Origin of the sequence: Vibrio sp. Y51_MX_L26 (assembly GCF_024181935.1) — a bacterium.
Taxonomy (GTDB): Bacteria; Pseudomonadota; Gammaproteobacteria; order Enterobacterales; family Vibrionaceae; genus Vibrio; species Vibrio diabolicus.
In genome coordinates, this window is record NZ_JAMZAS010000007.1 from 57672 (window position 1) to 171181 (window position 113510).

The 113510-nt window shown below is 45.5% G+C and carries 119 protein-coding genes and 1 riboswitch (2 of these 120 cut by a window edge); of the genes, 74 read left to right on the top strand and 45 right to left on the bottom strand.

The annotated features are described in order from the left end of the window. Positions 1-390: the start of a hypothetical protein gene (locus NL645_RS15440; protein WP_253652004.1), read on the bottom strand. Its footprint begins 414 nt before the window's first position; the window shows 390 of its 804 coding nt (coding positions 1-390); its start codon is at positions 388-390; its stop codon lies beyond the left edge, outside the window. A gap of 408 nt (positions 391-798) precedes the next feature. Here NL645_RS15440 and NL645_RS15445 point away from each other — a divergent pair, with 408 nt between their 5' ends. Next, positions 799-1455: an inovirus Gp2 family protein gene (locus NL645_RS15445; protein WP_173646025.1), complete on the top strand. Its 657-nt coding sequence runs from the start codon at positions 799-801 to the stop codon at positions 1453-1455. Positions 1456-1830: 375 nt separating this feature from the next. On the opposite strand, the gene NL645_RS15450 is transcribed toward NL645_RS15445, so the two are convergent. From NL645_RS15450 to radC, 4 genes are all read right to left on the bottom strand, one after another. Further along, positions 1831-2988 (bottom strand): hypothetical protein, encoded by a 1158-nt coding sequence (locus tag NL645_RS15450; protein WP_253652005.1) that lies wholly within the window; start codon positions 2986-2988, stop codon positions 1831-1833. After that, positions 2985-3809, bottom strand: coding sequence for a YafY family protein (locus NL645_RS15455; protein WP_140367278.1), 825 nt, complete (start codon positions 3807-3809; stop codon positions 2985-2987). The genes NL645_RS15450 and NL645_RS15455 overlap by 4 nt, the downstream gene beginning before the upstream one ends. A gap of 114 nt (positions 3810-3923) precedes the next feature. Beyond that, positions 3924-4355 (bottom strand): DUF2787 family protein, encoded by a 432-nt coding sequence (locus tag NL645_RS15460; RefSeq protein ID WP_213972386.1) that lies wholly within the window; start codon positions 4353-4355, stop codon positions 3924-3926. Next, positions 4352-4825, bottom strand: a complete 474-nt coding sequence (gene radC / locus NL645_RS15465) for a DNA repair protein RadC (protein WP_064353570.1) — start codon at positions 4823-4825, stop codon at positions 4352-4354. Before radC ends, NL645_RS15460 begins: the two co-directional genes overlap by 4 nt. Positions 4826-5228: 403 nt before the next feature. On the opposite strand from radC, the gene NL645_RS15470 reads away from it, so the two are divergent. Further along, positions 5229-5453: a hypothetical protein gene (locus NL645_RS15470; protein ID WP_064353571.1), complete on the top strand. Its 225-nt coding sequence runs from the start codon at positions 5229-5231 to the stop codon at positions 5451-5453. Between the two features lie 163 nt (positions 5454-5616). On the opposite strand, the gene hslU is transcribed toward NL645_RS15470, so the two are convergent. The 5 genes from hslU to priA all read right to left on the bottom strand — a co-directional run bounded on the left by hslU (position 5617) and on the right by priA (position 11945). Next, positions 5617-6948, bottom strand: a complete 1332-nt coding sequence (hslU, locus tag NL645_RS15475) for an HslU--HslV peptidase ATPase subunit (protein ID WP_017633435.1) — start codon at positions 6946-6948, stop codon at positions 5617-5619. A 23-nt stretch (positions 6949-6971) separates the two neighbouring features. Then, positions 6972-7523 (bottom strand): ATP-dependent protease subunit HslV, encoded by a 552-nt coding sequence (gene hslV / locus NL645_RS15480; protein WP_253652007.1) that lies wholly within the window; start codon positions 7521-7523, stop codon positions 6972-6974. A gap of 115 nt (positions 7524-7638) precedes the next feature. Then, positions 7639-8187: a cell division protein FtsN gene (gene ftsN, locus NL645_RS15485; protein ID WP_025998522.1), complete on the bottom strand. Its 549-nt coding sequence runs from the start codon at positions 8185-8187 to the stop codon at positions 7639-7641. Between the two features lie 222 nt (positions 8188-8409). Then, entirely contained in the window at positions 8410-9438 is a 1029-nt protein-coding gene (cytR, locus tag NL645_RS15490) for a DNA-binding transcriptional regulator CytR (RefSeq protein ID WP_257978021.1), read from the bottom strand. A gap of 302 nt (positions 9439-9740) precedes the next feature. After that, on the bottom strand, positions 9741-11945 hold the full coding sequence (priA, locus tag NL645_RS15495; protein WP_140367211.1) for a primosomal protein N': 2205 nt from the start codon (positions 11943-11945) through the stop codon (positions 9741-9743). 296 nt (positions 11946-12241) lie between these two features. Here priA and rpmE point away from each other — a divergent pair, with 296 nt between their 5' ends. The 29 genes from rpmE (at position 12242) to rplQ (ending at position 26578) form a co-directional block, all read left to right on the top strand. Then, positions 12242-12463 carry a 50S ribosomal protein L31 gene (gene rpmE / locus NL645_RS15500; protein ID WP_005379546.1) on the top strand — a complete coding sequence of 74 codons (222 nt, stop codon included), beginning with the start codon at positions 12242-12244 and terminating at the stop codon, positions 12461-12463. 455 nt (positions 12464-12918) lie between these two features. Then, positions 12919-13230, top strand: coding sequence for a 30S ribosomal protein S10 (gene rpsJ, locus NL645_RS15505; RefSeq protein WP_004410492.1), 312 nt, complete (start codon positions 12919-12921; stop codon positions 13228-13230). Between the two features lie 14 nt (positions 13231-13244). Further along, entirely contained in the window at positions 13245-13874 is a 630-nt protein-coding gene (gene rplC / locus NL645_RS15510; protein WP_005379555.1) for a 50S ribosomal protein L3, read from the top strand. A 17-nt stretch (positions 13875-13891) separates the two neighbouring features. Next, positions 13892-14494, top strand: a complete 603-nt coding sequence (gene rplD / locus NL645_RS15515) for a 50S ribosomal protein L4 (protein WP_005379556.1) — start codon at positions 13892-13894, stop codon at positions 14492-14494. Beyond that, a complete protein-coding gene (rplW, locus tag NL645_RS15520; protein WP_004398471.1) occupies positions 14491-14793 on the top strand; it encodes a 50S ribosomal protein L23 in 303 nt (100 codons plus the stop codon). The genes rplD and rplW overlap by 4 nt, the downstream gene beginning before the upstream one ends. Positions 14794-14808: 15 nt before the next feature. Further along, positions 14809-15633 (top strand): 50S ribosomal protein L2, encoded by an 825-nt coding sequence (gene rplB / locus NL645_RS15525; RefSeq protein ID WP_005383168.1) that lies wholly within the window; start codon positions 14809-14811, stop codon positions 15631-15633. Between the two features lie 21 nt (positions 15634-15654). After that, positions 15655-15933 carry a 30S ribosomal protein S19 gene (gene rpsS / locus NL645_RS15530; protein WP_004394525.1) on the top strand — a complete coding sequence of 93 codons (279 nt, stop codon included), beginning with the start codon at positions 15655-15657 and terminating at the stop codon, positions 15931-15933. Between the two features lie 10 nt (positions 15934-15943). After that, complete coding sequence (gene rplV / locus NL645_RS15535; protein ID WP_005383164.1) at positions 15944-16276, top strand: 50S ribosomal protein L22; 333 nt, start codon at positions 15944-15946, stop codon at positions 16274-16276. 18 nt (positions 16277-16294) lie between these two features. Then, the gene (rpsC, locus tag NL645_RS15540) at positions 16295-16993 is read left to right on the top strand and encodes a 30S ribosomal protein S3 (RefSeq protein WP_005383161.1); all 699 of its coding nucleotides are present in this window, start codon (positions 16295-16297) and stop codon (positions 16991-16993) included. Positions 16994-17004: 11 nt separating this feature from the next. Further along, positions 17005-17415, top strand: a complete 411-nt coding sequence (rplP, locus tag NL645_RS15545) for a 50S ribosomal protein L16 (RefSeq protein WP_005379577.1) — start codon at positions 17005-17007, stop codon at positions 17413-17415. Further along, entirely contained in the window at positions 17415-17606 is a 192-nt protein-coding gene (gene rpmC, locus NL645_RS15550; protein WP_005379576.1) for a 50S ribosomal protein L29, read from the top strand. The genes rplP and rpmC overlap by 1 nt, the downstream gene beginning before the upstream one ends. Next, positions 17606-17860, top strand: coding sequence for a 30S ribosomal protein S17 (gene rpsQ, locus NL645_RS15555; RefSeq protein ID WP_140367210.1), 255 nt, complete (start codon positions 17606-17608; stop codon positions 17858-17860). Before rpmC ends, rpsQ begins: the two co-directional genes overlap by 1 nt. Before the next feature lie 162 nt (positions 17861-18022). Next, a complete protein-coding gene (rplN, locus tag NL645_RS15560) occupies positions 18023-18394 on the top strand; it encodes a 50S ribosomal protein L14 (protein WP_004410450.1) in 372 nt (123 codons plus the stop codon). Between the two features lie 13 nt (positions 18395-18407). Further along, positions 18408-18725 carry a 50S ribosomal protein L24 gene (gene rplX, locus NL645_RS15565; RefSeq protein WP_005379574.1) on the top strand — a complete coding sequence of 106 codons (318 nt, stop codon included), beginning with the start codon at positions 18408-18410 and terminating at the stop codon, positions 18723-18725. A gap of 23 nt (positions 18726-18748) precedes the next feature. After that, on the top strand, positions 18749-19288 hold the full coding sequence (rplE, locus tag NL645_RS15570) for a 50S ribosomal protein L5 (RefSeq protein ID WP_005379573.1): 540 nt from the start codon (positions 18749-18751) through the stop codon (positions 19286-19288). A gap of 17 nt (positions 19289-19305) precedes the next feature. Next, positions 19306-19611, top strand: coding sequence for a 30S ribosomal protein S14 (rpsN, locus tag NL645_RS15575; protein WP_004410442.1), 306 nt, complete (start codon positions 19306-19308; stop codon positions 19609-19611). 29 nt (positions 19612-19640) lie between these two features. Beyond that, positions 19641-20033 (top strand): 30S ribosomal protein S8, encoded by a 393-nt coding sequence (rpsH, locus tag NL645_RS15580; RefSeq protein ID WP_005379572.1) that lies wholly within the window; start codon positions 19641-19643, stop codon positions 20031-20033. A gap of 13 nt (positions 20034-20046) precedes the next feature. Further along, a complete protein-coding gene (gene rplF / locus NL645_RS15585; RefSeq protein ID WP_005379570.1) occupies positions 20047-20580 on the top strand; it encodes a 50S ribosomal protein L6 in 534 nt (177 codons plus the stop codon). Between the two features lie 9 nt (positions 20581-20589). Then, complete coding sequence (gene rplR, locus NL645_RS15590) at positions 20590-20943, top strand: 50S ribosomal protein L18 (protein ID WP_005379568.1); 354 nt, start codon at positions 20590-20592, stop codon at positions 20941-20943. Positions 20944-20957: 14 nt separating this feature from the next. Next, positions 20958-21461 carry a 30S ribosomal protein S5 gene (gene rpsE / locus NL645_RS15595; protein ID WP_004745894.1) on the top strand — a complete coding sequence of 168 codons (504 nt, stop codon included), beginning with the start codon at positions 20958-20960 and terminating at the stop codon, positions 21459-21461. A gap of 7 nt (positions 21462-21468) precedes the next feature. After that, positions 21469-21645 carry a 50S ribosomal protein L30 gene (rpmD, locus tag NL645_RS15600; RefSeq protein WP_005379565.1) on the top strand — a complete coding sequence of 59 codons (177 nt, stop codon included), beginning with the start codon at positions 21469-21471 and terminating at the stop codon, positions 21643-21645. 5 nt (positions 21646-21650) lie between these two features. After that, on the top strand, positions 21651-22085 hold the full coding sequence (gene rplO, locus NL645_RS15605) for a 50S ribosomal protein L15 (protein WP_005383155.1): 435 nt from the start codon (positions 21651-21653) through the stop codon (positions 22083-22085). A gap of 20 nt (positions 22086-22105) precedes the next feature. Then, positions 22106-23440: a preprotein translocase subunit SecY gene (gene secY, locus NL645_RS15610; protein ID WP_005379562.1), complete on the top strand. Its 1335-nt coding sequence runs from the start codon at positions 22106-22108 to the stop codon at positions 23438-23440. A gap of 38 nt (positions 23441-23478) precedes the next feature. Next, positions 23479-23592, top strand: a complete 114-nt coding sequence (gene rpmJ / locus NL645_RS15615; RefSeq protein WP_000868186.1) for a 50S ribosomal protein L36 — start codon at positions 23479-23481, stop codon at positions 23590-23592. 149 nt (positions 23593-23741) lie between these two features. Then, positions 23742-24098 carry a 30S ribosomal protein S13 gene (gene rpsM / locus NL645_RS15620; protein WP_005383154.1) on the top strand — a complete coding sequence of 119 codons (357 nt, stop codon included), beginning with the start codon at positions 23742-23744 and terminating at the stop codon, positions 24096-24098. Positions 24099-24116: 18 nt separating this feature from the next. Continuing rightward, entirely contained in the window at positions 24117-24506 is a 390-nt protein-coding gene (gene rpsK / locus NL645_RS15625) for a 30S ribosomal protein S11 (protein WP_001118870.1), read from the top strand. Between the two features lie 27 nt (positions 24507-24533). Next, positions 24534-25154 (top strand): 30S ribosomal protein S4, encoded by a 621-nt coding sequence (gene rpsD, locus NL645_RS15630; RefSeq protein ID WP_005383146.1) that lies wholly within the window; start codon positions 24534-24536, stop codon positions 25152-25154. Positions 25155-25178: 24 nt separating this feature from the next. Further along, complete coding sequence (gene rpoA, locus NL645_RS15635; protein WP_005383143.1) at positions 25179-26171, top strand: DNA-directed RNA polymerase subunit alpha; 993 nt, start codon at positions 25179-25181, stop codon at positions 26169-26171. Between the two features lie 26 nt (positions 26172-26197). After that, on the top strand, positions 26198-26578 hold the full coding sequence (gene rplQ / locus NL645_RS15640; RefSeq protein WP_005383141.1) for a 50S ribosomal protein L17: 381 nt from the start codon (positions 26198-26200) through the stop codon (positions 26576-26578). Positions 26579-26713: 135 nt separating this feature from the next. Here rplQ and NL645_RS15645 read toward each other — a convergent pair whose 3' ends face one another. After that, positions 26714-27193: a DUF2780 domain-containing protein gene (locus tag NL645_RS15645; protein ID WP_017820297.1), complete on the bottom strand. Its 480-nt coding sequence runs from the start codon at positions 27191-27193 to the stop codon at positions 26714-26716. Between the two features lie 153 nt (positions 27194-27346). After that, complete coding sequence (locus NL645_RS15650; RefSeq protein ID WP_005392370.1) at positions 27347-27967, bottom strand: FKBP-type peptidyl-prolyl cis-trans isomerase; 621 nt, start codon at positions 27965-27967, stop codon at positions 27347-27349. Positions 27968-28199: 232 nt separating this feature from the next. Between NL645_RS15650 and NL645_RS15655 the strand changes: the two genes are divergently transcribed. Further along, entirely contained in the window at positions 28200-28796 is a 597-nt protein-coding gene (locus NL645_RS15655) for a LysM-like peptidoglycan-binding domain-containing protein (protein WP_017820296.1), read from the top strand. Between the two features lie 91 nt (positions 28797-28887). Here NL645_RS15655 and NL645_RS15660 read toward each other — a convergent pair whose 3' ends face one another. Beyond that, the gene (locus NL645_RS15660; protein ID WP_017820295.1) at positions 28888-29349 is read right to left on the bottom strand and encodes a GNAT family N-acetyltransferase; all 462 of its coding nucleotides are present in this window, start codon (positions 29347-29349) and stop codon (positions 28888-28890) included. Between the two features lie 142 nt (positions 29350-29491). On the opposite strand from NL645_RS15660, the gene dbpA reads away from it, so the two are divergent. Further along, entirely contained in the window at positions 29492-30871 is a 1380-nt protein-coding gene (dbpA, locus tag NL645_RS15665; protein ID WP_253652008.1) for an ATP-dependent RNA helicase DbpA, read from the top strand. A 54-nt stretch (positions 30872-30925) separates the two neighbouring features. Here dbpA and NL645_RS15670 read toward each other — a convergent pair whose 3' ends face one another. Beyond that, positions 30926-31504: a Crp/Fnr family transcriptional regulator gene (locus NL645_RS15670; protein WP_017820293.1), complete on the bottom strand. Its 579-nt coding sequence runs from the start codon at positions 31502-31504 to the stop codon at positions 30926-30928. A gap of 97 nt (positions 31505-31601) precedes the next feature. After that, on the bottom strand, positions 31602-33563 hold the full coding sequence (gene cpdB, locus NL645_RS15675; protein WP_253652009.1) for a 2',3'-cyclic-nucleotide 2'-phosphodiesterase: 1962 nt from the start codon (positions 33561-33563) through the stop codon (positions 31602-31604). Positions 33564-33838: 275 nt separating this feature from the next. Between cpdB and cobA the strand changes: the two genes are divergently transcribed. The 5 genes from cobA (at position 33839) to cysC (ending at position 39750) form a co-directional block, all read left to right on the top strand. Beyond that, a complete protein-coding gene (gene cobA / locus NL645_RS15680; RefSeq protein ID WP_031780800.1) occupies positions 33839-34714 on the top strand; it encodes a uroporphyrinogen-III C-methyltransferase in 876 nt (291 codons plus the stop codon). 59 nt (positions 34715-34773) lie between these two features. Further along, positions 34774-35682, top strand: a complete 909-nt coding sequence (cysD, locus tag NL645_RS15685; RefSeq protein WP_005379592.1) for a sulfate adenylyltransferase subunit CysD — start codon at positions 34774-34776, stop codon at positions 35680-35682. A gap of 18 nt (positions 35683-35700) precedes the next feature. Continuing rightward, positions 35701-37131, top strand: coding sequence for a sulfate adenylyltransferase subunit CysN (gene cysN / locus NL645_RS15690; RefSeq protein ID WP_046874053.1), 1431 nt, complete (start codon positions 35701-35703; stop codon positions 37129-37131). A 252-nt stretch (positions 37132-37383) separates the two neighbouring features. Continuing rightward, the gene (locus NL645_RS15695) at positions 37384-39108 is read left to right on the top strand and encodes an SLC13 family permease (RefSeq protein WP_005392351.1); all 1725 of its coding nucleotides are present in this window, start codon (positions 37384-37386) and stop codon (positions 39106-39108) included. A gap of 24 nt (positions 39109-39132) precedes the next feature. Further along, a complete protein-coding gene (gene cysC / locus NL645_RS15700; protein ID WP_005392350.1) occupies positions 39133-39750 on the top strand; it encodes an adenylyl-sulfate kinase in 618 nt (205 codons plus the stop codon). An 89-nt stretch (positions 39751-39839) separates the two neighbouring features. Here cysC and NL645_RS15705 read toward each other — a convergent pair whose 3' ends face one another. The 7 genes from NL645_RS15705 to NL645_RS15735 form a co-directional block, all read right to left on the bottom strand. After that, positions 39840-40745 (bottom strand): TIGR03899 family protein, encoded by a 906-nt coding sequence (locus NL645_RS15705; RefSeq protein WP_164666526.1) that lies wholly within the window; start codon positions 40743-40745, stop codon positions 39840-39842. Between the two features lie 322 nt (positions 40746-41067). Next, on the bottom strand, positions 41068-41562 hold the full coding sequence (locus tag NL645_RS15710) for a DUF3299 domain-containing protein (protein WP_012841166.1): 495 nt from the start codon (positions 41560-41562) through the stop codon (positions 41068-41070). Positions 41563-41566: 4 nt separating this feature from the next. After that, on the bottom strand, positions 41567-42826 hold the full coding sequence (locus NL645_RS15715; RefSeq protein WP_253652010.1) for an ABC transporter permease: 1260 nt from the start codon (positions 42824-42826) through the stop codon (positions 41567-41569). After that, positions 42823-43551: an ABC transporter ATP-binding protein gene (locus tag NL645_RS15720; RefSeq protein ID WP_253652011.1), complete on the bottom strand. Its 729-nt coding sequence runs from the start codon at positions 43549-43551 to the stop codon at positions 42823-42825. Before NL645_RS15720 ends, NL645_RS15715 begins: the two co-directional genes overlap by 4 nt. 52 nt (positions 43552-43603) lie before the next feature. Next, complete coding sequence (locus tag NL645_RS15725; RefSeq protein WP_104969024.1) at positions 43604-44269, bottom strand: DUF2796 domain-containing protein; 666 nt, start codon at positions 44267-44269, stop codon at positions 43604-43606. A gap of 134 nt (positions 44270-44403) precedes the next feature. Further along, positions 44404-44703: a DUF2607 family protein gene (locus NL645_RS15730; protein WP_005392338.1), complete on the bottom strand. Its 300-nt coding sequence runs from the start codon at positions 44701-44703 to the stop codon at positions 44404-44406. A gap of 236 nt (positions 44704-44939) precedes the next feature. Continuing rightward, complete coding sequence (locus tag NL645_RS15735; protein WP_253652012.1) at positions 44940-45491, bottom strand: YtfJ family protein; 552 nt, start codon at positions 45489-45491, stop codon at positions 44940-44942. A 214-nt stretch (positions 45492-45705) separates the two neighbouring features. Here NL645_RS15735 and NL645_RS15740 point away from each other — a divergent pair, with 214 nt between their 5' ends. Further along, on the top strand, positions 45706-45906 hold the full coding sequence (locus NL645_RS15740) for a DUF1107 domain-containing protein (protein ID WP_012841164.1): 201 nt from the start codon (positions 45706-45708) through the stop codon (positions 45904-45906). Between the two features lie 86 nt (positions 45907-45992). On the opposite strand, the gene msrA is transcribed toward NL645_RS15740, so the two are convergent. Continuing rightward, on the bottom strand, positions 45993-46631 hold the full coding sequence (gene msrA / locus NL645_RS15745) for a peptide-methionine (S)-S-oxide reductase MsrA (RefSeq protein WP_109168741.1): 639 nt from the start codon (positions 46629-46631) through the stop codon (positions 45993-45995). Positions 46632-46798: 167 nt separating this feature from the next. Here msrA and NL645_RS15750 point away from each other — a divergent pair, with 167 nt between their 5' ends. From NL645_RS15750 to NL645_RS15765, 4 genes are read left to right on the top strand one after another with little or no spacing between them, the layout of a single operon-like run. Further along, positions 46799-48511 (top strand): autotransporter assembly complex family protein, encoded by a 1713-nt coding sequence (locus NL645_RS15750; protein WP_065644947.1) that lies wholly within the window; start codon positions 46799-46801, stop codon positions 48509-48511. Further along, positions 48508-52272, top strand: coding sequence for a translocation/assembly module TamB domain-containing protein (locus NL645_RS15755; protein WP_253652013.1), 3765 nt, complete (start codon positions 48508-48510; stop codon positions 52270-52272). The genes NL645_RS15750 and NL645_RS15755 overlap by 4 nt, the downstream gene beginning before the upstream one ends. A gap of 45 nt (positions 52273-52317) precedes the next feature. Continuing rightward, positions 52318-52665, top strand: coding sequence for a gamma-glutamylcyclotransferase (locus NL645_RS15760; RefSeq protein WP_012841162.1), 348 nt, complete (start codon positions 52318-52320; stop codon positions 52663-52665). Between the two features lie 49 nt (positions 52666-52714). Further along, a complete protein-coding gene (locus NL645_RS15765) occupies positions 52715-53077 on the top strand; it encodes a DUF2799 domain-containing protein (RefSeq protein WP_047009036.1) in 363 nt (120 codons plus the stop codon). A 74-nt stretch (positions 53078-53151) separates the two neighbouring features. Here the strand turns inward: NL645_RS15765 and ppa are convergent, their stop codons facing one another. Further along, entirely contained in the window at positions 53152-53682 is a 531-nt protein-coding gene (ppa, locus tag NL645_RS15770) for an inorganic diphosphatase (protein ID WP_012841160.1), read from the bottom strand. Positions 53683-53809: 127 nt separating this feature from the next. After that, complete coding sequence (fbp, locus tag NL645_RS15775; protein WP_005392321.1) at positions 53810-54826, bottom strand: class 1 fructose-bisphosphatase; 1017 nt, start codon at positions 54824-54826, stop codon at positions 53810-53812. 312 nt (positions 54827-55138) lie between these two features. Between fbp and mpl the strand changes: the two genes are divergently transcribed. The 5 genes from mpl to thiQ all read left to right on the top strand — a co-directional run bounded on the left by mpl (position 55139) and on the right by thiQ (position 60707). Then, positions 55139-56497 carry a UDP-N-acetylmuramate:L-alanyl-gamma-D-glutamyl-meso-diaminopimelate ligase gene (gene mpl, locus NL645_RS15780; RefSeq protein WP_253652014.1) on the top strand — a complete coding sequence of 453 codons (1359 nt, stop codon included), beginning with the start codon at positions 55139-55141 and terminating at the stop codon, positions 56495-56497. A 4-nt stretch (positions 56498-56501) separates the two neighbouring features. Then, positions 56502-57137 carry a flavin prenyltransferase UbiX gene (locus tag NL645_RS15785; protein ID WP_046874042.1) on the top strand — a complete coding sequence of 212 codons (636 nt, stop codon included), beginning with the start codon at positions 56502-56504 and terminating at the stop codon, positions 57135-57137. Between the two features lie 37 nt (positions 57138-57174). Then, positions 57175-57311, top strand: a riboswitch (TPP riboswitch). Positions 57312-57382: 71 nt separating this feature from the next. Beyond that, positions 57383-58375, top strand: a complete 993-nt coding sequence (gene thiB / locus NL645_RS15790; RefSeq protein ID WP_253652015.1) for a thiamine ABC transporter substrate binding subunit — start codon at positions 57383-57385, stop codon at positions 58373-58375. 41 nt (positions 58376-58416) lie between these two features. Beyond that, positions 58417-60003 (top strand): thiamine/thiamine pyrophosphate ABC transporter permease ThiP, encoded by a 1587-nt coding sequence (gene thiP, locus NL645_RS15795; protein WP_114323100.1) that lies wholly within the window; start codon positions 58417-58419, stop codon positions 60001-60003. After that, on the top strand, positions 60003-60707 hold the full coding sequence (thiQ, locus tag NL645_RS15800; protein ID WP_046874040.1) for a thiamine ABC transporter ATP-binding protein: 705 nt from the start codon (positions 60003-60005) through the stop codon (positions 60705-60707). Before thiP ends, thiQ begins: the two co-directional genes overlap by 1 nt. 18 nt (positions 60708-60725) lie before the next feature. On the opposite strand, the gene NL645_RS15805 is transcribed toward thiQ, so the two are convergent. Then, positions 60726-61673: a LysR family transcriptional regulator gene (locus NL645_RS15805; RefSeq protein ID WP_104974545.1), complete on the bottom strand. Its 948-nt coding sequence runs from the start codon at positions 61671-61673 to the stop codon at positions 60726-60728. A 92-nt stretch (positions 61674-61765) separates the two neighbouring features. Here NL645_RS15805 and NL645_RS15810 point away from each other — a divergent pair, with 92 nt between their 5' ends. After that, positions 61766-62842, top strand: a complete 1077-nt coding sequence (locus tag NL645_RS15810) for an alkene reductase (protein WP_006742959.1) — start codon at positions 61766-61768, stop codon at positions 62840-62842. Between the two features lie 63 nt (positions 62843-62905). Here NL645_RS15810 and NL645_RS15815 read toward each other — a convergent pair whose 3' ends face one another. The 4 genes from NL645_RS15815 to argR form a co-directional block, all read right to left on the bottom strand. Then, positions 62906-63343: a universal stress protein gene (locus NL645_RS15815; protein ID WP_005392306.1), complete on the bottom strand. Its 438-nt coding sequence runs from the start codon at positions 63341-63343 to the stop codon at positions 62906-62908. A 44-nt stretch (positions 63344-63387) separates the two neighbouring features. Next, positions 63388-65967 (bottom strand): TRAP transporter permease, encoded by a 2580-nt coding sequence (locus NL645_RS15820; protein WP_065644958.1) that lies wholly within the window; start codon positions 65965-65967, stop codon positions 63388-63390. 292 nt (positions 65968-66259) lie between these two features. Then, positions 66260-67228, bottom strand: coding sequence for a TAXI family TRAP transporter solute-binding subunit (locus NL645_RS15825; RefSeq protein WP_005392302.1), 969 nt, complete (start codon positions 67226-67228; stop codon positions 66260-66262). Positions 67229-67633: 405 nt separating this feature from the next. Further along, the gene (gene argR / locus NL645_RS15830; protein ID WP_031780246.1) at positions 67634-68104 is read right to left on the bottom strand and encodes a transcriptional regulator ArgR; all 471 of its coding nucleotides are present in this window, start codon (positions 68102-68104) and stop codon (positions 67634-67636) included. Positions 68105-68463: 359 nt separating this feature from the next. On the opposite strand from argR, the gene mdh reads away from it, so the two are divergent. After that, positions 68464-69399 carry a malate dehydrogenase gene (mdh, locus tag NL645_RS15835; protein WP_046874036.1) on the top strand — a complete coding sequence of 312 codons (936 nt, stop codon included), beginning with the start codon at positions 68464-68466 and terminating at the stop codon, positions 69397-69399. 113 nt (positions 69400-69512) lie between these two features. Next, positions 69513-69704 (top strand): hypothetical protein, encoded by a 192-nt coding sequence (locus NL645_RS15840; RefSeq protein ID WP_005392299.1) that lies wholly within the window; start codon positions 69513-69515, stop codon positions 69702-69704. Between the two features lie 89 nt (positions 69705-69793). Here NL645_RS15840 and ispB read toward each other — a convergent pair whose 3' ends face one another. Beyond that, complete coding sequence (gene ispB / locus NL645_RS15845) at positions 69794-70765, bottom strand: octaprenyl diphosphate synthase (protein ID WP_253652016.1); 972 nt, start codon at positions 70763-70765, stop codon at positions 69794-69796. A gap of 256 nt (positions 70766-71021) precedes the next feature. Between ispB and rplU the strand changes: the two genes are divergently transcribed. The 6 genes from rplU to folA all read left to right on the top strand — a co-directional run bounded on the left by rplU (position 71022) and on the right by folA (position 74951). Then, complete coding sequence (rplU, locus tag NL645_RS15850; protein ID WP_005383096.1) at positions 71022-71333, top strand: 50S ribosomal protein L21; 312 nt, start codon at positions 71022-71024, stop codon at positions 71331-71333. A 20-nt stretch (positions 71334-71353) separates the two neighbouring features. Then, on the top strand, positions 71354-71611 hold the full coding sequence (rpmA, locus tag NL645_RS15855) for a 50S ribosomal protein L27 (protein WP_005383095.1): 258 nt from the start codon (positions 71354-71356) through the stop codon (positions 71609-71611). Between the two features lie 206 nt (positions 71612-71817). Further along, on the top strand, positions 71818-72993 hold the full coding sequence (gene cgtA / locus NL645_RS15860; RefSeq protein ID WP_005383091.1) for an Obg family GTPase CgtA: 1176 nt from the start codon (positions 71818-71820) through the stop codon (positions 72991-72993). 195 nt (positions 72994-73188) lie between these two features. Next, positions 73189-73989, top strand: a complete 801-nt coding sequence (locus NL645_RS15865; protein ID WP_005392296.1) for a threonine/serine exporter family protein — start codon at positions 73189-73191, stop codon at positions 73987-73989. Next, a complete protein-coding gene (locus tag NL645_RS15870; protein ID WP_005392295.1) occupies positions 73989-74462 on the top strand; it encodes a threonine/serine exporter family protein in 474 nt (157 codons plus the stop codon). Before NL645_RS15865 ends, NL645_RS15870 begins: the two co-directional genes overlap by 1 nt. A gap of 9 nt (positions 74463-74471) precedes the next feature. Beyond that, complete coding sequence (gene folA, locus NL645_RS15875) at positions 74472-74951, top strand: type 3 dihydrofolate reductase (RefSeq protein ID WP_046874034.1); 480 nt, start codon at positions 74472-74474, stop codon at positions 74949-74951. A gap of 258 nt (positions 74952-75209) precedes the next feature. Here folA and NL645_RS15880 read toward each other — a convergent pair whose 3' ends face one another. The 6 genes from NL645_RS15880 to lptD all read right to left on the bottom strand — a co-directional run bounded on the left by NL645_RS15880 (position 75210) and on the right by lptD (position 81970). Further along, on the bottom strand, positions 75210-76016 hold the full coding sequence (locus NL645_RS15880) for a symmetrical bis(5'-nucleosyl)-tetraphosphatase (RefSeq protein ID WP_164666520.1): 807 nt from the start codon (positions 76014-76016) through the stop codon (positions 75210-75212). 15 nt (positions 76017-76031) lie between these two features. Then, positions 76032-76412, bottom strand: coding sequence for a Co2+/Mg2+ efflux protein ApaG (gene apaG, locus NL645_RS15885; protein ID WP_005379668.1), 381 nt, complete (start codon positions 76410-76412; stop codon positions 76032-76034). Between the two features lie 75 nt (positions 76413-76487). After that, the gene (gene rsmA / locus NL645_RS15890) at positions 76488-77297 is read right to left on the bottom strand and encodes a 16S rRNA (adenine(1518)-N(6)/adenine(1519)-N(6))-dimethyltransferase RsmA (RefSeq protein ID WP_005379669.1); all 810 of its coding nucleotides are present in this window, start codon (positions 77295-77297) and stop codon (positions 76488-76490) included. After that, positions 77294-78292: a 4-hydroxythreonine-4-phosphate dehydrogenase PdxA gene (gene pdxA, locus NL645_RS15895; RefSeq protein WP_005383085.1), complete on the bottom strand. Its 999-nt coding sequence runs from the start codon at positions 78290-78292 to the stop codon at positions 77294-77296. Before pdxA ends, rsmA begins: the two co-directional genes overlap by 4 nt. Then, positions 78282-79565 carry a peptidylprolyl isomerase SurA gene (gene surA / locus NL645_RS15900; RefSeq protein ID WP_006742728.1) on the bottom strand — a complete coding sequence of 428 codons (1284 nt, stop codon included), beginning with the start codon at positions 79563-79565 and terminating at the stop codon, positions 78282-78284. The genes pdxA and surA overlap by 11 nt, the downstream gene beginning before the upstream one ends. Before the next feature lie 59 nt (positions 79566-79624). Next, positions 79625-81970: an LPS assembly protein LptD gene (gene lptD / locus NL645_RS15905; RefSeq protein WP_085342743.1), complete on the bottom strand. Its 2346-nt coding sequence runs from the start codon at positions 81968-81970 to the stop codon at positions 79625-79627. A 266-nt stretch (positions 81971-82236) separates the two neighbouring features. On the opposite strand from lptD, the gene djlA reads away from it, so the two are divergent. Continuing rightward, a complete protein-coding gene (djlA, locus tag NL645_RS15910; RefSeq protein ID WP_005383076.1) occupies positions 82237-83091 on the top strand; it encodes a co-chaperone DjlA in 855 nt (284 codons plus the stop codon). A gap of 100 nt (positions 83092-83191) precedes the next feature. Here djlA and NL645_RS15915 read toward each other — a convergent pair whose 3' ends face one another. The 5 genes from NL645_RS15915 to leuA form a co-directional block, all read right to left on the bottom strand. Beyond that, positions 83192-83974, bottom strand: a complete 783-nt coding sequence (locus NL645_RS15915) for a DUF547 domain-containing protein (protein ID WP_253652017.1) — start codon at positions 83972-83974, stop codon at positions 83192-83194. Positions 83975-84309: 335 nt separating this feature from the next. Beyond that, positions 84310-84912, bottom strand: coding sequence for a 3-isopropylmalate dehydratase small subunit (gene leuD / locus NL645_RS15920; protein WP_104971226.1), 603 nt, complete (start codon positions 84910-84912; stop codon positions 84310-84312). Positions 84913-84923: 11 nt separating this feature from the next. Next, on the bottom strand, positions 84924-86324 hold the full coding sequence (gene leuC, locus NL645_RS15925; RefSeq protein WP_039841408.1) for a 3-isopropylmalate dehydratase large subunit: 1401 nt from the start codon (positions 86322-86324) through the stop codon (positions 84924-84926). A 110-nt stretch (positions 86325-86434) separates the two neighbouring features. After that, positions 86435-87526: a 3-isopropylmalate dehydrogenase gene (gene leuB, locus NL645_RS15930; protein WP_253652018.1), complete on the bottom strand. Its 1092-nt coding sequence runs from the start codon at positions 87524-87526 to the stop codon at positions 86435-86437. Between the two features lie 82 nt (positions 87527-87608). After that, positions 87609-89156, bottom strand: a complete 1548-nt coding sequence (gene leuA, locus NL645_RS15935; protein WP_006742733.1) for a 2-isopropylmalate synthase — start codon at positions 89154-89156, stop codon at positions 87609-87611. A gap of 513 nt (positions 89157-89669) precedes the next feature. On the opposite strand from leuA, the gene NL645_RS15940 reads away from it, so the two are divergent. From NL645_RS15940 to NL645_RS15975, 8 genes are all read left to right on the top strand, one after another. Beyond that, on the top strand, positions 89670-90467 hold the full coding sequence (locus NL645_RS15940) for an SH3 domain-containing protein (protein ID WP_253652019.1): 798 nt from the start codon (positions 89670-89672) through the stop codon (positions 90465-90467). Between the two features lie 152 nt (positions 90468-90619). After that, positions 90620-91168 carry a phosphatase PAP2 family protein gene (locus NL645_RS15945; protein ID WP_203342959.1) on the top strand — a complete coding sequence of 183 codons (549 nt, stop codon included), beginning with the start codon at positions 90620-90622 and terminating at the stop codon, positions 91166-91168. A gap of 3 nt (positions 91169-91171) precedes the next feature. Beyond that, on the top strand, positions 91172-92218 hold the full coding sequence (locus tag NL645_RS15950; protein ID WP_253652020.1) for an MJ1255/VC2487 family glycosyltransferase: 1047 nt from the start codon (positions 91172-91174) through the stop codon (positions 92216-92218). Between the two features lie 556 nt (positions 92219-92774). After that, positions 92775-93734, top strand: coding sequence for a LysR family transcriptional regulator CalR (gene calR, locus NL645_RS15955; RefSeq protein WP_005379693.1), 960 nt, complete (start codon positions 92775-92777; stop codon positions 93732-93734). Positions 93735-94028: 294 nt separating this feature from the next. Next, positions 94029-95837, top strand: a complete 1809-nt coding sequence (locus NL645_RS15960) for a long-chain fatty acid--CoA ligase (RefSeq protein WP_053809448.1) — start codon at positions 94029-94031, stop codon at positions 95835-95837. Between the two features lie 449 nt (positions 95838-96286). Further along, positions 96287-98011, top strand: coding sequence for an acetolactate synthase 3 large subunit (locus NL645_RS15965; protein WP_005392255.1), 1725 nt, complete (start codon positions 96287-96289; stop codon positions 98009-98011). Between the two features lies 1 nt (position 98012). Further along, the gene (gene ilvN, locus NL645_RS15970) at positions 98013-98507 is read left to right on the top strand and encodes an acetolactate synthase small subunit (RefSeq protein ID WP_005392253.1); all 495 of its coding nucleotides are present in this window, start codon (positions 98013-98015) and stop codon (positions 98505-98507) included. Positions 98508-98616: 109 nt separating this feature from the next. Then, on the top strand, positions 98617-100497 hold the full coding sequence (locus NL645_RS15975; protein WP_005392251.1) for a GGDEF domain-containing protein: 1881 nt from the start codon (positions 98617-98619) through the stop codon (positions 100495-100497). 64 nt (positions 100498-100561) lie between these two features. Here the strand turns inward: NL645_RS15975 and NL645_RS15980 are convergent, their stop codons facing one another. Next, a complete protein-coding gene (locus tag NL645_RS15980) occupies positions 100562-101248 on the bottom strand; it encodes a GntR family transcriptional regulator (RefSeq protein ID WP_258586607.1) in 687 nt (228 codons plus the stop codon). A 157-nt stretch (positions 101249-101405) separates the two neighbouring features. Continuing rightward, positions 101406-102818 carry a pyruvate kinase PykF gene (pykF, locus tag NL645_RS15985; RefSeq protein WP_005392243.1) on the bottom strand — a complete coding sequence of 471 codons (1413 nt, stop codon included), beginning with the start codon at positions 102816-102818 and terminating at the stop codon, positions 101406-101408. 433 nt (positions 102819-103251) lie between these two features. On the opposite strand from pykF, the gene NL645_RS15990 reads away from it, so the two are divergent. The 5 genes from NL645_RS15990 (at position 103252) to NL645_RS16010 (ending at position 108715) form a co-directional block, all read left to right on the top strand. Then, entirely contained in the window at positions 103252-104013 is a 762-nt protein-coding gene (locus NL645_RS15990) for a DeoR/GlpR family DNA-binding transcription regulator (RefSeq protein WP_005392240.1), read from the top strand. Between the two features lie 114 nt (positions 104014-104127). Continuing rightward, positions 104128-105960 (top strand): glutamine--fructose-6-phosphate transaminase (isomerizing), encoded by a 1833-nt coding sequence (gene glmS / locus NL645_RS15995; protein WP_005392238.1) that lies wholly within the window; start codon positions 104128-104130, stop codon positions 105958-105960. Positions 105961-106164: 204 nt separating this feature from the next. Then, positions 106165-106542: a DUF3316 domain-containing protein gene (locus NL645_RS16000; protein ID WP_031815906.1), complete on the top strand. Its 378-nt coding sequence runs from the start codon at positions 106165-106167 to the stop codon at positions 106540-106542. Between the two features lie 102 nt (positions 106543-106644). Beyond that, positions 106645-107337, top strand: coding sequence for a heavy metal response regulator transcription factor (locus NL645_RS16005; RefSeq protein ID WP_005392236.1), 693 nt, complete (start codon positions 106645-106647; stop codon positions 107335-107337). Next, complete coding sequence (locus tag NL645_RS16010) at positions 107330-108715, top strand: heavy metal sensor histidine kinase (protein WP_253652021.1); 1386 nt, start codon at positions 107330-107332, stop codon at positions 108713-108715. The genes NL645_RS16005 and NL645_RS16010 overlap by 8 nt, the downstream gene beginning before the upstream one ends. 54 nt (positions 108716-108769) lie before the next feature. Here NL645_RS16010 and NL645_RS16015 read toward each other — a convergent pair whose 3' ends face one another. Beyond that, entirely contained in the window at positions 108770-109852 is a 1083-nt protein-coding gene (locus NL645_RS16015; RefSeq protein WP_006742744.1) for a glycerol dehydrogenase, read from the bottom strand. A 353-nt stretch (positions 109853-110205) separates the two neighbouring features. On the opposite strand from NL645_RS16015, the gene dhaK reads away from it, so the two are divergent. The 3 genes in view from dhaK to ptsP are tightly spaced (at most 15 nt apart) and all read left to right on the top strand, a layout consistent with a single transcriptional unit that may run on beyond the window. Beyond that, a complete protein-coding gene (gene dhaK, locus NL645_RS16020; RefSeq protein WP_005392233.1) occupies positions 110206-111264 on the top strand; it encodes a dihydroxyacetone kinase subunit DhaK in 1059 nt (352 codons plus the stop codon). Between the two features lie 15 nt (positions 111265-111279). After that, on the top strand, positions 111280-111915 hold the full coding sequence (gene dhaL / locus NL645_RS16025; RefSeq protein WP_253652022.1) for a dihydroxyacetone kinase subunit DhaL: 636 nt from the start codon (positions 111280-111282) through the stop codon (positions 111913-111915). 1 nt (position 111916) lies between these two features. Then, positions 111917-113510, top strand: partial view of a phosphoenolpyruvate--protein phosphotransferase gene (gene ptsP, locus NL645_RS16030; protein ID WP_253652023.1) — the 5' portion only. It continues 806 nt past the right edge of the window; the window shows 1594 of its 2400 coding nt (coding positions 1-1594); the start codon lies at positions 111917-111919; the stop codon falls past the right edge of the window.

The following is a 113510-nucleotide window of genomic DNA, read 5'->3' on the forward strand; positions in this document are numbered from 1 at the left end:
TTCAATATGGCTATGCTTGCTTCTATTTACCTTTCTTATATATGATACTACCCAGTCTACTCTTTCTTTAAAACTGCTTCCATTTGGATTTAATGATAGTTTTCCGGATAGTTTTTTTTGAATGTAAAACCATGAAAAATTACAAAATCTTTCATTTTTTCGTATTTCATTTTTTATGTATAAAATTGAATTGTATTTTTCTTCTATTTTCCCGACAATCCTTTTGCAATATTCAAATGAGTATGATTTAAGAGTAGTATTTATTATGTTTTCATTTTCTTTAATACTTAATGATTCGTCCCATACTGCTCTAATACCATGTGTTGATAGCTGATTAGTATAGAACTTTCCCATGTTTTCATCTTTAATCATTACATCGTAATCTTCCATAATTAAACCCTCTTAAATAGTAATTTTTATCAGCCAGTATCTTACATTTACTACAATGTAGTTTCAATCTGATCAACCTTTACCTTTCAAAACTACAATGTAGTTTTTTCAGTGATGTAAGTTAAAAGTTGATTGTCACTAATCATTCATGGTTGTAGCTAACTTCAGAGTCGCTCTTTCGCATGTGTTGTACAGGGGGCTTAGAATTAACGCTTACTAGATATGTTGGTATGGTTAATATACATAAATACATACATAATTAAATATATAGTTAACCGTATATACTCACTTAACTAAGTACTTATATCCTACACACTCTACCTCAGTAGAATTGGTATGCTCTCCTTAAATACCATGTATTAAATAACACAGTAATTCATATCTTTGGATGAATACCAAAGAGAATGAATGATGACTTATACTTACAAAGGTTTAGAGGTTCTTTATCCGGTCGATCAACTCAATACACACTATCTAGATCGTATTATATTAACCATGTCTAAAGTATTAAAAGACTATAAGAGAGTTCATGCGTTAAGACTGGATCTGAGACTTCCTGTTTCTGACAGTGAAAAAGACATACTTTTCAGAGATGAGATTTTGAACAATACATTTAATCAAAAAAATATCATTAAACGATTCTTTGAATCCTTGAAGGCAAAAATAAAAGCGCAAGAAAAAAGAATGAAAGCGAGTGGTAAAAGGGTATATCCATGTCACCTACGGTATGTTTGGTGTAGGGAAAGGAATAAATCTACAAATGACCACTATCACCTTGTCCTGTTTTTTAATAAAGATAGATATTGGAGTAGCGGTTATAGAGATAATGAAGAAAGTTTAGCAAGACTCATTATGGATGCATGGAATAGCGCACTAGGAAAGTGTGTTGATAATACAGATAGGTTGGTTCAACTTGTTTATAAAGGTACGCATTATTTAGAACAAAATAAATACGACTTCGAGAACAAATACCAGGCCCTCTTTACAAGACTCAGTTACTTTGCCAAAAATAGAACGAAGCATTATGGTGAAGGAAAACGTTGCTTTGGAACTAGTCAGGGATGATAGCTAATATTAATCTGCTCATCTGTTTAGTATTTCGAAACGTGATTGCTCTATAGATTGATTATAAGTGTAGAGATAACTGGAGAAGCATATGGTCTCTTAGGTTCAACTTGCCATTCGGGGTATGCTAAATAAGCACGCAGCATTCGGTGGTACGGTCATGCACTGTTGGTAGATTGGCCTCGATAACATCAGTAGTGTTAATGGTATCCGTTCTCAGGCCCCTACGTCTGTGTCAGTGTAAATGCCGTCTCACGTACTTAGTTATTCATGTATTATTTCTGAGTACGCTTCGTTGTGCTCTATAATGACATTGGGAGTCTGACAAAAAAATAGGAAGCTAGGCCTCCTATTTTTTCGATCTGCTGAAGATTACTATTTGGTTAGAGTTACACATGCCTTCCATGGAAAGTTAGCAGGTGCAGGCTTTACTGTATTAACCGTAACGCAGTCTTCGAATGACTGACCTTCAAAGTCTACATCCGTTAGACGATACCAAATACTAACGCCAGTATCAGTGTATTCAATTGATGCGATTTCACCGTGCTGGAATTCACCAATAACTTCGAATGTCATAGGACGACCTTGGTAGTCGATAGCCCATGCACCAGCTGGACGTAGTCCTCCGATTTCATCAGAGCCGATATTAACACCGCCAGTGTAAGCAAACACAGGTAAGTCTTTGTTAGGTAACACGCCGTCACCATCAACATCGATAAAGTAATCTACGTGTGGAATATCAAAGTCTAGACCGTTGTCTGCGTAGTACTTCTGAGTGTTCTCGTAAGCTGCTGTTTTGTACAGTGCTAGGCTGTACTTGGTCAGAGCTTGTTTCATTTCTTCAAACTGAACGGAGTTAGGCTCTAACAATACCTGACCAATTTTCTCGATTTGTTGCTCTAACGTGAGTCCGTTTTCGGTTGCCATAGTTAAAGTACTTGCAGAGATCACGAGTAGCACAGTGCTGGTATCGCCAGCGTTAGAAAGGTTGACGTTATAGAAGTTAATGCCATCTGCCCATTGCTCAGGATCATAACTGTAAAGGCTTAGCAGCTCAGCGGTCGCCTCATGCACCGCCTCCTCAAAGGTCTGTCCGGCTTGTACCTTTGCCATGATACTTGCTTTCATGGCCGCTGTAGCAACATTGAAGTTCACTTGTGTCGTTGCGTTCATATCGACAAAAGCGCTCATGCGCATCTGCTCATCACTTTTTCCTGTCAGCTCATTAAAGTAATTCCCCTGTGCAACGAGCTCGACATAAGGCGTATTGAATCGCTCATTCATGTTGTAATTACCTTCATAGTCCTCTATTTGAGTGGTGTAAGAGATGTCGGTCTTTTCTAAGTCTTGGTTAAGTTCATAAGCGGTGACGACTGAACCAGGTTGTAGAGGACCTTTCTGTACTGCACCACCAAATTGATATGATTGCCCTGAGTCGTTATTGTCACGCCCGCCAGAAGAGCCGCCACATCCGATTAAGGCGAAAGGAATAGTAAAGAGAGCGATGGTAAGTAGGGGTTTAGATAGGTTCATTCTATTTCTCCATAATAAGTTTTAGAGGTTGCTATTTTGTTTAATTCAAGATGAGAGTCAGCGATATCAAACAGCTCTTTAACTTCAGACGAGAGCAGAGTCGCATCTGTTTGAAGCTCAAAGCGAAAGCTCGACATCGTGGCCTCCTGGATGTTGCAAAGAGGTAAGGTGTTCAACTTGGTGTGCGTGTGTGTACGCCAAACGAGATAAGGGCTGCCGTGATGGAGTACGAGACTTATTGGTTGAACGTTAGTTAGGCGTAGAGTGCCGTCTCCTTTGTTTATCTTTAATGAGATAAGACGTTGTTGAAGTGTCGCTAGACATACAATCTGAAAAATTTGGATATCGACTTGAGCGTGTTTACTCAATGGGGTTGGGGCTGTGATAGGAACTTTGGATGACCAATGATTTTGAATGTTATTGATGTCTTCAGGAGTTATGTTCGAAAGGAGGTCATCTAAGAGTGGAGCAAGGCTGCTAGGCAGATGATGCTTGGTTGACTCGATGAGCCAATAGATCAATACCGCTTCGTGAGCCGTCGTGCTCATCTTCAGAGTTTCGGTTTTTTGGTAACCAAAGGGTTTGTCTCTATCATCCACCATTACATTGGGAAACATGGCACAGATAGCGGACAGATTACGTTGGATAGTACGCAAGGAGCGCTCTAAACCAAGCGGGGAAAGTTGAGCTTGAATTTGCCTGGCGGTGACTTTCTTATTGTAAGGAATAAGGTTGTAAATCGCCAAGATAAGCTCAAGGTGATACTGAGTTTGGTTAGGTGGCGTCATGGTCAGTTCAACAAGGTTCGTTTTGTTGGGTATGACAATATCAAAAAGGCGCGACAAAGCTTGTCGTATCAATGCCTTAAGCAAAAATGATACGACGAAATTTGTCACACCTACGTCATGAAGTGTCGTGATTAAGGGGGCAGAGGCTTACTTTCCAACGATGGATAAATCGATTTCGTCAAAATCCATGCTTGAAAGATGCCGAGCGAACGTTTTCATCCATACCTGAAGAAGGTCGATTACTTCTGGATGTTCAAGGTTTACCGCCCCTGTATCGGGCTGATAACACCATCCCTTGGCAAGATGAAAGTACAGTTCAGGCTGAACGTTGAGCGCGCTCTCAAATGGGTAAGAAAAGCTGATAAAGAAGACAACCTGCCAGGGCTCTGAACTTGCAGTGCGTTGGAACTGCACTTCAACAGGGTGAATGCCTCGGCCATGGCGGTAGTAGCTTAATTGGCGGCAAGTCAAGAGCAACTGTTTGGCATTGTCAGGTAAAGAGTACCCCTTCAATAGCTTCTCCAACTGCTGACGCAATTGTGGCGCTAAAGAAACACCACCATAAATCGTGTTGATCATATCCACCCCTTTTCTGCAAACGAGACACTACTTTCTCCCACAACGATATGGTCAAGCACCCTTACATCCACTAACGCTAAAGCGTCGATAAGCTTGCGTGTGATACGCCTATCCGCTTGAGATGGGGAAGGGTCACCAGAAGGGTGGTTATGCGCCAGAATGACTGCCGCTGCATTCACTTCCAAGACGCTTTTGACGACCTCGCGCGGATAAACGCTGGCGGAGTCAATGGTGCCTTTAAAGAGTGATTTAAACTCGATGACACGGTGCTGGTTATCAAGTAGTAGCAGAGCGAAAACCTCGTGCTCCGCGCTGGCTAGTTTGAATCGAACATACTCTTTGGTTGCTTCAGGGTTACAAAGGGCATTACCTCGAACGTAGCGGTTAGCTAGGATTTCAGCAGCATGCTCTAGGATTTCATTTTCTTGGTGTTTCTTTTGTTTATGGTAGTGAAGGTTATCGGTCGGCATAGGTCCTCCAAGAGTGAAACGATAGGAACTTCACTAAGAGGACATATATCTGAAAATAATTGATTCCAAGGGAAGTTGGAAAGAATTCTAAATGTTTAACAACTAAGTAAGTTTTCAGAGAACATTTAATTTTGAGCTTAGACTATTTAGTTCTGGCTATGTTGAAATTGCTGTTACCTACTTTGACTTAGGAGACTGTTCAATAATGGAGAGATAAAAGTTGTGAAGTGAACGATAGAATTAAGTTCACCTAATAAGAGTACGGATGTTGGAAATTTATAAATATATATCATTTGATGCATACGGTGCTCTTGTTAGATAACGAGACGTTGCAAAGTTTGTTTTTCCATAAAAAGGGTTGCCGACGGCAACCCTTTTTCTACTTATTAATAATGGAGTTTTTATGTCTTTGTATCAAACGCTTGGTAGGGCTATTACTGGAACAGCGAGTGTTGCAGGTGTGATCGCTTCTGCGCCAGTATTTGGTCCGAAAGGAACTATTACATCTAGTGGTGTTGTTGTGTCTGTTTTGGTTGGAACATCAGCAGCATTGCTTGACCAAACAGTGCAATCCACATCTTTGCAAGACCTTACTGTCAAACCTAACGAGCATTGTGACGAACTATAAGCTACAAAATCTTAGGTAGATAAAGAAAGCCATTACACAGTGTCATCCCTATTAAAAGTGGCGTGACGGTAATGGCTTAAATGAACTTACATTAACCAAATGAAAGTTTCCAAGTGTGCACATTTACACAATGTAATTCACTAGGCTAATTGAATCTTACTATTTATAGGATAAATCGGCTTAGATCTTCATCTTCAATCGTATCGCCTAGGCGCGCTTTCACGTAAGCGGAATCAATAACGAATTTAGCGCCAGATTGCTCCGCTGCGTCGTAAGAGATTTCATCCATCAAGCGTTCCATTACGGTGTGTAAGCGACGAGCACCGATGTTTTCTGTGCTTTCGTTGACCGTCCATGCCGCTTCCGCGATTTGCGTGATGCCGTCTTCTGTGAATTCGATGTCCACATCTTCCGTTTTCATCAACGCAACGTACTGCTCTGTTAGAGAGGCTTTTGGTTCTGTCAGAATGCGTTTGAAGTCGTTGCTGCTTAGTGCTTCTAGCTCAACACGAATTGGTAGACGACCTTGCAACTCTGGGATCAAGTCAGACGGTTTTGCCACTTGGAATGCACCAGATGCAACGAACAGAATGTGGTCTGTTTTTACCATGCCGTGCTTGGTTGATACTGTGCTGCCTTCAATTAATGGAAGTAGGTCGCGCTGAACACCTTCGCGTGAAACGTCTGGGCCTGAGCTCTCACCGCGTTTACAGATCTTGTCGATCTCATCGATAAATACGATGCCGTTGTTTTCAACGTTGAAAATCGCTGCTTCTTTTAGCTCTTCTTGGTTTACCAGTTTCGCCGCTTCTTCTTCCGCTAACGCTTTCATTGCGTCTTTGATTTTCAGCTTACGTTTTTTCTTAGTGTCGCCAGCGAGGTTTTGGAACATGCCTTGCAACTGGTTAGTCATCTCTTCCATACCAGGAGGCGCCATGATCTCTACACCCATTTGTGGTGCGGCTACGTCGAGTTCAATTTCTTTATCGTCTAGTTGGCCCTCACGCAGTTTCTTACGGAAGATCTGGCGAGTGTTAGAAGACTCTTCCGTTTGCTCTGCTTGACCCCAGCTATCACGTGCCGGTGGCAGTAGCGCATCAAGAATACGTTCTTCCGCTTGCTCTTCTGCGCGGAATTTCACTTTTTCCATCGCTTGTTGATGCGTCATTTTTACCGCGACATCTGTTAGATCACGGATGATGGTTTCAACTTCTTTACCAACGTAACCCACTTCGGTGAATTTTGTCGCTTCAACTTTGATGAAAGGGGCATTTGCCAGTTTTGCGAGGCGTCGTGCGATTTCGGTCTTACCAACACCAGTAGGACCAATCATCAAGATGTTTTTGGGCGTCACTTCGGCACGCAAGTTTTCTTCAAGCTGCATGCGGCGCCAGCGGTTGCGAAGTGCAATCGCAACCGAACGCTTGGCTTTTTCTTGACCGATAATGTGGCGGTTCAATTCATGAACGATTTCGCGAGGCGTCATTTCAGACATATTCTTTCCTTACTTCGTTACGATTACGCGGTTGGTTTTTCAGGCTCTACTGTTGAGTCTAGCTCTTCTAACGTGTGGTGATGGTTAGTGAACACACAAATATCACCCGCGATATTGAGAGCTTTTTCCGCGATCTCACGAGCATCTAGATCTGTGTTTTCTAGTAGGGCGGTTGCTGCTGCTTGTGCGTAAGCACCACCAGAGCCAATCGCAATCAGGTCGTGTTCTGGCTGTACGACATCACCATTACCGGTAATGATTAACGATGCGGTTTCGTCGGCAACGGCAAGTAAGGCTTCGAGCTTGCGCAGAGCACGATCGCTACGCCAGTCTTTGGCTAGCTCAACTGCTGCTTTGGTTAGGTGACCTTGGTGCATTTGCAGTTTGCTTTCGAAGCGCTCAAAAAGGGTGAAGGCATCCGCAGTACCGCCGGCAAAGCCCGCTAGTACTTGGTTGTTGTATAGGCGGCGAACTTTGCGCGCATTACCTTTCATTACGGTATTGCCTAGAGATACTTGGCCATCACCCGCGATGACGACTTTATTATTTCGACGTACAGATACAATGGTAGTCACAGTCGACCTCTTGATTATTTCTCTTTGGATTTAATTCAGTATATGGGGGAGGAGAAATGGGGATTCAAGGGGGCAAAAAGAAAGGCCCTAGGATCTTAGCTCCTAGGGCCTGAGTTTAAAGATTTTCTTTCCAAATCGCGCACGGCTCGATTTTCGCGCGTTGCAGTTTATGACGGTCACGTTCTGCATCACGTTTGAACTTATACGGACCTAGTACCACGCGATACCATGAACTGCCTTCTTTCTTACGAATCTTGCTCGACATCCCTTGGAATGCGATTGCAAGCTTGCGCTCTTCTGCTTGTGCCTGGGTTTTGTACGCGCCACACTGCATGATGTAAGGAATTTTAGAAACTTCAATTTCTTTGGCCACAACTTCAACTTCACGTTTCGGTAGTGACTCAACATATTCCCATTTTTCTTCTGGTGGTGGCGGCAAATCTTTTTTCGGTTTTGGTTTACTTACAGTGGTTGTTGGCTGTTTCACTACAGGCTGTTTAGGTTCTGGATCGCTACTCAAAAGGTAAAGACCATAGCCAAAACTACCCACTAGCAAGATAGCGAGCAGACCACTACGCCAAGGCTTTTTTCTTATCGGCGGCTGTTTTTTTGTCGACTTTTTTGGGGCGCCTCGCCCCCGTCTTACATAATCTCTATTTGCCACGGTTATTTCTGGTCATCAAGGATTCTTGCAAATATGTTAATCCAGAACGAGTTGAGAAAACACCCTATTGATAGAATCTTGATAGCTAAAGCGCGACAACGCCCGAGTATAGGGGTGTGTTTCAGTTCTCGCTTATATTTATTCAGGGATACACAAAAAGCAGGAGGGTAAATAAAAAGCGGCGCCTTAGCACCGCTTTAGGGATGAATACTAATCTTTAGGTTAAGGGCGCTGTGGTGGCGCTGCACTTCCGCGAATGACGAGATTAGTTTCAAGCAGACGCGAGCCTGAATGCACGTCGTGGCCTTTTAACATCTCGAGCATCATTAGCATTGCTTGTCGACCAATCTCATAGCGAGGCTGAGAGATAGTGGTCAACGGTGGATCGCAGTACTGAGCGAAGTTAATGTCATCAAAGCCCACAACAGAGAGATCTTGCGGGACTCGTAAGCCAAGCTTTTTCGCTTCTTGAATTGCGCCGATGGCCATTGTGTCACAGTGACAGAAAATAGCCGTTGGTGGCTCTGGCAATTCGAGCAGTTTACGAACGGCTTTTGCTCCGCCATCAAAAGAGAATTCAGTAATGACACTATATTGTGGATCTTTATTGATGCCGGCACGGCGCAGGGCTTGTTGGTAGCCTTGTTGGCGGAACTGACACAATATTGCTGTATCTGGTCCAGAGATTTGAGCAATGCTTTTATGACCTAATTGGGTCAGGTAATTCACCGCTTCAAATGCTGAGGTCAGGTTGTCAATATGTACTGTCGGAAGCTCGAGTTCAGGCGCAAATTCACACGCCATTACCATCGGAGGTAAGTTCTTTTGTTCTGGCTTACTGACATCGAATGGTAGATCTGTACCAAGCAGTAGCATTCCATCTGCCTGCTTAGTAAATACGAGATTAACGAAAGAGCTTTCGCGTTTCTTCTGTTGTCCGCTATCGCCCAGAAGGACTAGATAGCCATGTTCCATGGCTGCATCTTCAATACCGCGAATAATTTCAGAAAAATAAGGATCACAGATGTCGGGAACGATAGTAACAATGGTTTTTGATTCGTTTCTACGTAAGTTACGCGCTAATGAGTTTGGAGAATAACCCGCTTCAAGTACGGCTTCTTCTACTCTCTTTCTTGTAGAAGAAGAGACCTTCTCTGGATTCATTAAGGCTCGAGATACCGTAGCCGTAGACACTCCCGCAAGCTGGGCAACATCCTTCATTGTCGCCATAGTTTTTAACCTCTCATTTATTTTTTGCCAAGGTGACGTTATTCCGGTTTGAAATCAGAGTAATCAACCGAGTTAGAGCTGTGTTTGCTCTTCGCTCAGTTCGTGTTAACGAGTGGGAAAATGGATTCTTCACCGCGATATCAATTTATGGGAATAGTCATTGTTTTAATTTAAGCCTGTGCAAACAAGTCACTTTAGACTTTTCTAATTTGGATAGTCTATTCATTTCTAAAGTGAAAGTTACGGTCTGTTTAACAAAAATTGCAATCTTGGTGTGATTTTGGTCACATTAAATGGTAATTCATTACATAGTTAAACGTTTGCTAGCTGAGATCTTGTGGTTCTATGTCTAAATTCCAGCGTACTTTCTTAGCATTTGGCAACAACTCAATAGCAGGTTTGGCACTGGTTAATAACTTTTGCATCAATGAACGATGTTGAGTTTGTAGTAATAGTTGCCAGCGGTATTTACCAGCCCGCTTAGCCAAAGGTGAAGGAGTTGGGCCTAATACCATACAAGAACCATCGAACAGAGGGTGTGACTCTAACGTAAAACGAACCTGACGCAGGAAGTCTTCAACTACCTCACTTTGGTTTGCCTCTGCTTTGAACAGAGTCAAGAAACTATAAGGCGGAAGCTGAGCCAGTTTGCGTTCTTCCAGAGCAGTCATAGCAAAGTGGCGATAGTCTTTTTGAAGCAGGGCCTGCAGCAAGCTGTGCTCAGGATGGTGGGTTTGTAGGATAACCTCGCCAGGTTTACTTGCGCGGCCGGCACGACCTGCGACTTGAATAAACAACTGCGCTAGTCTCTCGGAAGCGCGGAAGTCGCTACTATAGAGAGAGCCATCAACATCCAAAAGAGCAACGAGCGTTACATTTGGAAAATGGTGCCCCTTAGCCAGCATTTGGGTGCCAATCAGAATTTGATGTTCACCTTTACGAATTGATTCAAGGGCATCTTCCAAACTACCTTTGCGACGTGTGCTGTCTCTGTCGATGCGAATAGCGTTGTATTCTGGAAATAACTGAGCCAATTGTTGTTCGAGTTGTTCCGTTCCTACGCCGACGGTAACCAGTTGAGTTGAACCACACCCCTGACACTGATGAATTACCGGTTGTTGTGAGCCGCAGTGATGGCAGCGTATTTCGTTGCTGTAATGGTGGAACGTATAGTACGCATCACAGCGTTTACATTCTGCAATCCAACCGCATTCATGGCACATCAAAGCGGGCGAAAAGCCTCGGCGGTTAAGAAACAACATTACTTGATTGCCAGCTTTTAAATGCTTGCGCATTTCGGCAATCAGTTGGGCAGATAAGCCACTTTCTAAATACTGACCTTTTACATCTAACACTTTATTGGTGGTTGGTACGGCAGAGCCAGCTCGTTGGGTTAGTGTTAAATGGTGATACTTGCCTGACAAGGCATTGTGCAATGTCTCCAGTGCAGGTGTGGCTGAGCCCAGAACAATAGGCACTTGCTCCTTGTGCGCACGCATGACCGCGACATCACGAGCGTGGTAGCGCAAGCTGTCTTGTTGCTTATATGAGGAGTCGTGTTCTTCATCGACAATAATGATGCCCAGATCCGCAAAGGGAGTGAGTAGGGCAGAGCGTGTGCCGATAATGATTCCGGCCGCTTTGTCGCGTGCAGAAAGCCACGCATTCAGACGCTCCGTCTCGTTTAACCCGGAGTGGATGACGTCAACTGGCACATTAAAACGGCGTTTAAAGCGGTTGATGGTTTGGGGCGTTAGACCGATCTCAGGTACTAAAACTAATGCTTGTTTCCCTTGCTCTAAAACTGGCTTGATAAGGTTTAAGTAAACTTCTGTTTTACCAGAGCCAGTTACTCCCTCTAATAAATAGCAAGCAAAACCTGTTTGGCTATTTACACTCGCAATAGCCAGCGCTTGTTCGTGGTTGAGCTTTGGCTTCTCGACGTCGCATTCAACGTGCTGTCCCCACTGGATGATTGCAGGCTTCTTCTCGATTCGTTCAATCCAGCCTTTCTCTTCTAAAGACTTTAGTACTGTTGAGGCTATCTCTTGGTCGACAAATTCCTGGTGAGGCAAAGCGCCGTTAACCAACATTTGCAAGACCTTCTGTTGTTTGACCGCTCGACGATCAAGCCCTTGCATCAGCTTGTCTTTACCGGATTCGGTAATTTGCCACTCTTGTAGCGTCGCAAAATCTGCAGGCTTTCCTTTACGTAGAGCTGCTGGCATCGCATTGTGTAGCGTATCTCCAAGTGGGTATTGGTAGAACTGGCTGCACCAAGTCAGCAACGAATAAAGCTTTTCAGACCATATCGGCTGAGAATCAAGAACTGCTTTGATTGGCTTGAGTTGATCTTTGGGAAAGTCCGAGTGATTAACCATCGCGGTGACGATGCCAACTAACGTTTGGCGTCCAAAAGGTACGGAAACGCGTCCACCAATGATCGGAAACAGGTGCCCCGGAATGGCGTAATCAAATTGTTTGTCGAGCGGAACGGGTAATGCCACTCTAGCAATGGTTGGACGCATAAATTCTTAGCTATTAAAAAAGAGGGAAAGGAAATGAGAGTCTATTAAAATCGGTATGGAAATTCGAGTAAAGCAATATGATTCAGCGTGAATCGTGCCTCTATGATTAGTCTGGCTAAAAAAGTGGCGAAAAAGTTGCCAAATGTGTTGATCCGAGCAATGTGATTCTTTACTATATCGCGCCTTGAGATATGGCTTCGGCAATTAGTTGATGCGGTATCCCATTTTATTATTAATTGCGTGTGGTGTGCGGCTTAGATTCGTATAGCGACACGGCCTACTATTGAGGTTATCCCATGAAAGCTGGTATCCACCCAGAATACAAAGCAGTAAAAGCGACTTGTTCTTGCGGCAACTCTTTTGAGTTCAACTCTACTCTAGGTAAAGAGTCTATCCACCTAGACGTATGTGACAAGTGTCACCCATTCTACACTGGTAAGCAACGTATCGTTGATACAGGCGGCCGTGTTGATCGCTTTAACAAGCGTTTCGGTGCACTATCAAGCGGTAAGAAATAATAGCAGCCGCTATTACGATTACAGTTTAGAAAAGGACGCTTCGGCGTCCTTTTTGTTTAATGGCTACCAAGCGAAGGGGCATGTATAGGGTTTGGAATAGTCTCGATTATTTTTCACTCAGTGCTTGCAACCTAAAGTGTGATCTGTATAATGCAGCGCACTGGTTAAGCCAGTTGTGAACCAATGAGCAGTGAGGAGCGAGCAAATCTAAGGATTTGTGAGGTAATGTATACTCAGCTTATGTTCGCGGTTAATACAATTAGCTATCTTTTCTTCGGAAAAACTATCCTCAAAGGTGACTTTGGCATATAGGGATAGTTAATCGAAAATTAACTGACAATGCGTCCTAATCTTGGATGCTACGGTTTCACATAAATCAATCGGCATTCTCTCGTCTTGACGAGTTTGAGTGGCGATATTGTTTGTGTAATTTATTAAATTTGGAGCTCTGTCTCATGCAGAACCAACGTATCCGTATCCGCCTAAAAGCTTTCGATTACAAACTAATCGATGCTTCTACAGCGGAAATCGTTGAAACAGCTAAGCGCACTGGCGCACAGGTTCGTGGTCCAATCCCACTGCCAACTCGTAAAGAGCGTTTCACAGTTCTTATCTCTCCACACGTTAACAAGAAAGCACGTGACCAGTACGAAATCCGTACTCACAAGCGTCTAATCGACATCGTTGAGCCAACAGACAAGACTGTTGATGCTCTAATGCGTCTAGACCTTGCTGCGGGCGTTGACGTTCAAATTAGCCTAGGTTAAGGGAGATTAGAAGTATGATTGGTCTAATCGGTCGTAAAGTGGGCATGACCCGCGTATTTACTGAAGAAGGCGTTTCTATCCCAGTAACAGTTGTTGAGGTTGAAGCTAACCGTGTTTCTCAAGTGAAAACTCTTGAAACTGACGGCTACGCAGCAATCCAGGTTACAGCTGGTTCTAAGAAAGCTAACCGTGTAAACAAAGCTGAAGCAGGTCACTTTGCTAAAGCTGGCGTTGAAGCTGGTCGCGGTCTTTGGGAATTCCGTTTAGAAAACGGCGAAGAGTTCGAAGTTGGTTCAGAACTAACTGTTGAACTATTCAACGAAACTAAGAAAGTAGACGTTACTGGTACATCTAAGGGTAAAGGTTTCCAAGGCGCTGTTAAGCGTTGGAACTTCCGTACTCAAGATATGACTCACGGTAACTCATTGTCTCACCGTGCTCCTGGTTCTATCGGTCAATGTCAGACTCCAGGTCGCGTATTTAAAGGCAAGAAAATGGCAGGTCACATGGGTGCTGAGCGTGTAACGACTCAAAACCTAGAGATCGTACGTGTTGACGCTGAGCGCAACCTGCTTCTTATTAAAGGTGCAGTCCCAGGCGCAACTGGCGGCAACGTGATCGTTAAACCAGCTGTTAAAGCATAACGTCTCAGGAGTAAGTAATGGAACTAATGGTTAAAGGTGCCGATGCACTAACTGTTTCCGAAACTACTTTCGGACGTGAGTTTAACGAAGCTCTTGTACACCAAGTAGTTGTTGCGTACGCAGCAGGTGCTCGTCAAGGTACTCGTGCTCAAAAAACACGTTCAGAAGTTTCTGGCGGTGGCGCTAAGCCATGGCGTCAAAAAGGTACTGGCCGTGCGCGTGCTGGTACAATCCGTAGCCCAATCTGGCGTACAGGTGGTGTTACTTTTGCTGCGAAACCACAAGATCACAGCCAAAAAGTAAACAAAAAAATGTACCGTGGTGCTATGAAGAGCATTCTTTCTGAGCTTGTTCGTCAAGAGCGTCTAATCGTTGTTGATAACTTCTCAGTTGAAGCACCAAAGACTAAAGAGCTAGTTGCTAAGCTTAAAGAGCTTGAGCTAACTGACGCTCTAATCGTGACTAGCGAAGTAGATGAGAATCTATTCCTAGCTGCTCGTAACCTATACAAAGTTGACGCACGTGATGTTGCTGGTATCGATCCAGTATCTCTAATCGCGTTTGACAAAGTTGTAATGACTGCAGAAGCAGTTAAGCAAGTAGAGGAAATGCTAGCATGATCACTGAAGAGCGTATCCTAAAAGTTCTACGTGCACCGCACATCTCTGAAAAAGCAACTATGGCAGCTGAGAAAGCGAACACTATCGTTTTCAAAGTAGCTAAAGATGCGACTAAAAAAGAGATCAAAGCAGCTGTAGAAAAGCTATTTGAAGTTGAAGTTAAGTCTGTAAATACTCTTATCACTAAGGGTAAGACCAAACGTCAAGGTCTACGCCAAGGTCGCCGCAGCGACGTTAAGAAAGCGTACGTTACTTTGAAAGAAGGTCAAGATCTTGACTTCGTTGGCGGCGCGGAATAACAGGAGTAGTTAAAAATGGCTATTGTTAAATGTAAGCCGACTTCCCCTGGTCGTCGTCACGTTGTTAAAGTTGTTAACGCTGACCTACACAAGGGCAAGCCATACGCACCTCTTCTAGAGAAAAACTCTAAGAACGGTGGTCGTAACAACAAGGGTCGTATCACAGTACGTCACATCGGCGGTGGTCACAAGCATCACTACCGTGTAGTTGACTTCAAACGTACTAAAGATGGTATTCCAGCGACAGTTGAGCGTCTTGAATACGATCCAAACCGTAGCGCAAACATTGCTCTAGTTCTTTACAAAGACGGTGAGCGTCGCTACATCCTAGCACCTAAAGGTGTTGTAGCTGGTGATGTTATTCAGTCTGGTGTTGATGCACCAATCAAAGCTGGTAACACTCTACCAATGCGTAATATCCCAGTAGGTTCAACAGTACATAACGTTGAACTTAAGCCTGGTAAAGGTGGTCAGCTAGCTCGTTCGGCTGGTGCTTACGCTCAAATCGTTGCTCGCGACGGTGCGTACGTAACTATCCGTCTACGTTCTGGCGAGATGCGCAAAGTTCTTTCTGAAGGCCGTGCAACAATCGGTGAAGTTGGTAACTCTGAGCACATGCTACGTGAACTTGGTAAAGCAGGTGCATCACGTCATCGCGGTATCCGTCCAACGGTTCGTGGTGTTGTAATGAACCCGATTGACCACCCACATGGTGGTGGTGAAGGCCGTACTTCTGGTGGTCGTCACCCAGTATCTCCTTGGGGTATGCCTACTAAAGGCTTCAAGACTCGTAAGAACAAACGCACTGACAAGTACATCGTACGTCGTCGTAACAAGTAATCTATATAAAGAGGAATCGCCATGCCACGTTCTCTCAAGAAAGGTCCTTTTATTGACCTACACTTGCTGAAGAAGGTAGAGAAAGCGGTGGAAAGCGGAGACAAAAAGCCTATTAAGACTTGGTCCCGTCGTTCAATGATCATCCCTACGATGATCGGTTTGACCATCGCTGTCCATAATGGTCGTCAGCACGTACCAGTATTTGTAACTGATGAAATGATCGGTCACAAACTGGGTGAATTCGCACCAACACGCACTTACCGCGGTCACGCTGCGGATAAGAAAGCTAAGAAGCGCTAAGGAGTAGATAATGGAAGCAATTGCTAAACATAACTTTGCTCGCATTTCGCCTCAGAAAGCTCGCTTAGTTGCGGATCTAATCCGTGGTAAATCTGTTGACCAAGCTCTAGAAATCCTAACGTTCAGCAACAAAAAAGCTGCTGCACTAGTTAAGAAAGTTCTAGAGTCTGCTATCGCTAACGCGGAGCACAACGAAGGTGCAGATATTGACGATCTGAATGTCGCAAAAATCTTTGTAGATGAAGGCCCAACCATGAAGCGTATTATGCCTCGTGCTAAAGGTCGTGCGGATCGTATCTTGAAGCGTTCAAGCCACATCACTGTTGTTGTAGCAGATCGCTAGAGACTAGGAGAGTAAGCAATGGGTCAAAAAGTACATCCAAATGGTATTCGTCTAGGCATCGTTAAGCCTTGGAATGCTACATGGTTTGCTAACACCAAAGATTTCGCTGACAACCTAGACGGCGACTTCAAGGTACGTCAGTTCCTTACAAGTGAACTGAAAAAAGCGTCTCTATCACGTATCGTTATCGAGCGTCCTGCTAAGAGCATCCGTGTGACTATTCACACTGCTCGTCCAGGCGTTGTTATCGGTAAGAAAGGTGAAGACGTTGAGAAGCTACGCGCAGCTGTAGCTAAAATTGCAGGTGTACCAGCGCAAATTAACATCGCTGAAGTACGTAAGCCTGAACTAGATGCGCAACTTGTTGGTGACAGCATCGCGTCTCAGCTAGAGCGTCGTGTTATGTTCCGCCGTGCTATGAAGCGCGCAGTACAAAACGCAATGCGCCTAGGCGCTAAAGGTATCAAAGTGGAAGTAAGCGGTCGTCTAGGCGGCGCTGAAATCGCACGTTCAGAGTGGTACCGTGAAGGCCGTGTGCCTCTACACACTCTACGTGCTGACATTGATTACGCAACTTCTTCGGCTCACACTCAATACGGTGTGATCGGCATTAAAACTTGGATCTTCAAAGGTGAAATCCTAGGTGGTATGCCAGCAGCTAACGCTGTAGAGCCTAAAGGCGACAAGCCTAAGAAGCAGCGTAAAGGCCGTAAGTAAGGAGTCGACAGATGCTACAACCTAAACGTACTAAGTTCCGTAAGGTTCAGACTGGTCGTAACCGTGGTCTAGCTAAAGGTACTGATGTAAGCTTCGGCGAATTCGGTCTTAAAGCTGTTGGCCGTGGTCGTCTAACTGCTCGTCAAATCGAAGCGGCACGTCGTGCAATGACACGTCACGTTAAGCGTCAAGGTAAAATCTGGATCCGTGTGTTCCCAGACAAACCAATCACAGAAAAACCACTTGAAGTTCGTCAAGGTAAGGGTAAAGGTAACGTTGAGTACTGGGTAGCCCAAATCCAACCTGGTAAGGTTATGTACGAAATGGGTGGTGTACCTGAAGAATTGGCACGTGAAGCGTTCCGTCTTGCGGCACGTAAACTGCCTTTCAAAACTACATTTGTAACTAAGCAGGTGATGTGATGAAAGCACAAGATCTACGCGAGAAAAGCGTTGAAGAGCTTAACGCTGAGCTAATGAATTTGCTACGTGAACAGTTCAACTTGCGCATGCAAGCTGCGACTGGTCAGCTACAGCAAACTCATACTCTGAAAGCTGTACGCCGTGATATCGCACGTGTGAAAACTGTTTTGACTGAGAAGGCAGGCGCATAATGAGCGAAGTAAAACGTACTCAACAAGGTCGTGTAATCAGCGACAAGATGGACAAGTCTATCACTGTTGCTATCGAACGTTTCGTAAAACACCCAATCTACGGTAAATACGTAAAACGTACGACTAAAGTACACGCACATGACGAGAACAACGAGTGTGGCCTAGGCGACACAGTTGAAATCGCAGAGTGTCGTCCACTGTCTAAGACTAAGTCTTGGACTTTGGTAAAAGTTCTAGAAAAGGCGAAGATTTAATCTCGTTAATTCTATGAAACTAAAGCGGCTCCAAAATATTTTTGGAGCCGTTTATTTTTTGACTACCCAATCACAAAAAAGGGTGGTACAATTCGCGTCCCTTTTAAAGAGGCAGCCCGACCCGTGATGGGTCTAGTTATTAATATTTAGCGGAGCACTAACATGATCCAAATGCAAAGTATGCTGGACGCAGCTGATAACTCAGGCGCACGCAGCGTAATGTGTATTAAGGTTCTGGGTGGCTCTCACCGCCGTTATGCACATATCGGTGACGTCATCAAAGTTACTGTGAAGGAAGCAATCCCTCGCGGTAAAGTTAAAAAAGGTGATGTTCTGAAGGCGGTGGTAGTGCGCACCCGTAAAGGCGTACGTCGTCCTGACGGTTCTGTCATTCGCTTCGACCGAAATGCTTGCGTATTGCTAAACGACAATACTGAGCAACCAATCGGTACACGTATCTTTGGTCCTGTGACACGCGAACTTCGTGGCGATAAGTTCATGAAGATCGTTTCACTGGCTCCAGAAGTTCTGTAAGGAGCACGTAGAAATGGCAGCTAAAATCCGTCGTAATGACGAAGTAATCGTTCTTGCTGGTAAAGACAAAGGCAAGAAAGGTAAAGTAACTAAGGTTCTAGCAACTGGTAAAGTTATCGTTGAAGGTATCAACCTAGTTAAGAAACATCAGAAACCTGTTCCAGCTATGGGTATCCAAGGCGGTATCGTAGAGCAAGAAGCAGCTATCGACGTTTCTAACGTGGCTATCTTTAACGCAGCTACTGGTAAAGCTGACCGTATCGGTTTCCGTTTTGAAGACGGCAAAAAAGTTCGTTTCTTCAAGTCTAACGGCGAAACCGTTTCTAACTAATAGAAGTAATTTGGAGTTCTACTATGGCGAAACTGCATGATTACTACAAGTCGTCTGTAGTCGCTGAACTGACCAAACAGTTCGGTTACACAAGCGTCATGCAAGTCCCTAGAATCGAGAAAATCACCCTAAACATGGGTGTTGGTGAAGCAATCAACGATAAGAAACTGCTAGAAAATGCAGCGTCTGATATGGCAACGATCTCTGGTCAAAAGCCACTTATCACAAAAGCGCGCAAATCTGTTGCAGGTTTCAAAATCCGTGAAGGCTACCCTATCGGTTGTAAAGTAACCTTGCGTGGCGAACGTATGTGGGATTTTCTTGAGCGTTTAATTAACATCGCTCTTCCACGTGTACGTGACTTCCGTGGTGTTAGCGCTAAGTCTTTTGACGGTCGCGGTAACTACAGCATGGGCGTTCGCGAGCAAATCATCTTCCCGGAAATCGACTTTGATAAAGTTGATCGAGTACGCGGTCTAGACATCACTATTACGACGTCTGCTGGTACTGATGAGGAAGGCCGTGCTCTGCTGGCTGCCTTTAACTTCCCATTCCGTAAGTAAGGTGAAGGGTTACTGTTATGGCTAAAAATTCAATGAAAGCACGTGAAGCAAAACGTGCGAAGCTAGTAGCTAAGTTCGCTGAAAAGCGTGCAGCGCTAAAAGCTATCATCAGCGATGTAAACGCATCTGAAGAAGATCGTTGGAACGCGGTTCTTACACTGCAATCTCTTCCACGTGATTCAAGTGCATCACGTCAGCGCAACCGTTGCAACCAAACTGGTCGTCCACACGGTTACCTACGTAAGTTCGGTCTAAGCCGTATTAAGGTTCGTGAAGCTTGCATGAAAGGCGAGATTCCGGGTCTTCGTAAGGCTAGCTGGTAATTGCCACTTAATCATTTGGAGTAAATCATATGAGCATGCAAGATCCGATTTCGGATATGCTGACCCGCGTTCGTAACGGTCAGGCAGCAAACAAAGTTGCTGTAAAAATGCCTTCTTCAAAGCTTAAAGTTGCAATTGCTGCACTACTAAAAGCTGAAGGTTACATCGTTGACTTCGCTGTTGAAGGCGAAGCAAAACCTGAGCTAGAAGTTACACTTAAGTACTTCCAAGCTAAACCAGTAATCGAGCAACTTAAACGTGTTTCTCGTCCAGGTCTACGTGTTTACAAGAAGAAAGATGAACTTCCTTCTGTAATGGGTGGTCTTGGTATTGCTATCGTTTCTACTTCCAAGGGTCTTATGTCAGACCGCGCTGCACGTAAAGCAGGTCTTGGTGGTGAAATCATCGCTTACGTAGCTTAATAAGGAGTAGACTATGTCTCGTGTTGCAAAAGCACCTGTCGCTATTCCAGCTGGCGTAGAGGTGAAACTAAACGGCCAAGAAATCACTGTAAAAGGTGCGAAAGGCGAACTAACTCGCGTTCTTAACAACGCAGTTGTAATCGCTCAGGAAGAAAATAACCTGACTTTCGGTCCTAAAGAAGGTGTTGCTAACGCATGGGCTCAAGCAGGTACTGCTCGCGCTCTAGTTAACAACATGGTTGTTGGTGTTACTGAAGGCTTTACTAAGAAGCTAACTCTTAAAGGTGTAGGTTACCGTGCTGCTATCAAAGGCAACGCTGTAGGTCTAACACTAGGCTTCTCACACCCAGTTGAGCACGAGTTGCCAGCGGGTATTAAAGCTGAATGTCCAAGCCAAACTGAAATCGTGATCACTGGTGCTGACAAGCAACTAGTTGGTCAAGTTGCGGCTGACATTCGTTCTTACCGTGAGCCTGAGCCATACAAAGGCAAAGGTGTTCGTTACGCAGATGAAAATGTGCGTACTAAAGAAGCTAAGAAGAAGTAAGGTAACACTATGGATAAGAAAGCATCTCGCATCCGTCGTGCTACACGTGCACGTCGTAAGATTGCAGAACTGGGTGCGACTCGCCTAGTTGTACACCGTACTCCTCGTCACGTGTACGCACAGGTTATCGCGGCTAACGGCTCTGAGGTTATCGCAGCAGCTTCTACTGTAGAAAAAGCGATCCGTGAGCAAGTGAAATACACTGGTAACGTTGATGCAGCTAAAGCAGTGGGTAAAGCTATTGCTGAGCGCGCTCTAGAGAAGGGCGTAACTGCAGTTGCATTTGATCGTTCTGGTTTCCAATACCACGGTCGAGTAGCGGCGCTAGCAGAATCTGCTCGCGAAGCTGGTCTGAAATTCTAAGGTAGGGTTGGAAGATGGCTAAAGAACAACAAGTTCAAGCGAATGATTTGCAAGAAAAGCTAATCGCAGTTAACCGTGTTTCTAAAACGGTTAAAGGTGGTCGAATCATGAGCTTCACTGCACTAACAGTAGTTGGTGACGGTAACGGTCGTGTAGGTTTCGGTTACGGCAAAGCTCGTGAAGTACCTGCAGCGATTCAAAAAGCAATGGAAAAAGCGCGTCGTAATATGACTACGATCGCTCTAAACGAAGGCACTCTTCACCACCCAGTGAAAGGTCGCCATTCGGGCTCTAAAGTTTACATGCAGCCTGCTGCAGAAGGTACTGGTGTTATCGCAGGTGGTGCGATGCGTGCAGTACTAGAAGTTGCTGGTGTACACAACGTACTATCTAAAGCGTACGGTTCTACGAACCCTATCAACATCGTTCGTGCAACGATCGATGCACTAGGTAGCATGAAGTCACCAGAAATGGTTGCTGCTAAACGTGGTCTAACTGTTGAATCTATTTCGGAGTAAGAACACCATGGCAACTATTAAAGTAACTCAAACTAAAAGCTCAATTGGTCGTCTGCCAAAGCACAAAGCTACTTTGCGCGGTCTAGGTCTTCGTAAAATCAACCACACAGTAGAACTTGAAGATACTCCGTGTATTCGCGGTATGATCAACAAGGTTTACTACATGGTTAAAGTTGAGGAGTAATCAGAATGCGTTTGAATACTCTAGCACCGGCTGCTGGCGCGAAAACTTCTGCGAAGCGAGTAGGTCGTGGTATCGGTTCAGGCCTAGGTAAAACTGGTGGCCGTGGTCACAAAGGTCAAAAATCACGTTCTGGCGGCAGTGTTCGTCCAGGTTTCGAAGGCGGTCAGATGCCTCTGAAACAACGTCTACCAAAATTCGGTTTCACTTCTCGTAAGAGCCTAGTGTCTGCTGAAGTTCGTCTAGCTGAGCTAGCGAAAGTTTCTGGTGACGTAGTTGATCTAAACAGTCTTAAAGCTGCTAACATCATCACTAAGAACATCGAATTTGTAAAAGTTGTTCTTTCTGGTGAAATCAACAAAGCAGTGACTGTTAAAGGTCTACGTGTGACTAAAGGCGCTAAAGCTGCAATCGAAGCTGCAGGCGGTAAAATCGAGGAATAATCTCGAGGAACGAGGTACAGATGGCTAAGAAACCAGGACAAGATTTTCGTAGTGCTCAGAGCGGCTTAAGTGAACTAAAGTCGCGCTTGTTATTCGTAATTGGTGCACTTTTAGTATTCCGAGCCGGCTCTTTTGTGCCGATTCCTGGTATTGACGCTGCTGTACTTGCCGATTTGTTCGAACAGCAAAAAGGTACCATCGTTGAAATGTTTAACATGTTCTCCGGTGGTGCTCTTGAGCGTGCATCTATATTAGCATTGGGCATCATGCCGTATATTTCGGCATCTATTGTTGTCCAATTGCTAACTGTAGTTCATCCAGCGTTAGCTGAACTCAAAAAAGAGGGTGAAGCAGGCCGTCGTAAGATAAGCCAATACACACGCTACGGCACGCTTGTACTTGCAACCTTCCAAGCTATAGGTATTGCAACTGGCCTACCAAACATGGTCGACAATCTGGTTGTTATCAACCAAACCATGTTTACGCTAATTGCTACCGTAAGTTTAGTAACCGGTACCATGTTCTTGATGTGGTTAGGTGAACAAATTACAGAGCGCGGAATTGGTAATGGTATTTCGATACTAATTTTTGCAGGTATTGTTGCTGGATTGCCTTCTGCAATCGGTCAAACAATCGAGCAAGCGCGTCAAGGTGAATTGCATGTACTTCTTCTGTTGCTAATCGCGGTATTAGCTTTTGCAGTAATTTACTTCGTTGTTTTCATGGAACGTGGTCAACGCCGAATCGTCGTTAACTATGCGAAACGTCAACAAGGTCGTAAAGTATTTGCTGCGCAAAGCTCGCACTTGCCTCTTAAAATTAACATGGCAGGTGTAATTCCAGCGATTTTTGCATCAAGTATTATCTTGTTCCCAGGAACATTGGCTCAGTGGTTTGGTCAAAACGGTGAGAGCAGCGCGTTCGGTTGGTTAACTGACGTGTCTTTGGCTCTTAGCCCAGGTCAACCGTTGTATGTAATGCTTTATGCAGCAGCAATTATCTTCTTCTGTTTCTTCTACACGGCGTTGGTTTTCAACCCACGTGAAACAGCAGATAACTTGAAGAAGTCTGGTGCATTCGTACCCGGTATCCGCCCAGGTGAGCAGACAGCGAAATACATTGATAAAGTAATGACACGTCTAACCCTTGCTGGTGCACTGTACATTACCTTTATCTGTCTGATTCCCGAGTTCATGATGGTCGCGTGGAACGTACGTTTCTACTTCGGCGGTACATCGCTACTAATCGTAGTTGTTGTAATTATGGACTTTATGGCACAGGTACAGACTCATCTGATGTCTCAACAGTATGATTCTGTGTTGAAGAAAGCGAATCTGAAAGGCTACGGCCGTTAATCCGGCGGTAGACTCAGTTTCATTTACGGAGTTTAGCAATGAAAGTTCGTGCTTCCGTTAAAAAAATCTGCCGTAACTGTAAAGTAATCAAGCGTAACGGTGTCGTTCGCGTGATTTGCAGTGAGCCAAAGCACAAACAGCGCCAAGGCTAATTAGCAGAAATTTTTACTTGAAAATGAAGGTTGGGTCGAGTATATTCCTCGGCCTACCTTTTGCGTGCAAAAGAAGTAGTATTCCGCAGCGTATCCATAACGGGCTTTGCTGCGGCTAATTCTTTTATAGAAACACTTAGGAGTGAATAATGGCCCGTATAGCAGGCATTAACATTCCTGATCAGAAACATGCAGTAATCGCTCTAACAGCGATCTACGGCATCGGTAAAACTCGCTCTCAAGCTATCCTAGCTGAAGTGGGTATTGCTGAAAATGTTAAGATCAGTGAACTAACTGAAGAGCAGATCGATCAACTGCGTGATGGTGTAGCTAAGTACACTGTAGAAGGTGATCTACGTCGTGAAGTATCTATGAACATCAAGCGTCTTATGGACCTTGGCTGTTACCGTGGTCTTCGTCATCGTCGCAGTCTACCACTACGTGGACAGCGTACTAAAACCAACGCTCGCACCCGTAAGGGTCCGCGTAAGCCGATCAAGAAATAATCGGGAAGGTAGAGTACAATGGCTAAACAACCAACTCGCGCTCGTAAGCGCGTACGCAAGCAAGTTGCAGATGGCGTTGCGCACATCCATGCTTCTTTCAATAACACAATCGTAACCATTACTGACCGTCAAGGTAACGCTCTTGCATGGGCTACTGCAGGTGGTTCTGGTTTCCGTGGTTCTCGTAAGTCTACTCCGTTCGCTGCACAGGTTGCTGCTGAGCGTTGTGCTGAAATGGCTAAAGAATACGGCCTAAAGAACTTGGAAGTTATGGTTAAGGGTCCTGGTCCAGGTCGCGAATCTACTGTTCGTGCACTGAACGCCGCTGGTTTCCGCATCACAAACATCGTTGATGCTACACCAATCCCTCATAACGGTTGTCGTCCACCTAAGAAACGTCGCGTATAACGTTTCTAGGACAATTGGAGAAGAATCATGGCAAGATATTTGGGTCCTAAGCTGAAGCTTAGCCGTCGTGAAGGCACTGACTTATTCCTTAAGTCTGGTGTTCGCGCGATCGATACCAAGTGTAAAATTGATAACGCACCAGGTGTACACGGCGCTCGTCGCGGTCGTCTATCTGAGTATGGCGTTCAGCTTCGTGAGAAGCAAAAAGTACGTCGTATGTACGGCGTTTTAGAAAAACAATTCCGTAACTACTACAAAGAAGCTGCTCGCCTAAAAGGCAACACTGGTGAAAACCTACTTCAGCTTCTTGAAGGTCGTCTTGATAACGTAGTTTACCGCATGGGCTTTGGCGCAACTCGCGCAGAAGCACGCCAGCTAGTTAGCCACAAAGCTATCCTAGTAAACGGTAAAGTTGTAAACGTTCCTTCTTTCAAAGTAGCGGCTAATGACGTTGTTTCTATTCGCGAGAAAGCTAAACAGCAAGCTCGTATCAAAGCAGCTCTAGAAGTTGCTGAACAACGTGAAAAACCAACTTGGATTGAAGTAGATGGTGGCAAGATGGAAGGTACATTCAAGCGTATGCCTGAGCGTTCTGATCTATCAGCTGACATCAACGAACAATTGATCGTCGAGCTTTACTCTAAGTAAGGTTTAAACTAAAGAGAGGACACAATGCAGGGTTCTGTAACAGAATTTCTTAAGCCACGTCTAGTTGACATCGAACAAATCAGCTCGACTCACGCAAAAGTAACTCTTGAGCCATTAGAGCGTGGCTTTGGTCATACTCTGGGTAATGCACTTCGCCGCATCCTTCTATCTTCTATGCCAGGTTGTGCTGTAACAGAAGTAGAAATCGAAGGCGTACTTCATGAGTACAGCACGAAAGAAGGCGTTCAAGAAGATATTCTTGAAATTCTTCTAAACCTTAAAGGTTTGGCTGTGCGCGTTGCCGAAGGCAAAGATGAAGTGTTCATTACTTTGAACAAATCAGGCTCGGGCCCTGTGGTTGCAGGTGACATCACCCATGATGGTGATGTAGAGATCGCTAACCCTGAACACGTAATTTGTCACCTAACGGATGACAACGCTGAGATCGCAATGCGTATCAAAGTTGAACGTGGTCGTGGTTATGTTCCAGCTTCTGCGCGTATCCATAACGAAGAAGACGAGCGTCCTATCGGTCGCCTACTAGTAGATGCTACTTACAGCCCAGTAGACAAAATTGCCTACGCTGTAGAAGCAGCTCGTGTAGAACAGCGTACTGATCTAGACAAGCTTGTTATCGATATGGAAACAAACGGTACTCTAGAACCTGAGGAAGCAATCCGTCGTGCAGCTACAATCCTAGCTGAACAATTGGATGCATTCGTAGATCTTCGTGATGTACGAGTTCCTGAGGAGAAGGAAGAGAAGCCAGAATTCGATCCGATCCTACTGCGTCCTGTAGACGATCTTGAACTAACAGTTCGCTCTGCTAACTGTCTGAAAGCAGAAGCGATTCACTACATCGGTGATCTAGTACAACGTACTGAGGTTGAGCTACTTAAAACGCCTAACCTTGGTAAAAAATCTCTTACTGAGATTAAAGACGTACTTGCGTCACGTGGTCTGTCTCTGGGCATGCGCCTAGAAAACTGGCCACCTGCATCAATCGCTGAAGATTAATCGATACTAGTTAGAAGGATTAGGTCATGCGCCATCGTAAGAGTGGTCGTCAACTCAACCGCAACAGCTCACATCGCAAAGCGATGTTCAGCAACATGGCTAGCTCTCTAGTACGTCATGAAGTTATCAAGACTACTTTGCCAAAAGCAAAAGAGCTACGTCGCGTAGTTGAGCCTTTGATTACACTAGCTAAGACTGACAGTGTTGCTAACCGTCGTCTAGCATTTGCACGTACTCGTGACAACGAAGTAGTTGCAAAACTATTTAACGAACTAGGTCCACGTTTTGCTGCTCGTCAGGGCGGTTACACTCGTATCCTAAAAGCTGGCTTCCGTGCTGGTGATAAAGCTCCAATGGCTTACATTGAGCTTGTAGATCGCCCAGCTGCTGAAGAAGCTGCTGAGTAATCAGTTCGTAAGAACGAGAAAGCCGAGCATTAGCTCGGCTTTTTTGTATCTGTAATTCAGTAAACCTTTATATCCAGCCTACATTTATTTCAACCCATGCAGACTGGCAATTTAAAAAGTGATTATCACTTACGCTTATTTACTAGTATTCCACAACCCGCCCAACGAACTTAGAAGCCCTTCGCTAGCGCCTTGCTTGTTCAAGTAATCCAAGATTACTGGAGCAAACTGACTGATCATAGATGGGTCTAAACCTAACGTATCGAATGCACTTTTTACTGCACTGATATTCTCAATATTTCCTAGTAAGCTTTGTGCCCCTTGCAAGTTTGAAAGTCCAGGAATCAAAGACTGTAATTCACTACTATTTTCTTGCGAAAGCTGGCTTTGAGCCAAAGCGAGTAGCGCACCACTGCCTCCGGCTGCTTGCTCAGTGGATACTGGTAATTGGCTAGTTAGCATGTCTGTTAATGGAGATGACTCGGTGTTCAAGCTGCTGCCGACCATGTCCATCAGGCCACTTTCTTTACTTTTTTGAGTGACTGAATCTAAGAATGCGTGCGCACTACCAATGTTGATTGATAGGAGTGCTAGAGTTAGGAGTGTTTTACGCATAGTACCTCCAAAGGTTGAGCGTTTTTTAAAATTGATTTTATTTTTAAAGGCTATCAGAGTGAAAGGTTCAGAGGTGAGAAAGTCTATTCAGTTTAGACAAAAAAACGGCGCTAATGCGCCGTTTTATTAAATCATAATTGAAAATGGTTTCAATTAAAGAATATCTAGTAGTTCTACTTCGAAAACTAAAGCTGCAAATGGAGGGATAGCCGCACCAGCGCCACGCTCACCGTACGCAAGATCTTGTGGTACGTATAGCTTCCACTTAGAGCCAACAGGCATTAGTTGTAGTGCCTCTACCCAACCTTTGATTACACCTGTAACAGGGAATTCAGCAGGTTGACCGCGAGATACAGAGCTATCGAATACAGTACCGTCAGTTAGCTCACCGTGGTAGTGAACGCGAACTGAGCTTTCTGCTGTAGGAACTGCACCAGTACCTTCAGAAATGATTTCGTACTGAAGACCAGAGTCTAGAACATTAACTTCAGGTCGTAGAGCGTTGTCTTTTAGGAACGCTTCGCCTTCTGCTGCCGCAATTTTTGCTGCTTCTTGGCGGGCTGTTTCTGCACGAGTGTGAAGTTCTTGTAGTGCTTTGTTGATTTCATCAATTTCGATTGATGGCATGTCACCAGTTAGTGCTGTTGCAATACCCGCTGCGATAGCATCAACGCTAAGACCTTCAAGACCAGAGCCTGCAAGTTGCTGACCCATTTGCAGACCAATGCCGTAGCTTGCTTTTTGTTCTGCAGTTTCAAATTTAATTTCAGACATGAATGTCGCTCTTATTAGGAGTGATAAAGGCAACAGGATATCAGTTTCGAGCTTAGGTTTAAATGATTGCGACTGAATGCTTAATTGAGGCGGCCAGGTTGTGACTTATCTCTTACTCCAAGTGAAATTTCTGCTAATTTAATCCCAATTCCATTTTAGTTTGGTGAAAAACATATACTCTCCGCGTCGGTATTTTTATACTGGCCGTAGAAGTATTAAGGGACTCATTACAATGAATCGTCGCAGAAAGAAAAAGCAGCAAGTCGACTATGTCGAATTGGTTAAACAAAAATTCGCTGCTATCGACTGGAAGCAGCCGTTCAACAAAGAGCAATGGTTGGAGCGTATACAGCCTGTTAAGCAGTTTTGGTTGCGTCTGCCTAAATTTCATCAGCGTGCTTTGATGGTCTTAGTGCCATTGATTCTGGTACTCCTTGTTATTCCTTTGCCAAATAAAACAGATCAACCAGTTGAGCAGACTGAGGTCGATCATCAACGCGTAGCGATTGAGCTGAACGCGCAGAGTTTAAGCCAGCAGAGAACCTCTCAGAACTCTGGACCGAAATCTGAAGATTGGAAAGAGTACACGGTTAAAAATGGTGATACATTAGCGCAGGTTTTCAGAAGTAATCAGCTCTCTATGGCGGATCTTAGCGCTCTGGTCAAAATAGAAGGCAGTGATAAGCCGCTAAGCCAAATAAAGCAGGGACAGTTGATTCGCTTTAAGCTTAGTGACGAAGGCGAGTTAGATATGCTACAGCTGGAAAAAAGCGGGCGGTCCGTTATGTTTTTCCGTTTATCGGATGGGACCTTTGGACGTAACAAGTAAACGCTTCAAATGAAAAGACGCGAAGATATCGCGTCTTTTTAGTTAGTTTTTCATAGCGATTAGTTTTCATAGTAACCAATCGAGTTGAAGCTTATAGCGCTACGGATTCTTTCCGCATATCCACATGAGGGATACCATCTTCAAGATAGCACTCTGAGATAACCTTGAATCCATGACTAGCATAAAACTGGATGAGGTGTTCTTGAGCACCTATATCTATTGTCTGTCCTGGCCATAATGTTTCGCATTGTGCCAAGGCCTTGTCCAATAACTTATGACCTAAGCCACCGCCTCGCGCGGTCTGCTTTGTCACCACTCGACCAATACTCACATTGTCATACGTAGTGCCTGCGGGTAGCAATCGTGCGCAAGCAACAAGTTCATCACCGTGGTAACCTATTAGATGATAAACACCTTCCAATGTGTCTTTGCCATCCAGTTCAGGGTAAGGGCAGGTTTGTTCAACAACGAATACATCCACACGCAATTTCATCATTTCATACAGCTGCGTTGTTGTTAGCTGAGCAAAGGGCAAAGTAATCCAAGTGAGCATGTTGTTATCCGTAATGAGAATAGAGTGACTGACTTTACTTTGTTTTGAGCTCATACTCATTAACAAAGGTTAATTAGCACTGGTTTTTCCACCAAATCTGGTGATAATGTGCCCTCTTTCCATCTCACCTGAGGATATCCCCGTGAGCAAACAAACATTTGATCAAGTTGGGCTGAACCCAGCGTTACTCGCCACACTTGATTCCCTGAACTATACCCACATGACGCCAATTCAAGCTTTGAGCTTGCCTGCAATCCTAAAACATCGTGATGTCATCGGGCAGGGTAAAACGGGCTCAGGTAAAACCGCTGCATTTGGTTTAGGGGTTTTATCGAACCTCAACGTCAAACGCTTTCGTGTCCAGTCATTAGTATTGTGTCCAACGCGTGAGCTTGCAGACCAAGTAGCGAAGGAAATTCGTACTTTAGGTCGCGGCATTCATAATATTAAAGTGCTTACTCTCTGCGGTGGGATGCCAATGGGGCCACAAATTGGTTCGTTAGAGCATGGTGCGCATATCCTAGTTGGTACACCTGGTCGTATTTTGGATCACCTTGAAAAAGGCCGAATTGATCTTAGCGAACTGAATACCTTGGTGCTAGATGAAGCTGACCGCATGTTGGACATGGGTTTCCAAGGCGCATTAGATGCAATCATCGATGCAGCGCCAAAGCAGCGTCAAACTCTACTTTTCAGTGCTACTTTTCCAGAAAAAATTGAGCAAATTGCGCAGCGTATAATGCAGACACCGGAAGTGATTAAGGTGGAATCGACGCATGATACTTCAAGCATTGCGCAGTACTTCTATAAAGTTGAAGGCTCGGAAGCGCGTGATGAAGCATTGGCGAATTTGCTGCTGACTCACCAACCAGAGTCCGCGGTTGTTTTTTGTAATACCAAAAAAGAAGTGCAAAGTGTCGCAGATGAGTTGCATCACAAAGGATTCAGCGTTATCGATATCCATGGGGACTTAGAGCAGCGTGAACGCGACCAAGCATTGGTGCAGTTTGCTAACAAGAGTGTGTCTATCCTTGTTGCAACAGACGTTGCAGCGCGTGGTTTGGACGTTGATAATCTTGACGCAGTCTTTAACTTTGAGCTATCGCGCGATCCTGAGGTTCATGTGCACCGTATTGGTCGTACAGGTCGTGCGGGTAGTAAAGGTTTAGCGTTTAGCTTTTTTGGTGAGAAAGACGGTTTACGTGTAGCTCGTATTGAAGAATACCTAGAGATGGACGTGGTACCAGCAACATTGCCTGCCAAATCAAATCAGCAGCCATACCAAGCGAAGATGGTGACGATTAACATTGATGGCGGTAAGAAACAGAAAGTACGACCGGGTGATATTTTAGGTTGTTTGACAGGAAAAAATGGTATTCCAGGCTCTCAAGTCGGAAAGATTCACCTATTCCCTGTGCGCGCTTATGTTGCCGTCGAAAAGTCTGTGGCTAAAAAGGCTCTACAGACCATTAGTAACGGCAAGATGAAAGGGCGCCAGTTCCGGGCGCGAATTCTTAAATAGCTCAAATAGCAGAGACAAAGCTCTTCGTTTGAAGAGCTTTTTTCTTTTTTGAGTTTATTTGAGAGTGTGATCTTTGGTTAAGCGCGCTTTGATTCGGCTCAAACTGATTGGCGTAATGCCCAGGTAGGCCGCAATTTGACTATCGGTAATACGTTGCTTTAAATCTGGGTAATGAGCGCAAAATAATTGATATCGTTCTTCTGGAGAGTAGAGCAACATAAAGCGTTCTTTATTCTCTTTATTAACCAGTTGGTTTTCGAGTAGCTTTAAGTAAATGGCGTGCTTTTCTGCTCGCCAGTGATGCAACGTTTCAATTGGCAAGCAAAATAGCTGACAAGCGCTCAGCGTTTCCAATAAGTAAGGCGAAGGTTGGTCCTTTATTATGCTCTCAAACCCGATAACCCAGTCCTTCTCCCAATAAAATTCTTTACTGAATTCTTTGCCGTGCTCCGTGAGATAGCTTGCGTGGCATAACCCCTCAATGATGAAGTAAAGGTGTGAGCTAAACTCCCCTTGGTGATTAAGAATGTGGCGTGTAGGCAGTTCGAGTAACTCACCATTTTCAATAAGTTGGTTTGCTTCTGTCTCTAAAAAGCCATGTTTGACTAAGTCTGAAAAAAGATCGCTGTGCATGTGATAACTCGGAAACGGTTTTCTTTATTTTAACGGGTTTTATTGATAACAAAAAAGCGGCTCATGAGAGCCGCTTAGTGTTGTTGTCAAATCAACCTTATTTATTCAGATCGATTTGATAAATTGCGAAACCAATGTCGTCTGTTGACACGCGTTTCATTGGGTATTGTCCTTTCTCTTTGATGAACTGCGCCGCTTTATCGCTAGGGGAGGTTTCGAAACGAATATCTAGCTTGTTATCGGACTTAATCGGTGCGAAAGACCAGTTGTTGTCAGCGCTTGGTGTCACTTCTCCTTTTTCTTCACTCACGCGAGAAATATAAGTGGCGACGACAGAGCGGTTTTCATCTGGTGCGTCAAATGCAATGAAATCTGGGCCTGTACCAGGGAAAGTATTGCTATAAGCACGGTAGTTATTGGTTGCGATGATGAAATCTTGCTTCGGATTGACAGGCTTACCATTGAACGTCAGATTCACAATGCGCTGAGAAGCTGGATTAATCACTTTACAATCCGCATCGTACTTCGGCGGTTGGGTAACGTCGATTTGGTAGTTAACCCCATCAATAACATCGAAGTTGTACGTACGGAAATTATCCCAATCAATCAAAGATTGCGGTTCAGGATTGTTGATGTCGATGTGGTTGAATTGACCCGCACTGCACTCTAGCCATTCGCGAACTTCTTTACCTTTCACTTTCATCGCAACCAAGGTGTTTGGATATAAGTAAAGATCGGCCGCATTACGGAAGGTGAGCTGACCGGATTCTACTTCTGTAAAGTTATTCGGATCGTTCTTACGACCGCCGACTTTAAATGGTGCTGCCGCACTCAGTACTGGAATGTCAGAAAGGTCTGGGTCGCCTTGAATAAAGCGTTCTACGTAGTCTTTCTGAGCAAGGTTAACGATTTGAATGGTGGGGTCGTCCTGCACTAATGCCAAGAAGCTGTACATGACATCATTTGCTTTGCCGATTGGTTGATTTACAAATTCACGAGTGCCTTTGTGATCTTCTTCTAACGCTTTCACAATATCTGCATCGGCTTTAGCTAATGACTTCTTATTTACTTTATCGAAGATAGGGCGTGCTTCTGCTTGGCCTTCGACGACTTGCCATCTGCCGTCTTTCTCTTTCAGCATCAAATCCATCACACCTACGTGACTTCCCCAGCGGCCCGGCATCACGGACGTTACACCATTGATGGTCCCTTTATCTATATCAACACCAGGTAGGTTTGCGAAGTCTTTCCCTGGGAAGACGGCGTGAGAGTGGCCAAAAGCAATCGCATCAATACCTTCAACTTCTGTGAGGTAGTAAACAGAGTTTTCAGCGCCTAGTTTGTATGGATCAGTAGAAATGCCCGAGTGTGGAATCGCCACAATCACGTCTGCGCCTTCTTTCTTCATTTGAGGAATCAGTTTCTCTGCTGTTTCCTTAATGTCTTTAGCAAAGACTTTGCCTTCTAAGTTTTTCTTATCCCACACCATAATTTGTGGTGGTACAAAGCCGATGTAACCCACTTTTATTTGATGCGCTTCGCCGTTTGTGTCTTTAAATGTGTGAGTTTTGATGAGGTAAGGCTTGAAGTAATGCTCACCGGTTTGTTTATCAAATACGTTTGCATTGATGTAAGGGAAGTTAGCGCCCGCCAACGTCTTTTGTAGAAAGTCTAGGCCATAGTTGAACTCATGATTGCCAATGTTGCCCACATCGTAGTCTAGTTGGTTCATCGCCTTGTAGACTGGGTGCACATCGCCAGCGTTAATCCCTTTCGCCGCCATGTAATCGCCCATTGGGCTGCCCTGAATTAAATCACCGTTATCTACTAGTACCGTGTTTTCTGTCTCGGACTTAGCTTGTTTCACTATTGTCGCTGCGCGACTTAAACCGATTTGCTGTGATGGTTGGTCTTTGTAGTAATCGTAATCCATCACGTTGGTGTGAATGTCGGTGGTTTCGATAATACGAAGCTTGATGGTATCGGCCATTGCTGGGCCAGCAAGCGTTAGCATGCCACTTAATACTGCGAGGGAAATAGGATGAACTGCCACTTTCATTTGGTGCTCCAATTCAATGATAAGGGGAAATCGTACTGCGTAATGTATCAAACACAGATGCAACTCGATGATAAAGATACAGAAAACTGTGAACATTAATCAGTTTACTGAACCTTATTCATATTAACCGCCGACTTTTTCACGCTTTTGAATGAGACCAAACAAAAACTTCTTAGCAGATTTTTGAATAAAAAATGAAATTTTAGAATTTCAGGTAATATAAACGCCCCGCCATAATGCTTGCATAACGATATCAATGGACGATGAGCAAGCACATGGCAACGAACGATTCAGTCACTTCTTTTCCTAAACCAAAGCCCCGGTTAGTTTCTGACAACCCAGTCGCTGGTGTTACTCGTTTTGCAAAGCAATCGCTACAGCCTGGTGAAGTTGCCTTAGTAGGTGCAGGACCAGGCGATCCTGAACTTCTGACGGTGAAAGCACTGAACTGCTTGCAGCAAGCTGACGTGGTTTTGTACGACTACTTGGTGTCTGAAGAAATCATGGCATTGATTCCAAGCGATACGATTTTAGTGTGCGTTGGGAAGCGAGCTGGGCATCACAGTGTGCCGCAGGAGAAGACGAATCAGCTTTTGGTGGATTTTGCCAAGCAGGGCTACAAAGTAGTGCGCATTAAAGGTGGGGATCCGTTTGTATTCGGTCGTGGTGGTGAAGAGTTAGAAGTGCTTGCTGATGCCGGCGTTCGTTTTCAAGTTGTCCCTGGCATTACCGCAGCAGCTGGCGCAACCGCTTATGCTGGTATTCCACTGACTCATCGTGATTATGCGCAATCGGCCATCTTTGTGACTGGCCACTTGAAAGAAGAAAGTGATGAGATGGATTGGTCCACGTTGGCGCGTGGGAATCAGACTTTAGTGATCTACATGGGGCTGATGAAATCACACTATATTCAGAATCAACTCATTAAGCATGGCCGTTCAGCGTCGACTCCGATTGCCATTATTGAGCGTGGCACGCAGATTCAACAAAAAGTATTTACGGGAGAACTCTCCCAACTATCTGATTTATCGAAGGAAGCACAGTCGCCATCTTTGATTGTTGTCGGAGAGGTAGTGCGACTGTCTCAAAAGTTAGACTGGTTTTTGTCTAGTACTGAATTCAACAAAAGTGCTATTGCCAACTCCATATAATTTCAGACCAAAGATTAGAGACGTAATGCGCCTTCAAGCTTAAAAAGGAAATACAAAACATGGACCAACAACGTTTAACTCACCTTAAACAACTCGAAGCGGAGAGTATCCATATTATCCGTGAAGTTGCGGCTGAGTTTGATAACCCAGTCATGATGTATTCGATTGGTAAAGACTCATCAGTGATGCTGCACCTTGCGCGTAAAGCTTTTTACCCAGGTAAGATTCCATTTCCATTGCTGCATGTTGACACCGATTGGAAGTTCCGCGAGATGATTGAATTTCGTGATCGCACCGCGGCCAAATACGGTTTTGAGCTTTTGGTACATAAGAATCCAGAAGGTCTAGCCATGGGCTGTAGTCCGTTTGTTCATGGTTCTTCTAAGCACACTGACATCATGAAGACTCAAGGCTTAAAACAAGCGCTGAACAAGTACGGTTTTGATGCGGCCTTTGGTGGTGCGCGCCGCGACGAAGAGAAATCACGGGCGAAAGAGCGCGTGTATTCATTCCGCGATAAGAACCATACATGGGACCCTAAAAACCAACGTCCTGAGCTATGGAAGACGTACAACGGCCAGGTCAATAAGGGTGAGAGCATTCGTGTATTCCCGCTGTCTAACTGGACTGAGCTTGATATCTGGCAATACATCTATTTAGAAAACATCGAGATCGTGCCGCTTTACCTCGCGGACAAACGCCCAGTTGTTGAACGCGATGGCATGCTGATCATGGTTGATGATGATCGTATGGAGCTTCAACCGGGTGAAGTGATTGAAGAGAAGAGTGTGCGCTTCCGTACCCTTGGTTGTTATCCATTGACTGGGGCTATCGAGTCTGAAGCAAACACTTTGACCGGCATTATCGAAGAGATGCTGGTGGCAACGTCGAGTGAGCGCCAAGGCCGAGCGATCGACCACGATCAGTCAGGATCGATGGAGCTTAAGAAACGTCAAGGTTACTTCTAAAGGATCTAAGGAAAGATAATGAACAGTGCAGTTGAAGCTCAATTAGCCGAGCTTGGTATCGAAGGCTATTTAACACAACACCAGTACAAGTCGTTACTTAGATTCTTGACTTGTGGCTCGGTAGATGACGGTAAAAGTACACTAATCGGTCGCTTACTCCATGACTCAAAACAAATTTATGAAGATCAGCTAGCGGCAGTGCACTCAGACAGCCAACGTGTGGGCACCACGGGTGAAAAGCCTGACCTTGCGTTGTTGGTAGATGGCTTACAAGCTGAGCGCGAGCAGGGGATCACAATTGATGTAGCTTACCGCTATTTCTCGACGCAGAAACGTAAGTTCATCATCGCCGATACTCCTGGACACGAGCAGTACACGCGCAATATGGCAACAGGCGCATCGACGTGTGACTTAGCGGTGATCTTAGTTGATGCACGTAAAGGCATTCTTGATCAAACTCGTCGTCACTCTTTTATTTCCAACCTACTGGGTTTGAAACACTTTGTTGTGGCGATCAACAAGATGGATTTAGTGGATTACTCTCAAGAGCGCTTTGAAGAAATCCGCGATGAGTATCTTAAGTTTTCTGAGAACCTGACCGGGGATATTGATATTCAAATCATCCCGATTTCGGCGCTTGAAGGTGACAATGTGGTGGATAAAGGGCAAAACCTAAGCTGGTTTAAAGGCCCGTCATTGCTTGAACTTCTTGAAACGGTCGATGTGGATCAAGAAAAAGGTGCGGGTGAGTTCCGCTTCCCTGTGCAATACGTTAACCGTCCTAACCTCGATTTCCGTGGTTTTGCGGGGACGATTTCTTCAGGTTCGATCAAAGTCGGTGATGCCATCAAAGCATTGCCATCGGGGAAAACGTCAACCGTGGCACGCATTGTTACGTTTGATGGTGATATTGAGGAAGCTCGTGCTGGGTTGGCGGTCACTCTGACGCTAAGCGATGAGATCGATATTAGCCGTGGCGATTTGATTGTTCTAGACAATGCTCAAGTGGAAACCACAAACCACTTGCTTGCCGATGTGGTATGGATGACAGAGCAACCTCTGCAACCGGGCCGTGACTACGACATCAAAATCGCGGGTAAGAAAACTGTGGGCCATGTTGAAGCGATTCGTCACCAATATGATATCAACAACCTATCAACTCATAGTGCGGCAGAGCTGCCATTGAATGGTATTGGCTTGTGTGAATGGTCTCTCAATGAGTCAGTTGCGCTGGACAATTACCAAGATTGTGCTGATACCGGCGGCTTCATCATTATCGATCGTCTGACGAACGTGACGGTCGGTGCAGGCATGGTCAAAGAAAGCCTCGCGGTGGTTGAGCGCGATTTGACGGACATCTCTGCGTTTGAAGTTGAGCTGAATGCACTTGTGCGTAAACACTTCCCACACTGGGAAGCAAAAGACGTCAGCCAATTGCTGAAAAAGTAATTGGCGCGCCCGAGCACAATAAGCTCTGATTCTATCTGTTGTTGTGCTTGGGGCGTCGCTGCCTAACTGAGTTGCGAAATGCAGTTAGGTTATTCTCCTAATACCAGAATGCTTCGGTAAAGCCCAAGAAAACCGAGCATTCTGATGTTCTTTTCGCTTGCGCTGATTTTGGTCTGTTTACTCGTTTGTCTGGTGTCTCACGGATAAATGAGCCGTTGTTGTGCCCTTTGGGCGATTTGGTAAGGAAAGGCTATGTGGGAACAAGGGTTTGTATTAGCGATTTTGCTTGGCATTATCACTTGTTTGCTTGTCACAAAAATTAAGCCTAGTTATGTCTTTGCGGGTGCCGCTTTTATTGCATTTATGGCGGGAATGATGGATTCAGCCACGATCGCATCCAACTTTACCAACTCTTCGTTATTGACTCTGGTTCTATTGATTCTTGCATCGTGTGCTTTAGAAAAAACGTTACTGATCAGTTGGGTGAGCCGTAGTATTTCTGAAGGCCAGTTAGGTAGTGTGATCGCTAAGCTCGGTGTATCAACGGCCTTGCTCTCTTCATTCACGAATAATACTGCCGTGGTTGTTTCATTGATTGGGGCGATTAAGCGTAATCAGCAGCATGCGCCTTCGAAATTACTCATCCCGCTGTCTTACGCGGCCATTTTTGGTGGCACGTTAACTTTGATAGGTACGTCGACTAACTTAATCATCAACAGCTTTGTTGAAGATGCTGGTTTGCCGAGCCTGAGCTTTTTTACACCCACGATGATTGGCTTGGCGGTGCTGGTGGGAGGAATGCTGATTCTTATCCCGCTCAGTTACTTACTGCCGAACTACGATGATCAAAGCCAAGAAGATTTACCGTACTTTCTTGAGTCTCGCGTAGAGCCTGGTTCACCGTTAGTTGGGCGCACGGTCAGCGAGAATAATTTACGTGCGCTGCGCAAACTGTTTCTTGCGGAGGTTGTACGAGATGGCGTGACGGTTTCCTCTGTAGGACCGGATTTCGTACTCAATGCGAAAGACCGTTTGTTGTTTTGTGGTGATGTTGAGAGCGTCGCGACCCTGCAAGAAATTCCGGGCCTCAAGCTTTTTGGTCAGCAGCACTTGAATGGGCAAAATTTTATTGAAGTTGTGGTGAGCTCATCCGCGACGTTTTGCTATAAAACACTTAAAGAGAGCCGATTCCGCGATCGCTTTGATGCCGTTGTTGTCGCTATTCGTCGTGGCCATGAGCGCTTAGAGGGCGGTTTGGGTAGCATTACCTTAGCGCCAGGTGACACGTTAGTTCTGGTTCCGGGGAAGCGTTTTGAATCGGAGCGCCGAGCTCATCGTAAAGAGTTTGTTTTAGTGCATGATTTGGACTCTAGCGCTCGGCTTGATACAAATAAATCCTCCATCGTGCTACTGGGCTTTGCTGCCGTAATTGGGTGTGCGCTATTAGAGCTAGTACCGATTATTAAAGGCCTTGCCGCGTATCTTATCGCACTTATCGCGTTTGGCATTGTACAGATTTCAGAACTGCGCCGCCGTTTCCCAATTGATATCGTTGTGATTGTCGGCTCTGCTTTGTCCATCGCTCAATTGATGATCTCTTCCGGCTTGTCAGAGAGAATGGGAGCGATGTTTATTGAAGCGTTCAATGGCTGGGGCGTGTTTGGAGCCTTGGTCGCAACTTACATCATGACATTAGTGCTTACTGAACTGGTGACGAATAATGCCGCGGCTGCGCTTTCTTTTCCTATTGGCTATAGCATGGCGGTCGGTTATGGCGTTGATCCGATGCCATTCATTATGGCGGTCTTGTTTGGCGCTAGTGCGAGCTTTATTTCTCCCTACGGTTATCAAACCAACTTGCTGGTGTACAGCGTAGGAAATTACAAATTGACCGACTATGTGAGAATTGGTGTGCCGATTTCGATTGTGTACTCTGTATTAGTACTTACTTTGATTCCGGTCTTCTTCCCGTTTTAATTCCGATATTTACAAGGATACGTTATGACTGCCGAAACGACGGTAAAAGATGAAAACATTGTTTGGCACCAGCATTCGGTCGATAAACAGTTTCGTGCTGAATTAAAGAAGCAAAAACCTGCCGTATTGTGGTTTACTGGCTTATCTGGAGCGGGTAAATCAACCGTAGCGGGAGCGTTGGAAAATCGCCTTGCAGCATTGGGTTACCACACTTATTTATTGGATGGTGACAATGTGCGACATGGTCTGTGTAGTGATTTGGGCTTTTCTGAACAGGATCGTCGCGAGAACATTCGTCGTATTGGTGAACTGGCTAAACTGATGGCGGATGCCGGCTTAATTGTGTTGTCGGCGTTCATTTCACCGCATCGCGCAGAGCGACAGCTAGTGCGCGACTTATTGCCAGAAGGTGAGTTTATCGAAGTGTTCGTCAATGCATCTCTAGAAGTCTGCGAAGGTCGCGATCCTAAAGGTTTGTACCGCAAAGCACGTGCGGGGGAAATTCCTAACTTCACTGGTATTGATTCTGAATATCAAGCACCGAAGAATCCGGAAGTCGATTTACCAGCGGGCGAAAAAAGCGTCGATGAGCTGGTGGACTTGTGCTTGGAAGCGCTTAAGTCGCGTGCAGTGATCCGATAAATAAGCATTTGGATCATTGGTGACCTCAAGCTCTTTGAGCGGCTTAAGAAGCATTTAGATCATGGGTGGTCAAATGCTTCTCGAACTGCCTACACGGTATGATGAACCGTACTTTTAGCGTCACTATGGACACTAAATCTATGATTTAAAAGCGCAAGCATTTGGTCGTAGTAGTCGGCATGTGGTTTGTTACCGAGCAAGGTACAGAGCTCATTGCCTGTTGGCGTGAAGCGGTAATATAAAAGGCGGACGCCTTTGCTGTTCACGTTCAGCGACAAGTTTTTACCTTGGTAGGTGAGGATCAATGGCGTCTCGATACCAATTTCGCCAGATTCAAGCTCGGTACTATGCAGTAACCCTAGTTCAATCAACAGCAACAAACTTGAATAGGGCAACTGAAAACTTCCCATGTTTAAGCTGTTGGCGATGTCTCGTTTGCCGAAGCTAAATATTCCTCCTTGCGCTTTATAACCAATTAACAGCTTGCGACTGTGATCCCCTCCAAAACTGCACGCCAGAGAGGCGGCTCTTTGCAGAGTTTGCGCTTCTTTTGGTGACATATCTTTGAGGATTTTGAGCGCTTTCATAGACGTCGAGCCTGGGTTTGTTACTTCACGCTTCATCACTTGAGCCCATAACTTTTGCATCGCGCTGTTATGGATGTCTTGAGCCATTTCAAAAAAACGATACAACCAGTCTTGGTCGGGCTCTCCGGCAGTTTCATCTCGGCATGAACTGTGTGCTAGCTTTAAAATCTGCTCTAGGTTTTTTTGTCGCTGTTCTTGGCGTCTCTGTTCACGCAGTTGGGCTCTTTCAAGCGCGGATTTGGCTGGTGGATCGGTTTGCAGTAAGGCATCAAGACCGTGTATTTGGGCAATGGTTTTTACCTTGCTGGCACTGTCTTTGATGTAGCCCTGCTTCTTTTCTTGTTGCGTATTTTTTTGTGCGTTTGACTGATGTTCGATGACAACAGGTTGCTTTGTCGGTTCTGCCATTAATTTTCCTACCAAGAACTGCGCTGTTCGCTTGTTTAAATTTACACCTTATCTAACCAGGCGACCAGATAGGAGTTCTCAGTTTTTGAACGAATAGGGCTATCCAAAATGATAATGAGTTGTTAAAATTGTTATCGTTATTTTGGAGGGACAATGAAGTTCTCAGAAGCAGGTAAATTAAAAAAGCACCTGTCGATAGCGTTTCTTTTGGTTATTTATGTTGGCGTATTAGCGTATTTGTCTCGTTATATCGTGTAACACAGAACTAAAAAAGGCGCCGATGTGACGCCTTAGGTGTACCGATGCATGTCAACGACTTAAACTACATATCGTCGTAGGCTTCTATTTTCGATCCCTCAATAACGTAAGCCGTTTCAGCCAGCTCGTGGCTTATCGTTTCGGTTTTCAACTCCCCAACCACATATATGACATCCCACAGTTCTTGAACGGGTGCGCCTTTGGGAAACTTCACGTAAATGATTTGGTTTGGTGGCGGTGGTGGTACGTGGATACAAGCTCCAAAGTATGGCACCAACAAAAACTCGGTGACGGTATTCGCATCACCTTCAAGCGGGATGACAAAGCCCGGGATTTTAACTTGGCTTCCATTTAGCTCTGGTCGAACGTTACCAATTTTAGACTGTTGCGCTGCGCCGCCACTGTGATCAGAAGCTGGCATGCCCACGCTGTCGAACAGTTTGCGTTCTTTCTCAGGTACTAGATCAATCCAGTCGAGCGTTAATGGCTCCTCGCTTGCGAGTACTGGTGCTATAAATGAGACGATCAGCAAGCAACTTGCGAGTATTTTTCTCCACATTTTATTAAATCCTTATTGTCATTCCGTCACTTAGTGACTGTCGGTAGGCGCGAAAAGCCGGGATGAAACCAATTACAATTCCAGCGCATTGTACGAAACCTAATAACATCCATTCATAGGGCGATAAGAGGCTTAAAGTCAGATGTATTCCATAATGCTGTTGAATGATGGGTTGCACGATGGCGAGAATGGAATACAGCCCTGCCACTCCGGTCACAATTCCGGCGGCAGTAAGTAGACTGGCTTCGCTGATCAACAATGAGAAAACATGACGAGGTCTTGCTCCCATAGCGCGCAAAATCGCCATTTCACGGCGGCGCTCCTGCAAGCTGGTTAATAAGCTGCTTAGCATGCCGAGTAATCCTGCAATCACCACAAAGCCAGACACTGCCATTAAGGCTTGCTCGGCAACAGACATCATTCCCCACAGTTCATGCAACGCAATCCCGGGCATAATCGCGCTAAGCGGTTCTTTGGGATAAGTGTTGATTTGCCTTTGTAGGGCGAAAGTCTGAATACGAGATTTCAAACCGACCAGCATCGCGGTAATTTGCTTGGGCTGAAAGTCTCTGTTTTTGAGGTCTTGTGCCTTGGGTGTTGGGCCTAAACGTGCACCGCTTTCCCATCCGACGTGGATGGCTTCGATGGCTTCTAGCGAGACATGGACGGTTTTGTCGACTGGCGTGCCAGTGGGCGCAAGAATCCCGACAACTTTGAATGGCAGGTTGTCATGTCGGCTAAAGCCTACATCACTAATGCCGTGGGCAATGATGATTTCACTACCGACGTGATAACCCAGCTGTTTTGCGACATCAGAACCGAGCACGGTTTCAAATAAACCATTGAATTCTTGGCCTTCTGAAAAGGTTAGTGATTGCTTACTTCCGAATTTATAGTGTTCAAAATAGCTGTGGTTGGTTCCCATGACTCGGAATCCTTTGTGCGAGTCGCCAAGTGAGATTGGAATCGCCCAATCTACTGCTCGATGATTGGCAAACTCTTGGTAGCTCTTCCAGTCAATGTTGTTGGTGGCATTGCCAATGCGAAACACAGAGTAGAGCAGCAAGTTCACTTGTCCAGAACGGCCACCAATGATGAGGTCGGTGCCTGAAATTGTATTGGCGAAGCTATCTTTTGCCTGAGTACGAATGCGTTCTACTCCTAAAAGGAGTATGACAGAAATCGCGACTGTCATGATGGTTAATATTGCCGTCGCCTTACGATTGATTAAGCTCTTCCACGCGAGCTTTGCAACAGCGCTCATGATGCGGCTCCTAGGTTAGATGCTTGGTTAATATCTGGTAGGTTAAGTGTGCGGTCAAATAAGGGCTCAAGCGTTGGATCGTGACTGACGAAGATCAGCGTAGCGTTGGCTTGATTCGTTTGCTCCATCAGGAGTTCAATAAACGCTTTACGGTTATCGTGGTCTAGAGCGGAGGTTGGCTCGTCAGCAATCACTAACCCCGGATACCCAATGAGTGCTCGTGCAGCCGCAACACGTTGTTGTTGGCCAATGCTCAGTTCCGATACCGGACGAGCATGAAGTTCGCTGGGTAGGTGGAGTCTTTCAAGCAGAGCTTGAGCTTGCTCTTCTAACGTTTGAGATGACGTTCTTGAACGAGCGCGGCCACGTCGTGTTTGACTGAATTGGCAAGGCAGTAGTACGTTTTCAAGTACGTTTAAATAAGGCAATAAATTGAACTGCTGAAAGATATAGCCAATGCGATCGGCGCGAAATTTGTCTCTTTGACTTGCACTTAAACTAACAAGGTCAGTATTCAGTACGGATAGAGAGCCTGATGTTAACGTGTTGATGCCAGTTAGTAGGGCAAGCAGCGTAGATTTACCGCAGCCACTGGGACCTTTGATAAATACGTGCTCACCTTGGGCAATATGTAACTGTGGAATATGAATGGTTGCGTGTGTTGAACCGGGCCAGACAAACTGGGCATTATTTAGCTCAACAACATTTGACATGATTTCAGTCATACTAAATCACCAAAGCATTGGCGTGTAAGTGTGTACTTACACGCTACTCGTGTTATTTGATTACGATTTGGGAGTTATCTTTGCTCAGTTTGATGGCTGATTGCATGGTGTCAGTGAATATATTGACGTTGATTGACTCAGTCGTTGGAAATTGATTAAACCAGTCGGTTTGAATGTGACTGAGTTGGTTAACTTGGTCACAGCTGAATCGATATTGCACCGAAAACTCACCATGTCCGCCATTTTCATGCTCCTCATGGTGAGCATCGTGACCGTCATGGTGCTCATGTTCATCATGATGTTCATTGTGGTGATCATGGTGTTCGTGCCCTTCATGATCGTGATTTGTATGGTCATCATGGTCGTGCTCGCTATGATCATGGTCTTCATGAGGGGTGCTGAGGTTATGGTTTACGTAAGCTTCTTCAATATCACAATTGGCTTGCGCGTTAATAGCAAACAGTGTGTTGCTGTCTTCTAGGGTAGCAATTGCTTGTTTAAGTGCTTGCTCTTGCTGTTCATTTTCTGGAGCATGCTCGAAACCGACCACATCGGCTCCGGGAGCAGTAATCTCCACTAACAGATCCTTTCCATCTTGGGCGATATTAAATTCGACGTGACCATGCACATGAGCACCGTGCTGGCGGTATTCGTCCGCATTTGCTGCTGTCGATAAAGAGAGACCAATGACAAGCGCTAAAACATGTTTCGATGACATTTTGTGTTTCCTAATTTTGCTGGCACTAACCCGAGCAATACCGGATCAGATTTGTATTTACTAAAGTGCGATTCGCTGACACGTGAGGTGCAGGAATACGCACAAATTATGTTGAGTGTGGAATAGTTTGGAAATTAAGCAAAATAAGGCGGGGCACGAGCTGCACCACGAATGTCTTCACTATTAACAAGGCGCTGAAAGACATCATGGTATTGGATGCGCGTAAATGTTGGCGTCGATAGGGTCGGTTGAGCTTTGGCTATGCCGTGCTGAACCCCAGAAAATAGCTGGCAATGATGGTGTGTGTGGTGTTCGGGAGTCAGATCAACTTGATGAAGGATTACCGCAAAGTTCCAAGCGATCAGCAACGCGACACTGAAAAATAAAACAGTGCGATGCCAATGCTTCCGTATCTTTTGCTGGTGGTGGTACATCTGAGCTCCTCTTACCGACTGTTATAATATAACACCCATAATGAGTAAAAGTTCACTCTTTTGTTGGCTAGTGGGAAAATTTACGTCAATACATGCGATGTCGCCGAATCTGAGACAGTCTCCTTGGTGGAATCACTGAGCGTTCAACTAGGGGCAACAGAAATCTCAAGCTTTAAGTTTGGTCGCATGGCTCCTTATACTGCGTACCACGGATATTAAGGAGCCAAGCAACGAGATTAGATGTTCTGTTTAATTAGCTCGATCACCTTTGCAATTTCATCTTGCTCAAGTGCGCCTTCTTTTACAAACAGCACTTTGCCTGTTTTGTCTTGAACAATAATGGCAGAGCTTTCTTCTTTAAGATCCCAAGTACTGGCGACTACGCCGTTTTCATCCAGAACCATAGATGACCAAGGAAACTCTTTTTTGCTGTCTTGGGCTGAAGATTTCACGAACGAACCTGTCCCCCAGATTGCATCATCTTGGTTAATGATTGTAGTTGTTTGATAGCTTTCTTGCGGGAATTGCGCGGCGGTTATTGCTGACATCAAAGGAGCGTTCATTTCTTTTGAACTGCTACGACCTGCGATTGCTTGAATAACACGAACCTTACCCTGCATATGCTGGGTTGCCCATGGTTGGTATGCCACGCCCTCACCTTGCAAAACAATCTCGCCATAAGCCGCGACCTTGGCAGAAGGAACGGTCTCACCGACAGATAGGTTGTGTGCAAACGCAAAGCTTGGCGTTATAGCCAATAGTAGAGGTAGGAGAGTCTTAGTTTTCATATTGTTATATTCCGTACGAGTTGGAAGTTTTCCAGTATATATCCAGATCTAGGAAATTTGTAGAACTGTTGATAACATTTATTTAACGTATGGGGTGGTGTAATATTGCGTTATATTTAGAATTTGCTAAAATGAACCTCGTCGCAGATTGCGCATCAAGATTGCAGAGGATAAATAAGCAATCCGTGTTTTCTCAAAGGAATTGAGGTGAGTTATGCTACGTGAGTTTGCTGTATACCGACCATTACAAGTGGCACGTTTCGTTAAAACGTTGTTCAAAGGTCAATTCTTTATTGCTGGGGTTGGATGTTTTCAGTTCGACAATGGCAAAGTTTTGCTCCCTGACGTCAACGATCAGAAAAGACTCACCATCTTTAAAGAAGTCAACCAAGTGATTGCTTCGCTGTCTGTTTAAGAGCCCGTTGGCTTGAATTTAGTTTTCGATTTCAAAAAAGAGCGACCTATTCGGTCGCTCTTTTTGGTTTCAGTTAGTCCTAGGAACTAACTTTGTAAGCTGGGTGGAAAGCAAACACCTGTGCCACCGATACCGCAGTAACCGTCAGGGTTTTTAGCCAGATATTGCTGGTGGTAAGTTTCGGCAAAATAATACGGGCCCGCTGGCTGTATCTCAGTGGTGATGTTCGCGCGTAGTTCCTCTTGCAGTGCTTGTTGATACAAGAGCTTCGATTTTTCTGCGCTCTCTTGCTGCTTCGCGGAATAAGTGTAAATAGCCGAACGGTATTGTGTGCCCAAATCGTTACCTTGACGCATCCCCTGGGTTGGGTCATGTTTCTCCCAAAAAACGGCCAGTAGTTTTTCTAAGGAAATCACGCGTTCATCGAAGACGACTCGTACTACCTCTGTATGGCCTGTTTTACCCGTACACACCTCTTCATAAGTAGGATTGGGTGTATATCCACCGGCGTAGCCAACCGAAGTGGAGATAACCCCATCCAGTTGCCAAAATACGCGCTCAGCGCCCCAAAAGCAGCCCATTCCCAGCAGAATTTGTTGTTGATGCGGCTCCAATGGTGCCTTTAAGTTAGATTTATTTACAAAATGATGATCTTCAACCTGGATCGGTTGCTCTCTACCTGGCAAGGCATCTTCTATACTGATCAATGTTTGTTTGTTGAGCATGGTATTTGTCCTTCAATACGTGTCTTAAATTTGCGAACTTTTTCATTTCGTCTGTATCTGATGCTGTGATGACATAGACCGCGTTAAACCTATTAATATTACAGACTTAGACTTTAATTGGCGTTATCATTATTTACGTTTACTTAACCTCATTCAGCCAAAAAAGCATGATAAAAAAAGCTCTCCTCACCATTGTTGGCCTGTTTGCCTTTTCTCATGGTGCCTATGCCGATGTTTCTTTGACTTTAAAAGGCATCGATGGCGCTTTAGAAGAAAATGTCAGTGCGTACCTGTCGTCCATTCCAACGAAGGACTACTCCACTTCTCTGCGTTTTCAAGCGAGATTAGATCAAAGTATCACTGAAGCTCTTAATGCGCTTGGGTATTATCATGCAAAAATTTCATACTCTATTCCGGAAGGGAATGATGAGTTGATCGTCAGCATCAAGCCGGGTTTACCTGTGAAAGTGAAAGTCATGGATGTGGTGATCACAGGTGAAGCAAAAGACGATGAAGAGTTCGCCAAACTTATTGAACGTTCACCGCTTAAAGTCGGCAAAGTATTGAATCAAGGCGAATACGATAGCCTGAAATCGGGTATTCGTAACTTGGCGTTGCAGCGTGGTTATTTCAATGGTGATTACAAGCTCAGCAAACTTGAAGTGATTCCTGACTTCAATGAAGCGAATGTGCGTTTGCATTATGACAGTGGTATTCGTTATCACTTTGGTCCGATTAACATTACCGGCAGTCAGATTTGGGAAAACCGTGTTGAATCAATGCGACCTTTTGAAATTGGTGAACCTTACTTGGTTTCGCAAGTGGGGGAGTACAACCAAAATCTGTCTAATACCGATTGGTTTTCATCGGTTTTTGTGGAGCCTGATTTAAGTAAATTGGATGAGGGACGCGAATTGCCAATTAAGGTCTCGCTCGCGCCAGCGTCAAAAAACCAAATAGAAACCGGTCTTGGTTACTCGACCGATACTGGTGTGCGTGGCACGTTAAAATGGAAAAAACCATGGGTTAGTTCACGTGGTCACAGCTTTAATACGGCGTTATCACTATCAAAGCCAGAACAGACGATCACGGCAGGCTACAAAATCCCGCTTGATGATGTATTGCGTGAATACTACCAACTGCAATTTGGTTTAAAGCACCTTGATAACCGAGATACGGAGAGTTTGGAATCCAACCTGGCAGTTGAACGACATTGGCTAACCGATGGCGGCTGGCATAAAACTATTTATGTTCGTCACTTGTACGAAAACTTCTCTCAAGGTCTGCAAGATGATGGGGTGCAATTTGTGTTACCCGGAGCCACTTTTTCACGAACTCGTGTCCGTGGTGGCAACATGCCAATGTGGGGGGATAAGCAAAGTGTAACGATCGAATATGGTGATCCTGCTTTGCTGTCAGAAACGCGAGTATTGCGCCTATTAGGGCGATCATCTTGGATCCGCGGGATCGGTGATAATCATCGTGGTTTGTTCCGTTTAGAAGGTGGTGCGAACATCACTGACGAATTTGAAAAGCTTTCACCTTCTCTGCGTTTCTTCGCTGGTGGTGACAACAACATTCGTGGTTATGGATACGAGTCTATTTCACCTGTGGATGAAAGTGGCGCCTTGACGGGTGGTAAATACATCGTTAGCAGCACATTAGAATATCAATATCGCGTATATGGAAACTGGTGGGCAGCCACCTTCTACGATATTGGTGATGCATTTAACGAAACACCTGAATGGAAATCGGGTGCTGGTGTGGGTATCCGTTGGGCGTCTCCGGTTGGACCAGTTAGCTTTGATTTTGCGTGGGGACTGGATGAAAAACCAGAAAGAGAGTTCCGCATCCACTTCTCATTGGGGCCTGAGTTATGATCAAAATGATGTTTAAGTGGACCAAATGGCTGTCGCTAAGTTTGATTGGTCTATTGCTGTTGCTCATCATTTTTGTTGCGACAGTGCTATTTACTCACCCTGGTCTTAAGCTCGCGTTGTGGGGAGCAGAAAAGGCTTTACCGCAACTACAGATAGAGAAAGTTCAGGGTTCATTATTTCCTCGTTTTGAGCTACAGAACGTCAGTTTTGTCGACGAATCTTTGAACATCGACGCAAAAGTCGATCGTTTAGCGTTAGCGGTTAACTTCCGTTGTTTCTTTGATCCTAAAGTCTGTGTCGATGAGCTAACCCTGCAAGGTGTTAACTTTCAGATGCCAGAGCTCCCTCCGGCAGGCGAAGAGCCAGAGGAGATACCACCATTACGTACAGTCAGTACACCAGTCCCTATTTTTGTTAATAAGGTCAGTTTTGATGACATTAACTTAAACATTTTAGGCAACCAAATTGACTGGCAAGATTTCTCTACCGGGCTTTCTATGCAAGGCGACCGTTTAGTGATTGCGCCGACGGCATTAAAAGACATCAATGTTGCACTGGCTCCAAGTGAAGCTAAACCTGAAGCGGCCACAGACGAGCCGAAAGACGCTGACGCTCCGCCGCAAGATATTGTGTTACCCGAGGTGTGGATTCCACTCACTGTGGAGGCAAGACGCCTCGATATTCATAACTTCAAGCTTGCAGGTGAGAAGCCGGTGATCGTTCACCACCTTGGTGTTGTAGCGAAAGCGGGGGGCGACCGTGTGGATGTGAAAACATTAGAACTCGATATGCCTGAAGTGGAAGGTAAGTTAAGCACGCAAGTAACGCTTTCTGCTGACTATCCTCTCAAAGCTAAGCTCGATGCGCTGGTGAAGCAAGCGGATGCGAAAGGGCAAAAGCTGTCTCTGTCAGCTGCTGGCACGGTGGGAGACCTTTCTCTCTCTGCGACCTTATCTGAACTAGTCGAAGCGGAGATCAAAGGTGAACTTCAGCCCCTGAAAGCGCAGTTACCCTTTGATGTTGCAATCAAAAATGTGCAAGCGCAATGGCCGTTAATCGGTCAAAGTGATTATCAAGTATCGGTACCAAGTTTATCTGCAAAAGGTTCCCTGGACGGATACACCGTGGCACTAGAAACACAAGCTTCGGGTAAAGATATTCCTGCTGTAGATGTTGCACTAAACGGCAAAGGCACATTAGAGCAAATCGATCTTGAAAGCCTGGTAGTTAAAACATTGGGCGGTGAGCTATCCGGTCAGGTGATGGCGAATTGGGCTGCGCCAATCAACTGGCAAGCTGACCTTAATTTGCAACATATTCAACCAGGGCTTCAATGGGAAGAAGCGGAAGGCGATATCAGTGGTAGCCTCTCGACTTCAGGTTCTTTAACAGAACAAGGCGGTTGGCAAGTCAGTTTACCTAAGTTAGATATCGATGGCATTTTGCGCGGTTATCCGCTGAATGTGGAAGGCCAACTGGAAGCGTCTGATAAGAATGGCAAAGGTGAAGACATTCAGCTTACCACGCAAGGTTTAGCGCTTTCTCATGGCCCTAACCAATTGAGTGCCAAGGGTAAGATTGATAAGCAGATATTAATGGATGTTGAGGTTAACTTCCCCGATTTTGCGAAAAGTGTTCCGGATCTTGCAGGTAAGATGCAGGGCAATGTTGCGCTGCGTGGTAGCTTGAAAGAGCCTGACATCAAATTAGACCTAGCGCTAAACCAAGTGAACTGGCAGCAGCAAGCGAACGTTGAAAACATAACCTTGAAGGGGGATGTGACGCCTCTGCCAGCACCGAAAGCGAACTTAAGCCTCATTGCGAACAACATTACCTACGACGACATTAAAGTTGATAGTGCAGACCTTGAAGTTTCTGGGGATGAAAAACTGCACCAACTGACGCTAGATGTGGTGTCTGACATTGTATCAACCAGCTTAGAAATTGAAGGCTCATTCATACAGAAGCCGCAAATGATCTGGGATGGTGCATTGCGTCGTCTTACTTTGAGCACGCCGCAGGGACCTTGGGCGTTGCAGAAATCGACGGCGGTTAAAGTCAACATCGATAAACAAATCGCTGATGTTCAAGCACATTGTTGGCTGCAAGCCAATTCGAGTGTTTGTTTGACCGAAGATATTAGTGTTGGTCAAAGTGGCGAAGCCAAGTTAGCCGTGAACGACTTTGACTTTGAACAAATCAAGCAGTTCCTGCCGCCAGAGACGAAATTACAAGGGTCGGTCAACGCGCAAGCGACAGCAAAATGGGCACCAGAGATGAAGCCGGAAGTCACGGTGAACGTTGATATGCCTAAAGGTCAAGTAGAGCAAGCACTAGAGCAGCCGATAACACTTGGTTGGGAAAGCTTTAGCTTTAAAGCGGCGCTGGCAAAAGACAAGTTAGATGCTGAGTGGTTATTTGATGTGAGAGACAACGGTGACTTATCTGGTCAGGTTTCTTTGGTCGATGTAACGTCTGAGCAGCCTGAGATTGACGGTAAGGTCTCGCTATCGACATTCCATCTGGATTTCTTAGCGCCGTTGATAGGTGAGTACAGCCTATTCAAAGCGAATATGAATACTGATTTGGCGATATCTGGTGATGTTATGCACCCTAAAGTCAACGGTCAGTTCTTGATTGATCAAATGAAGCTACAAGGTGAAGTCACGCCGATAGACATTAACTCCGGTCAGGTCGCGATCAACTTTAAAGGTCACCAAGCGGATCTTGATGCGGGTATCATGACACCAGATGGTGAGTTGGAAGTGACCGGTGAGGCCGATTGGCAGGATCTACAAAATTGGCATACCAAAGCGCGCGTATTTGCGAAAGAGCTTCAGGTGGATCTTCCACCAATGGTAAAAATCAAAGTTGAGCCGGACATGACTATTGATGTCACACCGCAGCTTGCTAAGGTCGAAGGTAATATTAATCTGCCTTGGGGACGAGTTGTGGTTGAAGAGCTGCCACCAAGTGCGGTTGGTGTTTCAAGCGACACCGTGATTTTGGACCAGAACTTACAGCCTGTGAGTGATATCGAGCCAATGCCATTTGATGTTGAAACGGATATCAACATTAAGATCGGTGATGATTTTCAACTGGCCGCCTTTGGCTTGAAAGGTGGTCTGAAAGGTAACCTCAATGTGACACAGAAAGATAAAGGTCCGTTCATCGTTGGTGAGGTTAATATCGTCGACGGTTCTTACCGCTCTTTTGGTCAGGATTTGGTGATTGAAGAAGGTAAGATCTTAATGAATGGTCCGGCAGATCAGCCGTACGTTTCTATTAAGGCGATTCGAAATCCAGATAATACCCAAGATGACGTGATTGCTGGTGTGCGTGTAACAGGACCAGCATCGGATCCAAATGTGGAGATATTCTCTGAGCCAGCGATGCCTCAAGCGAATGCGCTCTCTTACCTACTTCGCGGTCAAGACATTGATGGCGAAGCGGGAGGCAATGCTATGACGACCACGTTGATTGGCCTAAGTTTGGCAAAGAGTGGACGCGTGGTTGGTGAAATCGGTGAAGCCTTTGGGGTTCAAGATTTACAATTGGATACGGCGGGGTCGGGCGATGATTCTCAAGTGACCGTCAGTGGTTACATTCTGCCGGGATTACAGGTGAAATACGGCGTCGGCATCTTTAACTCACTAGGCGAGTTCACCGTGCGTTATCGATTGATGCAAGATCTGTATTTAGAGGCGGTTTCTGGTGTAGATAGTGCGGTTGACCTACTCTATCAATTTGAGTTCGATTAGAGCTTGTTCGTCTGCGTACATAAAGTTCATGACTAAGGAGTGGTTATGCAGCATTTAGTTTTTGTATATGGGACCTTGCGTAAAGGAGAGTGTAATCATCACTTTCTGAGCTCGGCCCAGTTTCTTGGTCAGCATGAAACGGATGCTCAGTTCGCACTGTATGACTTAGGCCCTTATCCCGCGTTGTCTGTTGGGCAGCGCTCGATACAAGGTGAAGTGTATCTGATTGATGATGAAACCTTATCCGAGCTAGATAAGTTGGAAGATGTGCCAGTAGAGTATCGTCGAGAGAGCATCGTCACGCCGTTTGGCCAAGCTTGGATCTACTTGTATCAAGATACTGAACAACTGACCGAAGAAATCGCTTCCGGAGATTGGTGTCAAAAGGTGTGAGCTATACTGACATTATCAATAGCGACGAGCTGGTCACTAAGGAGTCATGATGAAGGTATTCGTAATTGGATCAATGGCGTTGATTCTTGCCGCATGCGCGCAAACAACCCTGCCGACCTCGAGTAATGTTACCGACTGGCAAGCGTTTGGTAAGCAGTCTGCCTTAGATGGATTAAGAGTTTTATCTGAAGATCGCATCGCTGCACTGGATGGTACTAATCATGCTACGCCTGAACTGATCATGGCCTATCAAACGGGTTATCAGCAAGGGAAGCAAGAGTATTGTGAACAAAGCGCGTATATGCTTGGTGTTATCGGGCGTCCGTATTTTGGTATTTGTGATGACCTAGACCCCTTCTTTCAGCATGACTATGACGCCGGCCGAATGTCTTCTGCAGGCGCGCCTATCTAGTTGACTTACACAAGATGAAAAGCAAAAGAGCTGCCCTAAAGCAGCTCTTTTTAATTTTGTATCAGCCGTGATGCTTATTTTTTCTGAGCGCGCTCGTAAGATTCTAGGATCTCAGCTTTAGCGGCAGCAACATCTGCCCAACCATCCACTTTCACCCATTTACCTGCTTCAAGCTCTTTGTAACGCTCAAAGAATTGCGTGATCTGCGCTTTCAGTAGTTCTGGGATATCGTCCACATCTTGGATGTGATCGTACTCTTTCGAGATTTTGGTGTGTGGAACCGCAAACACTTTTGCGTCTTCACCTGACTCATCCGTCATCTTCAAAACGCCAACAGGACGGCAGCGAATCACTGAACCTGGCATTAGTGGGTATGGTGTTGGTACCAGTACGTCGACTGGGTCGCCATCAAGAGACAGCGTATTGTTCACGTAGCCATAGTTACATGGGTAGAACATTGGTGCAGACATGAAACGGTCGACAAATACCGCACCAGAGTCTTTATCTACTTCGTACTTGATTGGATCTGCATTTGCAGGAATTTCGATCACGACATAGATATCTTCAGGCAGCGACTTGCCTGCTGGCACATGGTTTAAGCTCATTAGAATATTCCTTTTCATTAACGATGAGTCACACAGAAGCGGCTTCATCTGATGATAAATTCGCGTTTCACTTTAGCGACAAAAACGCGGCAGGTAAACACCTGCCGCGTTGGACAAAGGTCTGAAATTATTCTTCGTCGCGGTGCAGTTCAAGGAACTCTTCAACTTTGCGAACCATGTTCTTAGAACCAACAAAGAAAGGCACACGTTGGTGCAATTCGGTTGGTTTGATATCCATGATGCGATTGACGCCGTCTGATGCAATACCGCCCGCTTGCTCAATTAAGAACGCCATTGGGTTACATTCATAAAGTAGACGCAGTTTGCCCTGTGGATGGCTTTGCGTACTAGGGTAAAGGTAGATACCACCTTTCAGTAAGTTGCGGTGGAAATCTGCAACCAATGACCCAATGTAGCGAGAAGTGTATGGACGACCGTCTTCTGGCACATTCTCTTGGCAGTACTTGATGTACTTCTTCACCCCTTGAGGGAAGCGAATGTAGTTACCTTCGTTGATCGAATAAATCTTGCCTTCTTCTGGAATCATCATGTTTTCATGAGAAAGGCAGAAGCTGCCGATAGATGGGTCGTAAGTAAAGCCGTTTACGCCGTTACCCGTGGTGTAAACCAACATGGTTGATGAACCGTAAATCACGTAACCAGCGGCAACTTGCTTATGACCAGGCTGAAGGAAATCTTCTTCTGTCGCTGGTGTGCCAATAGGTGAAACACGGCGATAAATAGAGAAGATAGTACCGACAGAGACGTTCACATCGATGTTAGAAGAACCATCAAGTGGGTCCATCAGTACCACATATTTGGCGTTTTGGTTGAGCTCTTTGTTGAAAGCAACCGCTTCGTCTTCTTCCTCACTGGCAACGCCACACACTTGGTCACGAGCTTCAAGCGCGGCTTTGAACTTATCGTTCGCGTAAACATCGAGCTTTTGCTGGTCTTCACCTTGGACATTTTCCGTGCCTACAGCACCAGTGATATCACCGAGACCCGCTGCGTTGATTTCGCGGTTAACGATTTTTGCAGCTAAACGAATGGAGGCTAAAAGGGATGATAGATCACCGCTAGCGTGGGGGAAATCCGCTTGTTTTTCGACAATGAACTCGCCTAGGGTGCGCAGTCCTGACATGGTTAATCCTTACATTTTCATTTCATTGGGGGTAGTGCGCAAGTGAGCATCTCTTTATGGATGTTAAACGATTGCGCTGGATGTAAGTTTAAGTCGCAGATCTTTTTAATGGTAATGAAGTAACTGTTTGAGATCTCAATTTATTTGTAGACTTGTTTGAGGTATTCATCAGTAAGCAAGAGGTTGTACAGTCTGTGTTCAACCTTGTCATATTTGTGAAAGGGACTGCAAGAAGAAGGCTAAAGTCTCTCGCTTTTCTGGTTGTGATCGCGATAATGAAAGCATTAAAGAACGCATTACAAGGTTTAGTTTATGCACATTCATATCTTGGGTATCTGTGGCACATTTATGGGCGGCGCTGCGATTTTAGCGCGCCAATTAGGGCATAAAGTCACTGGTTCTGATGCCAACGTTTACCCACCGATGAGCACGTTGCTTGAGTCTCAAGGTATTGAAATTATTGAAGGCTTCGACCCGTCTCAACTCGACCCTCAACCAGACCTTGTGGTGATCGGTAATGCCATGAGCCGTGGTAACCCATGTGTTGAACATGTGCTCAATACCAACATGCGCTACACCTCTGGTCCGCAGTGGCTCAACGAGTTTTTGCTGCACGATCGCTGGGTATTGGCGGTATCGGGTACACACGGTAAAACGACCACGTCGAGCATGCTGGCTTGGATACTCGAAGACTGCGGTTATCAACCTGGTTTCCTAGTTGGTGGAGTACTTGGTAACTTTGGAGTCTCTGCTCGTTTGGGTGAAAGCATGTTTTTTGTCGTTGAAGCGGACGAATATGACAGTGCTTTTTTCGATAAGCGTTCTAAGTTTGTGCACTACCATCCTCGAACCTTAATCATGAACAACCTTGAGTTTGATCATGCTGACATCTTCGATGATCTAAAGGCGATCAAGCGCCAATTCCATCATTTAGTGCGAACGGTTCCCGGAAATGGCTTAATCTTAGCTCCGAAGCAAGACCAAGCTTTGGCGGATGTATTAGAGCGTGGTTGCTGGACAGAAAAGCAGTTTTCAGGTGTTGGTGGCGACTGGCAAGCGCACAAATTAGTGGTCGATGGCTCAAAATTTGAAGTTGCTCTACAAGGCGAGAAGGTCGGTACCGTCGAATGGGATTTGGTGGGTGATCATAACGTTGATAATGCGTTAATGGCGATTGCCGCCGCACGACACGTTGGTGTAACGCCGGAACTTGCTTGTCAGGCTCTGGGCCGTTTCATCAACACTAAGCGTCGTTTAGAGCTCAAAGGTGAAGAACAAGGCATCACGGTTTACGATGATTTTGCGCATCACCCAACGGCAATTGAACTCACCGTCGGTGGTTTGCGTAACAAGGTAGGCGAAAAACGCATTCTTGCCGTGTTGGAACCTCGTTCTGCCACTATGAAGCGCGGCGTGCACAAAAACACACTCGCGGATTCGCTACACAGCGCAGATGAAGTGTTCTTATTCCAACCAGACAATATCGAATGGTCGGTGCAAGATATCGCGGAACAATGTCAGCAACCTGCTTTTGTTGACGCTGACATCGATAACTTTGTAGCGAAAATCGTTGAACGTGCGCAGCCAGGTGACCAAATCCTCGTGATGAGTAATGGTGGCTTTGGCGGTATTCACGGCAAGATCCTCGAGCAACTTAAACAAAAAGCCTGATTTTATGCAAAACAAACAGCAGCAAGCAGAAAAAGCCATCACTTTAGCGTTAACTGGAGCATCTGGTGCGCCTTATGGCCTTCGTCTTTTAGAATGTTTGGTCGCGGCGGATTATCATGTCTACGTTCTGATCTCTTCGGCGGCTCGTGTCGTGATGGCAACCGAACACAACCTTAAGCTGCCAAGTGGGCCAGAAGCCGCAAAGCAAGCGTTGGTAGAGCACCTGAACTGCAATCCCGATAACATCACCGTTTGTGGTAAAGATGACTGGTTCTCACCGGTAGCATCTGGCTCTGCGGCACCAAAGCAAATGGTGGTTTGCCCATGTTCTGCGGGAAGTGTTGCGGCGATTGCGCATGGTATGTCGGATAACTTGATTGAGCGCGCCGCTGACGTGGTGATGAAAGAGCGTGGGCAGTTGTTGCTCGTCGTTCGCGAAACGCCATTTTCAACGCTGCATCTGGAGAACATGCACAAGCTATCGCAAATGGGCGTGACCATCATGCCAGCGGCTCCGGGCTTCTATCATCAGCCAAAGAGCATTGAAGACTTAGTGGATTTTATGGTGGCGAGAATTCTCGACCACTTAGGTATTGAGCAAGGTTTAGTGCCTCGTTGGGGTTATGACCAGCGTTCGTGAGCTGATTGTGTAACCACTCAAATACCTTTACAATCCATCCAACTCATCGGGGAGCAAACCCATTTAGCATTGAGTCAATCAATGCATTTGGGCGCTGAGACCTAAGTTCTTAACTAGGGACCCGTATTACCTGAACCAGATAATGCTGGCGTAGGAATTGAGTCTGGATATTGGAAGTCCTTAATAGCCGCCTCAACCCTGTGCCGCTCAACTTATTTCTCTGAAATACTCATGGAGAGCGAGCAGTGAAACCCACTCTAAATCTGATTGCCTTAGCTGCAATTACTTCAACTTCAGCGTTTGCTGCTGAAAACCCATTAACTATTTATACCTACGATTCTTTTGCCGCAGATTGGGGGCCGGGTCCTAAAATCGAGCAAGCTTTTGAAGCAAAATGTGGCTGTGACGTTAACTTCGTGGCGTTGGACGATGGTGTGTCGATCCTGAATCGTCTTCGTCTTGAAGGCGGTAATAGCAAAGCCGACATCGTGTTAGGTCTGGATAACAACCTGATGGCAGAAGCAAAGAAAACCGGTCTGCTTACCGAGCACAATGTGGATACGGCCAACACAGTGTTACCAAATGGTTGGAGCGATACGACGTTTGTACCGTACGATTACGGCTACTTCGCATTTGTGTACAACACAGAGAAACTGGCTAATCCGCCGAAAAGCATGAAAGAGCTGGTGGAAACGCGCGACGATTTGAAAGTGATTTATCAAGATCCGCGTACGTCAACGCCGGGCCAAGGCTTGATGCTGTGGATGAAATCCATCTATGGCGACGATGTGACGCAAGCGTGGCAGAAGCTAGCGAGCAAAACCGTAACGGTCACGAAAGGTTGGTCAGAAGCGTATTCCATGTTCCTTAACGGCGAGTCGGACTTAGTGCTTTCTTACACTACGTCACCTGCGTACCACTTAATTGCGGAAAACGATTCAAAGTTTGCGACGGCGAATTTTGCTGAAGGTCACTACATGCAAGTTGAAGTCGCCGCTAAAGTGAAAGGGGCAAAAAATTCAGAACTTGCTGATCAATTTATGAATTTCATTTTAAGTGATGAGTTCCAGTCAGCGATGCCAACGGGTAACTGGATGTACCCTGTTACTGACGTTGAGTTACCTAAAGGTTTTGAAACCTTGAGCGTTCCAAACAAGTCGTTGAGCTTTAGTGCTGATGAAGTAGCAAAAATGCGTAAGTCTTGGATTCGCGAATGGCAAAGCGCACTGACGTTTTAGCTGACGTTCCACCCCTCATCTGAATGAGATAGGTTTTACCTTTGAATTCTGTTCCAAAAATAGGTTTAGGGGTCGCGATGATCATCGCGACCTTTGTTGTTTCTGCCCTAGGTGCTTTGATTGTTCAAGCCCCTTCACTTGATGTGTCTGTGGTATGGGACGACCCGTATTATCAACATGTCACCAAGTTCAGCTTCTACCAAGCTTTTCTTTCCACATTGCTCAGTGTTGGCTTTGCCATTCCAGTTGCGCACGCGCTTTCACGTCGCCAATTTTGGGGTAAGTCATTACTGCTTAAGCTGTTTGCATCGACGCTAGTTTTGCCTGTTTTGGTTGGTGTTTTCGGGCTATTAGCGATTTATGGCAACAGCGGTTTGTTAGCGCAGTGGCTACAGAGTTTCGATAGCAAACTGCCATTTTCTATTTACGGTTTGAACGGCATTTTACTCGCCCATGTGTTCTTTAATTTACCTTATGCTGCGCGCTTGCTGTTGCAAGCATTAGAATCTATTCCTGCCGAGCAACATAAGCTGTGTGCGCATTTAGGTATGAACCATTGGAATAAGTTTCGTTGGGTGGAATGGCCGCGTTTAAGGCAGCAACTTCCCCACGTTTGTGGTTTGGTATTTATGCTGTGCTTCACCAGTTTCGCCACTGTAATGGCATTGGGGGGCGGGCCAAAATCCACCACCATTGAATTGGCAATTTACCAAGCGATTAAGTTTGATTTTGATTTACAAGCTGGGGCGTTATTGGCGCTGTGGCAGATGCTGTTATGTGGACTGCTTGCCATTGGAGTGCAGAAGTTAACAAAGCCTGTTTCTATCAGTGCAGGCAGCACATCGGTACAGCAATATTTAACGAAGGATCATGGGTGGTCAAAAGCTTGGGATAGCTTTTGGATCATAGGTGCCTTTTTACTGGTGATACCACCGTTATTGATGGTGTTACTGAGTGGCATCAACCAACAAGTTTGGACGGTGTTAACCGATGAACGTTTTTGGTCTGCGTTATCTAACTCACTCAAAGTGGCAGGGTTAGCCAGTGCGCTTGCGGTCGCTGCGGGCGTGTCCATATTGTTGACCAGCCGTCGTTGGCGTTTGCAGTACAAAAACACGCGAGCTGATCAGATTGAGCTAATCGGCACCATTATTTTGGTGACGCCAGGTTTGGTGATTAGCACCGGATTATTCTTGCTGTTGCGATCATTTACCGATGTTTTTAGCTTGGCGTTTTTTGTTGTGATTTTGGTAAATGGTTTGATGGCTTTGCCTTACGTGATCAAAACGCTGGCACAGCCAATGCTGCACATCGAGCAGCAATACCAGTATGTGTGTGCCAGCTTAGGCATGCGTGGCTGGCAACGCTTTAAAGTGGTGGAGTGGCAGGCGCTGCGCAAGCCATTCGCACATGCGTTTGCGATCAGCTTTATGTTTGCGATTGGCGATTTAAGTGCTATCGCGTTGTTTGGCGGGCAAGAGTTCCGCACTTTGCCTCTGTATTTGTTCCAGTTACTTGGCAGCTATCAGATGGACGCGGCTGCGGTGGTATCGGTGACCTTGTTGTTGTTGAGTGTGGGCTGTTTTGCCTTGATTGAGAAAGTATTGAAAACGAAGGAGAGAGCGTAATGTTAGTGTTGGATGATGTGCAGTACACCTACCAACGTGAGCTGTTTCGTTTTGACTTAACGATTGAGCAAGGTCAGATAGTGTCGCTGATGGGACCAAGTGGGGCTGGAAAATCGACGTTGCTGGCGTTGGTGGCTGGATTTATCCATCCTGACCAAGGTGACATTCGGGTTGATGGTGAGTCTATTGTGCGTAAAGAGCCTTATCAGCGTCCTTTCTCCATGCTGTTCCAAGAGCATAACTTGTTTTCTCACTTGTCGGTGCGTGACAACATTGGCTTAGGTTTACACCCAGGGCTGAAGCTCACTGTAGACCAAAAGCGTCAGGTTGAACAAGCGGCGCAGCAAGTTGGCGTTGCAGAGTACCTCGACCGTTTGCCTGAGCACCTTTCTGGAGGGCAGCGTCAACGTGTTGCCTTGGCGCGTTGTTTTGTTCAGCCTCATCCCATGTGGCTGTTGGATGAGCCTTTCTCGGCGCTTGATCCGGTTTTACGTGAAGAGATGCTGAGCTTGGTAAAAAAACTGGCGGCAGAGCGGGGAATAACCGTATTGATGGTCACGCACCATTTAAGCGATGCCAAAGCCATTGCCAGCCACTTTGTGTTTGTGGCTGATGGCAAAGTGGAAGCGGCGGATAGTATGTCTGCATTGAGTGAGCAGCATGCTAGTGAGAAGCTTGCGGCATTTATCCGAGCCGCACGCTAATGCTCAATGGTGGCTGGGTTATGCTTCACCGCAACACAAACCATGTCGAGGACCAAATTCAAACTGAGATCTTAGGCTCATGATATGGTCAATCATCGCTTGTACTCGTCGCGTTCGGTTTGCGCCAGGACGATAGACTAAATAAATGGGCATTGGTACCGTGTGCCATTGAGGTAAGACTCTGACTAAGGAGCCATTTTCCAGCTCTTGCGTCATGTTTTGCATAGGTAAGTTAGCGATTCCCAATCCTTTGAGCGCGCCTTTTAATACCGCTTCTACGGTGGTGCTAGAGAAGTTACTGCTTACTGAGACGTTGACCGTGTTGTCCTGCGAAATCAACGTCCAAGGGCCTATCTCTGAAACATACTGATATCTCAAACAGTTGTGTGTTGTCAGATCTTCTGGCGTTTTAGGTACGCCACACTCAGCTAAATACTCAGGACTGGCGGCCAATACTCGGGTGGTGTAACCCAATTTTTTAGCAATCAGTCGATCATCGACGATCTGGCCGACTCGAATTGCCATATCAAAACCGTGTGAAAACAGATCAACAAAATCGTTCGATGCTTCTAACGCAATTTGTACTTTTGGCCATTGTTTTAAAAATGGTAAAAAGATGTGCTCAGCCATATACGCATCCAAGGCTGGCGGCGCAGCAATGCGAAGCCGACCTTGGATCTGCTGTTCCATTTCCTGAACGTCTTGACCAATCGAGTGAAATTCCTCAACTAAGCTTGCAGCACGCTCTAAAACCATTTGACCAGCTTCGGTAATCACCAACTTTCGGGTCGTGCGCTCTAGGAGCTTGGCTTCAAAGTGTTGTTCGAGTTTGGTTATGGCTTTACTAACAGTAGATTTTGGTAGGTTTAACTCCGCCGCGCACTTGGTTAAGCTCAGTAGTCGACAGCTTGTGACAAAGATAGAGAGCGTCCTAAAGTCAATTGTTTCTAAGTTTCGAACAATCACTTTCAATTATCCATATTGTTTCAATATTGATCTGATTATAGTCTGGCTCCTCATCCTTAGCCATCAAGTTATTGTCATTTGAGGTAAACAACATGTCCAACTCTGTAGACTTATTTTCTCCTATCGAACTCGGTCAATTAGCATTAGATAACCGTGCCATTATGGCCCCTTTAACGCGCGCTCGTGCCAGCGCAGATCATATCCCGAATGACCTTATGGTTGAGTACTATGCTCAACGCGCGAGTGCTGGACTTATCATTGCTGAATGCACCATGGTGATGGAAGGAACGTCTGCTTTTATGGCAGAACCGGGCATTTATAACGAAGAACAAATTGCAGCTTGGAAAAAGGTAACGGATGCGGTTCATGAAAGAGGCGGTAAGATCGTATTGCAAATTTGGCATGCGGGACGCGCTTGTCATCCTGAACTGAATGATGGGAAAACGCCTGTTGCAGCGAGCGCACTAGCCATTCGTGATGAGTTAGTTCATACCCCTTCAGGTAAGCAAGCATATACGGTACCACGAGCACTCGAAGTGGATGAGATAGCTTCCATTGTGGCAGCGTTTAAGCAAGGTGCGAAAAACGCTAAGAGAGCAGGCTTTGATGGTGTGGAGATACATGGCGCCAATGGTTATCTTATCGATAACTTTCTTCGTGATGGATCGAATTTACGTACTGATGAATACGGTGGCTCAGTCGAAAATCGTGCCCGTTTTTTACTTGAGATAGTTAAAGAAGTGGTCGAGGTATGGGGACCTGGAAGAGTAGGGCTGCGCACATCACCATTAAATGGATTTAATGACATGAAAGACAGCGATCCGGTTGGCTTGGTTCGTTACTTAGCTAAGCAACTTAATGCTTTCGATCTTGCTTATTGGCACGTGATGCGTGCGGATCTAAAGGGCGTACAAAAAGCAGATGTTCTCAAGCCAGCACGCGAAAACTATCAAGGTTACCTAATGGCCAACGTGGGCTACAGTGCACAAGAAGCGACAACGGCAATTGCAGAAAATCAAGTTGATGTGGTCGCATTTGGCGTTCCATTTATCGCCAACCCTGATTTAGTTGAGCGATTTAAGAAAAATGCACCTCTTAATGAGGCAAAACCTGAGCACTTTTATTTAGGTGGAGCAGAAGGTTATACCGATTACCCAGTAATGGCATAATCCTTACTTGTTCAATATAAAAAGGACGCTAATGTTAGCGTCCTTTTTCGTTTCTTTAGTTGTTTAACCTTGCGGTTTCACGACCATCACATTGATTGGAGAATATTCCACGACCTTACTTGCGACAGAGCCAAGCATTACTTTATTGATTTTAGAACGCTTGTGACTTGGCATAATGATGAGATCAGCGCCCAAGCGCTCTGCATAATCAAGAATCGTCGCGTAGGCTTTGCCCTCAGCAACATGCACTTGGTACACCACATCTTCAGCAATATGCTTATTGGCAAAAGCTTTTAATTGCTGCTTCACGTCTTGCTTCATTTTGGCTGCTGCATCTTTTGGGAAGTATGTAGCAACCATCGACATGTGAATACCAGGTAGTACTGTTAGAAGGTGGATTTGCGCATTCGCTTGCTTTGCCTGCCAAACCGCTAGTTCAACCGCTCGGTCTGAAAAGCCTTGGTCATTTAGATCAACCGGAACAAGAATTTGTTTGTACATTCAATGTCTCTCACTAAGGCCCCTTGTCCTCGGGGCCAAATCGGTTATGCGCTCAATTGTTCCTTACGAGCACGACGTTTTTGGTTCATGGCAAGCACCAGCAAAATCATTAAGCATGGCACAAATACCCATTCTTTCATCGGACGTTCTGCATCTTGGATAACCCACTTGATCTCCCAATCAAAGTCGATACCTGCAGACTCTGCCGGGCTACCAAACTCGACCATATCGACAATCATTTTGTTGTCGCTTTCGGTCAGCATCAGACCCATAGACGAAATACGTGCTTCCGCTGTTGTCGCACTGTCTTCGAATGGAAGACGAACCGTTTTCTCGATGTAGTCGCCTTCAAGGTTTTCGCCGGCAACACGTAGCTCCAATGATTCTCCTACATTTAGCGTTTCCGTGATTTGAGCTACCTCAACGCCAGGAGAAAGAACTTTCGCTGGATACAGCATGTCCCACCAAAAACCAGGACGGAAAAACGAAAATGTCAGTACTAATAATAGAACGGTTTCCCACCACTTGTTACGCGTGAACCACCATCCTTGTGTTGCGGCGGAGAAGATCAGCATCGCAATGATCGATGAGATGACCGTGAGTGCTAAATGCCACCAAGAGTCTATCCCCATCAACAGTAGCTGGGTATTGAACACAAACATGAATGGCAAAATGGCGGTTCGAATATCGTAAGTAAAGCCTTGGATACCTGTACGAATTGGGTCTGATTTAGCAATCGCAGCCGCCGCAAATGCCGCAAGACCTACGGGTGGGGTGTCGTCGGCCAAAATACCAAAGTAGAAAACGAACAAGTGCACCGCAATGAGTGGGATGATCAAGCCATGTGCTGCACCTAGCGTGACAATAACCGGTGCCATCAACGTAGATACTACGATGTAGTTCGCCGTTGTCGGTAGACCCATCCCAAGAACCAAGCTGATTATTGCAGTAAACAGCAGCATAAGAATGATGCTACCGCCAGAGATAAACTCAACGAAGTCGGTCATAACTAGGCCAATACCCGTTAGGGTGACGACCCCAACCACGGTACCTGCCGCTGCCGTTGCAACGCCGATACCAATCATGTTACGAGCGCCAGCAACCAAGCTCTCAGCCAGATCAACGAAGCCATCTTTGGTTTGCTGCATCATGTCACCTTGCTTTGATAACAGAGCAATCAATGGACGCTGAGTCAGCAAAATGAAAATCATGAACACTGTTGCCCAGAATGCTGAAAGACCTGGCGAGAAGCGCTCTACAGTCAGACACCAAACCAATACAACGATAGGCAGTAGATAGTGCAAACCAGATTTAACCGTTGGGCCAGGATCTGGTACTTCTGTTAACTCTGCATCAATCTCAATTGCGCCATCTTGCACGTGATTTGCTGAGATCTTCACCAAGCCAACGTACGCAATTAACAGGGCAACCGTAACAATTGGCGTCGCGGCATCACCAAAGACATCTTTCGTCCAACCCACTCCGTAGTAAACCAATGCGCTGATCACACACAGTCCTAAGATTGTGCCAGTAAAGGAAAGCAAACTTTGTACTAACGTTGGGTTGTGGCGACGAGGAAGACCTGTCATACCCGCTTTACACGCCTCAAGGTGAACGATGTAAATCAAAGCGATGTAAGAGATAAGTGCCGGAAGTAGGGCAGCCTTAATCACTTCAACGTAGGAGATACCGACATATTCCACCATCAAGAATGCCGCCGCGCCCATGATTGGTGGCGTTAACTGACCATTAGTTGAGGCGGCAACTTCAACGGCTCCCGCTTTGGTGCCCGGAAAACCGACACGTTTCATCAATGGGATGGTAAAGGTACCAGTGGTTACCACGTTTGCGATTGAAGAGCCAGAAACAAGCCCGGATAAACCAGATGCAACAACGGCCGCTTTTGCAGGACCACCTTTCATATGACCCAGTAAAGAAAAGGCGACTTTAATGAAGTAAGCACCTGCGCCAGCACGTTCCAGCATGGCGCCAAACAATACAAACAAGAACACAAAAGAGGTTGAAACGCCTAATGCGACACCGAATACACCTTCCGTTGTTAGCCATAAGTGAGACATGGCCTTGTTTAAGCTCGCTCCTTTATGCGCGATGACATCGGGCATGTAAGGGCCTGCAAAGGTGTAAGTAAGGAAGACAGCAGCAACCACCATCAGTGGTGGACCGAGCGCTCGGCGTGTTGCTTCTAAAAGGAGAACCATACCGATGACAGCAACGACGATATCTACCGTTGTTGGTGCACCGGAACGTCCAGCTAGCTCGGTATAAAAAAGGTAAATATATGCCGCAGAAAAACTACCTGCTAGCGCCAATATCCAATCGACAAGAGGGATATGATCGCGAGGGGAATTTTTCATCGCTGGATAAGCAGTGAAAGCCAAGAAGATCGCGAAAGTGAGGTGGATTGATCGCGCTTCCGTGTCGTTCAGTACGCCGAAATTAAAAATAAATGGTAGCGGAGATGCGTACCATAATTGAAATAGTGACCAACACAGAGGAACAAACCAAAGGATTCGTCCTTGCATTCCCGAGGGGCTACGTGCACCTGTGTCTGCCTGAGCCACCATTTCTTGCACATCTTGTGACGGAGCTTGATTCGTCGCCATGTACTTTTTCCTTATTATTGATGGTCCTGTCGGATTTTTATCGAGAACCACACTTCGCCTTTATCAGTGTAGCGAATGGAGCGAAGTTTGCTTTCGAGTATTTTGCTGCCTGAACTCAAAGTGTTGAATTTTGGAGACTCTGCTAGGCGGCGTTTAAGTTTTTCTTGGGTATGAACTCGCAATTTTCGGAAGAAAACTGGCGAATGAAGCATGCAGTTAGCACGTGCTAACTGCATGCTCAAACAGGCAGAAAACCATCTTTTCCTGCCTGTGAGTTTGGAGTCTGAGGAAGTTACTTAAGTAGACCCACTTCTTTGTAGTATTTTTCTGCACCTGGGTGAAGAGGGATAGATAGACCCGCTTTCACCATGTCTTCTTTTTTCAGGTTTGCAAACGCAGGGTGTAGACGTTTGAACGTATCGAAGTTTTCAAACACGGCTTTTGCAACGTTGTAAGCGACATCGTCTGAAACGTCTGCTGTTGTAACCATCGTTGCTGCAACACCAAAGCTGTTTACGTCTTTGTCTGTGCCACGATACATGCCAGCTGGCACTGAGCTAAAGGCGTAGTATGGGTTATCAGCAACAATCTTATCGATTTTCGGGCCTGTTGCAGAAACTAGCTTAGCATCACATGATGTTGTTGCTTCTTTGATTGAACCGTTCGGGTGACCCACCATGTAAATGAATGCGTCAATTTTGTTGTCACAAAGTGCTTGAGAACGCTCAGAGCCCTTTAGCTCAGAAGCCAATTTGAAGCTGTCGTTTGTCCAGCCCATCGCTTCCATAACAACGCCCATGGTTGCACGGTCACCAGAGCCAGGGTTACCGATGTTTACGCGCTTACCTTTTAGGTCTTCAACGTTTTCGATACCTGAATCTGCACGAGCAATGATGTTGAAAGGTTCTGTATGAAGAGAGAACATTGCACGTAGCTTTTTGTACGGACCTTGTTCCGCAAACTTACTCGTACCATTGTAGCCGTGGTACTGCCAATCCGATTGCACGATACCAAAATCTAACTCGCCAGCACGGATAGTGTTAACGTTGTAAATAGAGCCGCCAGTCGATTCTACTGAACAACGAATGTTGTGTTCTTTACGACCTTTATTGACCAATTTACAGATAGCACCACCAGTAGGGTAGTAAACACCTGTAACAGAGCCAGTACCGATAGTAATAAACTCTTGAGCGTTAACTGCGCCTGCACCCATTACTGCTGCAGCGATAGCGCCTACTTTGAGAAGTTTGTTAAATGCCATGAATTTCCCTTCCTTATATTCATTATTTACCCGGAAATAACCATAAATCACTTCTGGAGTTTCCTATTTGGAAACGGCATCTTTTCCAATCCAATCGTTTGAAAAAGCGAGCGAATCATAACAAAAAATTGGCAGAAAATTATCCAATTGTTAAATGTTATAGTTGATAAGTCTGAATCTTGTGCAGGAGGATAGTGTTAGATTTGTGATTTAATTCTTTTTATAACAAACACTTAATGAGTATTAAGTGAACGAAGTGAAAAAGATCAATTGCGTGATGTTAATCACAAAACAGGTGGTTAAATAATGGTCTGGATAAGCAAAAAATTTACATAAATCATGGGCTACAAAATGAGATTTCTTTTATAGCCCACAAAGAGTTAGCTGATCTAAATGTGAAAGAACTTAGCCAGTGTATTCGAACAGTTCACACACTGATTTGAACAACTGTTCAGTCGTAATCGCCATCGTTGGAGTGATAAAGATAGTGTCATCACCTGCAACAACACCAAGAATACCTTCGGATTTACCCAGTGAGTCAAGCAAGCGAGCAATCAACTGCGCAGCACCAGGGCCAGTATGGATAACAACTAATGCCGCGTTATGGTCAATGTCTAGCACCAGTTCACGCAAAGAGCTGCTTACAGTCGGTACGCCTAGCTCAGCAGGAAGGCAGTAAACCATTTCCATTTTTGCATTGCGTGTGCGGACGGCGCCAAATTTAGTCAGCATGCGTGATACTTTCGATTGGTTAATGCTTTCAAATCCTTGTTGTTTGAGTGCATCAACAATCTCACCCTGTGAGCCAAAGCTCTCTTCTTTTAATAGGGCTTTAAAGGCGCGGACTAAGTTGTCTTGTTTTTCTGAATTGCGCATAGTCATTACGAATCTCTTATTACGGGTCAGCAATTTTGCATATTCTCGCATATATATTCATGCGGTGCCAAAGAGTCCCAGTATTATGTTAGTTACGTCACTGTAAACTATATACCACATGGAATTCTTTAACTATATGAAGTAGGGCTGTTTTTGTTTTCTTGAATTCCTTGTCATTTCAACAGAATAAAAGAATAATCCAAGCCCCATTTGTAGCACGGTAACAGCGAGTTGCGCGAGGTCGCAAAGCTAGCGTTAATTGATTGTAATCAAGTTGTGATTCCGATAGCTTTATTTAAGTTGGTTACAAACTACCCTACGAATACGTTTATAAGAGAAATACTCTCAAGGAGAACTACATGAAAGTAGCCGTTATTGGTGCCGCTGGTGGCATCGGTCAAGCCCTGGCCCTTCTACTTAAGAACCGTCTTCCTGCTGGTTCTGATTTAGCCCTATACGATATTGCTCCAGTAACTCCTGGTGTGGCTGCTGATCTTAGCCACATCCCGACGCCAGTTTCTATCAAAGGTTACGCGGGTGAAGATCCTACTCCAGCACTAGAAGGTGCGGATGTTGTGCTGATTTCTGCAGGTGTTGCTCGTAAGCCTGGTATGGATCGCGCGGATCTATTCAATGTAAATGCTGGTATCGTTAAGTCGCTAGCGGAGAAGATTGCGGTTGTTTGTCCGAAAGCTTGTGTTGGTATCATCACAAACCCGGTAAATACAACAGTGCCAATTGCCGCTGAAGTACTTAAGAAAGCGGGCGTTTACGATAAGCGTCGCTTGTTCGGTGTAACAACACTTGACGTTATCCGTTCAGAAACATTCGTTGCAGAGCTAAAAGACAAAGATCCAGGTGACATTCGCGTACCTGTTATCGGTGGTCACTCTGGCGTAACGATCTTACCTCTACTGTCTCAAGTGGAAGGCGTTGACTTTACAGCTGAAGAAGTAGAAGCATTAACGAAACGTATTCAAAACGCAGGTACCGAAGTTGTAGAAGCGAAAGCGGGTGGTGGTAGTGCAACACTATCAATGGGCCAAGCTGCATGTCGCTTTGGTCTGTCTCTAGTTCGTGCTCTTCAAGGTGAAGAAGGCGTAGTTGAATGTGCATACGTTGAAGGCGACGGTGAGCACGCGACTTACTTCGCACAGCCTGTGAAACTAGGTAAAGAAGGCGTAGAAGAAGTACTAAGCTACGGCAAACTCAGCGACTACGAAAAGTCTGCACTAGACGGTATGCTAGAAACACTAAATGGCGACATCAATATTGGTGTTGAATTCGCAAAGTAATCTAGAAAGCTCGAATAAGAAGAAAGCCGATCAAAATGATCGGCTTTTTTGATCTTTGGCTTCTCTGCTTCGTAAAATTACTTGATCAAAACAACGTGGTGAAGGAGAAGATGATGGAAGCAAGTCGAATCCGTAAAGGCATGGTTGTTGAGTGCCAGCAGGGCGTAGGTACGATATTGGTGGTCGACCGTGAAGCAGAGACGGTACTGTTGTCGAAACAAGGCTCTGATCAGCAGATTGCGGTTAGCTTTGATGAAATAGAAGATGACCCACAACTGCATGGCGGTAGTGACAGATATTACTAGCGCCTATCACGGCATTGGGTATCAGATACAAAAAAGGAAGAGCTTGCTCTTCCTTTTTGTTTTAAGTCTTGCGTTATGGGTTGCTATGATTACTTCGTGCGTTGTACCGCGACATGAGCCAGAGTAATAAGCGCTTGCTTGTATTCAGATTCCGGCAATACTGATAGTTCTTCGATCGCTTTGTCTGCTTCTTCTAGTGCTTTTTGCGTCGTGTATTCCAGAGATCCGGCCTCTTTCATCACCGCGAGAATTTCTTCTAAGCGATCCATGCCATTGGCCTTCTCAATTGCTTCGCGAATCATGAGGGCATTGTCTTGCGTGGTATTACGCATAGCGTGAAGTAGAGGTAAAGTTGGCTTGCCTTCAGCCAAATCATCCCCCACATTTTTACCCATGTCTTCGCCATCAGAGGTGTAATCCATGACGTCATCAATAAGCTGAAACGCAGTACCCAAATACTTACCGTAATTTTGCATTGCGATTTCAACATGCTCAGGAGCATCGTTTAAGATTGCGCCAATTTGAGTTGCAGACTCAAATAAGCGTGCCGTCTTAGAGTAGATGACTTGCATGTAGCTTTCTTCTGTCGTGTCAGGATCGTTACAGTTCATCAACTGCTGAACTTCACCTTCGGCGATCACGTTTACGGCGTTGCTCATTAGCTTAAGGATCTTCATGGATCCTAGCTCCGTCATCATTTGGAATGAGCGAGTATAGATAAAGTCCCCAACTAACACGCTAGCAGCATTGCCAAATGCTGCATTCGCAGTTGCTTTACCGCGGCGCATGTCTGATTCGTCGACCACGTCATCATGCAGCAAAGTCGCTGTATGGATGAACTCAATAAACGCAGCTGCCATGGTATGACCGTTGCCTTGGTAACCAAGTGCGCGGGCTGACAGTATCGCTAAAAGCGGTCTCAGACGTTTGCCTCCACCACTCACGATATAAAAACCGAGCTGGTTGATTAAAGAGACATCAGAATTAAGTTGGGCTTGAATTGTTTCATTCACTTTTGCCATGTCATCGGCAGTAAGCGCTTGGATAGTTTTAAAATCCATCGTATATCCGGCTGAAGTTAGACCCTGCAAGGCTTATTCGATTTATATAATTGTCGAATAATACACTAAAAAACGTTGATTAATACATTACTAAAGGGCATGATTGCCGCACTTTTCTTTGGCGATTAGCTTTTCGCCAATTTTTTCAAAATATGGCTTGTCATAGGAGCATCTATTCTGTAGAATCTGCGCCCTATTGATGATTAGTTTAGCGCACACCCTCAAGAAAGGCTGTGCGGAAAAAGCGGAGTAAAATATGTACGCTGTTTTCCAATCTGGTGGTAAACAACACCGTGTAAGCGAAGGTCAAACTCTTCGTTTAGAGAAATTAGACGTTGAAACTGGTGCAACTGTAGAATTTGATAAAGTTCTTCTTGTTGCTAACGGCGAAGACATCAAAGTTGGTGCTCCTCTTGTAGAGGGCGGCAAAATTGTTGCTGAAGTTGTACAACACGGTCGTGGCGATAAAGTTAAAATCGTTAAGTTCCGTCGTCGTAAGCACTCTCGTAAGCAACAGGGTCACCGTCAGTGGTTCACTGAAGTGAAGATCACTGGTATCAACGCTTAATCTATTAGGAGAGTTTAACAATGGCACACAAAAAAGCTGGTGGTTCTACTCGTAACGGCCGCGATTCAGAAAGCAAACGTCTAGGTGTTAAGCGTTTCGGTGGTGAATCTGTACTTGCAGGTAACATCATCGTTCGTCAACGTGGTACTAAGTTCCACGCTGGTAACAACGTAGGTATCGGTAAAGACCACACTCTATTCGCTCTTACTGAAGGTAAAGTGAAGTTCGAAGTGAAAGGTCCTAAGAACCGTAAGTTTGTAAGCATCGAAGCTGAGTAATTAGGTTTTTACCAAGTTACTTAATAGCTTTAAGCTGAATTCAAAAGCCCTGCCGAATCGGCGGGGTTTTTTATTTATGGCAGTCGACATATCGAAGTTTCTCGTTTCCACCTTATTTGTGGGCTGGGAGCTTAGATCTGTCATCTGCTAAAATTGTCAGATGACAAAGTAGATTTAATCCACGCACGAAGTAGTCGGAGTAAAAGATGAAGTTCGTAGATGAAGCGGTAGTAAAAGTTCAGGCTGGCGACGGCGGTAGCGGCGTTGTGAGTTTCTGGCGTGAAAAATTCATCACTAAAGGTGGCCCTGATGGCGGTGATGGTGGCGACGGTGGTGATGTTTATATCCAAGCCGATGAAAACCTTAACACTCTGATTGATTATCGTTTCCAGCGCTTCTACGAAGCGGAGCGTGGTGAGAATGGCCGCGGTGGTAACTGTACTGGTAAACGTGGTAAAGACATCGTTCTTCGTGTGCCTGTAGGTACGCGCGCAGTGGATATCCACACAAATGAAATCGTGGCAGAAGTTGCTGAACACGGCAAGAAAGTGATGATCGCAAAAGGCGGTTGGCACGGTCTAGGTAACACGCGTTTCAAATCTTCAGTAAACCGCGCGCCTCGTCAAAGAACATTAGGCACAAAAGGTGAAGTACGTGAAATTCGCCTTGAACTATTGCTTCTTGCTGACGTTGGTATGCTTGGTCTACCTAATGCAGGTAAATCAACCTTTATCCGCGCAGTCTCAGCAGCAAAACCAAAAGTCGCTGATTACCCATTCACGACATTGATCCCAAGCTTGGGCGTAGTGAGTGTCGTACCAGAGAAAAGCTTTGTTGTTGCAGACATTCCAGGTCTTATCGAAGGTGCAGCAGATGGCGCTGGTCTTGGTATTCGATTCTTGAAGCACTTAGAGCGTTGCCGAGTGTTGCTGCACATGATCGATATTATGCCAATTGATCAGTCTGATCCGGTGCAAAATGCACTAACGATCATTGATGAGCTAGAGCAATACAGTGAAAAACTGGCAAGCAAGCCACGCTGGTTAGTATTCAACAAAGTTGATTTAATGCCTGAAGAAGAAGCGAATGAGAAGATCCAAGAAATCTTAGACGCACTAGGCTGGGAAGACGAGTACTTTAAGATCTCGGCGATCAACCGTAACGGCACTAAAGAGCTTTGTTACAAACTGGCTGACTTTATGGATAATCTACCTCGCGAAGAGGAAGAAGTGGCTGAAGAAGATAAAGTTAACTTCATGTGGGATGACTACCATAAAGATGCGATGGCGGGTAAAGACGTTATCACTGAAGATGACGACGACGATTGGGATGACTGGGACGATGAAGAAGATGACGGTCACGTTGTCTACGTTCGTGACTAATCAGAACCGTCAAACAATGCCTGTTTGTCTATAATTCATTAAGCCGCAATTATTTATTGCGGCTTTTTTTGTATCTAAATCATATTTAGATGGTGTGATTTACGGCACAATAGCCGATACGTCGTGATTTTTGAGGGTTAGTTTGGACCTCTCGCGTATGAATGAGCAACACCCTAAAAGGAATTAGACTGATTTATGACTCTAGAAACCATACCGTCTGGAGAGTTGGCGGTATCCACTCAACGATCTATTTCTCGCCTTGTTGCCCAAGCCGGGCAAATGCTACTCGCTCATGGTGCTGAAAGTACTCTGGTGAGCGATATTATGCGCCGTATTGGCCTTGCTTGTGGGGTTAATGAAGTTGCGGTTGCGCTATCAGCCAATGCACTGGTTGTAACGACGGTAATGGATGGACACTGCATCACCACCACCCGAAGTTGTGCCGATCGTGGCATTAATATGCGCGTTATTACGCAAATTCAACGTATCTGCATCATGATGGAGCGTGGGCTGCTCGATGCAACCATGGCGCAGAAAAAGCTGAACGCCATCAGCCCAGAGCGTTATAACCGCTGGTTGGTGGTGTTTATGATTGGCTTGTCATGTGCGGCATTCAGTCATCTGGCTGGTGGTGATTGGGGGGTATTTGTTATGACCTTTTTAGCATCAGCTGGTGGCATGATCGTTCGCCAAGAAATTGGTCATCGCCACTTTAATCCTTTACTGAACTTTGCAGCGACCGCCTTTGTCACGACCTTAATTTCTGCGCAAGCGGAAATCTACCAAATAGGCAATCTGCCCACAGTTGCAATGGCATCGTCGGTATTAATGCTCGTACCGGGTTTCCCATTGATTAACTCGGTGGCAGACATGCTGAAAGGGCACATTAACATGGGTATTGCCCGGTTTGTGATGGCCAGCTTACTGACGTTGGCGACGTGTTTGGGCATCGTTGCTGCGATGAGCGTTACTGGAATTTGGGGGTGGGCAATCTAATGAGTTTGTTTGATTTGATGCTTGGCCTGCTGAATGACATGTTTTTCGCTGCGATTCCCGCAGTTGGATTTGCACTGGTTTTTAACGTGCCACAAAGAGCTTTAGTGTATTGCGCTGTTGGCGGCGCGATTGGACACGGCAGCCGTTATTTGATGATGCAGTTTGGTATTCCCATTGAATGGGCGACCTTTTTTGCCGCGACGCTAGTTGGGATGATCGGGGTATACTGGTCTCGCCGCTTTCTCGCGCACCCAAAAGTGTTCACTGTGGCAGCTTTGATCCCGATGGTACCTGGCGTGTTTGCATACAAAGCAATGATAGCCATGGTTGAGATCAACCATATTGGTTATTCACCTGAGCTCGTTGCAACTTGTATGGAGAACTTTCTTAAGGCCATGTTTATTATTGCAGGTTTAGCTGTTGGTCTTGCTGTTCCAGGGCTGTTATTCTATCGCCGCAGACCTATTGTATAAGGACCTAACATGATCATTAGTATGATTGCCGCGATGGCCGACAATCGCATCATTGGCAAAGACAATCAAATGCCTTGGCATCTTCCCGCTGATTTCGCTTGGTTTAAGCGTTGCACCATGGGAAAACCGGTTGTGATGGGACGCAAAACCTATGAGTCTATTGGTCGCCCTTTACCTGGTCGCTTGAATATTGTTATCAGCCGTGATGAGACACTAAAGATCGAAGGCGTCACTACCGTAACATCGATTGAGCAAGCTTTGGACGTGGCTGGTGACGTGGAAGAAGTGATGATCATTGGTGGTGGTGCGATTTACGCAGCTTGCCTACCGATGGCCAATAAACTATATGTAACACACATTGAAGCCGCGATTGATGGTGATACTCAGTTCCCAGATTGGGGAGACGAGTTTAAGGAAACTTACTCAGAAAAGTATCAAGCCGATGAGAAGAACGCCTACAACATGCGCTTTACTGTGTTAGAAAAGTAATTCGAGATTAATACAGCGTAGTTAATACGATAATGCCGTTCGTATAACAGCGAGCGGCCATCCCGGCCTGCCATCATCCTGAAAGCGACGGAGGAGCGTGATTCAGGATCTTCTATACGAGTACTTTGTTGTCAAAGGTATCTCTATCTACCCGCAGCGTGCGGATATTAGATTCCTAGTCTCGCTGGAATGACCCTACAGGAGATGTTAGGTGACAGGCATTCTCCCTACGATGGATTATCGACTATTATTCCGTGTTTAACTTAACGCATCCTGAGTAAAGATTTTCTTATCGTCCCAACGGATCATGGTTAGGCTTCCGCCCCAAACACAGCCAGTATCCAGACCGATGATCTCTTCGTCTACATGGCCTTGTAGTGCAGCCCAGTGACCAAATAACACCGTTTTATTGAGGTGAACGCGCTGAGGTACATCAAACCATGGAATAAGTTCGTTACCGGAAACTTGTTGTGGTGGTAGTTTACAATCCATATCCAGACGACCATCGGGGAAACAAAAGCGCATCCGCGTAAAAGCATTGATAATATAACGGTATCGGTCCAAACCCTGTAGAGAGTCATCCCAGGAATCAGGTTGATTACTGTACATGTTTTTTAAGAGCCAAGGCAGCTCTTCACTTTGGATGATGCGTTCAACTTCGCGGGCACATTTTCTTGCGGTTTTTAGATTCCACTGCGGTGATATCCCAGCGTGACACATCACGAACTCGTCATGCTCGGCCATAAGAGGTTGCTGAGCTAGCCATGCCAATAGATCTTCTTTATCGGGTGCAGTGAAAATAGGCGCGGTTTTATCTTTGTCTTTGACCTTTTTTATCCCGTGAGCAACGGCGAGCAGGTGAAGATCGTGATTACCAAGCACAACGGTTGCGCTTTTGCCAAGCGACTTCACAAAGCGTAACGTTTCTAGTGATTTAGGCCCTCTGGCGACCAAATCACCAGCGAGCCAAAGTTGGTCTTTTTTCGCAGAGAAAGAGACTTGTTCTAGTAGTCGCTGCAATTCATCAAAACAGCCTTGAATATCACCAACAATATAGGTAGCCACTGAATCTCCAATTTACTAATTTAAAACATTTGGAACAGCAAGACGAAAGGGTTCAATTTCGGTGATGAACTCCTGCCCTTTTTCATCCAGCATTTTGTAGTGCCCTTGCATAACGCCGACAGGAGTTTCTAACGCGGTTCCGCTACTGTACGTGTATTCATCATTGCTTGGAATAAAAGGTTGTTGACCCACCACACCATCACCTTCAACCGTCATTTGCTTGCCATTCGAGTCTGTGATTAACCAGCGACGGCTCACTAACTGCACGGTTTGTTGGCTAAGGTTTTTGATGGTGATGATATAGGCGAAAACGTAGCGTTGTAGCTCAGGATTGGACTGTTCTTCGATGTATTTGGTGTGAACTTGAATTTTGATGCAAGGTTGAATGACGTCCATGTGCACTCCTCAGAAACGTAATATCCCAATAATAATAAGCCAAACCAGCAAGGGTTTGGCTTATCGTTTGAGTTCTTAGTGCTGCGGGTTATCCGCAAGCCAGTTCGCCATCGCGACGAATTGTTCTAGCGTCAGGTTCTCTGGACGCATGCTTGGATTAACACCTAGCTCTTCTAGTACTTCTGTGCTTAACAACGATTTGTAGCAGTTACGAACTGTTTTACGACGTTGGTTAAAGCCTTCACGACAAACGCGATCCAGCAAACGCAGATCTTTCGCCGGGCATGGTAGCTCTTCATATGGCACTAAACGAACAACGGCAGAGTCCACTTTCGGTGGTGGAACGAATGCCGTTGGCGGTACTTCCAGTACTGGTACCACTTTACAGTAGTACTGAGCCATTACCGTTAAACGGCCGTAAGCTTTGCTGCCAGGGCCGGCGGCTAAGCGGTTTACCACTTCTTTTTGCAGCATAAAGTGCATGTCTTGAATGTCTTTATGGAATTCAAAAAGGTGGAACATCAATGGTGTAGAGATGTTGTACGGCAAGTTACCGAAAATGCGTAGCTTGTTGTTTGGCTTCACCAATTGAGTGAAGTCAAAACGCATAGCGTCACCCTCATGGATGGTCAACTTATCCGCCAGTTCAGGGTGAGTACGTAGGCGTTCCGCCAGATCGCGGTCCAGTTCGATGACCGTGAATTTATCCACTTCACGACCTACCGGCTCAGTGATTGCACCAAGACCAGGACCGATTTCAACCAGGTTTTGACCTGGTTTTGGGTTAATCGCTGATACGATTCCATCAATAATGTATGGATCGTTCAGGAAGTTTTGACCAAAACGTTTACGCGCTTTGTGTCCTAAATGGACATCATTTCTCATTGTTTCTTCTCTACCAAATCTATCGCATGCGTGAGCGCTGTTCGGAAACTCCCTGTATCCGCTTGACCTGTCCCTGCCAGATCTAATGCAGTACCGTGATCCACCGATGTTCTAATAAAAGGTAGACCAAGAGTAATGTTTACTGAACGACCAAAGCCTTTGTATTTTAATACTGGCAACACTTGATCATGGTACATGCCTAAAACAGCATCAGCATCATTTAAATATTTTTCATTGAAAATGGTATCAGCCGGCAGAGGGCCGATCAGGTTGATACCTTTTTCTTGTCGAATTTTTTCCAGTGTCGGAGTGATGGTTTCGATCTCTTCACGACCTAAGCAGCCATCTTCGCCAGCATGAGGGTTAAGCCCGCAAACGTAGATGTTTGGTTGTGCGATAGCAAACTTTTCTACAAGGTCTTTATGAAGAATATCGATGATTTTTTCTAATCGCTCTTCGGTGACCGCTTTGGACACATAAGCTAAAGGAATATGTGTTGTAACCAGCGCCACGCGTAGCCCTTCCGTTGCTAGCATCATTACGACTAGCGGCGTTTGTGACTTCTCGGCGAAAAACTCAGTATGACCACTGAATGCAACACCTGCGCGATTAATCACCCCCTTATGAACAGGGCCGGTGACAATAGCATCAAATTCATCATTCATACAGCCTAAAGCCGCTCTTTCTAGCGTTTTTAATACATAGTGGCCATTCGCTTCATTGAGCTCGCCTGCGACCGCAGGTTCCGATATTTGGATATGATCAACGATAAGCGTGCCAGCTTTTTGTGCTTTAGGTGCTTCTTCTGGATTGTAATCAGACAGTTGGACTTCGATGCCAAGCTGCTTGGCTCGCTCCGTCAGCATATTCTTATCGGCACAGACGACAATTTGGTGCGCCCAATCTTCTTTCGATAGGGCAAGCACTAAGTCTGGGCCGATACCCGCAGGTTCCCCTGCGGTTACGACAATTCTACGAATTGTATTAGTTGTCATTGTTGTCATCCACGATTTCAACAAACGCACTTGCGCGTAGCTCTTGCATCCATGCGCCCGCTTCTTCATTAAATTTACGGTTAAATAGAATACGGTAAGCCTTATTCTTCATCGCTGAGTCAGTACGGTCAACTTGGCGACGATCCAACACTTCAACGATATGCCAGCCGTGAACGGTTTTGAACGGTTCGCTGATTGAGCCAACAGGCAGAGTTTCTACTTGGTGTTTAAATTCTGGCACGTACAGATCTGGCGTTTGATAACCTAGCTCACCGTCTTGTGCTGCCGAGCCAGGGTCTTGGCTGTATTGCGTTGCCAATTGAGCGAAAGTGGCTTCGCCAGCTTTGATGCGGCGTACAAACTCATTCAGTTGCTTCTTCGCCCCTTCGTCACTCAGAATCACGGTTGGTTTAATCAAAATATGACGCGCATTTACTTCCGTTACCGCAACCGTTTCTAAGCCTTTTACATCTTCAATTTTTAGGATGTGGAAACCGACGCCACTGCGGAATGGGCCAATGATGCTGCCTTTGTTTTGCATTTTGATCTGATCGGCAAAGATGGTTGGCATCTCTTCTTTACGCATCCAACCCCAGTCGCCACCTTGTAAAGCTTTAGGACCTTTTGAGTAGGTGTAGGCCATCTCCGTAAAGTCTGCACCTTCGTTTAGCTTTTTCGCCAGCGCTTTTGCTTCTGCTTCTACAGCAGACTTTTCTTTGTCATCAGAGAAGCGCAGTTGAATGTGTCCAATTTTGTATTGAACGGTCGCATTGGTTTCTTGTGATAGTTGCTCAGCAAGGCTGTCTACTTCTGCTGGAAGGATATTAATACGGCGACGAACCAGTGCATTACGGGCTTCTGAAGCGGCGATTTCCTTACGGATTTGTTCGCGGAATTCTGGGTAACTCAAGCCTTCACTTTCTACAGAAGCGGCGAGTTGTTCTACAGATTGTTCATTATTACGTGCGATCTCCGCAATCGCTTGGTTTAAGCGGTTATCGTCAATACGCACACCGATACGGTCTGCTTCTTGGCCTTGCAACGTGTCAATAATCAGCTTTTCAACAACTTGTTCTTTTAACACGCTAGCAGAAGGTAAGCTCTTTCCGCTTTGACGTGCGTTGGCTTGCAGCGTTTTCATCGCTGTTTCGATGTCGCTTTGTAGAATTACACCGTCGTTCACGATGACCGCAACCTTATCGATCTCTACTGGTGCTGCAACCGCTCCGCAAGAGAGTAGGGTCGTGAATAAGATTGATTTCCAAATTTTCATTTAAAATTCCGTCAGTATTTTTGAATAGGCGTCTTATTCATTTAAGACGCCTATTTCGATTAATTGTTCAGATAGAATGGGCGGCCGTACTTAATCGCGTTGTCAGAACCGTCCAGTTCTTTGACTGCAGTATCTTCACGCTGATTGGTCGCAAAGCCTTGAATACCGAAGTTAACGCTAAAGTTATTTTCGTATTCAGGTGATGCGCCAGTGCTGCCGATAGTTTGGTTTTCCCAACCAAGCAATTGGTTGGCGTAAGTCACACCAATGTACCAACAGTCAGACTGGTAACGCAGGCTCGCTAGCCATTCTAGGTCCGCATTTTCATTTAGGTCGTAGTAGTATTGACCACTTGCAGACCAGTTCGGGTTGAACTCGTAGGCCGCTACAATACCTGCTTGTGAAATGCCTTTACGAGTAATTGTGTCTAGGTTTTCGAGAATGATCGTATCTTCGATGTATTCACGCGTGACGTAACGATAGTTACCCTGAATAAAGCCACCGTTAAATTGGTACTCTAAGGTACTGTTCGCCAACTGCATGGAGCTCAAATCGATATCGTATTGAATTCCACCGTGATAGAACAAGTAATCGTTGTAGTTGAAATCAGCTTCAATCGCCCATGATGAGTAGTTGGTGGTCTCATCCGGAAGATTTGGGCTGTTGCTCAGTTTGGTCTTTTTATCGAAGTAGTAAATCTGACCAAATGAAACGTTAAGACGCTCTTTATAGTCATCATCAAAGAAGCGCGTACTTGCACCGTAGCTTAACTGGTTCGCAGAGGCGATTTTATCAATGCCACTGTACTTACGACTGCGGAATAGCCCGTAGTAGTCGGTTTGTAGCAAGGTGGTATCGTAGTTGTAGATATTGGTTTGATCTTCTTCAGGTACGTACAAGTACTGCAGCTGAGGCTCCAGTGTTTGTGTGTAGCCCTTGATCCAACTCGTGTCTCGCTCTAAGTAAAGTTGCGCATGCGTACGGAACTCGGGGATAACACGAGAAACTTCGTCATCTAACTGGTTTTGCAAGTTGACATCTGTCAGACCCGTTAAGTCTTGAGAGTAGTACGTGGAAAGCACGCGAGCTTCCGTTGTCCACGTTGCCCATGAATTTGAAAGCGGCAATGTAAGTCCTGGCTCAATATGAACACGGGTCGCATTTGGTCGCGCAGTATCGCTCGTATCGAAGCGGCTCACTTGGCTCTTCACGTCAAAGTTGAGGTAATCTCCCCACAATGGCGTGTAGTAGTTCAAGTCTAACTGAGGAAGCAGGCGATAAGGGCGGTTCTCTTCTTTCAATAAGATTTGGAAGTCACGAACGGTTAACGAGGCATCCCAGAAATCAGAACGATATTGTACTTGTCCTTCTTGAACCAGTTGACCATCTTCACGGTTACCAATATCGGAGTCGAGATCGAGGAAGTAATCAATATCACTCACTTTTGAGTAATCGACTTTGACTATCCACTGTTTATTGATAATACCGTCGTGTTTAACTTGGTAGCCCCAACGAGACTCGTCTTGATATTTGCGATCGCTATTGAGGTATTCGCCTTTGATTTCACCATTCCCCCAGCCATCCGTTAGGTAGCGGAAATCAGTATCGAGTTTTGTTCCACGCTGCTGCATATAGAGCGTGGTGAGCGTCATGTCATATTGAGGCGCGATGTTCCAATAGAATGGCACCTCGACTTCCATACCATCGCTAGAACCATACGATAAAGAAGGGAAGAGGAAACCCGTTTTACGCGTATCTCCAATTGGCATGGTTAGATACGGCACATAGAAAACAGGCACATCTAACACTTCAAATCGAGGATGGTGCAGCGTCGCCGTCTCTTCATCTTGGTCAACGTCAATACCTGATGCCACTAAACGCCATGAATTGTCGCCTTGAGGACATGATGTAATAGAACCATCTTCGAGTTCATAAACCGACTGACCTGTACGCGCGATGTATGCTGCTGTGCCTCGACCTTGTTGGCAAAGGAACTGATAATCGGTGTTCTCCAGTGAAAACGTGTCTTGGTTGATGTCATTAGTAACACGATCAGATCGAGCTTTGACTTGGCCGTCATTGAAAGTCACGTTGCCTTCGGCAACCACGACGTTGTCTTGTTGGTGCAGCGTTACGCTATCTGCGGTGATTTTCTTCTGGCCTTGGGTGACTTGTACATTACCTGAGTACTGAGCTTTGTCACCATTGATGGCTTGCAGGGTGTCAGCTTCTACCACTACTGGGGTATTAAGAGCGTCCTCCTCGCCACTGGTATCGACCAAACATTGATCTGTGGCGGGCATTTCCTGCACACTATCATGGATATTCGCTTCAGCTTGAGTGGTGGGTACAAACAAGGCGGTGCTGATAGAGGCCGCTAAACATGTGCGGGAGAAATGTTGCATTGAATTGAACTTTCCTGTGTCACTACTACTCGATGGCTATAGGGCTTGTTGTACCCTAGCGTAATAGCCAAATGAATCAACTATAGTCGCATTTATCCCAGCGTATTGATTCACTGTGGCATAATGACGACAAAATAGCTGCAAAGATAAGCAGGCGAAATGGCCTAGCCGAAATAAAACTAATTCCATTATCATAAAGGAAATCGTTGCATCCGGCACTATAAGACCGCCGTCGTCGATAAAAATTCATTGATAGAGAACACATAATGCATATTTTTGGCAAAATTCTGGGTGCCTTTTTTGGCTTGTTACTTGGCGGGCCGCTAGGTTTACTCTTTGGCTTATTTATTGGCCATCAATTCGATAAAGCACGTCGCTTGAGTCAAGCCGGGTTCTCTACTGGCGGCTTTGGAAAAGGGCCGAGCCAAGCTCAGCGCCAAGAAGAATTTTTTAAAGCGGCGTTTGCGGTAATGGGACATGTGGCAAAAGCGAAAGGCCAAGTCACCAAAGAGGAAATCCAACTTGCTTCTGCAATGATGGACCGCATGAATTTGCATGGCGAACAGCGCCGCGCTGCGCAAGATGCGTTTCGTGAAGGTAAAGACAGTGACTTTCCGTTAGAAGACGTTCTTGTTCGTGTGAAAATTTCGACAGCAGGCCGTTTTGACTTGTTGCAATTTTTCCTTGAACTACAAATCTCGGCGGCCTTTGCTGACGGCTCGATTCATCCTAGTGAACGAAATGTGTTACACAAAATAGCACGTGGTTTGGGTTTCTCTTCTGAGCAGCTAGAGCGTCGCTTGCAAATGCAAGAAGCCGCATTCCGTTTCCAAAGCCAAGGTGGTTTTCATGGTCAGCATCAAGGCCAATCTTCTGGTGGTAGCTGGCAACAAGCTTCACAAGCGGATCAACTGGCTGACGCGTACAAAATTCTGGATGTGTCTTCAGATGCAGACAGTAAAACCGTCAAGCGTGCTTATCGTAAACTGATGAACGAGCACCACCCAGACAAATTGATGGCTAAAGGTCTACCACCAGAGATGATGAACGTAGCGAAAGAAAAATCTCAAGAGATTCAAAACGCTTATGATCTGATTAAAAAGGTCAAAGGCTTTAAGTGATTTTGTTAAAATCTAGAAAATGAAAAGGGCACTTGGTGCCCTTTTTAGCTTTTGGGTTACGGGTGACCAAAAGCGTTGCAAGCTGAACGGTGACGATAAATTAGTCAGTTTGATTCAAACTCCAATCGTATTCGTACTTCACTTTTCCAGAGAAGTCTTTGTACTGTGGCGCGTACTTCGCGATGTGGTTGAAGACTTGTTTTTCTCCACCAAAGTCCGCTGCAAACCAATCATAAATGGAAGACAGCTGTGCCGTGTTTCCTTGAATGGATACGCCTTTGTTGCTGTTAATAAACGTTCTGGCAGCACTTTCAAGTAAGGCTTCGGTGTTTTCGGCAGTGAATGCTTGAGCTTGTAGGTTAGGGCATCCCAAACTTGCACAATTTACGGCGTAATGCGTTCTTGGATCATTCCAAATTGGACGCAAAATTCGATGTTCAATATCGTTTAAAGTCAGATCCTTGCCGTTGACCACGACCACATCATCTCCCCAAGGACCAAAGCTAAATAAGCCACCCAGCTTGGTGATGGATTCGACGGGATAGTTATCCAAAATAAGATCAACCGTGATGGCGTTGTAAAGGTTCACCCAATAGGCGTATTGCTCTGCTTGGCTGTATTGTAGAGGGTCTAGTTTTGCCAAACGCTGGATGTATTGTTTCAGCTTAGTTTTATCGACAGAGGTCACTTGGCTATAACGAAACAAAGTATTCTCACCTTGTTCAACCAAGTAATTGTCTAACAGTTGTTGCCATTCCTGATGAGAAATTTGGGTTTGGTTGACCTGATTCGATTGTTGCCAATACGGCCATAAATCAGATTTAGGTGCAGCGAACGCCGAGAAAGAAACTAGAGAACACAATAGCAATAACAGACTCTTCATAGAGATACCTTTGAATGAGATATTGTTGATAGTGTAGACCAGTTTAGTGCTTGTTTTCTTTCAGTAATCCGTTGCCTTTATTCGCCGTCATTCCGAGGAGCATAAGCGACAGCAGGAATCTAATACCCACAAACTCTTGAGTAAAGACAGTATGAATCTGCACAGTGCACTCTGGCAGTCGATCCTGAATCACGCTCCTTCGTCGCTGTTCAGGATGACGAATTTCAACAGAGGCGTTCGGTATTCCGTAAGTAAAGCGATGTGAAATCAGTCGCTCAAAATATTAAAAGGGCCGACAATTGCCAGCCCTTGATTTGTATATTTACTAATGTGTCTTAACGCAAGAAGCTCGGGATATTCGCTTCGTACTCGGCAATCTTATCTTCGTGCTGAAGGGTTAGGCCAATGTTGTCCAAACCGTTTAGTAAGCAGTGACGACGGAACTCATCAATTTCAAAGCTGTACTCTTTGCCGTTGGCACGAACCACATTCGCTTCTAAATCGACCTCGACTTCTGCGCCTTCATTTGCCTCAACAAACTGGAAGATCTCATCCACTTCTTGCTCAGTCAAACGAACTGGCACCATTTGGTTGTTGATCGAGTTGCCGTAAAAAATATCGGCAAAGCTAGGTGCGATCATCGCTTTTATGCCGTAATCCGCTAGCGCCCACGGTGCGTGTTCGCGGGATGAGCCACAACCGAAGTTTTCACGTGCCAGCAAGATGGAAGCGCCCTGGTAGCGTGGGGCGTTCATCACGAACTCTGGATTTGGCTGTTCGCCAGCATCATCTAGGAAGCGCCAGTCATGGAACAAGTGTTTACCAAAGCCTAGGCGAGACACCTTTTGTAGGAACTGCTTTGGAATGATGGCATCAGTATCAACGTTCGCCGCATCTAGAGGAACAACTAAGCCTGTGTGTTGTTTAAAGCCTGACATTTGTTTGCTCCTTAGTCTAGTTCACGAATATCTACAAAGTGACCAGCAATTGCTGCTGCTGCTGCCATCGCAGGGCTCACTAGGTGTGTACGGCCATCACGACCTTGGCGGCCTTCAAAGTTACGGTTTGAAGTAGACGCACAACGTTCATGTGGACCCAAACGGTCGTTGTTCATTGCTAGACACATCGAGCAACCTGGTAGGCGCCACTCAAAGCCCGCCTCTTTAAAGATGACATCTAGGCCTTCTGCTTCCGCCTGCGCCTTTACTTGCTCAGAGCCAGGAACGATTAGCGCTTGAACGTGAGACGCGACTTTGCGACCTTTCGCCACTTCCGCCGCGGCGCGCATGTCTTCGATACGTGAGTTAGTACAAGAACCAACGAAGACTTTATCGACGTTGTAATCCGACAATGACTTGCCCGCTTCCAGACCCATGTAAGCCAGTGCTTTTTCTGCCGATGCTTTTTCTACTGGGTCGGCAAAACTTTCTGGGGCTGGGATTGGTTGGTCTACCGCGATAACCTGGCCTGGGTTAGTACCCCAAGTGACTTGCGGTTTGATATCCGCTGCGTTTAGTGTCACGACCGCATCAAACTGGGCATCATCGTCAGTTTTTAATGTCTTCCAATATTCTACAGCGGCATCAAAATCCGCACCTTGAGGTGAGAACTTACGGCCTTTGATGTATTCGAATGTAGTTTCATCTGGCGCAATCAAACCGGCTTTTGCACCTAACTCAATCGCCATATTACATACGGTCATGCGACCTTCCATTGAAAGGTCTGTGATCGCTTCACCACAGAATTCAACTACGTAGCCTGTACCGCCTGCTGCTGTTGTTTCACCGATGATCGCTAGCACAATGTCTTTCGCCGTGATGCCCGGAGCCACTTTGCCTTTCACTTCGATCTTCATCGTTTTAGCGCGCGCTTGTTTTAGCGTTTGAGTTGCTAATACGTGCTCAACTTCAGATGTACCAATACCAAAAGCTAGCGAGCCGAATGCACCGTGTGTAGCCGTGTGCGAGTCACCACAAACAATCGTCATGCCCGGTAGGGTAATACCAAGCTCTGGGCCCATAACGTGCACAATACCTTGGTATTTATGGTTGATGTCGTAAAGCGTAACGCCAAACTCTTCACAGTTTTTCGATAGCGTTTCCATCTGGATACGAGCCATCTCACCGGATGCGTTAATGTCTTTGGTGGTGGTCGAAACGTTGTGGTCCATAGTGGCAAAAGTTTTGCTGACCTGACGCACTTTACGACCTTTTTCACGCAAGCCGTCAAATGCTTGTGGAGAGGTCACTTCATGTACCAAGTGACGGTCGATGTACAAGATAGGGTTTTCCCCTTCTGCTGCGACGGCAACGTGTGCGTCGTAGACTTTTTCGTATAGTGTTTTGCCCATTGTTTGCTTCCTTTCCTCGTTATCCTTGTTGCTTTGTTTTAGCACCAATGACTTAGAGGTAAGTCATTGGTGGATAGAGGATTTAGTATTTATTATGAATCTGTTCTGTATTACGAGTTTAGGATGTACTCAGCGATCTTATCGCCCATCTCTGATGTTGTAAGTGCCGGGTTGTTGCCTGCAAGGTCGCCTGTTAGCTCGCCAGCTGAAAGTGCTTTCGACACCGCTGTTTCAATGTCTTGTGCTGCGGCTTCTTCGCCAAGGCTATAACGTAGCATCAGTGCTGCTGATAGGATCTGAGCCACAGGGTTAGCAATGTTCTTACCTGCGATATCTGGTGCACTGCCACCTGCTGGCTCGTACAGACCGAACTTACTTTCGTTAAGGCTTGCTGAAGGCAGCATACCCATTGAGCCAGTGATCATTGCGCACTCATCAGAAATGATGTCGCCGAAGATGTTTGAACATAGCATGACGTCGAACTGTGCTGGGTCTTTGATAAGCTGCATGGTTGCGTTATCGATGTACATGTGTGACAGCTCGATATCTGGGTAATCTTTCGCGATTTCTTCGACCACTTCACGCCATAAGATTGAACTTTGTAGAACGTTCGCTTTGTCGATAGAGCAAACTTTCTTGCGACGTAGACGAGCAGACTCAAAGGCGATTTTTGCAATACGTTCGATCTCAAAGCGGTGGTACACCTCAGTATCAAACGCTTTTTCTGTCGCGCCTTCGCCTTCACGGCCTTTTGGTTGACCGAAATAGATACCACCAGTCAGTTCACGGACCACCACGATGTCAAAACCACGGCCTGAGATGTCAGCACGAAGTGGTGAGAAAGCTTCCAGGCCTGCGTGGATTTGCGCTGGGCGTAGGTTACAAAACAGTTGGAAGTGTTTGCGTAGTGGTAGTAGGGCACCGCGTTCAGGTTGGTCATTTGGTGGCAAGTGCTCCCACTTCGGACCGCCAACTGAACCGAATAGGACTGCATCAGACTCTTCACACGCTTTTACTGTGCTTTCTGGAAGTGGAGAGCCGTGATTATCGATCGCGATACCGCCTACATCATGCTCGTCACGCTCAAACGCAATACCGTGCTTCTTTTCGATAGCATCCAATACCTTGTGTGCTTGCGCCATTACTTCCGGGCCGATGCCGTCACCGGGTAGGACGGCAATTTTGTATGATTTGTCTGTCATGTTAATCCTTTAAGTTTTCTAATTTTGAGCTTAATTATTTCAACGAGCGTGTTCTTTCCTGAGCCATGCAGCCCAGTTGTTATTACACAGTCGCAATCTTTTTCTGCTTCATTTCTTCGATTTTGTCTGCACGGTGGATGCTATTAATAACGTGCAATAGTGCTTGACCGGAAGCTTCAACGATATCGGTAGAAACGCCCGTGCCGTGGTATTTACGACCTTTGTAGTTGGCAATGATGTCAGCTTGACCCAAACCATCTTCACCTTCGCCTTTCGCGGTTAGGTCGAATTTATCCAGTACGATGTCGTAGCCTGTCACGCGGTAGATACATTGGTATAGCGCATCAACTGGGCCATTACCGACTGCCGCTTCACACATTTCTTCATCGCCACATTGCATTTTGATGCTGGTGGTGGCCATTACGCTGCCCGATTGCACGCTTAGGTAGTTCAGTTTGTAGAAGTCATCTTCTTCACGCAGGTTCGAGAAGTGCATTAGGGCTTCTAGATCGTAATCGAACACTTGGCCTTTGCGGTCGGCAAGTTTCAAGAAGTCCGCGTATAGAGCGTCTAGGTTGTACTCGTCCTCGTTGTATCCCATGGTGTCCATGTGGCTCTTCACGGCTGCGCGACCACTACGGCTGGTTAAGTTTAGTGCTTGGTTTTTAAGGCCAATCGACTCAGGGGTCATGATTTCGTAGGTATTCTTATTCTTTAACATGCCATCCTGGTGGATACCTGAAGAGTGGCTAAAGGCATTCGCGCCCACAATCGCTTTGTTGCTCTGAATTGGCATGTTGCATAACTGGCTCACCAATTTACTGGTGCGGTGAATTTCATCATGTTTAATGCCAGTGTGAACGCCCAAGAACTCTTGACGCGTCTTGATGATCATTGCGATCTCTTCAAGTGAACAGTTTCCCGCTCGCTCACCAATGCCATTGATGGTGCCTTCTATCTGACGCGCGCCGGCTTGAACGGCGGCAATAGAGTTGGCAACTGACATCCCCAAGTCGTCGTGACAGTGAACGGAGATGATCGCTTTATCAATGTTTGGAACGCGGTTGAAAAGGGTTTGAATAATGCCACCAAACTCGCTTGGTACTGTGTAGCCAACGGTATCTGGAATGTTGATTGTGCTCGCACCTGCATTGATGGCAGCTTCTACCATGCGACATAGGTTGTCGATAGGAGTACGACCTGCATCTTCACAAGAAAACTCGACATCATCGGTGTAGTTACGCGCATGTTTAACGGCGTTGACCGCCATTTCAAGTACATCGTCGTAGCTGCGGCGTAGTTTGTCTTCTACGTGAATGGTGGAAGTGGCTAAAAACGTGTGAATACGGAATTGGTCGGCCACTTTTAATGCTTCAGCGGCGGCATCAATATCTTTCGCAACGGCACGCGAAAGGGCACAAACTCGACTGTTTTTGATGTTTTTTGCAATGGTTTGTACCGACTCGAAATCACCAGGTGAAGAGATTGGGAAGCCAGCTTCGATAACATCAACGCCGAGTCTTTCCAGCGCATAGGCAATTTGCAGTTTTTCTTTAACCGTCAAGCTTGCTGACAACGCTTGCTCGCCATCACGCAATGTGGTGTCGAATATAATGACCTGATCGTTCATGTTTGCTTCCTTCCTGATTTCTGCACTTTCGTGCAAGTTAATCGTTTACTTCCAGTATTTAGATATAAAAAAACCCGCATTCTCATGCGGGTTCTTAGAAATTGGTGTGGTTATTTTTCTTCCACAGCCTACCCGCGCGAACTGGTCACGATCAGGAGGAGGCTAAGCAGAATAGAAAAATGAGCTGACATAGTTGTTAAGCTTTCCACATAATTAAGTTAACAAATTAGTACCGCACTCCATGAAGCGCGTCAACCCTAAAGTCGATTTTTTATTCATATCGGATGAGTCTTTTCGTTTGCTTGAGAAAAATGATGCACTAAGTGAAACGGCATGATGCGATAGAAACGTGCTAGAAGAGGCAAGTTCTCATCAAGTTTGCGACGTTTCATTACCAAAACAAACATTGGGATTGCGACTTGTCACACAAAGGCCCGAATTGTTTGGCAAAAGTTTTGAATGACCATTTATAGTAGTGCAGTTGCACTAGGTAAAAAGAAGGGTTAAGGAATAATGAGGTTAGCAAAACAATTTGGACGTTCAGCCGCAGTATTTACTCTGGTCAGCTTATCGGGTTGTCAGCTGTTTCAATCTCAAACCTATATGGCAGAGATTTCCCCTGTTGCTATTAATGAGCACTCTCAGAGTGTCATGGTGATTAATGATCAAATGGATCGATTCTTGAGCTACGAGGGACGTGAGTCGTTTTTGAATCAAATGCTCGTTGCTCTTGAGTCGGACAGTCGAGATAAATTTAAAGGCAAAGATCCGGAAACCTATTCGTGGTGGAAGATCCGAGTGCAACCTAGTGAGAAACAACAAGCGGAAGTCTTCCGACCAACAGCTGACGGTGTGGATATCTCAAACCCAGTTGAGTTTATGGATGTCTCCTATCGCTCTAAGACCACATTAAACCTGCGATCCAAGCCGAGCCTAGAAGGAGAAAAGCTTGGCGTGTTATCGAAAGGGGAAGTTTTTAATGTGTTGGCAAAAGTGGTGAATCAACCTTGGTTTCTCGTTGAACAGAAAGGCGTGATAAAAGGTTACGTCCATAAGGATTATGCGCGCAGCAATGTGGTAAATCGTGACATTCTTTCTACACAGCCTAATCCTCTTTTAGAGTCTGCTTCGAGCACAACTGAGCAAACGGGCATAGAGCATGAACTGTCAGGAAATTACACTTGCCGCTCCCTTAGCTACGAGCTGACAAAAGATGGCGACATGACGATGGGCTCTTTGCGCGCCTGTCGTAAGAAGAGAAAAGTCTGGTATATCGATACGCCTCAACCGCAGCAAGCAAACCCTTCTTAATCGTTTTCTCCTATGATTGTGCTCAATAGATAGATTATTGGGCACACTCTAATTTGGCATTTGTCATTAATTGTCCAAACTCCCGTCATGCAGTTGTCACCTAAACCTCCTACTTTTCACACAACGGCGTTGTCAAAGTAAGGAAAGGCCACATGCGAACCATAGAGACAATTACACAGCCAATTGCAACCATTGCTAAGTTTGATTTAGCGCTCTCTAGTGTTTGTCTTAAGCACCGTTTTAATCAGCAAGTTGCCAACATCAGTAAAGGAGTCTCCCACAGTGGTGACGGACATCTGTACTTGGTGCTAGGTTTATTAGCTTGGTATTTAGATAAAGAGCAGGGAGTTTGGTTTTTACTGGCGGGTTTACTTGCTTTTGCCATCGAGTTGCCAATTTATTGGACGCTGAAAAACAGTTTTAAGCGTCGTCGCCCTGAAGAACTCAGTGCACTCCTTCCTGCTTTTATTACCCCCTCTGATCGCTACAGTCTTCCTTCAGGACACACTGCCGCTGCGTTTGTCATGGCGACGCTGATTGATCATTTCTATCCGAGCCTAGGCGTTGCTGCATTCTTTTGGGCAAGTTTAATCGGAACTGCGCGAATCTTATTGGGGGTGCACTTTTTTACCGATGTCATCATTGGTGCACTGCTAGGTAGCTTTTGTGGTGGGTTAGCGATTGCGATGCTGGGAGGCTAATTGATGAAAATCTTATACGGTGTTCAAGGTACAGGAAACGGACATATTGCGCGTGCGAGGGCGATGAGTCATGCGTTTAAAGAGCACGATGTTGAGGTCGATTTTTTGTTTTCTGGACGAGCGCCTGAAAAGTACTTTTCAATGGAAGCGTTTGGCGATTATCAGACTCGCCGAGGCTTCACCTTTATCACTGAAAAAGGTTCAGTGAACTATGCGAAAACAGCATTGAGTAACAATTTAGTGCAATTTTGCAAAGAAGTTCAACGGCTTGATTTGTCGTCCTATGATCTCGTGCTCAATGATTTCGAGCCTGTTACGGCATGGGCGGCAAAACAACAAAATAAGCCGTCGATTGGTATCAGTCATCAAAATGCTTTCCGTTATCCAGTGCCGTTAAAGGGAGCGAGTTGGTTAGACAAATCCGTCATTGAATACTTTGCGCCTTCTCAACACCACCTTGGTTTGCATTGGCATCATTTTGATCAACCTTTGCTACCACCGATAGTGCATACCGTCGATAGCCAAGCGGAAAATGACGATTTTGTTTTGGTGTATCTACCGTTCGAATCCATTGAAGACATCTCTGATTTATTGTTCCACTTTAATCAACAAGCGTTTATCTGTTATCACCCCGATGTGATCGAATGTGAGCAAGTGGAAAACATAGAATTACGCCCTTTATGCCACAGCAACTTTCAGCATCATTTACATCGCTGTAGTGGTGTCATTGCCAATGGTGGATTCGAGCTCCCTTCGGAAGCTCTGTCTCTAGGAAAAAAATTATTGCTTAAGCCACTCGCAGGTCAGTTTGAGCAACAAAGCAATGTCGCGACCTTAGAAGACTTAGGACTTGCGATGTCGATGGAGAGCTTAGACATTTCCGCAGTACGCCAGTGGCTAAAGGAGCAACAAGCCGAAAGTGTGAAATACCCAGATGTTGCTCAGGCCATTGTTCATTGGGTATTGCAAGGCGCGTGGGATTCACAAGCGGAGTTATCCAAACAGTTATGGGAGCAAGTTGATTTCCCAAGTTACGTGTCGAACATTTAAGTACGTTGTTCTAAGTACATTGTTCCTTCCTATTTTTGACACGATTTTGTTGCAGCCTTTCAATCTAGAAGGCTGCATTTTTATTCTCTCTCTTTCATTTCTATTCAATGTGTATTTGCTGATAATTTGACTGATAAGTGCAAATTTCACTCAGAGATATAGTCGTCATCTGTTGGTTTGCTCTCGACCAATAACTGAGGTAAATGCATGCGTGTGGTGACCATCCGTCTCATCAATTTGCTAAATACTTCCTCAAAGAATGCGCTTTTACGTGTTTTATAGTTTTTTATGTTTTTATCAAGCTGTTGTTATTTAAAGGGTAAATACCTAATCGGCTAAAATTTACTGATTAAATATCAATCTAGTTGCGAAACCGCAATCGATTAGTTGATAGTACAGTTCGAGCCGGAAGTATCCGGACAGCAAATATAATAAAAAGTTAGGTTATCTATTCGTAAAATGATTCGAATCCAGCCGCCGTCTTTTGTGCGAGATGGGATTCTATTCGTTATGAATTTAATGAACAAAGTTGACGATTACAAAAGAGGCGCACTCAATGTTAGAGAAGAAAGATGCGATGAGCGCAATTGCTAGCTACCGTATGGAAAGCACTTTGCGTGGTGTAGATTTAAACCTACTGACTGTATTTGATGCTGTGATGCAAGAGCAAAATATTACTCGTGCAGCACATAACTTAGGCATGTCTCAGCCGGCAGTAAGTAATGCCGTGGCACGTCTAAAAGTGATGTTTAACGACGAGCTGTTTATGCGTCAGGGCCGTGGTATTCAGCCAACGCAACGTGCTCGTCAGTTGTTTGGCCCAATTCGCCAAGCATTACAGCTGATTCGTAATGAACTTCCTAGCTCCGTATTCCAACCAGAATCTTCGACTCGCTTATTTAAGCTGGCGATTTGCAGTCCTTGTGACATGCGTTTTGCTCCGAAGATCATGGCAAAAGTGAATCAACAAGCACCAAACGTTCAGCTTCACCTAGATGCAGAATTTGACCGTCTGTTGTCTGAGCGTATGCGCTATCAAGAAATTGATTTCGTGATCGATTATGCTCGCTTTGATGAGCAAGGTTTCTCAAGTACTGAAATCTTCAAAGATGAATTAGTGGTTATCGCGTCAAAAACACACCCACGCATTCAAGGTGGTGTAACGGCCGAGCAACTGCTTAACGAAAAACATGCGAAGTTATCGAAAGTGCACGGTCAACGCAGCTTCTCAGAACAAGCATATCGTGAACTGGATTGCCAAGCCGCGTACGAAGGCTCTAGTCTAAGCAACCTACTATATGTGGTAGGTCAATCTGAGCTTGTGACTATCGCGCCACGTTGGATGGCAGAAAATGCGGTAAACAGCGATCAGCTGCAAATTCTAGACTTCCCATTTGCAAACAAGGAAATCAGCGGCTTCTTAAGCTGGCATGAATCAAGTGAAAAAGATAAAGGCCACATTTGGCTGCGCGATCAACTGATGATCACTTGTGGTGAAGTGGTTGCCGCAAAATAAGATGACGTTTGGTCTTATCGGTTAAGACCATATTGGTAATCATCAATTTTTACAATTCATTGGTCCCCGAGAGATTTTTGTCTCTCGGGGCTTTTTGTTTTAGCAATCAACAATCGAAACAGTAAGTTAAATAGAGTAATCATTCAGCAGTTTTGGGTATGTTCGCGACGTATAAGTGATAGTTGTCTCTTATTAGTGATAAGTTTGATACTGGTCAGTTGCGTTTTAGCAAGCCGTGAGTACACTTGTTCGCTCAATTAGCTTACGCCTGTAAGCCAAAAGGTAAGTAAAAGAATGGCCAAGTTAGATTTTCATATCGTTAAACGTATTCGTGAACAAATTGCGAACGGTGGTACACGCGTTGCACTCAAGCATAAAGTGGGTGAGGAATGGCAAGGTATTACGTGGACGCAATTTGGTCAGCAAGTTGATGCTTTATCACTTGCACTTTTGGCTCAGGGATTAGGAGTCCAAGATAAAATCGGCATTTTCTCGAACAACATGCCGCAATGGACGATTGCTGATATTGCAGCGCTACAACTACGCGGCGTAACAGTACCTATTTACCCAACCAATACCGCCGCTCAGTCGGCGTACATCATTGACAACGCAGACGTCAAAGTGCTGTTTGTTGGTGAGCAGCCACAATTTGACGCAGCAGTGAGCATTTTCGACCAGTGCGAGCAGTTAGAGCTCATTGTTGCCATGTCTGATGATATCGAACTTGGCGAGCATGATTTCGTTATCTCTTGGCAAGCATTTGTCGCCAAAGGCGATACCACATACCAAGTTGAATTAGACGCACGTTTAGAGCAAGCAAAGGAAGATGATCTACTTACGCTGATCTACACCTCGGGCACAACAGGCCAACCAAAGGGTGTCATGTTGGACTACGCAAACATTGCGGCGCAATTGGAAGGGCACGATCAACGTTTGAGCCTTTCTCAAAGTGATGTGTCATTGTGTTTCCTTCCGCTGTCACACGTATTTGAACGCGCTTGGACCTTTTATGTGTTGTACAAAGGGGCGACCAACTGCTATTTGCAAGACACCATGCAGGTACGTGATGCACTGAGCCAAGTACGACCTACCGTGATGTGTGCCGTACCGCGTTTCTATGAGAAGATCTTCTCTGCGATTCATGAGAAAGTGTCTCGCGCACCGATTCACCGTAAGATTATGTTTACTTGGGCTGTGAACATGGGCGCAAAAATGGCCGCTTGTCATCAAGAAAAACGTCAGCCATCGCTCATGCTGCGCAAGTCATATGAATTGGCGGATAAATTGGTTCTGAGCAAGCTGCGTGCGTTACTTGGTGGACAAATCAACTTTATGCCGTGTGGCGGTGCGAAGTTAGATGAAACCATAGGCCGATTCTTCCACGCGATTGGTATCAATGTGAAGTTAGGTTACGGCATGACTGAAACCACGGCGACAGTATCGTGTTGGGATGATAAGTGCTTTAACCCAGACTCTATTGGTATGTCGATGCCTGGCGCGCAAGTGAAGATCGGTGAGAACAACGAGATTCTCGTGCGTGGTCCAATGGTGATGCGTGGCTATTACAAAATGCCAGAAGAGACCGAAAAGACCTTTGATGAGCACGGTTTCCTAAAAACTGGCGATGCGGGTTACATTGATGAAAATGGCAACCTGTTCATCACTGATCGTATCAAAGAGTTGATGAAAACTTCAGGTGGTAAATACATCGCTCCACAAATGATTGAAGGTGCGATTGGTAAAGACCACTTCATCGAGCAAATCGCGGTTATCGCGGACACGCGTAAGTTTGTCTCGGCGCTGATTGTGCCGTGTTTTGATTCTCTTGAAGAGTATGCGAAAGAGCTGAATATCAAGTATCACGATCGCGTTGAATTGATTAAGCATCACCAAGTGGTCGAAATGCTTGAGAAGCGTGTTAACGATCTCCAAAAAGAGTTGGCAAAGTTTGAACAGGTGAAGAAGTTTAAACTGTTACCAAGAGCTTTCTCTATGGATGATGGTGAGTTAACGCCAACTCAAAAACTGCGTCGTAAAGTCATCAATGACAAATACCAAGATGAAATTGAAGAAATGTATAAGGAAAAGTCAGAGAAAAAGTAACTTAAGCTGACTTAGATTTTATATTGATGAAAAAATCCTCAGTGATGTGATTGCGCATTACTGGGGATTTTTGTTTGTGTTGATTCTTTCTATTTTGCTCACCAAATACAGCTATTTAGCACCCTATACTTAAAAGGTTCTGAAATAATGTTCTTTTTTTAAACGTTAAGTTTTTAGGTTGTACTGTGAAATAAGGTATGTGTGGCTGCTATTCCTACTAACATTCTAATTACTAGCATCTTGTTTAAAAAGTAGACCAACCTCTCATTAGACCCGTTGATAATAAAACGTTACATTTGTTGGGTAACCTTGCGGGATGTTATGACGAACGCAAGACATAGCCGAAAACGTGGAAGTATTTCGATTAGGCTACGAATAAGACCTAGACTATGTAAAACCAGACCAATCCGTTGACCTTACGGTGAGGAAACTGGCTAAGGAGAGCAATTATGACAGCAATGTTGTCAGGCGCAGAGATGGTGGTTCAATCTCTGATAGAAGAGCACGTAGAGCAGATCTTTGGCTACCCAGGTGGCTCTGTTTTGGATATCTACGATGCACTGCATGCCAAAACCGATCAAATCAAACACGTACTTGTAAGGCATGAGCAAGCCGCCACTCATATGGCAGATGGTTACGCTCGCGCTACCGGTAAACCGGGTGTCGTACTGGTATGTTCAGGTCCGGGCGCGACCAATACCATTACTGGTATTGCCACGGCTTATATGGATTCCATCCCAATGATCGTTATCTCGGGTAACGTACCTAATAGCCTAATTGGTAATGATGCTTTCCAAGAATGTGACATCGTTGGTGTCTCTCGCCCAGTGGTCAAGCACAGCTTTTTAGTGAAAAAAGCGGAAGATATTCCTGAAACTATCAAGAAAGCGTTTTATATCGCGACCACAGGTCGACCTGGTCCAGTAGTGATTGACTTGCCGAAAGATGTAATGAATCCGCAAATCAAACTGCCTTACCAATACCCAGAAACCCTTTCTATGCGTTCTTACAAGCCGACGACGTCGGGTCATAAAGGCCAGATTAAAAAAGCCCTTAAATCGCTGTTAGAAGCGAAAAAACCAGTGCTTTATATCGGTGGTGGGGCGGTGATTTCTGGCGCTCATGAACATATTTTAGAGCTCTCCGACAAGCTGAACCTTCCAGTAGTCAGTACGTTGATGGGACTAGGCGCATTCCCTGGAACGCACAAAAACTCACTGGGCATGCTGGGTATGCACGGTACTTACGAAGCCAATATGGCGATGCATGAAGCGGATCTTATTTTTGGTATCGGTGTGCGTTTTGATGATCGCACGACGAACAACCTTGAAAAATACTGCCCAAACGCAAAAGTCATGCATATTGATATCGATCCATCATCGATATCGAAAAACGTGAAGGTGGATTTACCTATCGTAGGCTCTGCGGAAAAAGTGCTTACAACCATGCTTGGCCTGCTGGCAGAGCAAGAAGGTGGGAACGATGAAGATGCCATCACCGCATGGTGGGATGACATTCAGGTGTGGCGTGACCGAAATTGTTTGGCTTATGAGAAGTCACCAGAGCGAATTAAACCACAGCAAGTGATTGAAACCTTACACAAGCTGACCAATGGTGATGCGTATGTTGCTTCTGATGTAGGTCAGCACCAGATGTTTGCAGCACTTTACTACCCATTTAACAAACCACGCCGTTGGATCAACTCGGGTGGATTGGGCACTATGGGATTTGGCCTTCCGGCTGGTATGGGTGTTAAGTTTGCCATGCCACAAGAAGAAGTCGTGGTTGTTACGGGCGATGGCAGTATTCAAATGAATATCCAAGAGCTTTCGACAGCGATGCAATACGACATTCCAGTGAAGATCATCAACCTAAACAACCGATTCTTAGGCATGGTAAAACAGTGGCAAGACATTATTTATCAAGGTCGTCACTCTAATTCTTACATGAGTTCTGTTCCTGATTTTGCAGCGATTGCAGAAGCTTATGGTCACGTCGGTATTCGTATCGAAACGCCTGATCAGCTCGAAGAAGGGCTACAAAAAGCGTTGGATATGAAAGATCGTCTGGTGTTTGTGGACATCAACGTAGACGAAACCGAACACGTATACCCGATGCAAATCAAAGGTGAGGGTATGGATAAAATGTGGCTAAGCAAAACGGAGAGAACTTAATATGAGACACATTATTTCATTGCTATTGGAAAACCAACCGGGTGCGTTGTCTCGTGTTGTTGGCTTGTTCTCTCAACGTGGTTACAACATTGAATCTTTGACGGTATCACCGACAGATGATGAAACGCTGTCGCGAATGAACATTACCACGACGTCTGATGAGATGCAGTTGGAGCAAATTCAGAAGCAGTTACACAAATTGATCGATGTGCTGAAAGTACAAGAAGTCACCGAGTATGAACACATCGAACGTGAACTGATGATGGTGAAAGTGAAAGCCAGCGGTTTTGCGCGAGCAGAAGTGAAACGGACAGCGGACATCTTCCGTGGCCAGATCGTGGATGTCACTGCTGCTCAATACACGGTACAACTTGCGGGCACGAGTGAAAAGTTGGATGCCTTCATTCAAGCGATATCTGAAGTAACTGAAGTTGTCGAAGTTGCTCGTAGTGGGGTAGTGGGCATTGCCCGAGGTGAGCGCGCACTCAAACCGTAATTGTCTAATTGCATATAGAAAAGCCACTTAATCTAAGTGGCTTTTTGTTTAGAAAATAACAATTAATGATATAATTGTCGTTTTAGTAAGCATTATAGGCAGTAGACGCGTGAAAATACCTAAGCGAGTCGGCACATTGTTGGCGACAGCACTATTTTTTAGTGCGCTCACTGCAGTTTACTATTATCAGAAATATCTGACGTTATTAGAGAGTAACGTTGAGAATACCGCTCAAGAAGCATTACACCAACTGGCTTATACTGGTCGCGAATACAACAATATTCAGGATCAAATTGAGACGATCAGCGATCTTCTCGGTCACAGCCAAAGTCTTTACGACTATCTGCGTCAGCCGAACCGGGTCAACCTTTCTATCTTAGAAGATATGTGGATCTCGGTTGCGATCAACCAAAAGCTATATAAACAAATTCGTTTTCTTGATATTACCGGTCAGGAAAAAGCACGGATTAATTACGATTTCAAAACGGGTATCGCTGCACCCGCCCTCAAATTACATGACAAGTCAGAGCGGGATTATTTTCATTACGCGCAAGGTTTAGGTAATGATGAAATTGCGTCGTGGGGGATTGAACTGGAGCGGGAAAATGGTGAGCTTGTTTACCCTTATAGCCCTTCATTGCGTATTCTGATGCCGATTTCTCTCAATGGGAAACGCGAAGGGTATCTTGTTCTTAATGTTGATATTGAGTATTTATCTTCTCGACTCAACTACTCACCGGTGCGGGATTTTCATATTGAGTTAATTAAAAGTGATGGCTTTTATATCGCTAGTCCTAAGTCATCACGCTTGTACGGCAATATTATCCCAGCTCGTTCTCAATTTAATTTTGGCCGGATGTACCCCAACATTTGGCGCACGATGATCTCAGAAGTTTCGGGCTATGAGTACAACGGCTCGAATTTGATTGCGTATAGCACGATCCAATTTGTTTCTAGTGAACCACTTCATCTGGTTATTGATCTTACCAATGAGCAATTACTATCTCGATCTCAGCGAGATATTGATGACTTAATCCAAGAAGCGTTTTTTGTATTAAGTTTGGTGTTTGGTTTTACTTTACCAACGACCGCGCTAGCCCTGCACTATCGACGTCATAGTATGGAATCGAAGTTAGCTCGGGCTGCACTTGATGGCATGACTGCGGTGATGATCTCAGATGCGTCGCACCGAATCATTATGGTGAACCAAGAATTTGAAAACATGATGGGCTATTCCACCAAGCATACTCAAGGCTGGAATGCGCATAATCTAATTTTCTTACCGGAAGATCTCGAGTCGACCCTCAATATTTGGAATAAGCTTGCGAACGAGCACGTTTGGGAAGGTGAGGTTCGTTGTCGAACCAAGTTTAATCACGTATTTACCGCCATTATGCGCATTCAGGCAAACTTAACCAAGTCAGGTAAAGTAAGCTATTACATCACGTCGCTGGTGGATATATCCGAGCAAAAAGAGCTGGAAGAAAAGCTACGCAACCTCAGTGAAAAAGATGGTTTGACGGGCTTGTGGAACCGCCGAAAATTTGAAGAGCAATTAGCGCAATATGCCGGGATTATTGAGCGTTATCCTGACAGTCCCCCAGCGTGTTTGGCGTTGTTTGATATTGACCACTTTAAGCGCATTAACGATGAACTTGGGCACGATGAAGGGGACAAAGTGATTTGCAGTGTCGCTGAGACTCTTCTTAAAGAGGTGCGCAGTACTGACTTTGTGTCTCGTGTCGGTGGTGAGGAATTTGCGGTGATCATGCCGCATACCACACTCGAAGAAGCAGAAGTTGTATTGAACCGGTTACGTGTGGCGGTTCAACTGCGCAGTGATAGAGCGATTACCGTTAGCGCCGGGTATAGTGATTTAACTTCTGATCGCACGCGTACTTATAAATGTGCTGATATTGCCTTGTATGAATCCAAAAGTGCAGGGCGTAACTGCGTATCGCTATGCCATAGTTTCGATGATATTGCTTAGCTCTTTTTCAAAAACAAAAAATCGGGGATAGACCCCGATTTTTATGCTTATTTTAGCCTCAGCGTTATTCGCTAGCCAGTATGCGATATTGGTTGTCGATGGCCGCTTCGATACACTGCATTGACTGTCTCAAATAACGCTCTAGATAACCTAAAGCATCCTGGCTCTTTTTATCTAACGACGTCTTCATCAGCATTTCTTGTTCATCGATATTACAGTGCCCTGGGTTTCCAGTACCTAACATTTGCATAGCAAAATATTGGTAACGCTTAATTTGCGTGAGTAGATCGCGGAAAAAACCAAACATATTGGCAGAGCCAGCGCCTTCAAACAGCGCAGTAAGAAACTGATTATGGCGTTCTTCCCATTCCTTCCAGCAAAAGCTTTCGCCAGATTTAGAGCGGGATAACTTGTGATAAGCGGTTAGGACGTCCAGTTCCCAATTTTCATCGCCACTCACAATTGCTTTATTTAGTAGGCATGCAGAGACCATTTGTAGGCTCTCGTACAAGTCATTCAACTCATCTTTACATACAGGTGCAACCCAGCAGCCTTTTTGCGGCTCGAGTTTGACGTATTTGCTCCACGATAACTGCACCAAAGCTTCGCGAATGGGTGACGCTCCTACGTTGTACTTCTCTTTGAGTTCCGCAACCACGAGTTTTTGACCCGGTTTAAGCACGCCATCGAGAATATCCTGACGGATCATTTTTGATACTTTGTCGGTAAGAGTGGGACTGGACACATACACCTCATAGAAATTTTAATCGTGACGACAAAATTAAACAGTACGCAATTCTGCGCATGGTGAATGATACAGTTAGGCTATTATTAGAGCAAGAAAGCCATATAAAAAAAGAGGGCATAAGCCCTCTTTATCAATCAACTGAAGTATGAAAAGTTCAGTCTTATAGTACGTGTACAGAAGCTGTGTTCGTAGTACCTGAAGCGACTAGAGCACCAGAAACCATCACTACGATGTCGCCTTTGTTACCTAGACCAGATTCTAGAGCAAGCTCTTTACCTGCTACGTAGAATGCGTCAGTGCTTTCGATAGAATCAACAACAACTGGCGTCACACCTTTAGTTAGAACAAGTTGTGCTGCTGTTTTCTTGTTCGTTGTTAGTGCTAGGATGTTTGCAGTTGGGAAGTATTTACGTACTGAACGTGCAGATTTACCACCTTCAGTTGCAACTACGATAAGTGGAGCAGCCAGTTTTTCAGCTGTGTCTACCGCGCCTTTACATACTGCTTCAGTGATGCGAAGACGTGGGCTGTCTAGACGAGAACCTAGCTCAGCTTTTAGCGCTGAATCAGTACGGTTCGCGATTTGAGCCATGATAGTTACCGCTTCAACAGGGTACTTACCTTTAGCCGTTTCACCAGAAAGCATTACTGCGTCAGTACCGTCCATTACCGCGTTAGCAACGTCGCCTGCTTCCGCACGAGTAGGACGTGGGTTGTTGATCATAGAATCAAGCATCTGAGTTGCAGTGATAACCATCTTACGTGCACGGTTACACTTCTCGATCATCATTTTCTGAGCGAAGATTACTTCTTCAGCTGGGATTTCAACACCTAGGTCACCACGAGCAACCATGATACCGTCAGAAAGCTCTAGGATCTCGTCGAAGTTATCAACACCTTCTTGGTTTTCGATCTTAGAGATGATGTGGATGTTCTCGCCGCCGTTTGCCGCTAGAACTTCACGGATTTCTTGAACGTCAGAAGCTTTACGGATGAAAGAAGCAGCTACGAAGTCAACGCCTTGCTCACAACCGAATTTAAGGTCGTTCTTATCTTTTTCAGATAGAGCAGGTAGGTTTACAGAAACGCCAGGAAGGTTAACACCTTTGTTCTCGCCTAGTGCACCGTTGTTAAGTACTTTACATTTAACTTCTGTTTCAGTCTTAGAGATAACTTCCATCTCGATTAGACCGTCGTCGACTAGGATAGTGTTACCTACGTTTAGGTCTGCTGCGAAACCTGCGTAAGTTACTGCAACTTTATCTTTGTTACCTACAACTGAAGTGTCAGTTGTGAAAGTGAATTCTTGACCAGCTACTAGATCAACGTCGTTACCGCCTTCTAGCTTAATAGTGCGAATTTCTGGACCTTTAGTATCTAGAAGAATTGCTAGTGGTTTGCCAGTAGCTTCCATTACTTTACGGAAGTTCGCGATACGAGTGCCGTGTTCTTCGTAGTCACCGTGAGAGAAGTTAAGACGCATTACGTTCATGCCTGCGTTCACTAGCTCAGTTAGCTTCTCTACAGATTCAGTTTTAGGGCCAATCGTACATACGATTTTGGTCTTTTTCATGGAAGATACTCTCCGGTAAGTATAGTTACAATTTGAAAGTCGGTTGTTTACTCTGAAGTTAGGGCGTTATTGATGACATTTAGTGCCTGTCACCCACCGATTTTTCGCCTCATTATCAGTACTTCAGATTCTGAAAGTCTTTCACCAAGTTTAGTCATTTTATGACTAAAAGATCGGCGATTTTGGTTACCTTTTTGTGACTAATCCCACTTTATATGCAGAAAGTTGCAAAAAAATAGCCTTCAATTCTGTAATTTTTTTTCTTTTCGGTGGCGAATTCTACCACTGAATGAATCCAATATCACTGTTTAAGAATTGTCTTAGGACAAGGTTTTATCGAGAAATATTAATTTTTTGGATCGAAATAAATGGACTTAAAAGTTTCGGTTTGACTATAATAAGTTTCACATCGAAACTTAAGTTCAAAACGTAAATGTCGAAACGAAACACTCAACTAAGAAGACACGCCATTTCTAACTTGGTTTCTGAGCTAGGAGAAGTCAGCGTTGACGAACTCGCTCAGAAATTCGAAACCTCAGAGGTCACGATTAGAAAGGATTTAGCTTCTTTAGAGAAAAATGGCCAACTTCTACGCCGCTACGGCGGTGCGATTGCTATCCCAACAGAAGTCATTCACGAAGAATTGAGCGCTAATGTTTCGACTCGAAAGCTAAACTTGGCAAAAGCAGCGGCATCACTGATTCGAGACCATAATCGCATCGTGATCGACAGTGGCAGTACGACGGCTGCGTTGATTCAACAGTTGAATGACAAACGTGGCTTAGTTGTCATGACCAACTCGTTGCATGTTGCTAACGCCCTTAATGAATTAGAGAGCGAACCAACACTGCTGATGACTGGCGGGACTTGGGATACGCACTCAGAATCTTTTCAAGGCAAAGTAGCCGAATCTGTGTTACGAGCTTACGACTTTGACCAGCTATTTATCGGTGCGGATGGCATCGACCTCGAACGCGGCACCACAACATTTAATGAATTGGTTGGTTTGAGTAAGGTAATGGCGGAAGTGTCGCGCGAAGTGATCGTCATGATCGAATCGGAAAAAATCGGTCGTAAGATCCCGAATTTAGAGCTCGCTTGGCATCAAATTGATGTGCTAGTGACGGATGCTGATATTCAGCAAGAACACAAAATACAGATTGAACAACATGGCGTGAAAGTCATTTGCGCCTAATCTAATAATGTAATCAGTTTCATATTTCACTTCCCTCTGAATACAGGCCTTTGCTTGCTGCCTCTATCTGAAACATGGCTAGGGAAGAACAAAACTACAAACGGAGATAAACACATGTGTGGAATCGTAGGTGCAGTAGCACAACGAGATGTTGCAGAAATTTTGGTTGAAGGTCTACGCCGCTTAGAGTACCGCGGTTACGACTCAGCTGGCGTTGCTGTTGTTGATGGCGAGTCAAACCTAACGCGCGTTCGTCGCTTGGGTAAAGTGCAAGAATTGGCTGATGCAGTAGAAGAAGCAAAAGTGATCGGCGGAACGGGTATTGCACACACTCGCTGGGCGACGCACGGTGAACCATCTGAAGTTAATGCACACCCACATATGTCCGGCGATATTGCTGTTGTACATAACGGTATTATCGAAAACCACGAAGAGCTTCGTGAATTGCTTCAATCTCGTGGTTACGTGTTTGAATCTCAAACGGATACAGAAGTTATCGCACATATGGTTGAGTGGGAACTTCGCACTTCAGAAACGCTACTAGAAGCAGTACAAAAAACAGCAAAACAACTTGAAGGCGCATACGGCACGGTAGCGTTGGATCGCAAAGATCCTTCACGCATCGTAGTAGCGCGTTCAGGCAGCCCGATCGTAATTGGTTTTGGTGTGGGTGAAAACTTCCTGGCTTCTGATCAACTTGCGCTACTGAATGTAACGCGCCGTTTCATGTACCTAGAAGAAGGTGATGTGGCAGAAATCACTCGCCGTGAGGTTACTGTCTTTGACGCAACGGGCGAGCTGGTTGAGCGTGAAATCGTAGAATCTAACGCAGAACATGATGCTGGCGATAAAGGCCAATACCGCCACTTCATGCAAAAAGAAATCTATGAGCAACCTAAAGCGTTGATCAACACAATGGAAGGCCGTATCACGGCAGACTCTGTTGTAACTGATGCGATCGGTGTGCATGCGGCTGACATTCTAAGCAAAGTAGAACACGTACAAATCGTTGCGTGTGGTACGTCTTACAACGCAGGTATGACAGCGCGTTACTGGTTTGAAGACATTGCTGGCGTGAGCTGTGACGTAGAAATCGCCTCTGAATTCCGTTACCGCAAGTTTGTGACTCGTCCAAACAGCCTATTGATCACGTTGTCTCAGTCTGGTGAAACCGCCGATACGCTAGCAGCACTTCGTCTTGCGAAAGAAAAAGGTTACATGGCGGCGATGACCATTTGTAACGTAGCAGGTTCTTCTTTGGTTCGTGAATCAGATTTTGCGTTCATGACTCGCGCTGGTGTTGAAATCGGTGTCGCTTCAACCAAAGCGTTCACGACTCAGCTTTCTGCACTATTGATGCTGGTTACGGCGTTAGGTAAAGAGCAAGGTCGCGTCAGCAAAGAGAAAGAAAAAGAGATTGTTGAAGCGCTACACGCACTTCCTAAGCAAATCAACGCGGCACTTTCTTTCGAGAAAGACATTGAAGCACTAGCGACGGATTTCGCAGACAAGCACCACACACTGTTCCTAGGTCGTGGTGAATTCTATCCAATCGCGATGGAAGCGTCTCTAAAATTGAAAGAGATCTCTTACATCCACGCAGAAGCTTACGCGGCGGGTGAACTGAAACATGGTCCTCTAGCGCTGATTGATGCTGACATGCCTGTTGTTGTGGTTGCACCAAGTAACGACCTACTTGAAAAGCTAAAATCAAACGTTGAAGAAGTACGTGCACGTGGCGGCCTTCTATACGTATTCGCAGATGCAGACGCAGGCTTCGAAGGCGATGAAACAATGAAGATCATCACGATGCCTCACGTTAGTGAAATCACGGCGGCGATCTACTACACCATCCCAATGCAGTTGCTGTCATACTACGTAGCGCTGATCAAAGGTACGGACGTAGACCAACCACGTAACCTAGCGAAAGCGGTAACGGTTGAGTAATTACGCTTAACAGCAAAAATCCCAAGCGGCACATGCGAGAGTATGTGCCGCTTTTTTTGTCTTATTCTAAGCGTGATGGAACGCTCAAGAGCCTTCGCCAGTAGGTTGCTTTCATGACAAAAATGTCATGTTGTTGAAAGGGTGGTGTCAGAGGCGGTGTTCAATAATGACCTCATTGAAAACAAGCACTCAAAGGTTAACAACATGAACGCAATCAAAACTGCTCTTTTTGTAACGGTAATGGCAATCACTAGCGCATCTGCATTCGCTCAACCACTTTTCACTGGTGGCAACTACGTGAGCCGCGAAGAGATGAAAACCATCTCAGTTACCCCGACAGCAACGTCAGATGAGGCTTATCAACAGGCTCTGTCTGAACTCAATTCACTTAAAACCATGACGGCTCGTGAACTGAATAAAGAGCTCAATATCCTGACGTTTAATGTGAAGTCTCGTAGTACGCATTTAAAAGATGGTGGCTTCGTGACCGTGCAAGAACGCATGAATGAAGATGGTCAGTTGGAATATTTGGGTAAAGTGAATGTCAAAGTGCATTATGCCGAACGAGATAACAATCGATAATGGTTTACCAATGGGAAAGAGTATGGTGTGGTTCACATCATGCTCTTTTTCGAGCTTTATACTGGGTTCTCATCCTCCCGCTAACACACTAGGTAAGTGAACTTGAAAATATTGATCGTCGAAGATGAGCACAAAGCCGGAGAATATCTGCAAAAAGGTTTGATTGAATCTGGGTATGTGGTGGATTTAGTACATGATGGGGTCGATGGGCTGTATCACGCTACCAGTGAAGAATATGACTTAATCCTCCTCGACATTATGTTGCCTAAACTCGATGGTTGGCAGGTGCTTAATACATTGCGCAGTAGTGGGATTCACACCCCAGTGATCATGCTGACAGCGAAGGAGCAAGTGGAAGATCGCGTGCGCGGTTTTGAGCTGGGTGCCAATGACTATGTCGTAAAACCTTACGCGTTTGCGGAGCTACTGGCGCGTATTCAAAACGTATTTCGTCATCATATTTCCGCGCAAGTGGTCGCATCGCCGCAAACATTACGTGTGGCAGATTTAGAACTTGATATGATCAAACGCGTTGCCACGCGCGCGGGGCAGTCGATGTCGCTTACCGCCAAAGAATATGCCCTGCTTGAGTTGTTGATGCGCAAAACTGGCCAAGTGCTTTCACGTACCACTATTGCGTCGTTAGTGTGGGATATGAACTTTGACAGCGATACCAATGTGATTGATGTGGCGGTCAAACGTCTGCGTAGCAAAGTGGACAAACCGTTCGATAAACCACTGATTCACACTGTCAGAGGGATGGGCTACAAACTCGAAGAGAGTTGTGATGCCTAAGTTTTCGCTCCCTTTTTCCATGAAAAATAAGCTCGTGCTGATGTTTGTTAGCATGACGTTCGTGACCTATTTTTCTTTGGCTTTCATCCTACAGTACGCCATTGAGCGCCACTTTTATTCGCAAGATTTCAGCTATATTTCCAGTAAGTTCAATGCCATTGAGAAAGCGTTAAAACGCTCGCCAGAGGATGTGTTCAAGCAAGCGAATAACAGCACGCTCTACATGTGGGTGTTTGAAGGCAAGCAGAACGTGTATCAGAATTCGAGCCTGACGATTCCTCAGAACCGAGCCTATAGCATTAGCTCACCTCAGGTTTTAAATCACGAGCGCGCCATCGAATGGAGTGAGGACTCGCTGAATATCCGCGCGTTTGCGTTTCAAGCTGGGGAGTATCAGGTGGTGCTCGGCATGAGTATCAACCACCATATTTTGTTTTTGGATAAACTCGACTGGATTTTGTTTTGGGCGCTCGGTTTGGCGTTTGTGATTTCTTCCGCGTTGAGCGGTTGGATTGTAAAACGTGGGTTGAAGCCGATTGTGGGGTTGAATCAGCACATTCAACAGATATCCCCAGAGCAAATGGGCATTCGTCTCGACCCCGATTCGTTGCCAATAGAACTGCGCGAGTTAGCCAACAAACACAACGCGATGCTCGATAGGTTGCAAACTGGTTTTCGCCGCTTGAGCGAGTTTTCTTCTGATATAGCACATGAGTTAAAAACGCCACTCACCAACATTACTACGCAAAATCAGGTCATTTTAGGTGCATGTCGAACGCCTGAGGAATATCAGGATGCGATTGCCTCAACGTTAGAAGAACTCAACCGCATCACGAAAACCATCAACGATTTGCTCTACATTGCCAAGGCTGAAAACAAGCTCATTCATCGCCATGACGAAGTGTTTGCGGTGCGGGAGGAAATCGACCGCTTGGTCGCGTATTTTGAAATATTGGCCGAAGATGCCGAGGTTCGAATCGTGAACTCAGGCGACGGTCAGCTCTATATGGACAAAAACATGTTTGAGCGTGCGGTGGGCAACTTGCTCTCCAACGCGATTCGCCATGCGTATGCTGATTCAACCATTGTGATTGACGTTCAAGAGGTTGATGAATGGGTGACGATATCGGTCAGCAACCAAGGTGACTCCATTGCCGAGCAAAACTTACCGTACCTTTTCGACCGATTTTATCGCGCAGATAAATCTCGCCAACATGTAGGTAGCGTCGGTGCAGGGCTAGGTTTGTCGATTACCCAATCTATCGTGCAGGCGTATGAAGGACAGATAAAAGTAACATCAGATAAAGAAAAGACGCAGTTTGTCATGATGTTGCCATCGGCAGGTGTCAATGGAAGTGATAAGTTAGTTGAAGCATAAAAGGCAAGCCTTGACTTGCCTTTTGGGACTCAAACTCGTTTGAAGTTATTTGGGTTATTGACCCAGTTGATGAGCGGTTAGAATTGCAGAGTAGACATTTTCTGCCGTCACTGGGAATGGCATATTGTGGATGGTCTCTCCCTCGGCCGTTGAAGCTTCGGCGACCTCGCGCAACTTATCGTGATTAAGCTCTTTAACGCCCATATCAAATAAGTTGGTTGGTAGACCTACAGATCGGCAGAAGGCGAGAACCGTATTAATCTCTTCCATCGCTGCGTTTTCTAACACCAATTGAACAAGTGTGCCGAACGCGACTTTCTCACCATGATAAAGATGATGACACTCTTCGAGCTTGGTTAGGCCGTTATGAATAGCGTGAGCGCCTGCTAGGCCACTGCTTTCAAAACCGATACCGCTTAGGTATGTATTGGCTTCAATAATATTTTCTACCGCTTTGGTGCTCACACCATTTTCTACCGCAGCTTTTGCTTTTACACCATCTTCAAGCAAGGTTTCATAACAGAGCTTCGCAAGAGCTTGCGCTGAACGCGTCGCTAAACCACCTGCCATTGTTGCCTTACCAGAGGTCATGTTGGCACGAGCTTCAAAGTAGGTGGAGAGCGCATCGCCCATCCCCGATACCAGTAGGCGAACAGGGGCTTTTGCGATGACAGACGTATCCATGATGACCATGTCTGGGTTTTTAGGGATCATCAAGTATTCCGCAAATTCACCTTCTGGTGTGTATATCACCGCAAGAGCAGAGGTTGGCGCATCAGTCGAGGCAATTGTAGGAACCACCACGACAGGAATTTTGGTGTAAAACGCAACGGCCTTTGCTGTATCTAACGTTTTACCGCCACCAATACCGACAATGACATCATGTTTTTGAGTCGCACAAATGTCCGTGATGCGTTCGATCTCAACGCGCGAACATTCGCCACCAAAAATGTTCATAGTGAGTGGAAGCTTTTCGTCAGCAAAGCTTTGTTTGACGTCATCACCAACCAGGTTAGTCACGAACTCATCGGCAATGACTAACGGACGTTCACCCAATGTTTTCACATAGTGAGCGATAGATGTAAGTACTTGTTCACCTTGGACGTATTTGCTTGGGCTGATAATAATTTTGTCCATAATTCAAACCTTTAACCTTTTTTATGTGTGTTTTTGACTGCAATGAAAATCCATTGTAGCGATAAGGTTTATATTAGGTTTGGTGAGGTAAGTGGTGAAGGATATCTCTGGTTTTGTTCCATGCTTTTATGACCTCTGTGTCAAACCGACTGTCAGAAGTAATAAGCATCACCATGCTTTATGGCGCCGATCACTATTCAAGCCAATTCGTCGTTTTTCGTTTCATATTGAAACAAAAATGCCGAAGTTGTTGTTTCAATATGAAACGGATTGATTTTTGTTGAGCACGTTTTTTCTCTGTTTAAGATGAATTCATACCCTACATAAAAATATAAATGGAATGAGATAGAACGATGAAAAAGTTAATTAACCAAGTCGATGATGTTGTATTGCAGCAAATGGAAGGCCTGGCATTGTCCCGCCCTGAGCTAAAAGCTAACTACGAACCTCGTTACATGTGGCATGAGGAAACGCCGGGGCAAGTGGCATTGGTTTCTGGTGGTGGCTGTGGTCATGAACCTTTGCACGCAGGTTTTATTGGTAAAGGCATGCTGACAGGCGCCTGCCCAGGAGAGGTATTTACTTCACCTACGCCTGATCAAATGTACGAATGTGGCAACCAAGTGAATACTGGTGAGGGCGTGCTGTTTATCATTAAAAACTACACTGGCGACGTGTTGAACTTTGAAACTGCCGTGGAGCTCCTTCATACCGATGGCATTAAAGTTGGGTCGGTGTTGGTGGATGACGATGTTGCAGTCAAAGACAGCCTGTATACCGCTGGTCGCCGTGGCGTCGCTGGAACGGTATTGGTTGAGAAGTTAGTTGGTGCTGCCGCGAACAAAGGTTATTCGCTGGAGCAATGTGAAGCACTGGCTCGTCGCGTTAATAATCACTGTCGCTCATTTGGCGTGGCGCTTAATGCTTGTGTTGTGCCAGCGGCGGGTAAACCATCTTTTGTTCTGGAAGATGATGAAGTGGAGTTTGGTGTTGGTATCCATGGTGAACCAGGTATCAAGCGAGTGAAGTACACCGACGTCGATACGTTAGTGGATGAAATGTTTGCTGAAGTTGCTGAAAACACACCTTATCAGCGCACTTTGCGTATTTGGAATCGTGACGAAGGTGAATGGGATGAAGTGGAATCCAGCATTGAGCCTTTCGCCTCTGAACACGACTACATTGTGATGGTGAATGGTATGGGCGGTACGCCAACTTCAGAGCTTTACGGAGTGTACCGCCGTCTTGCTCATAACTGTGAGCAAGCAGGGTTCCGTATCGTGCGTAATATGGTTGGTAACTTCTGTACATCACTCGATATGGAAGGCGTTTCAATTACGTTGCTGAAGGCAGATAAAGAGATGTTGGAGCTGTTTGATGCTCCTGTCGATACGGCCGCGATCAAGTGGTAACAGGGGGGAGCAAACATGCAAATTGAAAAACAACATATCGTTCACTGGTTAGAGCTATGTGCAAAAACGTATCAAGAGAATCAAGATTTTCTGACCGACCTTGATCGTGATATTGGTGACGCAGACCATGGTCTCAATATGAACCGAGGCTTTAAAAAAGTCGCGGAAAAACTGCCGCAATTTGCGGACCAAAATATCGGCAGCATTCTCAAGAATACGGGCATGACCTTGCTTTCTAGTGTCGGTGGGGCAAGTGGCCCGCTGTATGGCACGCTGTTTATTCGCACGGCTGCCGCTGTCGGAACTCGAGAGCAACTAACGTTTGAAGAGTTGGTTGATGCACTAAAAAGCGGTGTGGATGGCGTGGTGTCTCGTGGTAAAGCGGAACTGGGTGATAAAACCATGTGTGATGTTTGGTTACCCGTTTTAGTTAGCGTGAAGGCGTCGTTAGAAAATGGCATGAGCGCTGACCATTTATTGAATGAAATGGTTGAGCTAGCAGAAACGAACGCGGTTTCCACGATTGAAATGTTGGCGAAAAAAGGGCGAGCAAGCTATTTAGGTGAACGTAGTATTGGTCACCAAGACCCCGGCGCAACCTCTTCTTTGTTAATGATTAAAGCACTACAGCAGGCAATAGCAGGTAATTAAGATGGTGGGAATTGTAGTTGTATCTCATAGTCGTCGCCTTGCAGAAGGGGTGGCCGAACTTGCCACCCAAATGACGCAAGGCAAAGCCAAGCTTGCGATTGCGGCTGGGATTGATGATCCAGAGAACCCGATCGGAACCGATGCCATAGCCGTGATGGAAGCGATTGAGCAGGTACATGATCAACAAGGGGTTGTTGTGTTGATGGATCTTGGCAGCGCCTTGCTTAGCACGGAAATGGCTCTGGATCTGATTGATGATCATGTGAGGGAAAATGTCACCCTTATCTCGGCCCCCATTGTTGAAGGGACCATGGCGGCGTCGGTGGCTGCTGCTGCCGGGCTACCTTTATCGACGGTAGTCGAAGAGGCACAGAATGCGTTAAGCGTAAAACGGGAGCACCTTGGTGATCAGCCACTAACATCCGCTGAGATAGCGCCAGTATCAGAGAACTTTGAGCAAGAACGGACATTTGATTGGGTAGTGCAAAATCCGCATGGATTACATGCTCGTCCCGCTGCGGCCATTGTTGGTGCACTCGCGCCTTTTGACTGCCAATTATGGTTGAAAAAAGGCGAGCGCCGTGTAAACGCGAAAAGCTTAAACAGCATTGCGAAACTTGGCGTTCGTAGCCAAGAGACGATCACGCTGTGCGCACTCGGCTCTCAATCCAGTGAAGCAATCAAGGCATTTGAAGCCTTAGCTAGTGAGCACTTCGGAGAAAAAGAGGCGGTTGAGCAAGGCATTATCGAATCTGAAGAGAGCACGGATACTTTGCTCGATGACATGGTCCCTAATCAGATTGAAGGTGCTGTTGTTGGTATTCGAGTCAATGACGGTATCGCTACTGCTCCAGTTGTCCTTTTTACTCATAAAATGCCAGCTGTGCCTGAACGTGATTTCCAAAGTGAACAAGATGAAATTGAACGGGTTAAGCATGCGATAGGCGTGGTTGTTCAACATTTGCAGGAGCAAGCGAAGCAGCCGAAAGGGGAAATATTTTCTGCTCATAGCATGATGCTCAGTGACCCAGAATTATGGGCATCGGTCGAGTCGCGAATTCAAACGGGCATGATAGCCGAGCAAGCTTGGATAGAATCACTGCAAACGTTAGCCGACGAGTTTCGCCAGGCTGAAAGCCAGTACATGCGGGAACGCGAAGCTGATGTGCATGATATCGCACGCCAGGTTATGGTTGAAATGACAGGTGTAACGCCTAATGCCATCGACATTCAGGAACCGAGTATTTTGTTGGCCCGCGACCTGATGCCTTCTGATGTGGCCGGGCTTAATAAATCGAAAGTGCTTGGTATCTGTTTGAGTGAAGGAGGGAAAACCTCTCACAGTGCGATTCTTGCTCGTGCGATGGGGATTCCTGCCATCGTTAAAGCTCAGGGCTGTCTTGATGCTGTGCGTGCTGGTCAGGTGGTGACTATTGATGGCTTCCGAGGGCATTTATGGTTCTCTCCTTCAGATGTCGTACAGCAGGAATTAGAAGCTCAGCAAATTGAGTGGCAAAACTCCCGACAAAGTTCGCTAGCGAGTGCTCAGCAAGCCGCAGTCACCTGTGATGGCGTCCATATTCCAGTATTCGCCA

What these genes read in the sequence shown, in the direction of transcription:
- NL645_RS16015 (WP_006742744.1), bottom strand. Translation starts at nt 109,852, where the DNA reads ATGGACAAAATTATTATCAGCCCAAGCAAATACGTCCAAGGTGAACAA.
- hslU (WP_017633435.1), bottom strand. Translation starts at nt 6,948, where the DNA reads ATGTCTGAAATGACGCCTCGCGAAATCGTTCATGAATTGAACCGCCAC.
- ilvN (WP_005392253.1), top strand. Translation starts at nt 98,013, where the DNA reads ATGAGACACATTATTTCATTGCTATTGGAAAACCAACCGGGTGCGTTG.
- NL645_RS15660 (WP_017820295.1), bottom strand. Translation starts at nt 29,349, where the DNA reads ATGCTCACTTGGATTACTTTGCCCTTTGCTCAGCTAACAACAACGCAG.
- argR (WP_031780246.1), bottom strand. Translation starts at nt 68,104, where the DNA reads ATGCGCAATTCAGAAAAACAAGACAACTTAGTCCGCGCCTTTAAAGCC.
- pykF (WP_005392243.1), bottom strand. Translation starts at nt 102,818, where the DNA reads ATGAAAAAGACCAAAATCGTATGTACGATTGGCCCTAAAACTGAATCT.
- rpmD (WP_005379565.1), top strand. Translation starts at nt 21,469, where the DNA reads ATGGCAACTATTAAAGTAACTCAAACTAAAAGCTCAATTGGTCGTCTG.
- ppa (WP_012841160.1), bottom strand. Translation starts at nt 53,682, where the DNA reads ATGAGCTTAAACCATGTGCCAGCAGGCAAGTCGCTGCCTGAAGATATC.
- NL645_RS15865 (WP_005392296.1), top strand. Translation starts at nt 73,189, where the DNA reads ATGACTCTAGAAACCATACCGTCTGGAGAGTTGGCGGTATCCACTCAA.
- cobA (WP_031780800.1), top strand. Translation starts at nt 33,839, where the DNA reads ATGGCAACGAACGATTCAGTCACTTCTTTTCCTAAACCAAAGCCCCGG.
- rpsC (WP_005383161.1), top strand. Translation starts at nt 16,295, where the DNA reads ATGGGTCAAAAAGTACATCCAAATGGTATTCGTCTAGGCATCGTTAAG.
- NL645_RS16010 (WP_253652021.1), top strand. Translation starts at nt 107,330, where the DNA reads ATGCCTAAGTTTTCGCTCCCTTTTTCCATGAAAAATAAGCTCGTGCTG.
- NL645_RS15750 (WP_065644947.1), top strand. Translation starts at nt 46,799, where the DNA reads ATGATAAAAAAAGCTCTCCTCACCATTGTTGGCCTGTTTGCCTTTTCT.
- lptD (WP_085342743.1), bottom strand. Translation starts at nt 81,970, where the DNA reads ATGCAACATTTCTCCCGCACATGTTTAGCGGCCTCTATCAGCACCGCC.
- rplP (WP_005379577.1), top strand. Translation starts at nt 17,005, where the DNA reads ATGCTACAACCTAAACGTACTAAGTTCCGTAAGGTTCAGACTGGTCGT.
- NL645_RS15735 (WP_253652012.1), bottom strand. Translation starts at nt 45,491, where the DNA reads ATGAAAACTAAGACTCTCCTACCTCTACTATTGGCTATAACGCCAAGC.
- msrA (WP_109168741.1), bottom strand. Translation starts at nt 46,631, where the DNA reads ATGCTCAACAAACAAACATTGATCAGTATAGAAGATGCCTTGCCAGGT.
- folA (WP_046874034.1), top strand. Translation starts at nt 74,472, where the DNA reads ATGATCATTAGTATGATTGCCGCGATGGCCGACAATCGCATCATTGGC.
- secY (WP_005379562.1), top strand. Translation starts at nt 22,106, where the DNA reads ATGGCTAAGAAACCAGGACAAGATTTTCGTAGTGCTCAGAGCGGCTTA.
- dhaK (WP_005392233.1), top strand. Translation starts at nt 110,206, where the DNA reads ATGAAAAAGTTAATTAACCAAGTCGATGATGTTGTATTGCAGCAAATG.
- djlA (WP_005383076.1), top strand. Translation starts at nt 82,237, where the DNA reads ATGCATATTTTTGGCAAAATTCTGGGTGCCTTTTTTGGCTTGTTACTT.
- NL645_RS15730 (WP_005392338.1), bottom strand. Translation starts at nt 44,703, where the DNA reads ATGTACCACCACCAGCAAAAGATACGGAAGCATTGGCATCGCACTGTT.
- rplN (WP_004410450.1), top strand. Translation starts at nt 18,023, where the DNA reads ATGATCCAAATGCAAAGTATGCTGGACGCAGCTGATAACTCAGGCGCA.
- NL645_RS15785 (WP_046874042.1), top strand. Translation starts at nt 56,502, where the DNA reads ATGCAAAACAAACAGCAGCAAGCAGAAAAAGCCATCACTTTAGCGTTA.
- calR (WP_005379693.1), top strand. Translation starts at nt 92,775, where the DNA reads ATGTTAGAGAAGAAAGATGCGATGAGCGCAATTGCTAGCTACCGTATG.
- NL645_RS15460 (WP_213972386.1), bottom strand. Translation starts at nt 4,355, where the DNA reads ATGATCAACACGATTTATGGTGGTGTTTCTTTAGCGCCACAATTGCGT.
- NL645_RS15960 (WP_053809448.1), top strand. Translation starts at nt 94,029, where the DNA reads ATGGCCAAGTTAGATTTTCATATCGTTAAACGTATTCGTGAACAAATT.
- pdxA (WP_005383085.1), bottom strand. Translation starts at nt 78,292, where the DNA reads ATGACAACTAATACAATTCGTAGAATTGTCGTAACCGCAGGGGAACCT.
- rpsJ (WP_004410492.1), top strand. Translation starts at nt 12,919, where the DNA reads ATGCAGAACCAACGTATCCGTATCCGCCTAAAAGCTTTCGATTACAAA.
- rplC (WP_005379555.1), top strand. Translation starts at nt 13,245, where the DNA reads ATGATTGGTCTAATCGGTCGTAAAGTGGGCATGACCCGCGTATTTACT.
- rpsD (WP_005383146.1), top strand. Translation starts at nt 24,534, where the DNA reads ATGGCAAGATATTTGGGTCCTAAGCTGAAGCTTAGCCGTCGTGAAGGC.
- NL645_RS15450 (WP_253652005.1), bottom strand. Translation starts at nt 2,988, where the DNA reads ATGAACCTATCTAAACCCCTACTTACCATCGCTCTCTTTACTATTCCT.
- NL645_RS15760 (WP_012841162.1), top strand. Translation starts at nt 52,318, where the DNA reads ATGCAGCATTTAGTTTTTGTATATGGGACCTTGCGTAAAGGAGAGTGT.
- NL645_RS15870 (WP_005392295.1), top strand. Translation starts at nt 73,989, where the DNA reads ATGAGTTTGTTTGATTTGATGCTTGGCCTGCTGAATGACATGTTTTTC.
- mdh (WP_046874036.1), top strand. Translation starts at nt 68,464, where the DNA reads ATGAAAGTAGCCGTTATTGGTGCCGCTGGTGGCATCGGTCAAGCCCTG.
- NL645_RS15695 (WP_005392351.1), top strand. Translation starts at nt 37,384, where the DNA reads ATGTGGGAACAAGGGTTTGTATTAGCGATTTTGCTTGGCATTATCACT.
- NL645_RS15705 (WP_164666526.1), bottom strand. Translation starts at nt 40,745, where the DNA reads ATGGCAGAACCGACAAAGCAACCTGTTGTCATCGAACATCAGTCAAAC.
- NL645_RS15965 (WP_005392255.1), top strand. Translation starts at nt 96,287, where the DNA reads ATGACAGCAATGTTGTCAGGCGCAGAGATGGTGGTTCAATCTCTGATA.
- NL645_RS15945 (WP_203342959.1), top strand. Translation starts at nt 90,620, where the DNA reads ATGCGAACCATAGAGACAATTACACAGCCAATTGCAACCATTGCTAAG.
- NL645_RS15950 (WP_253652020.1), top strand. Translation starts at nt 91,172, where the DNA reads ATGAAAATCTTATACGGTGTTCAAGGTACAGGAAACGGACATATTGCG.
- rpoA (WP_005383143.1), top strand. Translation starts at nt 25,179, where the DNA reads ATGCAGGGTTCTGTAACAGAATTTCTTAAGCCACGTCTAGTTGACATC.
- rpsN (WP_004410442.1), top strand. Translation starts at nt 19,306, where the DNA reads ATGGCTAAAAATTCAATGAAAGCACGTGAAGCAAAACGTGCGAAGCTA.
- cysN (WP_046874053.1), top strand. Translation starts at nt 35,701, where the DNA reads ATGAACAGTGCAGTTGAAGCTCAATTAGCCGAGCTTGGTATCGAAGGC.
- leuD (WP_104971226.1), bottom strand. Translation starts at nt 84,912, where the DNA reads ATGTCAGGCTTTAAACAACACACAGGCTTAGTTGTTCCTCTAGATGCG.
- ispB (WP_253652016.1), bottom strand. Translation starts at nt 70,765, where the DNA reads ATGGATTTTAAAACTATCCAAGCGCTTACTGCCGATGACATGGCAAAA.
- NL645_RS15915 (WP_253652017.1), bottom strand. Translation starts at nt 83,974, where the DNA reads ATGAAGAGTCTGTTATTGCTATTGTGTTCTCTAGTTTCTTTCTCGGCG.
- rplR (WP_005379568.1), top strand. Translation starts at nt 20,590, where the DNA reads ATGGATAAGAAAGCATCTCGCATCCGTCGTGCTACACGTGCACGTCGT.
- rplO (WP_005383155.1), top strand. Translation starts at nt 21,651, where the DNA reads ATGCGTTTGAATACTCTAGCACCGGCTGCTGGCGCGAAAACTTCTGCG.
- surA (WP_006742728.1), bottom strand. Translation starts at nt 79,565, where the DNA reads ATGAAAATTTGGAAATCAATCTTATTCACGACCCTACTCTCTTGCGGA.
- cysC (WP_005392350.1), top strand. Translation starts at nt 39,133, where the DNA reads ATGACTGCCGAAACGACGGTAAAAGATGAAAACATTGTTTGGCACCAG.
- NL645_RS15765 (WP_047009036.1), top strand. Translation starts at nt 52,715, where the DNA reads ATGAAGGTATTCGTAATTGGATCAATGGCGTTGATTCTTGCCGCATGC.
- rplE (WP_005379573.1), top strand. Translation starts at nt 18,749, where the DNA reads ATGGCGAAACTGCATGATTACTACAAGTCGTCTGTAGTCGCTGAACTG.
- radC (WP_064353570.1), bottom strand. Translation starts at nt 4,825, where the DNA reads ATGCCGACCGATAACCTTCACTACCATAAACAAAAGAAACACCAAGAA.
- rpmA (WP_005383095.1), top strand. Translation starts at nt 71,354, where the DNA reads ATGGCACACAAAAAAGCTGGTGGTTCTACTCGTAACGGCCGCGATTCA.
- NL645_RS15715 (WP_253652010.1), bottom strand. Translation starts at nt 42,826, where the DNA reads ATGAGCGCTGTTGCAAAGCTCGCGTGGAAGAGCTTAATCAATCGTAAG.
- rpsH (WP_005379572.1), top strand. Translation starts at nt 19,641, where the DNA reads ATGAGCATGCAAGATCCGATTTCGGATATGCTGACCCGCGTTCGTAAC.
- NL645_RS15445 (WP_173646025.1), top strand. Translation starts at nt 799, where the DNA reads ATGATGACTTATACTTACAAAGGTTTAGAGGTTCTTTATCCGGTCGAT.
- leuB (WP_253652018.1), bottom strand. Translation starts at nt 87,526, where the DNA reads ATGACAGACAAATCATACAAAATTGCCGTCCTACCCGGTGACGGCATC.
- NL645_RS15720 (WP_253652011.1), bottom strand. Translation starts at nt 43,551, where the DNA reads ATGACTGAAATCATGTCAAATGTTGTTGAGCTAAATAATGCCCAGTTT.
- apaG (WP_005379668.1), bottom strand. Translation starts at nt 76,412, where the DNA reads ATGGACGTCATTCAACCTTGCATCAAAATTCAAGTTCACACCAAATAC.
- rpsS (WP_004394525.1), top strand. Translation starts at nt 15,655, where the DNA reads ATGCCACGTTCTCTCAAGAAAGGTCCTTTTATTGACCTACACTTGCTG.
- mpl (WP_253652014.1), top strand. Translation starts at nt 55,139, where the DNA reads ATGCACATTCATATCTTGGGTATCTGTGGCACATTTATGGGCGGCGCT.
- cpdB (WP_253652009.1), bottom strand. Translation starts at nt 33,563, where the DNA reads ATGAAAGTGGCAGTTCATCCTATTTCCCTCGCAGTATTAAGTGGCATG.
- NL645_RS15990 (WP_005392240.1), top strand. Translation starts at nt 103,252, where the DNA reads ATGTCGAAACGAAACACTCAACTAAGAAGACACGCCATTTCTAACTTG.
- NL645_RS15645 (WP_017820297.1), bottom strand. Translation starts at nt 27,193, where the DNA reads ATGCGTAAAACACTCCTAACTCTAGCACTCCTATCAATCAACATTGGT.
- fbp (WP_005392321.1), bottom strand. Translation starts at nt 54,826, where the DNA reads ATGTCAGGACTGCGCACCCTAGGCGAGTTCATTGTCGAAAAACAAGCG.
- thiQ (WP_046874040.1), top strand. Translation starts at nt 60,003, where the DNA reads ATGTTAGTGTTGGATGATGTGCAGTACACCTACCAACGTGAGCTGTTT.
- NL645_RS15825 (WP_005392302.1), bottom strand. Translation starts at nt 67,228, where the DNA reads ATGGCATTTAACAAACTTCTCAAAGTAGGCGCTATCGCTGCAGCAGTA.
- NL645_RS15725 (WP_104969024.1), bottom strand. Translation starts at nt 44,269, where the DNA reads ATGTCATCGAAACATGTTTTAGCGCTTGTCATTGGTCTCTCTTTATCG.
- rplW (WP_004398471.1), top strand. Translation starts at nt 14,491, where the DNA reads ATGATCACTGAAGAGCGTATCCTAAAAGTTCTACGTGCACCGCACATC.
- cysD (WP_005379592.1), top strand. Translation starts at nt 34,774, where the DNA reads ATGGACCAACAACGTTTAACTCACCTTAAACAACTCGAAGCGGAGAGT.
- rplV (WP_005383164.1), top strand. Translation starts at nt 15,944, where the DNA reads ATGGAAGCAATTGCTAAACATAACTTTGCTCGCATTTCGCCTCAGAAA.
- cgtA (WP_005383091.1), top strand. Translation starts at nt 71,818, where the DNA reads ATGAAGTTCGTAGATGAAGCGGTAGTAAAAGTTCAGGCTGGCGACGGC.
- rplX (WP_005379574.1), top strand. Translation starts at nt 18,408, where the DNA reads ATGGCAGCTAAAATCCGTCGTAATGACGAAGTAATCGTTCTTGCTGGT.
- NL645_RS15655 (WP_017820296.1), top strand. Translation starts at nt 28,200, where the DNA reads ATGAATCGTCGCAGAAAGAAAAAGCAGCAAGTCGACTATGTCGAATTG.
- rpmC (WP_005379576.1), top strand. Translation starts at nt 17,415, where the DNA reads ATGAAAGCACAAGATCTACGCGAGAAAAGCGTTGAAGAGCTTAACGCT.
- rsmA (WP_005379669.1), bottom strand. Translation starts at nt 77,297, where the DNA reads ATGAGAAATGATGTCCATTTAGGACACAAAGCGCGTAAACGTTTTGGT.
- NL645_RS15840 (WP_005392299.1), top strand. Translation starts at nt 69,513, where the DNA reads ATGGAAGCAAGTCGAATCCGTAAAGGCATGGTTGTTGAGTGCCAGCAG.
- NL645_RS15670 (WP_017820293.1), bottom strand. Translation starts at nt 31,504, where the DNA reads ATGCACAGCGATCTTTTTTCAGACTTAGTCAAACATGGCTTTTTAGAG.
- priA (WP_140367211.1), bottom strand. Translation starts at nt 11,945, where the DNA reads ATGCGTCCAACCATTGCTAGAGTGGCATTACCCGTTCCGCTCGACAAA.
- leuC (WP_039841408.1), bottom strand. Translation starts at nt 86,324, where the DNA reads ATGGGCAAAACACTATACGAAAAAGTCTACGACGCACACGTTGCCGTC.
- NL645_RS15710 (WP_012841166.1), bottom strand. Translation starts at nt 41,562, where the DNA reads ATGTGGAGAAAAATACTCGCAAGTTGCTTGCTGATCGTCTCATTTATA.
- rpmJ (WP_000868186.1), top strand. Translation starts at nt 23,479, where the DNA reads ATGAAAGTTCGTGCTTCCGTTAAAAAAATCTGCCGTAACTGTAAAGTA.
- rpsM (WP_005383154.1), top strand. Translation starts at nt 23,742, where the DNA reads ATGGCCCGTATAGCAGGCATTAACATTCCTGATCAGAAACATGCAGTA.
- NL645_RS15815 (WP_005392306.1), bottom strand. Translation starts at nt 63,343, where the DNA reads ATGTACAAACAAATTCTTGTTCCGGTTGATCTAAATGACCAAGGCTTT.
- rplQ (WP_005383141.1), top strand. Translation starts at nt 26,198, where the DNA reads ATGCGCCATCGTAAGAGTGGTCGTCAACTCAACCGCAACAGCTCACAT.
- NL645_RS15470 (WP_064353571.1), top strand. Translation starts at nt 5,229, where the DNA reads ATGTCTTTGTATCAAACGCTTGGTAGGGCTATTACTGGAACAGCGAGT.
- NL645_RS15740 (WP_012841164.1), top strand. Translation starts at nt 45,706, where the DNA reads ATGCTACGTGAGTTTGCTGTATACCGACCATTACAAGTGGCACGTTTC.
- rplU (WP_005383096.1), top strand. Translation starts at nt 71,022, where the DNA reads ATGTACGCTGTTTTCCAATCTGGTGGTAAACAACACCGTGTAAGCGAA.
- rplD (WP_005379556.1), top strand. Translation starts at nt 13,892, where the DNA reads ATGGAACTAATGGTTAAAGGTGCCGATGCACTAACTGTTTCCGAAACT.
- rpsE (WP_004745894.1), top strand. Translation starts at nt 20,958, where the DNA reads ATGGCTAAAGAACAACAAGTTCAAGCGAATGATTTGCAAGAAAAGCTA.
- NL645_RS15940 (WP_253652019.1), top strand. Translation starts at nt 89,670, where the DNA reads ATGAGGTTAGCAAAACAATTTGGACGTTCAGCCGCAGTATTTACTCTG.
- NL645_RS15650 (WP_005392370.1), bottom strand. Translation starts at nt 27,967, where the DNA reads ATGTCTGAAATTAAATTTGAAACTGCAGAACAAAAAGCAAGCTACGGC.
- NL645_RS16000 (WP_031815906.1), top strand. Translation starts at nt 106,165, where the DNA reads ATGAACGCAATCAAAACTGCTCTTTTTGTAACGGTAATGGCAATCACT.
- glmS (WP_005392238.1), top strand. Translation starts at nt 104,128, where the DNA reads ATGTGTGGAATCGTAGGTGCAGTAGCACAACGAGATGTTGCAGAAATT.
- rpsQ (WP_140367210.1), top strand. Translation starts at nt 17,606, where the DNA reads ATGAGCGAAGTAAAACGTACTCAACAAGGTCGTGTAATCAGCGACAAG.
- NL645_RS15810 (WP_006742959.1), top strand. Translation starts at nt 61,766, where the DNA reads ATGTCCAACTCTGTAGACTTATTTTCTCCTATCGAACTCGGTCAATTA.
- rpsK (WP_001118870.1), top strand. Translation starts at nt 24,117, where the DNA reads ATGGCTAAACAACCAACTCGCGCTCGTAAGCGCGTACGCAAGCAAGTT.
- rplF (WP_005379570.1), top strand. Translation starts at nt 20,047, where the DNA reads ATGTCTCGTGTTGCAAAAGCACCTGTCGCTATTCCAGCTGGCGTAGAG.
- rpmE (WP_005379546.1), top strand. Translation starts at nt 12,242, where the DNA reads ATGAAAGCTGGTATCCACCCAGAATACAAAGCAGTAAAAGCGACTTGT.
- NL645_RS15820 (WP_065644958.1), bottom strand. Translation starts at nt 65,967, where the DNA reads ATGGCGACGAATCAAGCTCCGTCACAAGATGTGCAAGAAATGGTGGCT.
- rplB (WP_005383168.1), top strand. Translation starts at nt 14,809, where the DNA reads ATGGCTATTGTTAAATGTAAGCCGACTTCCCCTGGTCGTCGTCACGTT.
- leuA (WP_006742733.1), bottom strand. Translation starts at nt 89,156, where the DNA reads ATGAACGATCAGGTCATTATATTCGACACCACATTGCGTGATGGCGAG.
- dhaL (WP_253652022.1), top strand. Translation starts at nt 111,280, where the DNA reads ATGCAAATTGAAAAACAACATATCGTTCACTGGTTAGAGCTATGTGCA.
- NL645_RS15755 (WP_253652013.1), top strand. Translation starts at nt 48,508, where the DNA reads ATGATCAAAATGATGTTTAAGTGGACCAAATGGCTGTCGCTAAGTTTG.